The organism is Bacillus sp. FSL K6-1218 (assembly GCF_038006445.1).
GTDB classification, from domain to species: Bacteria; Bacillota; Bacilli; order Bacillales; family Bacillaceae_G; genus Bacillus_A; species Bacillus_A thuringiensis_S.
Genome location: NZ_JBBOVE010000001.1, coordinates 3439318 through 3554660, shown reverse-complemented (window position 1 = coordinate 3554660; position 115343 = coordinate 3439318). Strand labels below are relative to the sequence as shown.

Sequence of the window (115343 nt, the reverse complement as noted above, 5' to 3'; positions counted from 1 at the left end):
AGAGGAAATGTTAGAAAGTACATACAAAATATATACGAAAGAACAAGAAAAAAAGTGGGGAACAGTCGCGATTCGAATTGAGGTAATAACATGATAAGAAATCGCGGGGCGGCTATCATTGTACAGGAAGGAAAAATCGCTCTTATAAAACGTATTCGAGAAGAGGAAACATATTATGTTTTTCCTGGAGGAGGGATTGAGGAAGGTGAAACGCCTGAAGAAGCAACGAAAAGAGAGGTATACGAAGAATTAGGGGTACATATAAAAGTGGAGCACCTTATTGCAAAGGTAAAATATAAAGGAAATGAATATTATTATGCTGCCTATATTACAGGCGGAGTGTTCGGAAACGGAACAGCTGAGGAATTTCAGCGGGAAGGTAGAGGAAGTTATATTCCGTTATGGATACCGATAAAAGAGTTGGAAAAAGTGAATATAAAACCTTATGAAGTAGTCGGAAATATATTTAATCATTATAAAATATAACGTCTGACAACATACAAAAAAAACCATTGACATAGGCTTCTGATTTAAGTATTGTATTCGAGTATGTTTATAATCAGGAGGTTTATATGAGCAATCAAACTACTACACATCATGTGAAAATGACAACAGCGGATCCATCTGGAATTGGTCTATTTGGATTAGCGATGGTAACACTTGTAGCATCATCTCAAAAGTTAGGCTTAACAGATGGCGTTTCACTTGTATTACCATGGGCAATCTTTTTAGGAGGATTTGCACAAATCTTTGCTTGCATTCACGATGCAAAGCATAACAATACATTCGGTACGACAGCATTTGGTGCGTACGGCCTATTTTGGTTAGGTGTTGGAATGACTTGGTTAATTCAACTTGGAGTATTTGGCGAAAAATTAGCACAAGCTGCAGATTCAAAACAGCTTGGTGTAGCCTTTATCGGATATTTGATTTTCACAATCTTTATGACGATTGGTGCAATGGAAACACATAAAGTATTATTTATGATCTTCGTCCTTATTGATTTCTTATTTATTGGTCTTTCATTAAGTACTTTAGGTGTTATGCCGCACGCAATGCATAATTTAGCAGCATATTCTGAACTTCTTATTTCATTATTATCGTTCTATGGTTCAGCAGCAGCAGTGTTAAATACACACTTCGGAAAAGTTGTTTTACCAGTAGGAAAGCCTTTTGGTATTTTTAAAAAGTAATAAAAAAGCACAGATGATTGTATAGTCATCTGTGCTTTTTTATTTATCCCGCTATTTGCCGAGCAGTAAGACCCCCACCTCAAAATTCAGCGGAAGCAAAGAAGTTAGGTGGGGGCCCTGCTGCCCGTAAAAGTCCGATTGGTTCAACTAATAATGAGTGGGGGATGAACAAACCTCCCGCTCATTAAAGTTTCACTTTATTTGAAATAAGTAATGTGAAATGTAAATAAAAGTAGAAAAAATCAATTGAAATTGATTCTCATTATTAATATAATGAGAATGAGAATCATTTATTGTTAGAGGGGGATGCCAAAGTGGCAAAAATTTTAATCGCTTATGCAAGTATGTCAGGAAATACAGAGAGTATTGCTGATTTAATTAAAGTTAGTTTAGATGCTTTTGATCATGAAGTAGTATTGCAAGAAATGGAAGGCATGGATGCTGAAGAATTATTAGCTTATGATGGAATCATTTTAGGATCTTATACGTGGGGCGATGGTGAATTACCATTTGAAGCGGAAGATTTTCATGAGGACTTAGAAAATATAGATTTAGCTGGGAAAAAGGTAGCGGTATTCGGATCCGGTGATACGGCGTATGAACTATTTTGTGAAGCGGTAACGATATTTGAAGAGCGTCTTGTAGAACGCGGTGCAGAGCTTGTACAAGAAGGGCTGAAAATTGAATTAGCTCCAGAAGATGAAGAGGATGTTGAAAAATGCAGTAATTTTGCAATTGCATTTGCTGAGAAGTTCTAAGAATGGGAGTGTCAACGTGGAGACAATGTTAAGTGCAACTGCTATTACAAAGTTAAGAGATGGAAAACTGTTGTTAGCTACTACATATAATGGCTTATTTATTGAACAAGACGGAGAATGGAAACGAATTTTAAATGGTTTTCAAAAACGAATTAGGGATTTACATAGCGAAGATAATGTAGTTTATGGTGTAGGTGACGAAGGGATTTTTATTCGTAGTATGAATGGTGGAGAGAACTGGACAATTCAGCGTTTTCCAACAAAAGCAACGAGTTGGAATGTATGTAGCAATGTACAAGGAACTGTCATTGCTCATGGAGAAAAAACGCTGTATCTTTCTAATAATTTCGGTTCGACATGGGAGACTATTCATCCGTTTCTTGAGTATGGCAGTGCGGCACCGTCTATTCGATCGTTATTTTTATATAAGCATTACTTATTTATTGGTACGAAAATACATGCTAAATATGGTGGTGTTTGGCTCTTTGATTTGAAGACACGTAAATTAAAGAGGATTAAAATTACGATGAATCAAATGATCTCCGCGTTGACTTTACACAATTCTTATTTAGTAGCGGCAAGTGGATCGTGCAAGGGAGTTAGCGGGAATATTTCTTATTGTAAAATAGATGAAAGTATTGCGAGTGAAAAAATATATTGGCATACATGTCAAAGTGAGCAGAAAGCAAGTAGTTATTTAGACTTAAGTGTAGATCAACATGTTTTATATACAACTTCAACACAAAATAAGGCGGGTATTAGTAGTGTGTGCCGTGTGCTTCTTGACGAAGGTATTGTTACAGTATGTGATTCAGTTAAAGGGCACGGATGGCGCATTGTTAATCAAAAAGATGGTTATGTAGTAGCCGGATCAGGCGAATTAAAAGCAATGCAGTGGGAACAAAAAATAATTTAAGAAAAAAACTTTACTTTTATTATATTGATATGATATAGTATGTTTAAACCATTTTACTTTTAATAATATAGAGATTTAAATGAGCTGTAACTTCCGAGGAGGATAGCAATGTTAAATCTCCTCAGGGGTTGCAGTTTTTTAATATCTGGCTTATTATTGTAAGGTGGTTGAAAATGAATATGTACATATAGGTACATTGTAGGAGGATTTTTTTCATGCAAAACGGTAAAGTAAAATGGTTTAACTCAGAAAAAGGTTTCGGTTTCATCGAAGTTGAAGGCGGAGAAGATGTATTCGTTCATTTCTCAGCTATCCAAGGCGAAGGCTTCAAAACTTTAGAAGAAGGTCAAGAAGTTACTTTCGAAGTAGAACAAGGTAACCGTGGACCTCAAGCTACTAACGTAAACAAGAAGTAATTTTTGAAAAAAGAAGGGCTCGCCCTTCTTTTTTTTGCATTTTTATAGATGTCCTCCTACTTACATATCATAACAAGACTGAATTTTCATTTATTTATTCGGAGTATTTTTGTATAAAGTACATGAATAAATAAATACTGAAAATAGATTGTTTGTGTGAAAAGGAATTTAGAAAGAGGTAAATAAATTGAAAAACGCTACACATTTTATTGTGTTTGATATTGAGAGGAATTTCAGACCGTATAAATCAGAAGATCCGTCAGAAATAGTTGATATCGGAGCTGTAAAAATAGAAATAGGTACAATGAAGATAATTGAAGAGTTTTCGAAGTTAGTAAAACCAAGTGCACGATTAACTCGTCATACGACAAAATTGACTGGAATTACAAAGGAAGATTTAATTGGTGTAGAAAAATTCCCTCAAATTATAGAGAAATTTATTCAGTTCATCGGCGAAGATTGTATATTTGTTTCATGGGGAAAAGAAGATTATCGCTTTCTATCTCATGATTGTGCATTACATGGTGTTGAATGCCCAAGTATAGAAAAAGAAAATAGAATTGATTTGCAAAAATTTGTTTTCCAAGCGTATGAAGAATTATTTGAACATACGCCAAGTTTACAATTTGCAGTAGAACAGCTCGGTTTAACATGGGAAGGGAAACAGCACCGTGCTCTAGCAGATGCTGAGAATACAGCAAATATACTTCTTAAAGTATATAGCGAGAGAGATATTCATAAACGATACAAAAGACATGGCGAACTGGAACTTGTAAAGGACGGGAAACTAACGGAAAAAGCGAAAAAAAAGATGCGAAAATGGGTGTTTAAAGAACTAAAGAAAAATACAGAACGCTCTTTTGAATGGAGTACATTTGAAAGTAGTGACACGTGGGAAAGTATTACGGAAAGATATTATATAAGTGAAAATACAGTAGAACTGCTGAAAAAACATTTTCGTACGGCAGTGCGAAAAGCAGAACGGCAGATTAAGTATTTGGCTGAGATGGAGGAGAATGTAGAGGTTAAATGACATTCTCCTCTATTTCTAACTACATAAATTTAAATTCATCGTATTAAATAGCAATTAATTTGTTGCTGTAATTGAGCAGTCATTATTGCTTTGAAATTTAGGGCGTTAGTTAGAATGTTAATCTGTTGAGGAGTAGTTAATTTTTCAAATCCTTTTGCATGTGCAAAGAAATGTTGTAGGAATTTTTTCTTCTCTTCAGTTAATCTTTTATGATTTCCTATTGGAAGACCTGCGCATTTATATAAAAATTGTTTAGTATTACTTTTTAACTTTAAATCACTAATCCAATTCATAGTTTTTTCAGTGGTATGGCTGTTTATGTAGTTTTTTGGAACGGTTACTCTATAATTGTAATCCCGTAAATCGTTTTTAGTAAAACCTGTCTGTTTTAAAACTTGTAATAGAGGGAAATGATTTTCCTCAAGTTTATTTAAAATAAATTGTCTATTGGTTTTATTAGAATCGCCTTTGTTATGAAGTCTACGAAGTATTTTGAGGTATTGTGAAGGTTTTTCTGTAAAATCTTCAATAATACAGGGGATTTGTTTTATATGTGGATTATTAGTTATGAAATTGTAACAATCGTATTTTCCAACTAAAATGTATTCATCTTTTAGAGGATGCTTTTCGACTGGTAAGAGTAAATCAAATATATCAAGATATTCAATAGTACTGTTCATTTTTTTAGAATAAGATTTTGTAATGTGTGGATTATACAATAGACTTATTTTTTCAATAGGAATCATGCTAACTTCAGTTAAAGAATGAGGATTATGGTAAATGATCATATGTATTTACCTCCTTAAATCAAATATATAGCATTAGAAAGTTGTCTTATGATAGCAATAGGAAAATACGTGATTAATGTGAAAAACCCTACCTCTATAAAAGAGGTAGGGTTTTTTGCAGTTGTTCTATTCAATTCCCTCTGGACTATAGCTATACTGCTGCTTATTCTCAATCCGCTCAATCACATCTTGCAGCTCATCTGGCTTCAGAAACTCAATAGGAGAGAAGCCTTTTTCAAACGTAAGTGTGTCTGCTTCAATCATAAGTACATATCGGTCATTTACCTTCGCAATATGTATTTGATCCCCGAAATCAGCAAGCAGGGCCTTCACAGAGATATGATCTGCTTTTAGTTTTAATTCCACTTCAGGAGCGTGCTCGACGATTTGAGCGGTTGCTTCCATTACTTCTTCGGTTGAAAATTGTTCCATAATTTCGCGTTTCGGACTGGCAGCCCATACTTCCATCGCTTGGTCGAATTGTTCGCGTTCTTCCGTACCTTCTTCAAATACATCTTCAATTTGGTCGTATACCATGTCCATTACTTGTGTTTTCATAATTTCAGGAATAGAGCGTTCATATTCGACGAATTTTAAGAAGTCTTCAAAGTAGCGGGCATGTGATGCTTGGTGTATTTTTAGTTCGCCTACTTCAACCATACCTTCTTCAGGCATGTACGGATATTGGATAGATTTCATATTCTTTGTTGTGATGGCCATTTCAACGTTACGAATCAGTGTTGATTCATCAGAAATAGAAGCAACCTTGGGTTCGAAGTCGCATTTCATTACGAATACGAATGGATCATCAAAGTATTTGCGTAGTTTTGCCTGAGCAATTAAAAATACACCACCGCGTACAGCGCTTGTGTCAAGATATGTATAAACGAGAGGTTCGCTCATATCTTTGAAGTTTTCTTTTGTTTCTGCAAAGCGAATACGATTAAAAAGGTTGTAATGAGGGTTTGAATCAAGTTCGTGCCCTTCCTCTACAATAAAGCGACCAATTTTTGTTGGGGCTTGTTCTGTTTTTGCATGACGTTCTACTTTTCGCTTCGATATTTTTAATAACTCACCATTCAAAAATTCTTTTAAGGAGCTATCTTCATATTCTTCAGCGTCTAAAGTTTGAAAATGTTTGTAGCGTTTATCAACTGCTTCACCTTTTCCTTCTACTTGTACAACATAAAAGGAAAGATAATTTATTTCAAAATCCATATTTATCACCTTGTTTCATTTCATTAACTCTTATCAGTATAGAGATGGAAAAAACTTTCGTCAATTTATATAAGGAAGGGGGAGCCCCTTCCTTATATAAATTTTATTTTCTCGATTAAAATCCGTCTTCTAATGCTGCGAATGGAATGTTTAGTCTGTTTTCTACTGTGCGTAAACGTTGGTTTAAGCGGTTTAGTCTACGTGTATGGCGCTCAACTGTATTTTCTAGTTGACGTACTCTTTGTTCAAGCTCATTTACGCGTCTTTCTAATTGACGATTTCCAGTGCCAGGAAAAGAGATTGGAAGTTGGAATTGTCTATTTTGGTCATATGGATTCGTTTGCTCTGCTTGATCTATATAAGATTGATATTGTGCTTGTAAGTCATACTGTGGTTGTTGGTACGCATATTGATTATATGGATCATATGGATTGTAGGGATACATAATAACATCCTCCATTTCTTTAAAATAGGTTGAATTCACCATAATGTATGTGCAAAAGCGGAGCGGTGGCACGGCAAATACCTATTTATGTTGATGGGATTTCTCTTTATCCCGCATTAACGGGCAGTAAGACCCCACTGATTAAAGTTTCATTTTATAAAAAATAGCTTGAGGGTTTTTGATTTGTATTTCTTTTGCTTAATGGTATATACTGGATAAAGGGGAGAGTTTACATAAAAGTTACAATTCTATCAAACTCAAACTTTTATGTAAATATGTATAGACATTTGTAAAAGAAAAGAGTAATTTATATAGAGTGAAAAATAACTTGTAACATTTTATAAACATATTGTAAAATGATTGTAACAAAACATACATAAAAATGAAATAAATACATAATAGTGATGTTGGGGAAAGGGAGAGAGTATATTGTTCCGTAAAGTAAAGGGTATATTAGTTGGGGTGTTATGTGTAGCTGTAGTGAGTGGCTGTGGTACAAAAGTAAGTGATGTTGCATTGGTAAGTGATATTGGTGGGCACACTGTAGAGGCTAAAGCAGAAGTACAGGATACTATTAGTTTAGTTGATGGTCGAACTGGTACTGAAGTGAAAAAATTAGATTTATCTGGTTTAGGCTATTTTGAAGATGAAGCGAAATTTAAAAAGTCTGTAACAAAGGTTGTTGGTGAGGTTGGAAAAAGCGTCGACAAAAAAATGGTTCCTTCACGTATAGCACCTGATGGAAGTTGGCAAGAAGGAAAACCTTCTTATGAATTAATGGAAAAAGAATTAGTAGATAAATTGTTAAATGTTGGTATGTGGGATGCTACGTATCAGTTGCCGATCGTGGAGAAAAAACCAGTCGCAACATTAAGTGATGCGCAAGGAAATGGTACGGTAATTGGTAGATATGAAACGAACTTAGGCGGTTCAACAGGTGGCCGTATTGAGAATATTCGTTTGTCAGCAGCGAGCATAAATGGAGTTGTGTTAGCAAAAGGAGACCGTTTCTCTTTTAATTCATTAATCGGTGATACAACACCAGACAAAGGATATCAATTAGGGAAAGAAATAGTTGATGGTAAATTAGTAGATGGATACGGTGGTGGTGTTTGCCAAACATCTTCAACTTTATACAATGCAGCAGATCAAGCTGGCCTGAAAATGGTGGAGAGAACTACACATTCTAAAACGGTAGGTTATGTTCCTCAAGGAAGAGATGCTACAATTGCATATCCATATTTAGATTTAGTATTTGAAAATACGAATGATGCACCTGTGAAGCTTTATATGGGCATTCAGGGTGGAAAGCTAGTTGCTGAAGTACATAAAATGAGATAAGTATAATACCTTTATAAAAAAGCCATTATTTCTAAGTTTGATAGAATTAATGGCTTTTTTGTGCAATCAATATTACACCTCAAGATATAATGAATAGGAGTAAGACAGTCTAAAAAAAGCATTGAATTTAATTCGTAGTTTTCTTATTGACATTATTAGTAATGGGGTGTATTCTTCATAATAACAACTAAATAAATGGAAAAATTTATTGGTTTTCTTATCAAGAGAGATGGAGGGACTGGCCCGATGAAATCTCAGCAACAGGCTATATCAAAGTACTGTGCTAACTCCAGCGAACGCAATAGGCGTTTGAAAGATGAGGAGAAATGGATTCACATTTAACTCTTCTTATATGCGTAAGAAGAGTTTTTTGTTTAGAGAGGGGGGGATAGAGTGAAGTTTGATCTAACGTATTTTTTAGAAAGTTTTCCGCAATTATTTAAATATGTATACATAACTTTAGGGATTACTGTAGTTTCAATGATTATTTCCTTCGTTATAGGCATCGGCTTGGCGATCATAACGAAAAATAAAACGAAATATTTATATTCAATTGCAAGAGTGTATATCTCTTTCTTTAGAGGAACCCCGTTATTAGTTCAATTGTTTGTTTTATATTTCGGATTACCACAAATCTTTCCGACATTTACAGTGCTTACAGCTATGCAAGCAACTTTAATTGGCCTAAGTTTAAATAATGCTGCTTATTTATCAGAGATTATTCGAGGTTCATTAAATGCTGTGGAATCAGGGCAAATGGATGCCTGTTTATCAGTTGGAATGACAAAGGCGCAAGCGATGCGACAAATTATTTTTCCGCAAGCTATTCGTGTCGCAGTACCGTCACTTGGAAATAATTTTGTTGGATTGTTAAAAGAATCTTCGTTATCTTTTGCACTTGGGGTGGCTGAAATCTTAGCACAAGCGAAAATGCTAGCGGCACAATCATATCGTTATATGGAAAGTTATTTAGCGGTAGCGATAGTATATTGGATTATTACAATCGTAATTAGCTGGGGACAGAAAAAGTTAGAAAAGAAACTTGATGCACCATATTTGTAACAGAAATGAGGTGATATATATGATTGAGATAAGAGATTTGTATAAGTCTTACAAACATAATGAAGTACTAAAAGGAATTTCACTAACTGTAAATAAAGGAGAAGTAGTAGTCATTATTGGACCTTCTGGTTCGGGGAAATCGACATTATTAAGGTGTTTAAACTTATTAGAACAACCGAATGATGGCAGTATTAGAATTGAAGATTTAGAGATTCATGCAAAGAAACTTTACAAAAAAGAAATAATACAATTGCGTCAAAAAACGGCAATGGTTTTTCAAAATTATAATTTATTTAAAAATAAAACAGCATTGCAAAATATTACAACGGCATTAACGGTTGTACAGAAAAAAAGTGAAGAAGAGGCAAAGGGAATAGCGAGAGAAATATTAAAACAAGTAGGCTTAGCTGATAAAGAAGATTTTTATCCAACAATGTTATCAGGAGGGCAACAGCAAAGGATAGGGATTGCTAGGGCAATGGCTTTAAATCCCGCAGTATTATTGTTTGATGAACCGACTTCCGCACTTGATCCAGAATTAGTGAATGAGGTATTGCAAGTTATTAAAGACTTGGCAAGACAGCACATAACGATGGTTGTTGTTACACATGAAATGAATTTTGCAAAAGAGGTGGCGGATCGCGTTATATTTATGGCTGATGGCATTATTGTAGATCAGGGAACGCCAGAAGAAATTTTCCGAAATCCACAAAATGAACGTACGAAAAAGTTTTTACGACAATTGAATGCTTCAGAAGAAGGCAATCATTTCGTTATTTAGGAGGAAGAATTGTGAGGAAATCATCATTATTACTAACATTAGCATTAACAGTATCAGTTGGACTTTTATCAGCTTGTGGTTCAAATACAGCAAGCGAAAAAACAAATGAAAAAGTAGTAAAAGTTGGGACATCTGCCGGTCGTAGTCCATTTATTTTTAAAGAGGGTGAGAAAGTAAAAGGCTTTGATGCTGAAATTATTGAAGCGGCTGCTAAAAAGGCTGGGTATAAAGTAGAATGGAATGTTTCTGATTTTGAGGGCTTATTTGGCTTATTAGATTCAGGACGAATTGATACAATTGCAAATGAACTATCAGTTTCTCCGGAAAGAAAAAAGAAATATGATTTTTCAATTCCGTACGTGTATTCTGGCTCTGTATTCGCGGTGAAGAAAGATAATCATACCATTAAATCGCTAGAAGATTTAAAAGGTAAGACTGTAGGTGTTGGGCTTGGTACAGCTGGAGAGCAAGAATTAAAAGCATTAAATAAAAATAATGCTTTTACAATTAAAACGTTCTCAGAGGATCCGACAGCAGAATTGAATGAAGTAGGACTTGGACGCGTCGATGCCTATTATAATGATAAAGTTCAAGTGGAAACAACTATAACAAAGGCGAAATTAGACAACGTCAAAATAGGATTTGGTCCACTTGAATGGGGAGAGATTGCATTTCCATTTGCAAAAAAGAGTGAAAAGTTAGAAGATATAAATAAAGCATTGAAAGAATTAGAGCAAGATGGCACATTAAGTGACATATCGAAAAAATGGCTAAAAGTTGATGCTACGAAAAAACAAAATTAAGGTGTATTCGTTGAATGGAGTTATCGCCTATCAACTGATATAAAAAATTAGAGAAAACTAGAGAGGAAGTTATTCATGGTACAAATTCATCCGAAAACACGTATTGGTCATGTTGAATTTAAAGTGAAAGATTTAGAGCGTCAAATTGCTTTTTATGAGAATGTTGTAGGATTAGAGGTAATTAAGCAAGAGGGGAATAAAGCATATTTAGCAGGAAAAGGTAGTAAGAATACATTACTTGTTCTTGAAAAGTTAGAGGACGGGGTACTGCAAGAACCGCGTACGACTGGTATATATCATGTAGCCTTTTTAGTTCCGACTCGTGAAGCTTTTGCTTCTGCGCTATTTGGGGTTCTTCGTAATAAGAATGTAATTGACAGCCCGGCTGAACAAGAAGAGCGTTATACATATTCAAATGAAATTTTACCAATTTCAAGGTTTAATAGTGCAAGTGATCATACATATAGCGAAGCGTTTTATTTACAAGATTTAGAGGGGAATGGTATTGAAATTTATGCAGACCGTCCGCGTGATCAATGGGGAGAAGGACCAGGAGGAAGTACGCCACTAGATTTAAAAGAGCTGGCAACACTCGTTGATTATGAGGCTGATGGATTACCTGCTAATACTGTCGTTGGGCACGTACATTTACGAATAGCTGATGTAGAGAAATCACACGAGTTTTATGTAGAGACAGTAGGGTTTGAAGTGCAACAACGTGAAGATGACTGCTTATTCATTTCTGCAGGAGGATATCATCACCATATCGGTGCAAATACGTGGAACGGAGTAAATAATCCACACCCACCAGTACATGCAACTGGACTAAAGGTATATGCGATTGTATTACCGCATAAAGAAGCGTTAGATGAAGTGAAAGAAAGATTAATAGAAAAACAACATGAAATAAATGAAACTACAAATGGGTTTGCGGTAGTAGATCCAAGTGGTATTACAGTGCAGTTTGAAATAGAAACAGTGTAAAAGAAGCGAGAAAGTGTATAATCACTTTCTCGCTTCTTTGTGATCATTCATAGCTCAATCCAATATCTTCTTACTACATTCCCATCTTCCTCAGTGAAATCATCATCACGAAGCCCGCCGTTATGTAAAATCGTTTTTTCAGAAGCGGTATTCACTGCGTCGCAAACGACAAGTACTTTCGTGATGTCTAATTCCTTCGTTTTTTCTAATGATAATGCTAGTAATTTCGTAGCATAACCTTTTCTTCTTTCAGAAGGGCGAATTCCATAACCGATATGACCGCCAGCGTTAAATAGATGTTCAGTTAAACGATGACGTATATTAACAGCGCCGACAATTCTATTATTATCTGTAACGAGCCAATATGTAGAATCTGGTACCCAAGTTTCAGGGATATTTATTCCGTTATGCGCATCGAGAAGTTCTTGAACCATAGCTGGGAAGTTGGCAGGATTTTTTGTGATAACCCACGGGATCATTGTTTCACCGCTATCTTTCCATTCGTTATAGAAATCTAAGTATTCTTCTTGTAAATCAGTAGTAGGTGTAAGTAATGAGACGTTCATTGTTAGTAAGCTCCTTTAGTTATGTAGTTTTTATAAAAATTATGACACAAAATGAAAGCGTTTTCTAAATTTTCTCAACCTAATTTTATGTAATTCACCTTTGTTTTTTTAGAAAACTAGTGGAGGTTTAAAATTAGAAGTTATTTATTTTATGTTAATATTTAAAATATTAACATAAAACGGTCGGATTATTAAGTTTATTTCAGTGGTATTCTTTCGTATCGATAAATGGATGTTTGTGATAATTTTTGTTTTATCTATCTATAATGAATGAAAGGGGGAAGTGCCCGTGAGTGTAGATTTTGATTTTATTATACGAATCGGTGTTGCTGGCTTGTTAGGAGCAATGATTGGTATTGAAAGAGAAATTCGATCGAAAGAAGCTGGATTAAAGACTCATTTTCTCGTAGCGGTAGGAAGTGCGTTAATAATGGTTGTTTCAAAATATGCCTTTTCAGATATTGTGTTTGAAGAGCATACGTCTCTAGACCCAAGTCGGATTGCAGCACAAGTCGTTAGTGGAGTTGGTTTTTTAGGTGCAGGCACAATTATTATTCAAAAGCAGGTGGTGAAAGGATTAACGACCGCGGCTGGTTTATGGGCTACTGCCGGCATAGGATTAGCAATTGGAGCGGGAATGTATGTAGTAGGCATTGGAGCGACGATTCTCGTTTTAATTGGTTTAGAAATTGTAAGTCGTATTTTTAAGGTGCAATTTTTATTTCCACAAAATATAACAGTGCAAATGTTTGTAAATAAACATGAAGCGGTACAACAAATATTAGAAACACTACAAGTGAAAGGCATCCCAATACTCTCATATGAGGTGGAAGCTTCACAGCAAGGTACAGAAACTGTTTATAAGGTAAGGATGCAGCTGAAAAATATATCGTCAGAAGAAAAGAATGCGTTTATTCAGCATATACAAACATTACCGGAAGTTACGTTTATAAAGTTAAAATCATAGTGTTGAAAACGAGGATAGATGTAGCAGGAAATTCGCTATTATCTATCTTTTTTTTGATATAAAACGCACATAAAGTCAAGTGCGAATTTTGCGCAGCAAGGATACATATGTGAACGTTCCCTTATTTTTTCTCAATACAGGACAAAAAGTAAAAATAGTAAAATAATGGAGCGGGACACTAAAAATGTAAGGTAGGGGAGAGCATGAAAGGCTATTCAAAAAAAATGTTAGTAGGGGTAAGTTTTGCTAGTTTAATGTTAGGGAGTTTTCAAGGGGGAAGTTTGGCAGAAGATACTAAGGGAGAGCAAGTTTCTTATCGAAATGTGCTCAAAATGGAGCCAGTCGGTGTGCAACTACCAGTACAAGAATTAGCTCATTCATCGAAAGTGCTCGAAAGCAAGTCTTTTGAGAAAAGGCTACAATTCTCTGATTTATCACAAAGACCACCTGAGGTAAAAAAGGAAAGTAAGCAATTAGCTGTAGCGAAAACTTATACAATGGCTGAATTAAATCAATTAAGCAATCAGCAGTTAGTAGATTTACTTGTAACAATTGATTGGGAGCAAATTACGGGGCTATTTCAGTTTAATACAGACAGTCTGGCATTCTATCAAAATGATGATAGGGTGCAGGCGATTATTGATAAATTGAAGCAGCAAGGACAAGCCTATACGAAGGATGATTCAAAAGGGATTGAGACATTAGTAGAGGTATTACGTTCAGGATTTTATTTAGGATTTTATAATTCGGAACTTAGTAAATTAAATGAACGGAATTATCATGATAAATGCTTACCTGCATTAAAAGCGATAGCTAACAATTCAAATTTCAAGCTGGGTACATTAGAGCAAAATAGAGTGGTATCATCATACGGAAAGTTAATAGGAAACGCTTCGAGTGATGTGGAAACGATAACATCGGCTGCAAAGATTTTTAAACAATATAATGATAATTTTTCTACATTAGTAGATAATGTTTCAGCTGGAAATGCTATTTACGATATTATGCAAGGTGTTGATTACGACATTCAATCGTATTTGTACGATACGAGGAAAGCACCGAAAGATACAGTATGGTATCAGAAAATAGATAGTTATATTAATGAATTAAGTCGTTTTGCATTAATGGGAACGATTACAGCAAAAAACGGTTGGCTTATTAATAATGGCATTTATTATACAGGTAGACTCGGTACGTTCCATAGTACAGGAACGAAAGGGTTACAAGTTGTAACAGATGCGATGAAAATGTATCCGTATTTAGGGGAGCAATATTTCGTAGCTGCTGAGCAAATCGCGACGAATTATGGCGGAAAAGATGCAAATGGTAAAGTGGTGAATTTAGATCAAATAAGAGAAGATGGAAAGAAAAAATATTTGCCAAAAACGTATACGTTTGATGATGGGGCAATTGTTTTAAAAGCTGGAGATAAAGTGACAGAAGAAAAAGTAAAACGTTTATATTGGGCGGCAAAAGAAGTGAAGGCACAATTCCATCGTACGGTTGAAAGTGATCAACCTTTAGAAAAAGGAAATCCTGATGATGTATTAACGATGGTTATTTATAATAGCCCAGCAGAATATCAATTTAATCGTCAATTGTACGGATATGAAACGAATAACGGTGGTCTTTATATAGAAGGAACAGGTACGTTCTTTACTTATGAACGTACGCCAGAAGAAAGTATTTATAGTTTAGAAGAATTGTTCCGACACGAGTTCACGCATTACTTGCAAGGTAGATATGAAGTACCAGGGCTTTGGGGACAAGGGAAAATATATGAAAATGAAAGATTATCTTGGTTTGAAGAAGGGAATGCTGAATTTTTTGCAGGGGCAACGAGAACGGATAATGTTGTACCGAGAAAGAGTATTATAGGAGGATTATCTTCAAATCCAGTAGAGCGTTATACAGCAGAGCGAACGTTAAATGCAAAGTATGGAACATGGGATTTCTATAATTATTCCTTTGCTTTACAATCGTATATGTACAATAAGAGATATGATATGTTTGATAAAATACATGATCTTATTAGGAAAAATGATGTAACAGCATATGATGCATATCGCTCTACATTAAGTAAAGATGCGAATTTAAATAAAGAATATCAAGATTATATGCAAATGCTAGTTGATAATCGTGAGAAATATAACGTGCCATTAGTATCAGACGATTATTTAGCAAATCATTCATCGAAACCAGTTTCAGATATTGCGGCAGAAATAACGACGGAAGCAAAATTGAAAAATGTATCAGTGAAGAAAAATAAATCACAGTTCTTTAACACATTCACACTACAAGGAACATATACAGGAACTGCAGCAAAAGGAGAATATGAAGATTGGAAAACAATTACACAAAACGTTAATGATACGTTAAAACGTTTAAGTGCAAAAGAATGGACAGGCTATAAAACGGTAACAGCATACTTCGTAAATTATCGCGTGAATGCATCAGGACAATTTGAATATGATGTTGTGTTCCACGGTATTAATACAGAAGAAGGTGCAGAGAATAAAGCACCAGTTGCGTTTATAAACGGTCCGTATAGTGGAAATGTAAATGAAGCAATTTCATTTAAAAGCGACGGATCAAAAGATGAAGACGGGAAAATTACTTCATATAAATGGGAGTTTGGAGACGGTACTGTAAGTAATGAGCAAAATCCAACTCACGTATATACAAAAGAAGGAGCGTATACAGCGAAATTAACAGTAACAGACGATAAAGGAGCAACTAATACTGCTACAGCGACTGTAACTGTTCAAAAGAAAGAAGATAACAGTGTAGAAAAAGAACCGAATAACTCATTCCAAACAGCAAACAAACTGCAGTTAAATCAAGTTTTACGTGCTAGTTTAGGAAATGGCGATACAAGTGATTTCTTTGAAATTAATGTGGAGACTGCTAAAAACCTTCAAATTGACGTAACGAATGAAAATAATATCGGAATGAACTGGATACTTTATTCTGAAGCAGATTTAAATAATTATGTTACGTATGCTCAGCAACAAGGGAATAAACTAGTAGGTAGTTACTACACGTATCCAGGTAAGTATTATTTACATGTGTATCAGTATGGTGGGGGGACAGGGAACTATACGGTGGAAGTGAAGTAGTAAAAAGGGAGTTGCCTTTTTCAATAAATGGCACAAGGTCTGTACTTTAATGAAAAAACAACTGCAGGAAATGTCCCTAATGATAATAACAAATTAAGTATCGAGAGATATTATATTTACATTAAACCAATCTAATCAGTAAATGAGATAAGATCGATGAACTATTATTTCATCACGATGTAAGAAAAGTTATAAATATTAAGTGCGTTTCATGTAATTAAACTAAAGGATCAGAGTGTATCTGTAACAATAGATAAGCTCTGATCCTTATTATTTTTAATTAACGCACATGAATTTAAGATAATTAATAAGTAAGCTAACTAGCGGGATTCTTAAAATTCATTTATGTAATTAACTAAACAGAAAATTTTTATCACATTAGCAAGGGATACTAATAGAAAAGCGTGTCCCTTTACCTAATTCACTCTCTATCTCTATATCTCCGTTTAATTCTTTAATAATACTATAAGCAATCATAGTACCAAGCCCGGTTCCTTTTTCTGTTGTTGAATAGAATGGCAAAGCAATTCGTTTTATTTGTTGAGATGACATCCCAATTCCTGAATCAATAATATCAATTATGATATTTTCTTTTACTTTTTGTATATTTATTTGTAATAATCCACCATTTTTCATAGCCTCAATTCCGTTTTGGATGATGTTGTTTAGACAGAGTTTGAATTTTTCGGGGTCCCCATTTATATAAAAGGAATCTGTACTATTTTGTTTGATTTCAACTTTGTATGATAGAGCGAGTGGTGAAATAGTATCTTTCACCTGATTTAAAATGTGATTAATATCTATTTTCTCTTTTAGGGTGTTCTGTGATTTGGTTAAAGATAAATAGTTATTAATAGTAGATTGTATTTGCTGCATTTCAATTAACATGATTTCTAAGTACTGATCCTGAGATGGCTTAGAGGCATGTTTTTCATTTAATAATTGAGTGAATCCATGTACCGTGGTTAGTGGATTGTGGATTTCGTGTGCAATTGACGCTGCTAGTTCGCTAGCTATATAAAATTTTTCAGCCCGTTGTAGCTTTTCTTTCATTTTATATTTCTCGATCATTCCCTCTATTAAATAAACTGCTAATAATACTGTGAAAATATTAATGATTATGTAATTTAATAAAAATTCTATGAGAGTAGAGTCTATTTTCCCTCCTGTATTTATTTGAGTTACAATACCGCAAATAGAAAGTGAAGCTGTACATACTAAAATAAGGAGTAAGCTTAATAATACTTTTTTTTCTTTAACATACATAGGTAATAAGTAACGAAAGAGCATTGTTATACCAAAAATAATAGTAAAGATAATAAATGATGGAAGAACGCCATTTCCGCCTAAGTAAAACCGATAAGAAAGATATAAAATTCCTATAAAAACAATGTTTTTTGTATTTCCATATAGAAAAACTAATATTATAGGAATAAAACGTAAATCATAAATAAATCCCACATGTAAATGAAAAGGAAAAGTCATACAAAAAATAATAGCAATGGAGGAAAGGATAGAAAATAACATATTATTACATGTTGTTTTTTCTTTAAATTCTAGCCAAAATACGTGATAGCTAAGGATACAAATTATTATAATAAAGGTATTTAATAAAAGAGTAGAAATTCCCATAGTTTTGCATCTCCGATAGTTTGTAAGTAAAATTATGTATGAGTTGGACATAGATGTTTAGTATTAGTAGACTTTTTATCTAAAAAGGAAGGGTACTTGAAAAGTGCTGTTATATTACTTGTATTAAAATTGATAAGGAAAATAGAAAAAATCTATTTAAATTTATGTACATATGAAATTATAAACTAACTTTTTAATAGGTGAAATTTGGATTTAGTTACTGATAATATAAGATTTATTTTAAGTATGAATATTCTGTGAAAATGATATGCGTGGTGACTCCTGTTTTGTAGCCTTCGTTATATTAACATGGAATATATCAAATTACAAAGTGAAATTTTAGAAAAATTTTATTAGTACATTTTATCTGAAATAGAAATGCTATTTATTTGAGGATTTTGGTACTTAATCGTATAAAACTTTGTTAGAAAAAGACTTTAAAATTTACATTTTTTTTATGAAGCGTAATATTGTAGCTTTATCTATGTGGGTTTCTCAATAACCATTAAGGCGGAAAGGTAAGATATATAGATTTATAGATATGAATTATTACATAAAAACGCACTTAAAAAAGGATGTATGATTGTAATAGAATACAAACATCAAGGGGGAACTTAAAATGAAGTTAAATAAACTAGTGCTTAGTTGTGGAGTAGTTTCAGCATTAACACTTGGTGTGTTAGGGAATAATACTTATGCTGAAGAAGTACACAAAACGAATGATCCAATTCATGTAGTTGAACATGTTTCTGCAGACTTATTATTAACCCAAACAATGGATTATAGTGGAGAGGCTGTAACTTCTTTCGTATATGATGGGAGTACTGACTTAAGCTTCTCTATGAAAAATAATGGTCAAAATACAATGGGATATAGTGTAAAAGGTCCAAATACAGAGCTAATTGTTGGTGGTTATATAAAACCTGGAGAACAACAAATTAATGTTACAAATGTACGGAATGCTTTATCTCCATTACCGATTGGAACATATAAAATTTACGTTTCAAATGATGATGGTTCTAAGGGGAAATTCCAAGTTTCAGTAAGAGCTATGAATTAAAATTAAAACGCTTTGCTTTTAAGTTAATTTAATCTTTACTTATCGGAAAGAAGCTAAATTGAATTGAGAATTACCGATAAAAATGAAAACGAGCACCTTATCTAATTTGAGAGGGTGCTCGTTTTTTGTTATTAAACAGAAAACAATTACTTCCAACCACCTTTAAATATATTTTGATATTTCCATCGCTAATCTACTAGTTTGTATTAACGAGAGAATGTCTACTATAAAAGATATTAAAATAAAGATGATGTAACATTCAGCTAAATTATATGGGGAATAGAAAAACCACCCTTATATGAGTGGTTTTTAGTAATTATTTTTAGGTTATACATTTAAAATTAGGCTAAGTTATAGAAATAATAAACATTTAATCCCGCATTAACTGGCAGTAAGACCCCCACCTCAAAATTTAGCGGAAGCAAAGAAGTTAGGTGGGGATCGGGCTGAATAAAGTTTTACTTTATTCTTTGAATGAAGAGTCACCCTTATATCTAAATGAAGGAGCGTAATAGAGAATTAATAGATTAAAAGAGGTGTATAAATTACGCGGATTAACAAGAAAATGAAAAGGCTATTTTTAATAGGGGAAAGCTTAATAGAAGATTAATAACTGGAGCAAAGGAATTGCTATTTATATATTTAACATACATATTTGTATTTTAAATTGTAGGCGTGTTTTAGAATTTGTATATAGTAAATTCGTTAAAAAACTTGATAAATAATAAAATGTGTAAATTTTTTGACTATTTTATTAAAATTATTTAATATTTGTAATTTATTGTTTTATAATGATAATCGGGTCGATCGTGAATGTTTTAGATATTGCGATATATACTCGGATTAATTTATTCTAGGGAGGTTACAAAATTGGGTAAGAGAGTCATTATAAGAGTTTTTACATTATTATCAGTACTGGCATTATTCCTTAATGTATTTTTACCTAGGGCTAGTGCAGAGGTTATGACGCATGAGAAATATTCAATGGACTGGAGTTATAGTAATAGTCTAGGTAAGTACATTCGAACTGAATTTATTAAAAATTCAAGTGGTCAAATTGCTTATTGCTTAACTCTTGGATTAAAATCACCAAATGGTGAAGATCTTCCTGAAATGGGGGAAACAGATAATGTAGTATATAGAGTCTTATTAAATGGTTTCCCGCAAAAAAGTATAGAACAGCTGGGAGTAGCTAATAAAAATGAGGCGCATTATGCAACGCAACTTGCGGTTTGGAATGCATTAGGTCAACTTGATGTAAATGAATTAAAACATGAGAATAAAAATGTTGAAAAAGCAGCTAAGGCTATTATTAGTAATGCTAACAATAGTGAAGAGACTCAAGATGTTTTTATGAATGTGATTCCTGCTGAAAAGCAACAAGCAGAATTAAAGGGTGAATTCTTCGAAACAAATCTATATACAGTACAAACAAATGCTAAGAGTGGTTCTTATAAGGTAGTAGCGAAAAATGCACCTAATGGAGTTAGAATTGTTAGTGAAAATGGAGAAGTGAAAGATCAGCTTTCAGTTGGAGAAAAATTTCGTATCCAAATTCCTAAGAATACAAAAACGGGTGAATTTAATTTAAGTGTTGCTGCTAATTTAACTAAAGTTCAAGCAATTGCTTACCGTGGTACGGATACTGTTCAGAATGCTACAGTACTATTAGAAAGAAATGAAGAAAAGCTTAGTAGTGATCTTGCAGTAAACTGGGAAGCAGCTGGTTCTTTAAAAATTAAAAAGGTTGGAGAAAATGGAGAAGTTTTAGCTGGTGCAGTATTTGAGGTCTTTAATGCAAATAATGAATCAGTTGGAAAAATCACGACTGGTGCTGATGGTATGGCAGAATTAAACAACTTACCAATTGGTACTTACACATTAAAAGAAATTAAAGCACCAACAGGCTATGTTTCAGATGATAAACCACAAACTATTGAAGTTAAGACAGGAGAAACAGGAGCTGTCCAAATAGTAAATAACAAAGTAAAAGGTAACATCGAAATTAAAAAGCTTAGTGATTCAGGAAAGGTTTTACCAAATGTTGAATTCACAGTCTTCACTGAAGATGGTAAAGAAGTGAAAAAAGTAGTAACAAAAGAAAATGGAATTGCAAACGTTGAAGGTCTTACGTATGGTAAATATTATTTCTTAGAGACACAAACACCTAATGGATATATTGGAAATAAAACAAAGTATCCTTTTGAAATTAAGGAGCACAATAAAACACTTACTTTTACAGTGGAAAATACAGAAGTAAAAGGTAGTGTAAAATTACTTAAAGTAGATAATGAAGATATTAGTAAAAAATTAGAAGGTGCAGAATTCGAGCTAAAAGATGCAAGTGGAAAAGTAATTGGTGAATATAAAACAGATAAAAATGGTGAAATTAACGTCAAAGATTTAGCGTATGGTAAATATTCATTTGTAGAAAAGGCTTCTCCAAATGGTTATGTTCTTGTTAAAGAACCGATTATGTTCGAAATAAAGGAGCATGGAAAGATTATTGAGTTATTGGCAGTTAATCATCTTATCAAAGGTGAACTAGAAATTACAAAGGTAGATGTAGCTGATGGAAATAACAAGCTTCCAAATGCAGAATTTACGATTTATAACGAAGCAGGAAAAGAAGTAGTAAAAGGAAAAACAGACGATAAAGGAATCGCTAAATTTGAAAAGTTACCATTTGGAAAATACACATATAAAGAAACTGTTGCACCAAAAGGTTATGTATTAAATGAAGAAACGTTCTCTTTTGAAATTAAAGAGAATGGTCAAATCATTAAACACATTGTCAAAGATGAAAAGATTCCTTCAATAAAAACAACAGCTACTGATAAAACAGATGGTACAAAAGAAATGCACACGTCTAAGTCTGTAACAATCCAAGATAAAGTGGAATACAAAGATCTACAAGTAGGTAAAGAGTACACTTTAAAAGGGAAATTAATGAATAAAGAGACTAATAAACCATTAGTTGTAAATGGTAAAGAAGTAACTGCTGAAACGAAGTTTACACCAAAAGAAGCAAATGGTTCTATTACACTAGATTTCACTTTTGATGCAACTGGTTTAGAAGAAAAAGAAGTAGTAGTATTCGAAGAGTTACTGAAAGACGGAAAAGTTGTTACGACACATGCTGATATCAATGATAAAGGTCAAACAGTTAAGTTCGTTAAGCCATCAGTAAAAACGAAGGCTACAAACAAAGCTGATGGTGGAAAAGAGATTCATTCAAAGGATTCTATCACTATTCAAGACAAAGTGGAGTATACTAACTTAGTTGTAGGTAAAGAGTACACTGTAAAAGGTAAACTTATGAACAAAGCTATTAACAAACCATTATTAATTGATGGAAAAGAAGTAACAGCTGAAACGAAGTTTACTGCAAAAGAAAAGAACGGTTTTGTAACATTAGACTTTACTTTTGTTGGTGCTGAACAGCAAGGAAGAGAAGTAGTCGTGTTTGAAGACTTATTACATGAAGGGCAAGTAATTGCAACTCATGCTGACATTAACGATGTAGGTCAAACAGTTCGATTTGTAGAACCTTCTATTAAAACGACAGCTACAAATAAAGCTGATGGTTCTAAAGAGTTAGACGCTTCTAAATCTGTAACAATCCAAGATAAAGTGGAATACAAAGACTTAATCGTGGGTAAAGAGTACGTTGTAAAAGGTAAACTAATGGATAAAGCAACAAACAAGCCATTATTAGTTGATGGTAAAGAAGTAACAGTAGAATCTAAGTTTACTGCTAAAGAGAAGAATGGTTCTATCACACTAGATTTCACATGTAATGCTTCTGCATTACAAGGTAAAGAAGTAGTAGTATTTGAAGAACTGTATCAAGATAATATATTAGTAGCTATTCACGCTGAAATTGAAGATAAGGGACAAACAGTGAAATTTAAGGAGGTAAAGCCGGAACAACCTAAACCAGAACAGCCGAATTCGGATGAAAATACTCCAACACCAGAGCAACCTAACGAGCAAGTAAAGGAACAACCACAACCTAAGAAAGAAATTCAATCTCAAATTGGGTGGTTACCGCAAACAGGTACTAATCTTACAAGTTGGATCTCTATGGCTGCAGGCGCATTACTGTTAATTGTGGGTGGAGTTATTTTCTTAAAACGTAAAAATGCATAGAAATTAAAAATAAGCACATCTGTTTTTATAACAAGATGTGCTTATTTTTATCATTTTAGCCAAGAAGACTCCTATATTTAAGTCTGAATGGCATTTAAAATAGCAAATTTATTTGTAGTAAATAATACATAATTTTGTTTTACTGTTTTAATTAAAATACGGTCTGTTGTCCCATAAGCTGTTCCAATACGTATTACATCTACGTCTTCAACACCAGCATAGGTAGCATCTTCGGTAACCTCAATCACATCACGTAATGGAATTGTAATCTCCGCCAATTGCCATGAAATAATTAACTCTTCATTTGTTTTTTTTACATTAATGCCTAGCATTATACCAAGACCCTTCAATAATAATATGCTACACTTTTAATCTTATTATATAAATTTTTAGATTTTTTATCTATATGTAGGAATAGAATTTATTTATATTTGTGAGCATCTTAATGATGTCAAACAAATAGAAGGATATACAGTCTTTCTATTAGGAAATATGTTAAGAACAAAAGTTCACTTCAAATTAATATGAATTTGATATGGTTGAGATATTATGAACGAGAAACCGTAAGATTTGCAGGAAGGAAATGAATAATGAGACTTAAATTAGTAGGGATTTTCAGTTGTGTAATTATGATGTTAGGTATTTTTATAATTTACAACAATCAATCTATTGGTAAAGAACCAGATAAGACGAACTATGAATCTCGTGAAAACTCCATAAATAAAGAGAAAGATAGTAGAGGAAAAGGGCAATCAAAATACAATGAAAGTTCTTTTGCTAGTATACAGGCTGTAGTTAATAAGGAATATGGATTACCCGAAGACTATAAACCAGAGGATTTAGTTGTACCAAATGTACCATTCGCATTTAGTGGAACGGTAGAAAAGAGCCACCTCCGTAAAGAGGCGGCAGAAGCACTGGAAAAGTTATTTGATTTAGCAAAGCAGGAGGGGATTCAGTTAAATGCTGTTTCGGGATTTCGTTCCTATGACTATCAACAACGACTGTATGCAAACAATGTGAAAAGAAAAGGACAAGAGCATACAGATCGCTTCTCGGCAAAACCAGGACATAGCGAACATCAAACAGGGTTAACAATGGATGTTTCTTCTAAAAGTGCGAACAATGAATTAGAGCTATCCTTTGCTAATACGAAGGAAGGAAAATGGCTGAAAGAAAACGCGCATCGTGCAGGGTTTATCATTCGTTATCCTAAGGGGAAGGAAAGTATTACAGGTTATGCATATGAACCTTGGCATATTCGCTATGTAGGAGATATTGCTGAAAATATATATGAACAAAAGCAGACTTTAGAAGAATACATGAATCTATGAAAATAGAATTGAAGAATTAAACGGGCTATCAATAGACGTGAGATTGTAAAAGGCAGGGATATAAATTAAGGTGTTTTTAAATTTTTTTGGTGAAGAGGGAAGGTATCCCTCTTCTTTTTTCATTCCTTGTAAAATTTGAGGATGTCTTAAGAGAGTGAAAAGATGGATTGTGTGGGTGTATTAATAAAGGCTACTTTCGGTGGTTTCTAGAGATGTTTTTGAGGGAATCCAATATTATAAGTTGTAGTATTCATTGCAGCAATTGACTATATTATAGGAGCATTCACGTTGGGTTATAACAGAGAATTATAGAGTAAAGTAGGATTCAAAAGCATTGTTAAAAATGTGGTTGTTATAAGTTATTTTCCTATCAAAACAATTAGTCTTTGTTCAAAATTTAAGATTGTTATTTTATTATATCTAGTAACTATTTATATTATTTAATAATTACTTGATTTACTATTAAGGTGGTTATCTTACAAAATTGTAAGGTTATTTTAATTGACACTCGTATGTATAAGTAACTATACTGGTTACACAATGTTGGTGAGTATATTTAATAATCTTTATCTATAAGTGTATGTCCGAGGATTATTTTTGGAGCAATAGTCCGATTTTAAATTGATTATCTGCTATATAGTAATATAAACAACTTAATCTATTCTTTATTCAAGGTCGTATTATTTAAAGATTAATTATAAATGATATATTTACCAAATTGTAATAACTTGATAGAGGTGTTACATTTTGAAATACAAATTAATTGCTACAGGAATTCTTGCTGGAAGTCTATTATCCTACTCATCTAATACATTTGCAAATACTCATAAGTTCCCAGATGTTCCTGCATGGGCGGACAAATCCGTTAATTATTTAGTTAATAAACAGGTATTGAATGGCTATCCAGACGGAACGTTCGGTTCAAATGACTCATTAGACAGAGCTTCGGCTACAAAAATTATGACAAAAGTTTTAGGTATACAAATTGACTCTAATGCAAAACCATCATTTACAGATTCACAAAACCACTGGGCTACTCCGTATATTGCTGCTGCTGAAAAAGCTGGTATTGTTAAAGGTGAGGGTAATGGGATCTTCAATCCATCCGGAAAAGTAACTCGCGCTGCTATGGCTACGATGCTAGTAAATGCATATAAACTACAAAGCGCAGCAAATCATAATGAGCAGGTTAAATTTGAAGATTTAAAAGGGCATTGGGGAGAAAAATATGCCAATATTTTAATCAGTTTGAAAATTTCCAATGGTACTGAGAACGGTTGGCAACCAAATAGATTTATAACACGTGCTGAAGCTGCTCAACTTACTGCAAAAACAGATATGATGCAACATCGTTCCAAAAATCCATTAGAAAGTAAAACAATCATTATTGATCCTGGACATGGTGGCGAAGATCCTGGGAAATCCACAAAGGGATTACCTGAAAGTAAGATTGTACTAGACACTTCTTTACGTCTACAACAATTACTTGAAAAGCATACACCATTTACAGTTTTATTAACTCGTCAATCTGATAATAGACCAGGACATGATCAAAAAAGTTCTTTACAGGAACGTGTTAAATTTGCTAAGAAAAATCAGGGTGATATCTTTATAAGCGTACATGCAAATGCTTTTAATGGTAATGCAAAAGGGACAGAAACATATTACTATAAATCTTCTAAATCCGAAAAAACAAATCCTCATGTGGAAGAAAGTCGTGTTTTAGCAGAAAAAATTCAAACACGTTTAGTAGAGGCACTTCAAACACGAGACAGAGGAGTTAAACATGGAGACCTTCATGTAATAAGGGAAAATGACATGCCAGCTGTGTTGACGGAACTGGCGTTTATAGATAATGGTATTGATTACAGTAAATTATCTACGGAAGATGGCAGACAAATTGCAGCAGAAGCCATTTATGAAGGAATTTTAGATTATTATGAATGGAAAGGAAATAATGTATCTGAATATAGGCTGTAATAAGTAATTGAAAATATAGTAATTCTCGAAATGAAGAATTCTATAATTTTTTTGTGTTTTTTTAAACAACAATTTTAAATTTGTATTTAAAATTGTTGTTTAAATCGTTATTTTATGTTTAAATAATGTTGATAATAGTTATCAATGATAGTGAGAGGAAGATTAGTGAAACAGGTGTTTTTAGTTAGTGTCATAAAAGTTAATGAATTTCTATATTGTATGGCTATGAATCTATCTCTATTTTTGTGAACTAGAAATAATATATTTATATCTTTTAAATGTTTAAGAAGGAGTGGCTGTCTGTATGAAAAAAGCAAAAGAAATAGCTAAATGCGTTGCGGTAGCGTCCGTTATTATGTCTGGATCATTTAGTTTACAAGCAACATCTGCATTTGCAGATTCTAAAGGAACTGTAGAAAATCTTCAAAATGGTGGGAAGGTCTATAATAGTTTTAAAACTACTTATGACATGAAGCAGAATATCAAAAATTCGATAAAGGTTTCTTTTATTGAGGATCCTTACGCAGATAAAAAGATTGCAATTGTTACCACTGATGGTAGTAATATAGATGCTAAATATACAGTTAATAGCGGGTACTATAACGCAGGCTTAAAATGGCCATCAGCTTATCATACTGAAGCAGAAATAACAAGTGGTGATAGTGCTCAATTCCATAAAGCTGCCCCAGTTAATACAATGACTTCAGCAAAGGTCACTTCTGAGGTAGGGTATACACTTGGTGGAAGTGTTAAAGTAGGAGTAAATGATAAAGGGCCAAATGCCGATGCAAGTATCACAGGTAGCTTTGCTTGGAAAGAAAGTGTATCTTATGATCAAGTAGATTATAAAACGGTATTAGAGACTCACACAGATAAAAAATTAAATTGGAAAGTAGGATTCCAATCATTTAATTTCCCAGAGTGGGGAATTTATAATCGTGATTCATTCAATACTTTCTATGGTAATCAACTATTTATGAAATCACGTAGTTATAATGAAGGAACGAATAATTTTGTTTCAAAAGATACAGTACCAGCTTTAACAGGATATGGTTTTTCTCCAAACGTAGTAGCGGTTATTACTGCTGATAAAACAGAAACTACATCAGATTTAAAAATAACAAATCGTAGAATTTCAGATCAGTACAATATTGAGTGGGTAAGTTCAAAATGGTGGGGAACAAATAATAAAGATACATATAATGAATTCTTTACGAACCACTATAAATTAGACTGGAAAAACCATCAAGTTACTCTTGATAACCAAAAAGCCCTTGAAGAACAAATGAATAGTATCAACAGCGTGAATGATAAACTTAACAAAGGAAAAGGGAAATTATCTCTTTCAATGAATGGAAATCAACTCAAAGCTACGTCTAGCAATGCTGGTTATGGTATCAGTTATGAAGATAAAAATTGGGGTATCTTTGTAAATGGTGAAAAGGTCTATACTTTTAATGAAAAATCAACTGTAGGCAATATATCTAATGATATTAACAAATTAAACATTAAAGGACCTTATATCGAGATTAAACAGATCTAGTCAGAAAATGATGAACGATTGATGGATAATTATCTCATCAAGATACGAGTATACTAGTTTATCCCGCATTAACGGGCAGCCCGATTGGTTCAACTAATAATCAGTGGGTGATGAACAAAACCCCCACTGATTAAAGTTTCACTTTATTTTAAATCTATATAATGTAATGAAAGGACCAAAGTTTATCTATAAAATGGATAAACTTTGGTCCTTATTATGTTTTTATTCGCACACGAAATTAAGATGAAATTAGATGTTTTTTGTCTATTCTTTTACTCAATTAGAAAAGAGCGTAAAGTATTTGAAAGCTATTGATGCTACACAAGGGGATATTGTTTAAAGTAATCAGAACTTCATCGGTTGTTAAGTTACCACTTTAAATATATAATTAAATTTCATTAAAAAGATACTCTATTCAAAGTCCTTATTGGGTTTTTGAAGTGAAATATATACTATTTGAGGTGTGTGAAATGGGGAAATCTCGAGAGCAGACGATGGAAAATATCTTAAAGGCTGCTAAGAAAAAATTTGGAGCGCGTGGCTACGAAGGTACGAGCATACAAGAAATCGCAAAAGAAGCGAAAGTGAATGTTGCTATGGCTTCTTACTATTTTAATGGGAAAGAAAACCTATATTATGAGGTATTTAAGAAATATGGTCTTGCTAATGAGCTACCCAATTTTCTTGAGAAGAATCAATTTAAACCTATCGATGCCCTTAGAGAATATTTAACGGTTTTTACTACACATATAAAAGAGAACCCTGAAATTGGATCATTGGCATATGAGGAGATTATTAAGGAAAGTGCACGATTAGAAAAGATTAAACCGTATTTCATAGGTAATTTTGAACAGTTAAAAGAAATATTACAGGAGGGTGAAAAGCAAGGAGTTTTTCATTTCTTCTCCATAAATCATACGATACATTGGATCACTTCTATTGTTTTATTTCCCAAGTTTAAAAAGTTTATTGATTCTTTAGGGCCAAATGAAACGAACGATACAAATCATGAATGGATGCCAGAAGACTTAGTGGACAGAATTGTTACTGCATTAACAGATAAACCTAACGTGTAAATTATTCAGTATTTACGAATTCTATTATTACTATTTAAAGCCTAATTTCTCAATGTATTGTAGAGAAATTAGGCTTTTTTCAACACGTTATTAAGGTTTTTATAGTTCAAGGACTCAGGTTAATGATTATATTTTCAAGTATTCGTTTTGAGCTACATAGATATAGTTTTTGTTGCAACTGTTTGTTGAAATGCTTTATCATGCTCAACAATAACCATTGTGGGATTAAATTGTTGAATAAGTTCTTCAATCTGCATACGGGAATAGATATCTATAAAATTTAGTGGTTCGTCCCATATATATATATGGGCTTTTTCACATAAACTTTTAGCGATAAGCAGTTTTTTCTTTTGTCCACCAGAATAATGAGATATATCTTTCTCAAATTGAATTCGGTCAAAGTCCATCTTACTTAGGATGGATTTAAATAAGGTTTCATCAATCTTGTGCTCTTCAATGAAGTCTGATAGCGACCCCTTCAAATGAGAAGTATCTTGTTGAACATAGGAAATGATGAGTCCTGTACCTAAAGTAACTAAGCCTGTATGCTGTATCGGATGTCCTAGAATTAGTTTTAGGATACTACTTTTTCCGCTCCCATTCGTTCCATCAAGTACAATTCGGTTACCTTGTTCAACTATGAAGCTAATCGGCTCATTCACAATTTGGTCATTGTACTTAACGGACACGTCAACCAAAGTAACCAATTCATTTGATTTAAATTGCAATTGTTCCAATTTTAATGACTCAGTTTTTTCCACATTTTTTAGTAATTTTGACTTTTCCTCAATAGCTTTTTGTTGCCTTGATTCAAGGTTTTTTGCTCTTTTCATCATCTTGGCTGCTTTATGTCCTACAAACCCCTTATCCAACTTAGAGCCTGAATTCCTCGTTCCATTTTTTGAAGCTTCCACGTCATGAGACCAACTTGCTGAACGCTTGGAAGACTGTTTTAATCTCCCTATGTCCTTTTGTAGACGCTCATTTGTAGCCTTCTCGTGCTCTTGCTGTCTATCAAAATTTAACTTCCAAGAAGAATAGTTACCACTTTGAATTTCAATATTTGCTCTATTAATAGATAGGATATGGTCAACGCACCCATCTAAAAAGATTCTGTCATGTGAAATTAAAATAAATCCTTTTTTCTTCCTTAGATAATTAGAGACTATCTTTCGTGCATCTGTATCTAAGTGATTTGTTGGTTCATCAATTAATAGGAATTGACCCGCATTTAAAAACAGTGCAGCAAGCAACACCTTTGTTTGTTCCCCATTTGATAATGTTTTAAATGGTCTGTACATGACCTCAGCATCAACATTTAAATAGGATATCTCACGTAGAAATTCCCAATCTGCGGCTTGGGGGCAAATTTCTTCAAGGATTTCATGAGTGAATTTGTTCCTATCTGAAACAGAGTAGGGGAAGTAATTGAATTCTACCGAAGCAAGGATTTTCCCGCTATACTCATAATTCCCTAACAATAAATTAAAGAATGTCGTTTTACCTCGTCCGTTTCTACCAATAAATCCTAGCTTCCAATCCGTATCTATTTGGAAGTTTACACTTTCAAAAATATTATCAAAGCTACCTGGGTATGAAAAAGTTAAGTCTTGGACCTTTATCATTGACATAATAATTCCTCCTTTATATATCGAAACGTTTCATATAAAGTCGGAACATCCATCCATTTTTTAATTCCTCTATATAAGTTTGATGGATATTAACGACTTATATAGAGCATTACATGTGTAACAATAGTGTCTGAAGTACTCATTTTTCTCGCTCCTTTATTTGTGAAGTACATTTAACAATTAGTAAGTTTCAACTAAGCTAAACGGGAATAAAAAAATCCCCCAATTTGTAATCGGAAGGATTAGTCTTTCGTCTATACTTAATAAGTACTTATTAATCATTTGAATCATGACAAATAAAGTATGAACTGAATTTTAAAAATGGATAGACTAACCCTATATTTTGTAGTTTGAAGTTATAAAATTCAACTTAAAATATAAATTAGTTAATCATTATTCATCCATCATTCCTTTCATAATTCTATTTTTAGAGTAACATTCTTTTTAGGGAGATGCAATATTAGCTTCAATTTCATCTAATCCTAGATCATTTATAATTCTTTGAGTAAGGAGATAAAATTTTACCTCTCTTTTTATAAACATCAAATTTTTGTTCAATAGGTCATGTCTTTTGTCCGTTAAAAAGGGAGGATATGAAATTGACATCAACCTTTGTCGTAACTATAATAGTTACAGTTGGTTCCGTAAACTAATTCGAATTGCTATGTTAATGATAGTATATTTTCATTCCTTTTTAAGTGTGACAGGTAGCAACTAACTATAATCCAATAGAGGATTAGATTATATCTCATATTTAAAGAGTGGATAAGTTGTACCCGCCAAATTTACGATGCGCAAATACTTAAAAAACTACATTTTTCAGCTTACCCTTTTTGGAATCCTCAGTATTGATAATTGTAAACATCTACAAAAAGTTAACAAGACTGTTGTATGTAGAAAGAAATCTTTTAAAAAGGTCATAATATGGATAATAGGTAGCACACATTTAAATTTAGTAGGAGCTGTGCCACTATCAAGACATTTTTTAATAAAAGTATAGAAAAAACTCAAGAAGGTGAGTCCATTGCGCAAACATGCATATATGCAATTTTATGTATTGATATTGGCTTTAATAGCTTATATAAGCTTTTGCTTTATATTTATATTTGTTTTTCCAAGTCTTTATTTCGTATCAGATTTTAATATCCGACTATCATCTTTAGTTGTTGAAACTACTGTATTTATCTCACTACTGTATTCTATATTATCCAGAAAAATTAAGTTAGGAGTATTCTGGGTTTGCATTATTATTGCGATAGGGTGTTTCTTGATAGGGAATTTCATATCTACTTTTCAAGTACTTAATGTAGAATTACCAATAAAAAATTTTAATATCTCTGATGTATTTTTGTTGCTTTTCTTATTCTTCTTTCTCTTTGCGTTCTTTTATAAAATCATGATGGAATGTAATAAATGGGAGAAAGCATATTTACTTTGTGATTTATGCATTGTTGTTACTGCTATTTTTACATTAGAGTGGTATTTATTTAATAAACCTTCTGCAAATATCTTATTCTTATCAATTGGAGATGTTTTTCTCTCATTTATTTTTCCGATTATAGATTTATTGCTTCTATTACTTGGAGTTACACTAAACTTTCGACCTGCTATTTTCAATGCAAAAAGCAAATTGTATATTTTTATCCTAGTATTAACTGGATTAGCTATTACGGACTATTTGTATTTTTACTTACAAGGCGATTTGTCAGAGCGTTCAGTTATATTTTTAAGGTGTTTGTATAGAGTTTTCCTATTATTTATTGCTATTGCTGCTACAATTCCAAAGGATGCTTCTTCTAAAAGAAATTATTTTATTATTAATCCGACATTTGGAGAGAAACTTCTTGGCATATTCCCTTATCTTGCAGTTGCAATCTTAATTGGCTTTACTTTGAAAGAGCAAACGTCTTCAGCTACATTGATTACGGGAAATTGTATTGCTTTTGTATTTGTACTGATTCGTCATACAATTGTACGAATGCAAAACAAAGATTTAACTGAAACATTAAAAGTGTTTAATAATCAATTAGAACAAACAGTATCTCAAAGAACAAGGGATTTAATAAACAAATCTAATGATTTGGTAAAAAATCAAGAAAGATTTAAGTCATTATATGAGTATCATCCGGATCCTATTTTAACGATTGATTCAACTGGTATCGTATTAAATATAAACCAGGCTGGAAGTATGTTATTAGGAAAAGACAGTGCTGCATTAATAGGGAAAGAGTGCTTCTCTATTTTTTTAGATGAAGATAAATCTGAATTGGAAGCGGCTATAAAGAAAGGGAGACGATGTAGTTCATCTTCACTACAGTTGCGTGTGAAAAATAACAATGAGAAGGACATGCTGTTTTGGTATGTCACTATAGTTCCTATTATGATAGAAGGTCAAACTTTTGGGAGTTATGTAATGGTAAAAGACATAACGAGGATGAAACAACAACAGGATGAGATAAATTACCTTGCATTCCATGATACGGTGACGGAGATTGGAAATCGTATATTCTTCCAACAAGAATTAGATAGATCCATTAAGCGTGTGCAAAAAACACAGGATAAATTTGGGCTCCTGTATATTGATTTAAACCGCTTTAAGACTATTAATGATACACTGGGCCATTCCATTGGTGACAGGGTTTTAAAAGAAGTTGCCAAACGTTTTAGGACATGTCTTTCACCGACAATTCCTCTAGCAAGAATAGGTGGTGATGAGTTTGCAATCATTGTCCATAACCAAACAGAGCAACAGCTATTGAATTTGTGTAAAACTCTATTTCTTATAACTGAAGAACCATTCGTAGTAAATCAGCATAGTTTTTACTTATCTCTTAGTATAGGAATAGCAGTGTATCCATTTGGAGGAATAAATACTACTACACTTTTACAACACGCTGATATCGCTATGTATAGCGCAAAGGAAAAAGGTAACAATGCTGTTTGTATGTATGACGAGACATTATCTCAAAAAGTAACCCGTCGATTACGATTAGAACAGGATTTACCAAATGCAATTGAAAATAATGAGTTGTTTTTATTGTATCAACCACAAATTGACAGTAAGGAAGGTAAGGTTATTGGTGCAGAGGCTTTAATACGTTGGCAACATCCAGAACTTGGGCTGATTTCTCCGTTTGAGTTTATACCTATCGCAGAAGAAACGGCGCAGATTATTTCAATTGGGAAGTGGACGTTACAGAAAGCGTGTCGACAACTGAAAGAATGGCATTCTGCGGGCTTTTCAAATCTAAAGATGGGGATAAATTTATCAGCTATAGAGTTTGAACAGAAAGATTTTGTTCAAACCATTATATATACCATAGAAGAGATAGGAGTACCTGCTAATTCGATTAATTTGGAATTAACAGAGCGAATCGCCATGGTAGATGAAAAAGAAACTTTATCAAAGTTAAAAGCATTAAAATCATTTGGTGTACATTTATCAATTGATGATTTTGGTACAGGTTATTCTTCATTAGCGTATTTACCTCTTTATCCAATTGATACTTTGAAAATTCCAAGAGAATTTGTTAATAGGATTGGAACTTCTACTGATGGAGGTGAAATTATACAAACCATTATTTCACTTGCTCATACTTTAAACATGAAAGTGATAGCAGAAGGGGTAGAAACGAAAGAACAATTAACAGTGTTACAACGTAATGCATGTTATCTAATTCAGGGCTATTACTACAGTAAACCTGTAAATGAAGATGAATTTATTGGTTTTTTAAGTACAATACAAAATGAATAAATGAAAAATCAGTATATGTATGAAATAAAGTGAAAAGAGGTTCTATCCATATGGATTTGAACGTCTTTTCACTTTATTTTCAGTAGTTATGCAGCAAGGTTTCAGCCTTTGAAAGTAAAATAAGTATCTATATTCCTTGTATTTTGGGCTAATGGGATATGAGGTGAAAGTTGCTTATTGTGAAAAAGAATTAGGGACAGCTTGTATATTCTTAAAGCAATCTGAAAAAGGATTAGCAGTTTGTATGGAATTAGGAAATGAAGAGTATGTATATCATTTCAATATTTTACGTTCTCTTAATGAAGATGAAGCAATTAAACTCTTAGAAGAAGTGAAAAAAGTATTTCTTACTTCGAAAAGCAAGGTTTATGGGATTTCGTAGAAGAATATGCAGATCTAAAAAAGGAAGAAATTATACAATAATCACATGCTATCATTTTTAATAGCTAATTAACAAAGGGACTCCAATTATGGAGTCCCTTTGTTAATGGGGTAATGCTTTGGTTTATCTAATTATAGCAATATTTGTAAAAAGTGTAAAGGGGTCCTAGTTTGGAGGGGGAATTATTTAATCTTTTTTATTTAATAAAAGGGATAATATTTAGTTATCTGCGCTTCTTAATTATGTTTTCTATCACAATTTGAAGTGAATTTCAGTTAATCTTATTTATTTTATAGGAATTATAAGTTATACTAAAAGTAGGTGCAAAATGTACCATTTGAAAAAGAGTGAATTGCAAAAAGGAATCCGTAAAGGATTCCTTTTTTGTTTTTTTGAAAATGAAGCAATGTTCTAATTATCTCATTCATTTTTATGAATACGCTGCGATCTTATAAACTAAAAAGGCTTTTTTTGAAAAGTGCCATATTCCTGTAACAAAACAAAGGTATGTTATGTGTGTTAAATATAAAGAGAAAGAAGGAAAAGTTGTGAAAAAAATTTTGCCAATTGTTGCGTTATTAGGCATGATGAGTTTTGGAGTACAGGAAATGAATGTAAGAGCTGATACATACCACAAGGGCGATTCGAAAATTAGTTTTTGGGATTCGAAAAGAAAGGGTACTAATTTCATGAATAGTACGTCATTACCTGAAAACTATAAAAGTGCAAAAGAAGCTAATATTGAATATGTACGTTTAGCACCTGATAAATGGGCAAAAGATAAAGATTTTCTATTTGAGGATAAACCAGATACTTCTGGAAAGGATTTTCTGATAGGTAATGCAGATAACTATCAGGGATTAGTAAAGGAGGATTTAGAAAAATTAAAGGCGGATTTAGATGCCGCACAATCACAAAGAATGAAAGTTGTTCTTACAATGTTATCTTTACCTGGTGATCGATGGCGCCAATTTAATAATAACAAGAATGACGACAGAATATGGGAAGAAGAGAGGTATCAAGAACAAGCAAGTCAATTTTGGAAAGATCTTGCTTTGGAGCTAAAAGATCATCCCGCAGTGATTGGTTATAATATTATAAATGAACCGCATCCAGAAACAGCTAAAAATAATAGATATAATGATTTTTGGACGGAAGATTACGAGAAATGGTATGCAAAAGTAAAAGGAACGACAGCTGATTTAAACAGATTTTATGAAAAGGTGATTAACTCCATTCGTGAAGTGGACAAAGAAACACCGATTATTTTAGATTCAGGTTTATATGCTACTCCATGGGCCTTTAAATATTTAAAACCAGTAGAGGATAAAAAAACACTATACGCATTTCATATGTATGAACCATATGAATTAACGAGTCAAGGTGAAAAACAAAATAAGGAATATCAATATCCAGGATTAGTAAAAGTAGGAGATTTAGAGAAACCTGTAATGTGGAATAAGCAGGGATTAGAGAAATTTTTGAAGCCAATCCAACAATGGTCTAAGAAAAATCATGTATCATCTAATCGAATTATTGCAGAGGAGTTTGGAATTAACCGTACTGTTCCGGGAGCTACTCAATACATGCAAGATCTTATTTCTATCTTCAACCAAAAAGGTTGGCATAAATCATTCTATGCATTCCGTGAAGACACATGGACAGGGATGAATTATGAATTGGGAACAGGAAAAATAAAATGGGATGAAGAGGGTAAACCGGTGCCTCAAGATAATTCACTCTGGGAAGTAATAAAAAAAGATTTACAACCACATAAATAGTTTAGAATATTTGTCCTAAGGACTAAATGTAAGCATCTAATTCAAGTAGAATTAGATGCTTTTTTTCAAAAAAGGTGGAAGCTTAAACAAATGTAGTTGCAATTGAATTAACCTTTAAATTGAAAAAGTTTTATGAATTTTTTGTGAGATTCCAACCCTTAAATGTTGAAAATTATTTACTGATTTCTCCAATTGGATATATTTCTCCAATCGGATGGAAGTTTAGAATACAGAATCAAAACATAATAAGCTGTTATCGATGAGTTTATCGTAAAGTTGTTATTTAATGTGTCATCAAATAACATTTATATACAATAATACATAAAGCAAAGGAGATGTTTATGAAAAAATATAGAGTAATAGATACAACTTAAATAGTATGAATAGTTTAGATTGTAAAAACATGAAGAAGAAAACAAAAAATCCTTAAGAGTACTAAGGGAAAATGAAGGAGATAATATGGGGAATAATTCAAAACATAAAACTAGAAAAATACTTGCGGCTACTGCTACAGTAACTATGCTTGCGACTGGAATGATTTCTTCATCGGATGTCTTTGCGGAGCAAAAGGAGCAGCAAAAAAGTTTATCGACATCACTGCAAAATGAAAAGTCAGTTAAATCAGAAAATAGAACATTTACAGTCCCAGGAAAAGGGGATGTTGAGGTACTGAAACAACAGGAAAGAAAAAGTATGGCATTTAGTCCATATGAACCAACTGGTTTATATGCAAAGCCAAATGAACAAATAACGATTAATGTAGAAGGTAATCAAGATATTCAGGTATATATTGGAACGTATTCGTATGATGCTTCTTGGAGAGAAGATTCTAAGATAAAATCATTTACATTAAAACCAGGTATAAACACAATCCAATCTCCAAATGGGGGGCTGATTTATTTTTATAATAAACAACAAGGTGGTACCATTCGAACAACAATTACAACAGGCGGAATGGCTACGCCTTTCTTTGAACTAGGAAAGCATACGAAACAAGATTTAATTAACATGCTGGACCAATATCCAAATGCACATGCAGTGGAGTTAAAAGGAGAACGTGTATTAATTACGGCCAGCCCTGCACGTATTAAGAAATATTTGTTGGGTTCTAATACAGATCCTGTACAACTCTTAAAAAAGATGGATGAAGCTACTCGAATTCAAGACAAAGTAGCTGGATTATCTGAAGAACAAGTAGATAAACATTATGTTCATTACGTAGAAGAAAATCATTCTCCCGATTATTATATGTATGCGACTTCTTATCGAACTGCATATGTAGGAGATGCAATCCAATACGTGTTAGATATTAATAAATTTATAACAGATGGCTGGGGCCCTTGGCATGAGGCAGGACATTTGAGACAACAATCGCCCTGGAAGTTTTATAATATGACAGAAGTACAAAATAATATATACAGCCTTTCTGTAGAAAAAGCATTTAATCAACCATCCAACTTAGAGAAAAGTGGAATTTATCCAAAAGCATTTCAATATCTAGAACAAGTGAATAAAAATTATGATGAAATTAGCGATGTTTTTGTAAAGCTTGTTATGCTTTGGCAACTACAGTTAGCGTATGGAGAGGATTTCTATCCTAAATTGCATCAATTGTATAGAGATATGCCTTCAAGTGAACTTCCACAAACTGATGAAAATAAAAAACAATTATTTATGATTTCAGCATCAAAAGTAGCCAAACAAAATTTGATTCCTTTCTTTGAGAAGTGGGGATTACGTCCAAATAATGATACCATTCAAAAAGTAGCTGCATTAGGATATCCAATTTTAACAGCAGAGATTTGGAAGGGGACGGATTCTAATCCAATTAAACCAGATATGCCTAATGAAAATAATATTTTAGAAGGAAACCAGTTTGCATGGTCGCTGAAAGGGATTGGAGATTTTGAATTCGCAAAAGTAAATTTAAATAAATCAACAGAAGAAATGCAAATTGATCTAAAAGCAGGTGTACCACATAACTACTTTGATAGTACATATGCAAGTATTAAAGTGCAAAACACATCAGGTAAAGTAGTATATAACAAGGAGTTTTATGGGAATAAACAGCAAAATGCTGGAACACAAAAAGTTTCAGTAAAGACCGGCGATTTTATTGAGCTTACACATTTAGAAGGCGGAGAGAGGGCAACATTAATAAATTTAGATAATAATAAACGTGAAAGCCTTGATAAAAAAGTAATGTATGAAGTTACAAAGGATGGCCTGAAAAAAGTAAATCAAATTGTTAATCCGAAACCAGATACAGAAGCTCCCACACAGCCACAAGGATTATATGCAAGTAACCTTACTTCTAACAGTGTAGAGCTAAAATGGAATCCTTCTACAGATAATATAGGTGTAAAAGAATATCAGGTATTACGAGATGGACAATTGATTCAAACCGTACAAGGAACGACATTTATTGATCAAAACTTAACAGCTAATAAGGAATATAAATATGCAGTGAAGGCTGTAGATGAAGCTGGAAATACATCAATTCAAAGTGAAATTCTTCCGGTAAAAACCAAAGATCAAAATGTATCTTATGAAAAATGGGATCCAAAGAAGGCATATATAAAGGGCGATAAAGTAGAACATCAAGGGACAGTGTATGAAGCGGTTCAAAATCATCAAGGAAATGGTGACCCGAATTGGATATTTGCGTTATCTTTATGGAAACCACTTACAATCAAATAACATGTAAGAATCAGATGTGAAGATAGAACAACAAAAAATTGGGGCAGTATTTTAAAGATTTACTGGATGTTGCTTGAATTTTGATAGATTTCTCTACTAAGTTATTATTCAATAATAAAAATTAGAAAAGGATGTAGATTAGTGATTAGTCAGAAAACGAAGACAAGATTTAATAAAGTTATTATAATGACCGCAGCATGTAGCATGTTTTCTATGTTTGGAACGTCTATTTTACACACTAAAGCTGCAACACATTCAGCTGCTCCAGCAGTTTATGTGAGTCCCCAAAATATACCTGCCTCAGATATTATTAGTATAGACTGGTCACCAGTTCAGACACCACCTTATACGTACTGGGCTGTACACAACTGGAATGCAGGTGGTGAAGCTGGAGGATATGCTGGTTTTCAACAACAAAGTGGGTTTGATGAAAATGGAAAACGTACTTTACATTTTGCTTTATGGGATCCAATTTCCTCTAAAGAAGCAATAAAGGCCGAATACTTATCTCCGAATTCGCAAGCTGGACCCTTTGGAGGAGAAGGAACAGGAATGAAGGTTCAAACAACTTATGGTTGGAAAGACTACAATTGGTACACAATGACAATGCGTTCATGGCAAGAAAATGGTCATACTAAATTTGGACAATGGATGAAAGATGTAACAAAGAATAAATGGCATCAAATTGCAATTATGGACTTTCCGGTTGCTAATGCTGCATTTAATCATGGATTAGGAATGTTTCAAGAAGACTGGGCTGATAGTGGACAGAATGTTCGAGAAGCGCGCCTAAAAAATGGTTATAGCCGAAAATTAGTTGATAAACAATGGAGTTCTTGGAATAATCAAAGTATTTCTGGAACGCATGATAATACTTATCAATATGATGGAGGATCTACTTCAGAATATGTATGGGTCAAAGCAGGAGGTAATACGCAGTCTACTATTGGGTCAGGAAAAATATTCACGCTAAATCAACCTACTCAACCTGAAATAGGAAAACTAGATTTTGATATCCAATCTATATATTATGAAAATGAAAAATTAAATGTATCTTGGAAACTAAAAGAAAATAGTACACCGCAATTTAAGGGGAAAATTGAAATTTATAACAATGAAAATATGACGGGCCAACCTATGAACGTAATTAATGATATTAAATCTTATCAAAATGGAATCAGTCAATCTATATCATTACCAACAAATGCTTATGCAAAAATTGTATTAACGGATATATTTGATCAAACTGTTGAGAAAAAGGTACAAATCAAAAATGAGTCTCCAAACATTTTTGAAGGTAATGAATTTGCATGGTCGCTGAAAGGGATTGGAGATTTTGAATTTGCGAAAGTAAATTTAAATAAATCAACAGAAGAAATGCAAATTGATCTAAAAGCAGGTGTACCACATGACTACTTTGATAGTACATATGCAAGTATTAAAGTGCAAAACACATCAGGTAAAGTGGTCTATAACAAAGAGATTGATGGAAACAAACAGCAAAATGCTGAATCGCAAAAAGTTCCAGTCAAAGTAGGCGATTATATAGAGTTAACACATCTAGAAGGTGTACATAGAGCTACTCTTACAAATGTAGATAGTAGTAAACAAGAGAGCTTTGGAAAAAAAGCAATATACGAAGTTACAAAGGAAGGCCTGAAGAAAGTAGAAAAAATGCCAGAAGCAACAATTTTAGAAGGAAACAAGTTTGCCTGGTCATTAAAAGGATATAGTGATAGAGAAATTGCAAAAGTAGATTATGATAAAACGGTAGAAGAGATGAAGGTAAAACTAGAAGCAGGTGTACCACATTCCTATTTTGCTAGTACGTATGCGAGTATTAAGGTCCAGAATTCTTCTGGTAACGTTCTGTACAATAAGGAAATTGTGGGAAATAAACAACAAAATGCTGAAAGCCAAACTGTGCCCGTCAAGGTAGGGGATTACATTGAATTTACCCATATAGAAGGAGAAGCAACAAAGGAAAAAACGCGAGCAACTTTAATTAACCTTGAAAATAACAAAAATGAAACCATTGGAAAAACAGCAAGATATCAAGTTACAAAAGAAGGCTTGAAGAAAGTAGAGAAAATGCCAGAAACAACGGTTTTAGATGGAAATCAATTCGCTTGGTCATTAAAGGGATATAATGATCGAGAAATCGCGAAAATAGAATATAACAAAGCAACAGAAAAAATGCAGCTTAAATTAGAAGCGGGTATACCCCATTCTTATTTTACTAATACGTATGCAAGCATTAAAGTCCAGAATTTATCCGGTAATATTTTGTACAATAAAGAAATTATAGGAAATAGACAACAAGCTGCTGAGAGCCAAACCGTTTCAGTCAAAGTAGGAGATTGTATTGAGTTTACTCATATAGAGGGAGAAGCACAAAAGGAAAAGACACGCGCCACACTTACTAATCTTGAGAATAGTAAACAGGAGTATATGGGAAAGAAAAGAATATATCAGGTTACCTCTATGGGATTATTAATAAAGTCATAGATTTCACTACAAAAGTTAAATTATAAATTTATATATTATATAAAAATCTTAACCATTATATGCATTAAAAAATTCTCAAGAGAATATAGATTGGCGGGTATAGTATGAACATATTCAAAGGGCTTCTAATTTCATCAATTGCAATGACCACATTTGTAGGAACAGATCTAATCCTACAAAATGATAGTATTCATAATAAAGTTTACGCTGAATCTTATAATGTCACATACAAAGAAAGAGATTCACAGGAAGAAAGATTAATTGTAAAGTTTAAAAATCAAATTGACTTACCTTATGAAGATGGTATTGAGAAACGAATAAAAAATGGGGATTATGATAACAATTTAAAGAATTTATTTTCCGAAAATACAGAATTTACTTTGAATCGTCTGTTCTCATCTGTAAATCCGATAGAGATTGAAAAATTATCAGTACAATCTAAATCAGTTGCTAATGAATCAGCTAATAATTTATTAAATTATTATATTGTACAAGCTCCTAATAACATAGAAATAGAATTATTACTGAAAAAATTTGAAACATCTCCTCTCGTAGAGGAGGCTTATATACAAGAAAAACAAATTTTGACACCCCCTGAAATACAGTTACCAGATTTATCTGTTAATCCGTACGATGATCCTAGATTTCAAAATCAAGGATATCTTGAAGCGGCACCAAAGGGAATTAATGCCTCGCATGCTTGGAGCATTAAAGGTGGTGACGGGAAAGATACAACTTTTGTGGATATGGAATATGGATGGTTATTGAACCATGAGGATTTAGTCAATAAAAATATTAAGCTTATGTCGGGACAAAATATAAGCCAGCATAGAGCTCATGGTACTTCTGTATTAGGAATTGTTTCATCTGAAGATAATCAAATTGGAAATATTGGAATTGCACCAAAAGCAAATGTAAAAGTAATATCCCAGATCAGGGATAATGGAATTTATAATACAGCGGATGCTATTTTAAGTGCTGTACATAATTTACAAGCGGGAGATATTCTTTTATTAGAGGCACAAGCTTCGTATGATGGGTATGGGGATAAATATTTACCTGTAGAAGTACATCCAGATATTTTTGATGCAATTCGTGTTGGTGCAGATAAAGGGATTATTATTATAGAAGCTGGCGCAAATGGTTCAAACGACTTAGATAATTTTAAAGATCGTAATGGAAAAAAGATCTTAAATCGAAATAGTCCAGACTTCAAGGATTCAGGTGCTATTATGGTTGGGGCGGGATCATCAACTGTTCCACATAAACGTTTATGGTTTTCAAATTATGGAAGTCGATTAGATGTATATGGATGGGGAGAAAATGTTGATACAACATCAGCAAATCCAAGTCAAAATACTACAAATTTATATACATCAACATTTAGTGGAACATCAAGTGCTTCACCAATTATTGCTGGAGCAGCAACTTCGATTCAAGGTATTGCTAAAGAACATCGAGGTTCTCCTTATACACCAGCCGAATTAAGAAATATCTTAAGTAATCCGAATACAGGAACAAAATCTCAAGATCCGTGGAATGATAGAATAGGTGTTTTACCTGATCTAAAATCTATATTAGATAACTTAGGTTTTAATTCAGATATCCCGGACTCTTCTAGTATTTTAGAAGGAAACCAGTTTGCATGGTCACTAAAAGGAATTAGTGATTTCGAGTTTGCAAAAATTAATTTCAATAAGTCAACAGAAGAAATGCAAATCGACTTAAAAGCAGGCGTACCGCATCATTATTTTAATGAAACGTATGCGAGTATTAAAGTACAAAATGCATCAGGAAAAGTAGTATACAATAAAGACATTTATGGAAACAAACAACAAAATGCTGAATCGCAAAGAGTTCCAGTCAAAGTAGGAGACTATATTGAATTAACACATCTAGAAGGTATTCATAGAGCTACTTTAACAAATGTAGGTAATAGTAAACAAGAAAGCTTTGGAAAAAAAGCAATATACCAAGTTACAAAGGAAGGTCTGAAGAAAGCAGAAAAAATGCCCGAAGCTACAATTTTAGATGGAAATCAATTTGCATGGTCACTAAAAGGAATTAGTGATTTCGAGTTTGCAAAAGTTAATTTTAATAAGTCGACAGAAGAAATGCAAATCGATTTAAAAGCAGGCGTACCGCATCATTATTTTAATGAAACGTATGCGAGTATTAAAGTACAAAATGCAACAGGGAAAGTAGTATACAATAAAGACATTTATGGAAACAAACAACAAAATGCTGAATCGCAAAAAGTTCCAGTTAAAGTAGGAGATTATATTGAGTTGACACACCTAGAAGGTGTGCATAGAGCTACTTTAATAAGTGTAGACAGCAGTAAACAAGAAAGCTTTGGAAAAAAAGTCATGTACGAAGTTACAAAAGAAGGCTTGAAGAAAGTAGAAAAAATGCCAGAAACAACGGTTTTAGATGGAAATCATTTTGGGTGGTCTTTAAAAGGATATAGTGATAGAGAAATCGCAAAAGTTGATTATAATAGGACAACAGAGAAAATGCAGGTGAATTTAGAAGCAGGCGTACCACATTCTTACTTTAATAATACGTATGCAAGTATTACAGTAAAGAATTCGACCGGTAGTGTTGTGTATAATAAGGAAATAGTGGGAAATAGACAACAAACTGCTGAAATCCAAAAGGTGCCCGTAAAAGCGGGAGATTACATTGAGATTACCCATATAGAAGGGGAAGCAGTAAAGGAAAAGACACGCGCTACACTTATTAACCTTGAGAATAATAAACAAGAATATATAGGCAAAAAAAGAACCTATCAAGTTACTTCAACGGGATTAAACAAAATAGATTAACATGAAGAACCTTCTAATTATTAGTTAGATGCAAATAGTCGTTCATTATGAACGGCTATTTGGCTTTTATTTAAAGAAAAGTGAAATGAAAATACTCTCTCTTTTGTATATACTCTCCTTGCCATCAACTGCTACATTTGTTTATCAGGGGGAAAAAATTTTAAAAATGTGCTTGAGAATTGATAAATGTTTAAGTGTTATAGATTTGAGAAAAAAGAAACAGAATAGTAAGGTATTTATTGATAAATCCTCTCTTGTATTACAATATTTTACATATTTGGTATGATGTATATGAGTTCTATGTATATTAAGGGAGGAATGGGAATGAAGAGGTTCATAACATGTGCAAGTGGTAATACAATCTCAAAAAAGTTAGTTTTAATGATGTTGCCGATGGTTTTAATGATATTGATGATTACACCATCGAATGATGTATCGGCAGCCAATCTATCAAAAGCAGGTTCACTAAAAGGCGTGAATTTATTTAATGGAAGTTGGACAGTTGCTATACAGGCAGCAAATTTACAATATGTTTCTGCTGAGCCTTTGGGAAATGTAATAGCAAATCGTAATGCAGTTAATGAATGGGAGAAATTTGAATTAATTCCGACTGGGGAATTATATACGTACGCTTTAAAAGCTAAAAGTAATGGGAAGTATGTTTCGTTTGAGCCAAATGGTAGAGTAGTAGCAGATCGTACATCAATTGGTGCATGGGAAAAGTTTATCTTATATAATGGTGGAGACAATAGGATATATGTATTACAAGCACTAAGTAATGGTAGATATATATCAGCAAATGGTGGTAGAGAATTAACAGCTACTAGTTATGTAGCTGGAAGCTGGGAAAGATTTGTTATTGTATACTTCTAAACTTTGAAGTGTTATATACCTAAATGACAATAGCATGTTTAGTTTGTATAAATACCTAATACAATAAAGTGTTAAGTATGTAATACAAGTGTATATTAACGTGTAAAAGGGCTGCAATAATTAGCGGTCCTTTTTGCATGTTAAATAAGGACTTACTGAGGTTATAATGAAAAGAAAAAGAACCCTATAGGGTTCTTTTTCAAGGCATATTAACAGTAAGGAGAATCATGAAATGCTACTTCAAATCTTTATTAGGGGAAAGATTTTGAATAAGCTTAACATACATCTATTTTTACATAAATGTAATATATAGTAAATTGATAATGTTTATACTTACTATTACTAATATTCAATTAAGATAGTTAACACTATTTGTATAGTGTTAATGAAGTGCATATTTAGAAAACTAATAATGGCCACAAGTTGGTTATATATGTCTAATATTATATTTTATTTGCTAAAAGAGCTTAGAGATATATCATTTTAAAAATTAATTAACATTTAAACAATTTTAACTGAAATTGGGTGTGTATTAACTAAAAGTAAATAAAATAAACAAAGACCCTGTAATAAATACAGGGCCGGATACAGGGTTAAGGGAACGCATAGTTTCTTAAAATCATAATAGCATATATTCTTTGTATAGCTACATGAGGATTTTGACAGAATTAAGAACAAGGCAGAAATCTGTAAGAAAGCAAATATATTGCTGGAAATTTGATTCGAAATTAAACTATAGGGCATATTGAAATAAATGGAAACTCTTGAGTACCGTGATTAAATATGAGGTTTAGATTAGAGGGATAATTGGATCTTACTGAAAAGGCAAAATGTTTTTTAGATTAAAAGAAGAAAAGACATTTTTGGGTGCCTTTTCTTTAGGTAAACAGTTTACATATTGCTGAATTATACACGAAACCATAATTCGACTATGAAGTAAATCTTAATATAATCCTAAATGATAAAATATGTAATATTATATTTGAGTTTTTAATTATTTTATTGAATATAGAGTAGCAATGTAAATAAAAGGGCATGCATTCGTATCTGCAGCCCTTTTTAGGAGGAATTCAAGACACCAATAGGACACGTATTGGTAAACAGGTTCAAAAATAGTATATGTGAAAAGAAAAAGTCCTATACCAAAAGTAGACAGGACCTTATTTTTTACATTTTCAAAAATGAAATTCTGTCCTTTTTGAAATTAGTACAACACACACTTGGTTTGTAATAAAGTTAGAAAAAGTATACATGAAAATGGCAGACAACTATTTTGTTGCCTGCCGGTGCCAGTGGGTTGAATGAGTTAGTCAATTCAATAAATTACTACCCGATTACCAGAAGAGTGAAGCCGCTAGTTCAAACGGCTTAGACATAGTTTTCTTAATAAAGAAAAAATTATGAGTAAAGATTTTGTTTGCTCTATATGAAAAGATAAATAGGTATTCATCAGACAAGGATAATTTAGCATACCTTGAATAGGGTGAAGGAACGAATTAAAGAAAAGGATTTTTGTTTAGGAAGGGACTGACTCAGGAATGGGACTTTCGGACAGGGTTTGGGGGGCGATGATTGCCTTTGGCATTGCGACTAATATCATTGCTTGTATGATGGCAGTATACATTCAAAAATATGAGCTAATGATAAATCATCTTACAAATATTTTATTTTTAATAATTATCTCTTTAACGTTTATTAAGATGAAAATGAACAAATGGGTGGCTTTAGGATTTACATTTGTTGTAATAGAGAAAGGTATTAAGGCGGGATATGACTTCTACACACATGATTATTATGGTGTCAGTTGGAGTTTAGCTATCATTGTCTATTGCATATACGAGATGAAAAAGTATCATATTGAAATAAATGAATAGTCGCAACAATAAGATGTTAGTAGGCGTAATTTTTTTAATAATATAAAAAAGACACTGCAAGAGTGTCTTTTTTTTGAAAATACTCTATAATTAACTTTGGGGAAGGTAATGTTAGAGTATTCGTTTAGCATTATCTTTATATTTGATAAACCATGAAATCGAAAGATTTTGTGGTTTATTTTTTGAACAATAGATATTACAGTATTGGCAGTGAGCTATTGATCATTTTAAGCATTAGGAGAGAATGGATTAAAAGTCTAACATCGAATAACGGTTCCGGAATATAGTGTTGCGAAATGATCTCCCATATCCCAAACGGTACTTGCCTGTATATAGCCCTTAAAGCCTTCTGAAGAATAATAAATCTCTTTTGGTATACTTTCTTTAGTTTGGAAATGTGCTTTAGAGTACTTTACATAATGGTTTTTAACAACTTTTACATCTGGAACAATAGTGTTTTTTTGTTCCAATGTTGGCCTAGCACTAGAAGGTGATATGAATTTTACAGTGTCTTGGTAATTAGGATCTAAGGTGTCAGCTTGTACACTGTGTGACGAAACAATTGTGCTTAAACTACTTCCCGCGATTAAAGTTGCAAATACTAACTTTGAGAATTTTGTTAATCTACTCATTTTATAATCTCCTTTTTATTATTTTGTAAGGTATCTCCTTACAACTCACAGTCTATATCCACTACAAAAGGGTGTACATATATATTGATAGACAAAATTCTACAAAATACAGCATGTTTTTAGGGTTTATGTATAATAATCCAATGTCTAATAATCTATCAAAAGTAAAAAGGTAGGTCTTATATAAAAGAAAATGAATAATTTATGCAGGTAATGTATATGGAATTATTGTTTAAATATTCTAAAATGAGTTGATAAAGATGTTGTAGGTTTTTTGGAAAACAAATAATTCCCTAGGTGAAATTTGAAAGGAAGATTCTCTGTTAGAGTTTTTTATAAGGGAATTCATTTTCGTAGATTCAACATGTAAAAATAACTAAAAGAGCAAGTGTTTCAATGGGTAAAAAGCTATGTTGAGTCTTTTTTCTCTGTTGGTGGTCGTCTAATCAATGAAATGACGGATGCTCATGATAATTTGTGTCTAGCAACATTCGTGTATAAACGAATGAATTAAGAAAAGGGCGAAATATTGGATAACTCGAAATAGATGCCTTTAAGTAATGTTGAAGATGAGGAGGAAATTTGGGCAGAACATTAAAGCAAAGAATAGGTTTAGAAAATACCTATTTTAGATTTGAATAATCAACAAATAAGGGAAGCACCAACTCTAAGGTGTCTTCCCTTATTTAATACTTTTTATCAATAATCAATATTAACAGAGCCTAAATAAAAAAGTGAGAAAAATGATAAACATTCTTCTCACTTTCATCAATTAGGGTGGCATATACATAAATATGCGTTTGGGTAGATTTTTGAATGAAAAATCCACATGCATAGTATAACAAAAAAATAGAGCTTTTCGCATGTAATATTGCATATAAAAAATAGCAAAGCTTTAAATTTTAATATTACGAACTTATATATACGTGTTACAATGTAATTCTCTAATTTATTTTATCCAGCTATTTAGAATTTATGTTTTAGTTAATTTATTATGGTAAGAATTTCATCCGATTGGATTAGCGCTAAACTAGATCTTTATCCAAACAAATCCAATAATTATTTTTTAAATGAAGTATATGTTGCATCCAGTTTATTTGGAATAATTCGTAGTCTAATAATTGCTGAATCTAGAAAAATAACATATTCGAAAGGAGGACAGATAAAACTCTGCCTGTGAAATTTAAATCGCTAAATGGTAAAGTGTGGATAATAGGATGTAATTGTGGTTTCATTTCGAATGGTACCATAAATGAATGTGGAAAAATAAAGGAGAAAAATTTAAATAAACTATATAAGTAGTAAAAATGAAAAGGAGAAGTATCTAGTGTTTAATATAAAAGAAAGATTGGGACAAATAAAGCTTAAAACGAAGTTGTCTATGGCATTTATAGCAATATTAATTATACCAAGCCTTATCGTAGGAGTATCATCTTATAATAAAGCAAAAACAGATCTTAATGAAACAATTCTACAATCAGCAAAAGATAATATAAGTATTTTAGATAAGATTGTTGATGATGAATTAGAAAATAAGCATACAGATGTCACTCATTTTGCAAAGGTACTCACACAAGGGGATTATAATCCTGAACAATCGCAAAATGTACAGAGTAAATTTGATCAATATATACAGTTACATCCAGAGATAGAAACGATTTATACGGCATCCAGTAACAATCAATTTATTCATGCACCTGTTGGCAAAATACCAGAAGGGTTTAATCCGTTAGAAAGTAGTTGGTATAAGGATGCAGTAAAAGCAAATGGAGAGATTATTGTTTCATCTCCCTATAAATCAAAGTCTACAGGAAATATGGTAATTGCAATTGCAAAGCAAAATGCAGATAAAAGTGGTGTCATTGGCGTAGATTTGAATATTACAGATATCGTAAAAACATCCAAAATGATAAAAATTGGAAAGCAAGGATTTGTATCTATAGTTAGTCAAGATAAAACTATAGTTGTTCATCCATCACTAAAGCCTGGAGAGAAATTAGAGAAAACTTTAGCGGATGAATTGTACAAGACAGAAGATGGAGTAATTACTTATAGCCTCAATGGCGAAGATCGAAACATAAGCTTTAAGACAAATAAAAAAATAGGTTGGAAAATAGCTGGCGTAATGCCTACGAAAGAAATTGAAGAAGCTACTAATCCTATTTTTTATAAAACGCTCACTATAATAGGGGCTTCATTATTGTTAGGTGGAATTGTAATTCTATTCATACTCAGATCTATAATTACTCCACTAAGACAATTAGTCATTTCAGCTCAAAGAATTAGTCAAGGAGATTTAACCGAGAAAATAGATATTCGTTCAAAGGATGAACTTGGTCAATTAGGTGGTAGTTTCAATACAATGGCAGAGTCGTTACGTAATATTATTTCTCAAATTAACACATCTGCAGGACATGTAGCTGCGTCTTCTGAGGAACTAACTGCTAGTGTAGAGCAAGCAAGTGTTGCGACAGAACAAATTACAAAAGAGATGGAAGAAATCTCGAACAGTGCAGAGGTTCAAAATAATGAAGTTGAGTCTGGAGCTGAATTAATTGGTGAGGTAACACGAAATATTCAATATGTAGCTGAGAATGCATCTGAAGTATCGGCTTCATCCATATACACAAAACAAAAAGCCAATGAAGGTGAACAATTAGTAGAACAAACTGTAGCACAAATGCAGTCTATTCATCACTCTGTTTCTCAATCCGATAATGTAATAAAATTATTAGATAAGAAATCGCAACAAATTGGAAGTATATTAGAAGCGATTCAAAATATTGCGGAACAAACAAATTTATTAGCATTGAATGCAGCAATTGAAGCAGCTAGAGCAGGAGAACAGGGGCGAGGGTTTGCAATTGTTGCGGATGAAGTTAGGAAGCTAGCAGAGCAATCATCCGAATCTTCGATGGAAATTGGAAGCTTAATTAAGGAAATACAAGCAGACGTACATGAGACTGTAAAAGCTATGAATGAAGTGGGAGTAGAGGTACAGTCGGGAATTAAAGTTGCGAACGATACAAAACAAAGTTTTTATGAGATTTCAAAATCTGCAAATGATATTGTGTCAAAAGTGCATGGTATGGTGGAACTATCTAATACTATGACTACTGATGCAATGAAAGTCGATACATCGATTGATCAAATAGCTATGGCTGTAAAAGAGAATTCTTCAAGTATGCAAACGATAGCTGGTTCATCTGAGGAACAACATGCTTCTATGGAAGAGATAAATTCTTCAGCAATACAATTAGCACAGATGGCAGAAGAACTTCAAGAGTTAATTGGTGGATTTAAGATTTAAGTTGAGATTCTAGGAGAGAATGCTAGAATCTTGTTACAGAGTGGAAATGCATAGTAAATAAGTATAATATGTACTCTTTATGCGTATTGAACAGGCAGAAAAGCCATTAAAAAACCCTCCATTTGGAGGGTTTTTTAATACATTTACATTAAATTTGTGGTGGTGCACCACCATAATCGCCAACACTATATGAAGGAGCAGGATAATGCCCATGAGTAGCAAGCTGATCTGTTTTAGAAAACTGAAAAATTCCCACCGTTAATACCCCAATAAAAGCAATGCCTGATAATAATAAGCTAATTTTTTTCATTATTTTAACACTCCTTTTGCGATTGATTTTTGTCTTGCTTGATAACAAATATGGAAATAGTCACTTACCTTTTGGTGGTTCTCTAATTGTCTACATTTTGTGGCAAATAATTCAGCGTATTCGACAACATATTCCCATAATTCTTCTTCCTCAAAGTATAAGATTCCTTCTTGAATGATTTTTTCTAATTCTTCCAATGGAATATTTTCGTTTAATCTTTTTAAAATAGAGAAGTGGTGTGTGTATTCTTCGTTATGAATTTTTCTGCAAATCTGTAATCCCTTATCAATGAGTTGGCTGGCCGTTGATTGTTCTCCTAATTTATAATGTTCCTTAGCTTGTAGGAAGATGGCCTTGAAGTGTGTAGGGATTTTCTCTGTTACTTCTGAAAGGTGACGAATAGCTAAAGTAGACATACTTTGATCAGAATACAGCCACCCCATAGTATTTTTTACGTATAACAAGGAATCTTCTTCCCTATTTTTTTGTAGTAAATCAATTGCACAATGTAGATATTCTTCTGCTTGTTCGTACTGTTTTAAATAGATGCAGCAACCACCTAGCAAACTATTACAAAAAGCTGTTTTTACTTCATAACCTTCATACTTTGAAAAGATTGCTCTCGATTTATTTGCGTATTCGATAGAAGCGAGATTGTTATAGGTATGGTGATAGAAAGTAGCAATTCTATAGTAAAATTCAGCATGTTCAATTTCATCTGGTATAGCTACCAATATTTTTTCTGCTAGTTTATAATGTTCCTCTGCCTCAGTATAATTTGATATAAAAGTGGAATGAATGGATTTGAAAAAGTGATAATAGAATCGTAGAAATTGATCTGTAGGCATATCATAATCGCTAATAGTATCAAAACTATTTTGTTGAATACCAAGGCTATCTGTTAAGACCTTGTAACGAAATTCGAGTAGTGAATAGTATAGTAACAAATTTTGATCCTGATGTTCTTGATCCGGTTCAATGCTTAACTTATTAATTTTTTCATCAATTTTCTTTTTTAGATTAGTAGCTTTTATAACTTGTTGAGATAGCATAGCTCGATACCAGTCGTTCAATAGAGAGGTTAATTGCTCATTTCCCTTTACTGAAACACTCATAATATACGCCCCCATTTTCTAAAAAAATCCTAATCCAATTTAATTATAAACATCATAACAAAATAGAAGGAAAAATGGAGTGTTATTACAATATTTTTCAAGAAAATTCATAAAAAATAATCAATTTATGTCGAATATACTTAGAATAAAACATCCAAAAATTATCAAAAGATAATAGGAGTCTTTATACGTTCTATCAGGTGAACTTAGAAACTGTGATTGAAGATTTATGAAATTTTCTTTTCTTAAAACGGATCAATTACGTATTAATTTTCAAATTATTTTATCGGATACATATAGTATGTATCACCACCAAATGTATAAATCTTGCGTATGTAAATAAGAAGAGAATAAAGAAAACAAAAGAAGAACTTGTAAGAATTTCTACAAGTTCTTTTTTGGATAATGTAAAAAGGTGAAACAGACTATCTCATTATTTGTAATAGTGAAATTATCTTACTTATGGTTTTGTTTTATAGAAGATGTACTATTATATTTGAAGATTTGTTCTTAATGTTGATTAAAGGCAAATTAAAGACTGGTAGGGGAGAAGTGCATAAAAGAGAAAGCCTTCTTTACTTATTCTGAAAAGATAATTCAAAAAGCAATTTGTGTATAGAATAAGCAATGCATGAATTCATCGACATTGGTGATAATAAATAAGAGAATCATAAGCATGAACTTTAGTGGAATAGCTACAAGAAGGGGATAATTATAAAATTGTTAAAGCTCAGTATAATTCTATAATAGTAGATATAATTATTGGAATTTTTATCTTAGTTACTTTTCGGGTAGGATAAGTAGAAGAAAATAGGAAGTTTTTCTTTGAAGAAAGCTCTTTTGACAGGAATAGATTTTTTCATAACTAGAACAAATAAATTAATAATCGCATATACTGTATTGTCGTTAAAGCAAGGCATTATTTTCTCAGAACAAAGGAATCACTAGAAAAATATGTGATTCCTTTATTCTACAGTATAATGTCAATAATTGATTTAAAATAACTGAGGAAATAAAATCTTTGTTAATGGATAATTACATCATTTTAGGTATAGTAGGTTTATAATTTAGACTATAAAAATTAATGTGTCTTTTATTATTTTAGCTAAGAGGACCCCCTCCTTAAGGAATTCACAGCAAGTATGAGTAAGTGGGAGTAGTTCAAAGCATGCAATATTGTTTGATTTGGCTAATACATAGATTTATCATCTCAGAACTGGTGTAAGAATTATAATGTTTATACCATTCTATTGTATTTTCTAAAGTTTGTTGTAGGGACCATTTTGGTTGCCAATCAAGATTGAATTTTGCTTTGCTAATGTCAAGGTTTAGTAAATTTGCTTCATGAAAATTTATTGTCCCTATATTTTCTGCTGTCCAATCCCCACAGCCCCAAATATCTAGTAAACTTGTCACTAAATTTTCTACTGGAACAATATTGCTTAGGGATGGCCCGAAGTTCCATGCTCCTGAATAAAGGATACCATTATTTATAATTTTTTCTGTAAGGAGTAAATACCCGCTTAAGGGTTCTAGTACATGTTGCCAGGGTCTAATAGCAGTAGGGTTTCTAATAATAATCTTTTTGTTTGATTCTAATGCTCGTATACAATCAGGAATAATTCTATCTATTGACCAATCACCACCACCAATTACATTACCAGCTCGAACGCTTGCAATTATTTTCTTGTGGTGAGAAAAGTTTTCTTCTGAAAAGTAAGAATTTCGATAGGAAGAAATTAAAAGTTCGCAGCATCCTTTGCTTGAGCTATATATGTCATGGCCACCCATAGGGTCAATTTCACGATAACCCCAAGGCCATTCTTTATTTTCATAGCACTTGTCACTTGTCACCATAATTCCTATTTTAGCTGATTCATGTAATCGAATTGCCTCTAGTACATTCATAGTTCCTACAACGTTTACCTCGTATGTTTCTCTAGGATATTCATATGAATACTTAACTAGAGGTTGGGCAGCTAAATGGAATACAATTTCAGGTTTATAATCTGTAAAAACCTTATTTAATTTATTAAAATCCCTAATGTCTCCACGAATATCAATTATATTATTTTGAAGGTTAGTAATGTTAAAGTTATCATTTTTATTTTTAGAATCCAATGAATATCCGATTACAGTAGCACCTAATTCATTCAACCATAGGGATAACCAAGAACCTTTAAAACCAGTATGTCCAGTAATTAAAATTGTCTTTCCGTAAAAAGCATTATTAAAGTTTTGATTTAACAATTAGTCCACCTCCTTTAGTACCCTATTTTTAGGGGGTTAGGTATAAATGTTTATTATTTTTATACCAATTAACAGTTTTTATAATTCCTTCTTCAATATTAATTCTAGGTTCCCAGGAAAGAGAGTTTTTTATTTTTTGCACATCTGCTTCAGGAACCCATCTTTCATTAGTTCTAGAGGGAATTGCACCGTAATTTGGTCTGGAATTGGTTTTCAAATGTTTGAATAATAATTCTACATAATGTTTCAAGGGGGAAATAGTGCCACTCCCAATATTAAAGATTTCATTTTGTACAGTAGTATTTTCTACTGCTAGGATACAGGCATCTATTATATTTTCTATATAACAATAATCTCTTAATTGATTACATAAAGTTAAATTTACATCTTTGTTTCGTAATACTTGCAAGATTATATAGCTAAAAATTTTATGTGGCTCCTCGCTTTCTCCGAATATGCCAAAAGGTCTTAATGTTATAAGATTAATGCTGTTTTCGCTAGCAATTTGATGGGCGAGTATAGTAGCAGCAGCTTTGGTACTTCCGTAGATATCCACAGGAGTTAGTAACATATTTTCATGAATAGGTTCCATCTTGTTACCGTATTCAGAACTACTCCCAAAATTGATGATTTTTTTACAATTCACCAATTTTGCTGCTTGAATAATGTTACATGTCCCTATAATATTTGTTTCTATAGCATGCATGTAATCTGTATGGGCAGAATTTACACCATAGGCTGCCAGGTGAAAGATATAATCCGGATTAACTTTCTTTATTGCATCTTGTACTTGTTTTTTATCTCGTATATCTATTTCATAGGTTTCAATATTTTTTATAATATCCTTTAGTCTCCAAAAATTTGATGGTGTTCTTATGAAAAGAACAATTCGTGCTTGTAAATTTAAAAGTCTTCGTGCCAAGTGAGAACCAATAAAACCGTATCCACCAGTAATAAGGAAAGTTTTATTTTTAAATGAAGTAATCATAGTGAAAATCTATCCTTTATTAAGATTTGTTTTTAAATAAGGAGAGTATCAGTCTTAATTGTGATGAGGGGAGGAGTATTTAAAATAATTTTTTATTGTCGTTGTATCAATTTGGTCAGCAAATAAAGAGGAGGGGGATTTTTGAAAAGTATTATGAAGGGTATGACATGTCTTGTTCAATTGTTCAATATAAGGAATGTATATATAATCTAAAACTTCTGGAGGTAATTCTAAAGTTTCTTGTTTCCATAAATCGAACTCATTTGGATTAATAATTTGCATACTTCCAAAATGAAAAGCTATTAATTCATCTTGATCAATAAAAACTTTTTTATCTGTTTTTGATATAGAACTGCTATTTAAAATGACATTCCAAGGTGCTGCATCAATACCTTTATGAGTCATGATTTTAATATTAGAAAAGATGTTAGGAATGTGATTTAAATATTTTTGGTCACCCCATCTATTCATTTCAACATCATAATGATTATTGCAATATTCTAGGCATTTATCTTTCCACCATGTTAAAATTTCTTTACTATTTTGATCGTTTTTGAAGCCTACTAAACCAGCTTGGTATATACCGTGTATGTTTTCAATTTCAGTAGAGCTTCTTTGAGGGCAAAGGAATACAGAGTATTTCCACCATTCATCAAGAATGATATTAGGTGCTGTAAAGAAATACATATCAGCATCACAATATATAATGTGATCAACTTCCGGATAAAGACTAAGGACATGTAGACATAGGGGCGCTTTTAATGTCCAACAATATTCTTGTAAACTTCTATCATTTTTTATACTGAGGAGTTCATGATTTTCAATATTTTTTACCGGAATTAGTATGGCGTGCTTTAATTTTAATTTCTCTAATATTTGATAAGTTAAATCATCCATACAACAGATCCATACAGTAAATTTAGCGTTGAAATTTTCTAAGGAATAATAAGAGGTCAATCCTTGAATTAATCGTTCTTTACTTATAATCATGGAAAAGTTCATAAAATGATTGGATTGATTCATTTTTCTTCTTAATTGTGAATCTTTATATAAGGTTTGAGCTTTATTTATATCTTTTTTACTTAAAAATTGTTTAGTATCTTTATTGAATTTATCTTTTAATTGATTTAAAACAAATTGAATTCTCTCTAAATACGGAGTGTAAATATGGTTTAATATATTATTGGGTATTGAAATTGCTCCCAAAGACCAAAGATCAAAATCATTTGCATTAAAGATAGTAATACATGCAAAATGGTAAACAACTAGTTTGTCGTTTTCAATAAATACATCGTTTTTAGTCTTGTCAATTTTATAATCGTTATTATATATACAGTTCCAAGGCGCAGCATTTATACCTAAGTTATTTGAAATTTTTACTTTTGGAAAATATATAGGGATATAATCTAAATACTTTTGGTCTCCAAATTTCCCCTCCTCAGCCTCGGCACTGCACCAATCTAGACATTTATTTTTCCACCATCTTACACTTTTTAGTCCATAGAGATCATTCTTAAATCCAATTAGCCCAGCCTGATATTTTCCATACATTTTTTCTACCCAATCACGATCTCTTTGGGGGGTAAGGAAAATGGAGTATTCACCCCATTCCTCAAAAATAATATTAGGATCAGAGAAAAAGCATAAATCACCATCACAATATAGAATAGATGGTAAATCATAATTGACCAATAAATATTCTATCAAGACAGATTTTAAAGTCCAACAATATTCATTTACTTTTCTTTTTCTTTTAATTGCTTTTAGTTCACTATCTTCTAATTCTTCAACTTGTAAAAGGTTTACATTAATTAAATTCATTTCTTTTAATAGTGAATATGCAAAAGGGTCTATACAACAAATCCACAATGTGAATTTTTCTGAGTACTGCATTAATGATTGCTGTAAAGCAATGATTTTCAAGACATATTCACTACCTACAATGACACAGAAATGATTATTTAGATCATGTTGTTGATTATAGAATTGGGGATTCATTCTTTTTTGAGTATTTTTTTTGGAGAGATTTGAAGCTTTAATTCCTGTTGAAAGCGGGTTAACTATTTTCTCATTAGAGGGGATATACAATCGAGGTAAACTTATTTTTTTATCATTAGAGTTCAATGTTTATTCAGTCCTCTCCACTAAAATTTATTAGGATTCCAACTTTCATCTACAGTTTTTAAATCTTTAGGTGTATCGACACTAGCCCAAAAGTCATTGTGTTCATAGACTGCGAGCTCATTGTCTTTTATTAAATTGTGAAGAGGATCTTCTTCTAGAACACAATCATCACTATCACCTAAATAATCGAATATTTCTTTGTTAAATACAAAAAACCCGCCATTAATTACTTCATCAAGTAATGGTTTTTCTTTAAAATCAATAGCAATTCCATTTTCGACCGCCAATAGGCCATATTGACTATTTTTTTTAATTCCAGTTAATGTAGCAATTTTTCCTTTTTCTTTATGGAATGCTATTAGTTGATCAATATCTATATTTGCTAATCCATCGCCATAAGTTAATAAAAAGGTTTCACCCTGTACAAAGGGTTCAAGTTTTTTTAGCCTTGCCCCGGTCATTGTATCAATTCCTGTATTTATAAAGTGTATATTCCAATTTTCTAATTCCTGAAGTAGCGTATATTGATTGGTTTTAAAATTCAAACTAAAGTCATTCTCTTTCCAGCTAAAGTCCATAAAATATTCTTTAATTTTCTCACCTTTATATCCTAGGGGCAAAATGAAATCAGAATGTCCATATTTTCTATACCAATTCATTATATGCAAGAGGAGAGGCTTTCCTTGAACTCGAACTAATGGTTTGGGAATGTCCTCTAAAATTCCTTGCATCCGAAGCCCTTTTCCGCCACACAAAATTATGACTTTCATAAATTTCTTTCCTTCCTCTCTATATATTTTACTAATTTAAACTATGTAGTTTGTTTGATAAATGTATACACGGTTGTACCATAATGACAATCAACTAAAAAATATATGTTAGATTTATAATTCAAATGCTGATTAAACGTGAAGAATACGCACTGTAGTTTATTCTCAATCTTATGTAAATTAGGTTATTTTAAAATCAATGCTTTATTTTATTTAATACTAATGAAAGAAATTGCTTGTTTGTAAGATAAAAGAAGGGGAGGGGAATCAAGGGAATTGAAGAAGCTTATAATGAAAAATCTAAGAAGGAAATTAACTATTTAAAGGAAAAGTGAACAAATATTACATTGTAGATTTTACAAATTTAAAAAAGAGCACCGTATAAAGGTGCTCTAGTGATGGAATCAATTTTGTAAAGAACCATTTATTCAATAAAGAAGGACTTATGAATTATTATATGAACGGTTTATTAATTAAGTGTGTATCAATTAGATGGGAATTTTATTTCTCTACACCTATTTTAATTTACTGGCAAAATCATGTTAAAAGTAAGAAGAAAAGTATTAAGTTAATGTTATTTTATTTAAAATATAATCCCAATCGGAATCATCACCTTCCCATCTATCCTGATAACGTGGGAGTTCAATTGAACAAACCCTCGATATTCCCCAATTTTGTTCAACGATATTAGATATATCCTCCTTAAAATTGACAATAAGAATATTAAAATCTTTATTTGTAATTTCGGATAATACGTTTTTTAATTCAACCGCTTCATCTCGATTTCCCCAAATCCTAATGAATAAAATTGATTCACTACTATTTATTTTTTCAAGGAATCGATTAATTCTAGTGTCTAATTTAGCTTTAAAAGAAGGATAGGTTGATTTCCAATCCTTTTCTGAGTCAATAGGAAAGTCATGCATTGAAAAACAATTATAATAAGTGTCCTTTATACAATAGGTAATTCGTTCTGCCCATTTAGTTTGATTATCAAATTCTGATTCAATAAGACCGTAACTTTCTGAACCTTCTATGACCATATTTTCCAACTTCATAAATTTTTCAAATCGATTTTGAAGTAATCTGTTTACATCTGAAAGTGATGGATAATAAAACCAATCTAAAGGTCCAGAAAATGTTCTTAAATGATGCCTTTTGATTTGGTTAGTGACTTGACACAAGCCTCCTAAACTTACAATTACGCCATAGGATTTTTGTATATCATCTAGGTTCATCCTGATCATCCTTTTTAAAAGTAATTTAAATTATCTATTCAGTATATGATGCAATAACATATTGATGTGGACATATATATATCAAAGTACATAGAGCTAAGATATTGGTATAAATTTGAAAAGTCAAAATCCCTAAGTTAAGGAATTATATCTTTAATGTTATATCATTGAGTTGCTATTGGGATGAAAGCTGGTAGGGATTATACTCTCCAGTAACTTAAATTAGAAACCAGTCCTTGATTACTATAGTAAAATTGTTGTGCCTTTAAAAGAATCCTTAGATAAAAAAGAAAAATCTATTGGTTAGCATTTAACCAGTAGATTTTTCTTTGAGTTATTATCTTTTACATAATAATTATAGAGGATGGAAAATTCCACTTAGAAATAATTTTAAGCAGAAGAATAGACTAGTCTAATTTCTAATGGTCCCAGTATCTTTTATTTTGACGTGTGTCTTTACATTTATTTTAGCCTCTGCTAACGCTTGCAACCAATTTCCTTTTACTTTTTTCCACTCTTTATATTGAAATGCTCTAGCATATTGGGATAATCCGATTGGATCAATTTTATTCTGTTGTATTTCATATAACATATTTTGTAAATTGTTATTAATTTCTTTTTGAATAGCACTTTTTAAATTATTTATATTTTTTTTATTATCATAGTGCCCTTTAATTGAATTCGCATTGGTTTTTTCTATTAAAGCTACATTAGCGTAAATATCGAGATTAAATACAAACTTTCCGTTTTGAAAATTAACAACTACCTTCCTTGTCGCGTTCTGTACGAATATAGAAGTGTTTGTTTTTTTGTTGGACTTTTTAGGAGGAAGCGCAAGGTGTAGTATCATTCGCCCGCTACTTTTTTGCTTATTTATAAGATTGAAAAATTTAACATCTTTTTTAGGGATATGAGTTAAATATTTCCCTTTTCGATTTAAAAATGCAATTCCTACTGTGTCGATTTCATTCTTTGTTTTTTTGATAATTGGAACAGTTTGCGTCATTCCTTCTTCATTTTGTTCTCTCATTAATTGTTGAATTGTAGAAGAGACGGATTGGTTATTTTGAATTGACGATTCGATTACACCATTTATATAAGATGAAAGTGATGGTTTACTAGGCTTATGAATTGTAAAAATTTCTTCTGCAGGTCCATCTACAAGTACTACTTTAGCATTAATGGTAGCGTAAGGGTCACGGTAAGAAGAATCAAGCTCCTGCAACCAATTTGCTTCTTGTGCTAATTTTTTTCCAATTAAAATGATTTCAGCTTTGGAAGCTGTCATAAAGCCAGTTAACTTCGTATCTATCTTACTGAATCCAGTATATACAGTGGATGCTTGTGTCCAATGTTCTATAGTACTTTTTTGCTGTTTATGATGAAAGAGTGGTATGCTTGTTCCAACTTTTATGTCTCCATTAGGGGTTCTATCCAAGCCAATTAACAGGATTAATGAAACCTTCTCAAGAGGAATTCTCTGACTACAACCAATTATATATACACAACAAATTACAATCCATATCCATTTTCGAATCAAAGTTGTTTCCTCCTAGTAATCCAAGTAAAAAGAATACCGTAAGCGAAAAATAAGATTGGTAATAGAATAAAGAAAACGACATTTAAGATATCCATAAGAGAATATATAAACAAATATTGATCCACATCGGGATTTAGGAAAATAAATAGGCCAACTATAAATAACATAAAAGCAAGCAGCGCCCAATTGCGGGCGTTTTTTTGAAGTGAAATGGCCACAGATTCAAAACTGAAAAATAAATACGGATATATCGTAGTGGAAAAGACAATTAAATAGTAAGCGATATATATAATTTCTAATCGTTCTATGAAAGAAAAACGAACCCCTTTTAACAGATGAAATACTGGCCAGATTACGTCTTTTATCCCCTCTGGACTAAAGTATATATAAGAAAGAATAGTAACATATAGATAGAAAAACATGGTTCCAGTATTCGCTATTAGTAGTCCTTTTATGGCTTTTTGTTTTTTTTGTAAGAATGGGTATATATAATATGCAATTTCTAGGCCAGCATAAGGAGTAATGGTTTCTTTTGTTGCCTTTACAATAGGATATAATCCTTCTTTAAATATAGGTAGTAGGTGTAAAGGATTGTAGTTAGTCTTTAGCGAAAAAAGAAGAAATAGTGGCATCCAAGTAGTGAAGAAGAAAACAAGCATAGAATAACTAGTAAGAGCCCTTAACCCACTCAGGGCTAAAATAATAAAAGGTAATAGTAATAATATGGTGATTTGATAAGCAGGAGTGGAAGGGAATATCCACACTTTTACAATATCGGTTGCCTTTAATAAAGTATTAAATCCAGCAAAAAATAGATAAAAGGCATATGCAAGAAAAAGAATTGTCCCTATCCATTTACCAAAGTATGTTTTTAAGATTTGTGAGAAATTTTTGTTAGGATTTTTTTGTAACATTAATATAATAAATACCCCGATTATAGAAGTAACTATCCATCCGAGAATGATCGAAATCCAGCCATCTGTGCCGGCATTAGTAGCAAGTGGGCTTGGCATAATTAACATACCAGATGCAAGTTGCAGCGAATGAATGAAAATAATAAATTCGAATAAAGTTATTTTTTGGAACTTAAGATTCCCCATATTAACCACCTTCTTTTTTCTTTCTTTGTTTCGGCTGTCCTGTACTCGAGCGGGTGGTAATCATCGAAATAGGAAATCTTACAAAAGAATCTTTTAACTCTTGGAGACGAAATGGTGCGATTGGCATTCCGTATGGTGAACCATAGGAGGTTAGTGAAACAAAATGAGCAAATAAGAGCATTAATCCACTAACAATACCTACAATCCCATAAAAGTAAGCCAATAACATCATTGGAAAACGGATAAGGCGTATAGAACTCGATAAATCATAATTAGAAACAATAAATGAAGCAATGGCTGTAATAGATACGATAATAACCATAACGTTACTAACAAGACCAGCTTGAACAGCCGCCTGTCCAATTACAATCCCTCCAACGATTCCAATAGTTTGTCCAATTGGTTGTGGTAAGCGAATGCCAGCTTCACGTAGCATTTCTAGTGTAATTTCCATTATAAAAGCTTCCAATAAGGGGGAGAAAGGGACTTTGACTCTTGATGTTGCAATAGAAGTGTATAAGTCTATAGGAATAATTTCAAAGTGAAAAGAGACTATAGCAATATAAAATGCGGGTAAAAAAATAGCTATAATAAATCCTGCGAATCGTAATAAGCGAAAAAATGATGCGATGAGCCAATGAATATTATAATCATCTGGGGTTTGAAAAAATCCAATCAAATTCATAGGAACAACCATTGCACCAGGTGATCTATCCATTAACACTGCTACTTTCCCATCAAGTATATGATTTGAAATGGCGTCTGGGCGTTCGCTTAAATAAGCCTGTGGAAAAGGAGTCCAATTTTGATCTTTTGTATAATTAGATAGCTCTCCAATACTTAATACCGCATCTGTTTTGATTTTACAGATTCTAGTTTCTATTTCTTGGACTACATCTGCGTTTGCTACATCACCTAAGTAAATTAAATAGACTATAGAAGTGGCTCGTTCTCCAATCGTCAGCTTTTTGATTTTTAACTCTGTAGAAGGAATATATCGACGAATAAGACCTATATTTTTTGTGGCATTTTCAATAAATCCATCATGGGATCCTTTAATAGTAACTTCTGAAATTGGCTCTTGAATTGCTCTTTCTGCCCAGCCTTTTGTATTTATTAGAAGTGACCGCTTTTCTCCCTCCATAAACAGTACACATTGCCCCTCAAGTAACCCTTCTTTAATTTCATTCCATGTATATACTATTTTGGTATGAGTAGCAATAATATTAGAATTAAATATTTGACTGTCTTCATTTACTTCTTGTAATAATGGTGTAACAACATTGGTTTTTAATGCAACACCATCTGTAAGGCCTTCAAAATAATATAGTAAAATATTCGTGTTTGTTTTTAATTGCAAAGGATGTTCAATTAAATCTGCACTAATATTAAAGATATTATCTAGTGTATTTTTAAGTTGTTTTAAGTTACTTGTTTGGATCTTTTCAATGGTTTTATCTGTCTTAGTTTCTAAGGTCTCTTCATTTAAGGACAAAATTGACACCTCTTTAATATATAACGATTAGTTGTATTTATTATTTTTATATGATTGAATTTTATTCACTAATTTAAACTAATTGGAGATAAGAATTAATAAATTTGATGTGCTATATTATTAATTCAATAATTGAGAGCAAAAAGCAGATGTAATTTGTGTGGAAATTTAAGTATTAAGATAGAATTGAAATTTGAATGATTATAATAAAAAGAACCCTTGATAGGTTCTTTTTTAGTTGGTAAATATGTTGTCAACAATAGATGGCGATAAAGGTAGTAATTTAGATGTCTTTATGTTAATCAGCTAAATTTTGTAGGAAGAATTCTTTTTTCATACCTTAATACTCAATGAAAAAGGATATTTCATTTATTTGGGTGTTCTAGTGTATTTGAATTTTGCGCACTAACAAATTTTGTTTAGGGACAAAATGCATTTTCTTAATTATCAGAAAAAAACAGCGCGACAAAATTCCTATTAATTATTTTGGTAGGTATCAAATATTTCTTTGGCCTTATTTTCTTGATATTACCGTACGTTTATATGTTTCTAAGGGAAAGAAATACTTTCATTTTTATTACCATCTATTGTTTGATTAAGATGGTAACATGAAAGTGAAACGTTTACAACCAGAAAATAAAGAAAAAATATTAAAATACGACTTCTTTCGACAATCATTCTATGTTTATATTTAATTTTATTATAGGAAAAGGCGGAGGGAAGTGGACCTTTTCCTATAAACTGTTTTGTTGGAATTAGAAATAACTAAAAAAGTAATAATAGCTTAAAATTAAAATGAAATTCAATGATAAAATTATTATTGAATTTTTGAACCTCAGGTGTCTTGAAAGTATGGTCAAATTTTAATCCACTTTGCGTTTCTTCCTTTTGTAACTAGCTTAATATGGCCAAACAGTTGCAAGGAATTTAAAGCCTTACTGATTGTACTCTCTGCAATGTCTGGATAAGTGTTACGAATATTTTCTTTAGTAAAGGGTTGTTTTTGTTTAAGTATAAAATCCTGAATTCTCTCAACTTTAGTATGTTTACATATAGAATCTAGAACTGTGTTATGAAGATCTTTGTAAGCCTCTAATATAATGGTTAAAAACGTTTTTAACCAAAAGCTATTATTATGTTCCTCGCAGTACCAATTCACCGAAGATTTATAAATCGAATTGTAATAATCAGATTCATGTTTCTTAATATATTTATCCAGACATACATATTTTACAAATGTATGTCCACTCTTAATTAACAGCAATTGCATTAACATAAATGCCAGCCTGTTATTACCTTGATTGAAAGGGACTATGCAATAAAAATTTAATATAAAACGAGCTATTAATAAAAGTGAATGTAGCCCCTTACTAGTATTTAATGAGTTGTATTGATCACATAATTGCTCCATAAACTGTGGAATAAGTTCATGCGGAAGAATGCGGTAACTATTCAAGTGCATTCCATGTTCCGGAATTCCTGGAATGATAAAAGGTTTTTCACGCCATTTGGCACTGTCAGAGGTAATGTAATGTATTAGTTGAAAATGTAATTCCTGTATAGTTGCTGGATTGATTAATAAAGTACAGGAGTTTTTATGTACAAAAGAAAGTGTTTGATAATAGCAAAAAATAGCATCTTCCGAAATATTTTGAGGTACGATATCATCTAAAATAAGTTCTTTTAATCTTTTATTAGGAACTTTTATATCCTCATAAATAGTTGTGAAATTTTTTATGTAATGTAGTGGTATAGTTTTTTCTAAGCTATTAAATATGTCTGGGTTTTGTTCCTGATAAGCAGCTAATTTTCCTTTTAATTCGCTAATTTCACTTATTAAATTTATTAACCTCCTTTTTAATTCAATATTTTTATACTTATCATCAAAAAAGTCTCTCATTTTTGTTCCCCCTGTAACCCCTTAACACGTTGTTGCATATATCTTTCCATTCTAAAGGTATTCCACGACATCATTGTAAAATAACGACATTTTCGTTCTGATTTTAAATATATATCAGAATCTATATTTTTATTTAACAATTAAAACATGGAGATTATAAAGAAGAATCGTTAGGATTCAATTTTAATAGGCATAATCCTAACATCAAATGTACAAATGTACAATAAAAAAATAAAAAATAAAAAACTATCGACTCTTTTGAAAGATTATTTAAAAGGGTTTTAAGAAATTGTAGGTATAGAGTGCTTTAGTTTAGCAGTAAATATTGAAGTGGTAATAAAGTTTTCATAGGTAATCATAAAGTAGATAAACTATTAATTTGTGACAATTATGTGTCTAATCTATTATATACTTTTATGAGAATTCTAAAATTAAATCCTAAAGAGCTGAATTTTCTATATTTATCATAAAGATCAGAAGAGGCGTGTTGATGAAATGTATCATTTTATATAAAAATATGTAACGTTTAATACTCGTATTGTAAAATATTTTGACATACGTTAATTTAAGTATTAGGTACAGGAACATTTAATAAAAACTCAGTACTAAAATACCCTTTAAACGTTTCACCCTAAGAACCGTTTCTCAAGCACACTGAAGTTCATCCTTTGTTTCTGTGCCTTATTAGATAAAAATAACACAATAAATTATTAGAATGTGATAATTAAAATTTGATTTTTAAATCTTTTCTCTTTTCTTAAACGTTAACAATCGCTTGATAATCTGTTTAAAGTAAGGAAATACAGGATAGAAAATAGTTATTAATAAAGAAAATACAGTTAAGCTAGATACCTTAAGTTATTTTATGAGTAATTAAGCGTTAGTTTGAATTAGTAGGGGTATCATATGTGTTTTAACCTCAAGTGTATATGTTTAAGGTTAAAGGATTTGTGAGTGGTATAAAAGTAGGGGAAGTCTGGAAGAAACGGATATAATCGGTTTCTTCCAGACTTTTTTGCTTTTTGTAATATAAAAAAATTTTTTTCCTATATGAGGAATTTTTTTTATTTAATATTTGAATTTTTTGTGAAATTAAATGGAGTTTTTATTCTTCTTTTAATACATAATGTTACAAAATTGCGTAATTGTATTTACTTTATTTTTATAGGAGATTAAAAATAATAATAAATGTACCAATTTATGAGGGATATTAATATATTAATTAACGATTTGTTCGTTTATCCCTATATTGCTATTATATTAGCGAAAGCAATATATTGGGGGGGACAAAAATGAAATTGAAATTAACATCTAAATTGGAAAGATTAAAAACAAGTAAAAAGGGGATTGGTGCTTGTGTATTGGCTGCAGGCATGATGGCAATCACAATGACTCCTCAAAGTGCGTATGCACATGGGTTTGTTGAAAAGCCGAGTAGTCGTGCTGCTTTATGTAGTCAGAATTATGGGGCATTAAATTTAAATTGTGGAAATGTAATGTACGAACCTCAAAGTCTAGAAGCACCTAAAGGATTTCCAGATAGTGGACCGATTGATGGGAAAATCGCTTCGGCAGGAGGATTGTTTGGAGGTATTCTTGACCAACAAACATCAAATCGTTGGTTCAAAAACACAATTAAAGGTGGAGTAAATACATTTACATGGAAATATACAGCGCCACATTCTACAAGTAAATGGCATTATTACATTACAAAAAAGGGATGGGATCCTAACAAACCATTAACACGTGCTGAATTAGAACCAATCGGAACTGTGAAACATGACGGTTCGGCCGCATCAAATAATTTAACACATACAATTAATGTACCAACTGATCGTAATGGTTATCATGTTATTTTAGCTGTATGGGATGTAGCAGATACGTCAAATGCTTTTTATAATGTAGTTGATGTAAATTTAGTAAATAATGAAACTCCTGATACAGTAGCTCCAAGTCAACCAACTGAATTAAATGCCTCTAAAGTTTCTGCCAATAGTGTTGAAATAACATGGAAGGCTTCCACTGATAATATAGGTGTAAAAGAATATCAAGTGTTACGTAATGGAGAAGTAATTGATACGGTACCAGGTACAACTTTTATTGATAAAAAATTAAAAGCAGATACGGAATATACTTATACAATAAAGGCATTAGACTCTGCTGGAAACATATCAAAAGAAAGTGAAAAACTGAAGGTTAAGACAACACATACAATCCCAGATATAGAGGCTCCAACTCAACCAAAAGGATTACATAGTATGGGTACAACATCGACAACTGTTGATTTGATGTGGAGTCCGTCAGAAGATAATGTAGGTGTTGACCATTATATTGTATATAGAGAAAGCGCTGGGGTTATGAATAAAATTGGGACAGCGGCTAATACATCCTTTATGGATAAAGATTTGAAGGCTAATACATCGTATAAATATGTAGTGACGGCGGTTGATTTAGCTGGAAATGAATCTAGTAGAAGTGATGTTTTGAATGTAACAACAAAGTCAGAGGATTCCGCATATGAAAAATGGGATGCAAGAAAAGCATATACTAAAGGTGATAGAGTAGTACATGAGGGGAAAGTGTACGAAGCGGTTCAAAATCATCAAGGAAATGGCGACTCAAATTGGATTTTTGCTTTATCGCTTTGGAAGCCAGTTTTGAATAAATGATAAGCTGAAAAAGGTAGTTTACAATTTTGGATTGCTCTTTAAAAATTAAGGGCTGTTCCAAATATAATGATCTAATGGATTAAATGATATGTTAATAAAGTGAAACTGTAATCAGTGGAGGTTTTGTTCATCCCCCACTGATTATCAGCCCTCACCAATCGGGCTTTTACGGGCGCCCGTTAATGCGGGATAAAATTTAATCGCTATCCTAATGTTTACGAAATGAAATTAAAAAAAGAATCCCTATGGAATTCCATTGGGATTCTTTTTTTCTAATTTGTAATAGCGTAAATTTTCACTGTGAATTTGCTAGTGGCACCAATTGGACTTGCAATATAATATTTAGTATTTGTGTAAGCTTCAGTCCTAGATTCATGTGAAATATTTTTCCAACGAGTGGAATCTATTCCCAGGGAAACATCAATCATTACATTGAAAGAAATAGTAGAAGGATAATCTTTTTCAGAAGGCTCAATAACCCATTTTAATTCTTTGGTACCTACAGGTAAACTATCAATTTTAAAGTTTTGGCTGGATCGATTTTGTTGCCCTGATAAAGGACTAGATTCAGATGCTATTTGCGAAATTAATATTTCTTTTTCATTTGAATGTATACCATTTAATTTAATGATACTATCAATTAAACCTGGACCAGGAAAATCAGCTGCGATGATACCAGAATGTTTAATTGCGCCTTGTTGTAAGAGTTCGGTCCCAAGTGTATTCATCCCCCCGTAGTATACTTGTCCGTTTCTATCGCGAGGGAAATCACTCCACGCATTAGTGGAATTCGTTTGAATCAATTTAGGACTACTGTCAGTATTTCTGCTTTCTTTTCCGCTTGCAACAAACCAAGGATATACATTATTTAAAAATGCGGCTGCGCCCCCCGTACCACTAAAATGGTTGAGATAAATTTTTCCATTATTAAAGTTAGTATTTGTATTTTGTAGATGGTTTTTTATCGCAATCCATTTTGTATATATTTCGTTTGGTCCGCTTCCAATTTCAAATTTATCTTGTATATTCAAACCTTCGTAATCAATCCCGCACAATTGAGTGGATGTAAAGTTTTGTAAGATTACAATTTTCCCGCGGGTATCTCCTAAAGTAGGGTTATTTCTATCTGAAGTTGGTACGGAATTAGGATCCCAAAAATATGAAGCATTAACGTTTTTATATTTTAAAAATATCTCCTCAAATGATAGAGATCCATTTTCAGGAGTAGTTTCTTCTTTTAAGCGCATTAATATTGTTTCTGTTGGATGATCTTTTAAAAATTGAATGGTCTCTTTTAATACATCTTCAAACACAGCTTTTTGATTTACAACACCATGATACATTGCAAAAGAATCTTTTACACGTTTAACACGCATATCTACATATCGAATTCCGGAATTTAATTGTTGAGATAAACTCATAGTTTGATTTCTTGTCAAATTTTCATCAAGAAAACTTGCTCCATGTAAAGCCATTGTACCGTGAGTCCCTGGAATAGATATTTCACTTATTTTTGTTGAATCTTCTATTTTCGCCATCCACGATGGATTTTGATACCCTATATTTGATTCATAGGAGTAACCTGGATGACTATTAGCTAAAATAGTAGATGGTGTACTTAAACTTGCTAGTGTAATACAAGTAAGGATACTAATTTTAAAGAAATTTCTCATTTTTATTTTGTTCATTTTTTCTCTCCTGACCTTTAAACAATTGTTAGATGATTTTTTACTATATTTATTGTTTTTCATTCTTAAGATAATAAATTTTTGTATTTGAAAATAATTAACAATAGGGGGAGTAAGTTATTTGAGACTTTAATAATTTGTTATTATAAATTGTCTCTAATAGCCAAATGGATTCTTGAAAAATCGAAGTATAGCCTCCCAAAAAAAAACTGTTTATCGTATTGAATACAAACAAAACAGAAGTCCTAAAAAAGACTTCTATTTTGTGACATATAATGAATAATAAGGTGGTAAACAAATCAAGATAATGTGATTGAGTGGTAAAAATTTATTAATAGCTGTTTTAGAATTTCTTATAACAAGGCTGATTACAAAAAGCGGATCTCTACACTGCTAATAAAAATTGAAAAATTCTACTCATTAAAACTTAGACTAACTACAGTTGCAATTGATTGGGCTGCATGTTCCCAGCTTCCATCTATAACTTTACCAATCTGCTGACCAAGTGTATTTAAATCATTTGGATTAACTGGAATTCCATTATACGCAGCAAGAATTGATAAAAGTGGAGCGGCAAATGGTGTCCAACCACCTCTATCAATATTAAATACAGGTTTATCTAGTACCTTTCCATCTTGTACTGTAAACTCATAATAAAATTGATCATCTGGACGAAAACTTAAATGATGAGAAATTTGCCCCTTAACATATTTTTTTCCTGCACCTAGGTTTACTACTTCTATTTCTTTTACATTAAATTCATGTTCAAATACTTTAATTTTTTTGACTTCTGGACCATTTAAGGCAGCTTGAACGGCTGTTTCCAAATTATTTTGTGCAAAAGGTTGAATACTCGATTGTGCCTCTTTTTGTTGAATAGGAGCCTCTTTTTCTGCAGCAAACACCGAGGTAGTAGGTAGTGCACCTGTAGCTAACGTAGCTGCAAGTGCTGTTGTCATAATGATTTTTCTTTTCTTCTTCATAGTTTTCCTTCCTCTCTTAAAGTTATGATATATAATCTTTTAAAGACTGACACGGTGCAATTTTTTTCATAATGCACGTAAAAAATTAGTTTAAGAATTATGTGAAATCGTGTCAGAAAATTAAAGTTAATTATATATGTATTTAAGATGATATCTATCTACACATATTTTTTCAATTTTTAGATAAATGAAATAGTAATGACTTCTTAAGAATTAATTTAGCACCTTGTTTATCTAGAAAAGTCCTATAAACACATTTAATTCATAGTAAAAGTAATATATTTGATAGTAAATGTCTTGCATAATGCGATAAAATTTCACAATTTTTTATCATTATATACAGAAAAAGGTAACGAAACTTAAGCGATATGTAATACTTGTCATAGTTGTGAATTATGTGAATCTATTTAGTGTAACAGCTAAGATGTTAGATCTTGTTTTTCTTAAAAACATTACTTATTCAGATTCATGAAAAGGATTTTAATGATTAGTTTGATTTGATATAAAAAGAGGACGCATTTTTATTTGCGTCCTCTTTTTATGATAATTTATTTTACAAGTTAAGAAGAATCTTTGATCATCTAAATAAATTCTATCACCCTATTAGGAGATACTAGTAGAACAATATGGACTTTTATTTAGTTCATTTTCTAACAGTTCGTTTAATTCTTTAATAATACTATAGGCAAGCATAGTACTTAGTTCAGAACCTTTTTCTATTGTTTTATTGATAATACTCTTTCTTGGTACTATTCTAAGTATTTTTCAGCTAGGTAAGAGGGGTATGTTGAAATAGGAGGGCCCATCTTAAAGTAGGATAAATTGGTCTTTGAAATCGGTATACAGTTCTTTAATAGATATAGTTTTTGCAATATATCTTTATCTATGGGATGAAGCATATAATCTGTCATGATGAAATAATTGTGATGGTAGATAAATACTTTTCCTTCTGGTAAAACCGCGTGATGAGATAAATTTGGATAAATAGGTGGTCCATCTGAAAATTGATTTAAACTACGTTGTGAAACTTTAATAATTTTTTGAACTGAAAATTTAAATTTGCGAAATGCAATGATGTCAATAAATGGACGTTTTTGATTATTTTCTATATAAAATAACTCTCCTTTTTCATTTTGCACAACCCGTAGATTTGGAATTGACTCTGTAAGGGTTATGGGGGGCCCTTCTGTATATTTGTGGATAAATGGATCGGGAATTAAGACAATTTCATTTTGATTATATTTGAAGTAAGAAAGCATATCTTTCGAAATAAGCCTGCGTTTAAAGTTATCAATTAAAAATACTTCACCTTGTGAATTACTAAATAAAATACCATTTAAATCTTTTGAAGGGAGGTTAGCATATAGGTTTTGGAAAGAGAATGGTGTTTTAAAAGTAATATCGAGCACTTTGTTAATGGGATAAAAAGGTTGAAATGTATTTAGGCGTTTCCAAAACATTGCATCTCCAGCAAACCAATATAAAGGATTTGTATCCCAATATCCACAGTACTTTTCATAGATTTTTAATAATATTCTTCTAGTATGCATAATTGAACAATGATCTACAACATTAGCAGCTGTATATAAAATTTCCGAAGCTTCTCTCACAAATTCATTTGTAGGTTGTAGGTTATAATCAACATATTTTACGTATTGGGAAGAGTAGACTACATCAATTTCAGGATGTTTTTCTAAGAAAGACAACATTTCAGCTAATCTGTTTGGAAGGTATATAGTATCATCTGTTAAATAGCAAATATAATCCCCACAGGTTAATGGTAGTGCCTCATTGATAAGTGTTGCATATCTTGTAGTTTTATATCGTTCATCATCTTGTATAAAACTATTCGTATAAGTAATTCGAGGATCCTCTAGATAATTTTTTATGACATTTATAGTTTCTGGACAGGAGTTATCATCCATAATAAAAAGTTCCCATTCTTTATAAGTTTGCATTAGAACACTTTCAATAACTTGATTAATTAATGACGGCTTATTATAACTAGTAAGGATAATTGATATTTTGGGTTGCAAAGTCTTCACCTCTATTGAGAATATTGAATGTGTTTTTCTAGTGAAATCTAATAATTAAAGCTTTATCGACACTTTCTTTTTTATACTTAAATAATTTATGACTTTTTCATAGATATGGTATGGACTATAGTGGAGAAAAAAGAGACATGGGTGAATATAAATACTGCTATTAATTTTTTATAGATAAAGAAACCTTTTTTAAAATTATCGGAACGGTTTGTCCTTTCTATTTATATAATAACGTAACTGTTTTTGTATTTATTGATAAGGAGGAGAGAGATATTTGCCTAAAATTTCAGTTATAATGACAAGTTACAATAAGCCTGCGTTTGTTGAAAAATCGATATTAAGTGTATTAAACCAAACCTTTCAAGATTTCGAGCTTTTTATAATGGATGATGATTCAGATGAAATGACCCAGAAGGTGATTCAACCATTCATAAATAATGAAAATGTACATTTTTATAAAAGTAATGTAGCTCATATTTCTGAAAGGACAAAAAAAGTAAGATATGCCGCTTTAATCAATGAGGCACTTAAGCATGCTAAAGGGGAATATATAACTTATATTACAGATGATAATCAATATGAAGAAGAACGTCTTAAAAAGATGTCTAGTTATCTTGATGAGAATAAAGATGTTCAAATTATTTATTCTGCATCAAAAACGATTCATATAGATGAAACAGAGATGCCTATTAAAACGGTTGAGAGACCTGCAAAAAAAATTATGAATAATGCTCCATGTACAATTGATCATTGTTCTATTATGCATAGAGCATCTGTTTTACCAATTCTTGAAAAAAGGTGGAATTCTTATTGGGATGAAGATCCTCAGTTTTACCGGATAGGAGATGCGCGCTTCTTTTGGAGATTAAATCACTATTGGGATTTTTATCCCTTAGATGAAATTTTAGATATCAATTATATTACTCCCCATTCAATACATGCGCAGTTATTTGCAGAAGAAAAAAATGAATTTGTGCAATTATTACCACCACAAAGAACATGCAAAGAATTAAGGGAAGACTTAAGAAGAAAAAGAGGGTGAAAAATTGAGTGACATTTATTTGAAAAATTACTGGCTATTAAATTTAGAGTATATAAATATTTTTTCAAGGTTAAAGCATTATAATATTCCTTTACCATTACTGAGTAATTTTTATCAATATTTAGATGAAGATATAAAAAATAAAATGAAAGATAATAATTTTTACAAGAAATTGTCAATTGAGCCAATAGCAGAAACACAGTTACAGTTAGAGTTTGAAAAAATAATGTCTGTATTTCAATCAAAAATAAAAAGAAAAAACCAAAATGGAGCAATCCTCCTAAATTCAGATTATCTCCGTTTTTCAGTAAGTAACTTTACCCACTTTAATCCAAATCAAACAAAGATATTAACTAGATCAAAAAAGACCGAACTCTATGGTCTTCCTACAGTTTGTGCACCAGATTATATAAATAAATCTGCTAATACCGCACATGTTTTTATAGAAAAAGCTAAAGAAATCTTTTTAAAGTTTAATAAGCACCCACTATTTTCAAACCTCTTTTTTCAAAAAAAATTACTAAGCGACCTTCCTATCATGATTGAGAAACTTAATATGGCTCATTTTATTTTTAAAGAACAAGATATTTCTGGTGTGATTGTCGGTACTACGGAAGATATAACAAGTAGAGCTCTTACTTTTCTTTCTAGTAGTGAGGGTATACCGAGTTATTGTCTGCAGCATGGTGCAGTAATGGGGGAAGAAGCATACTTTCCGGTTTTCGCAACAAAACAGGTCGTATATGGGAAATATGAAGAAGATTGGTACCTTCAAAAAGGGGTCAGTGAATCTCAAATCGAAATACTAGGGCACCCCAGATATGATGAGATCTTTGATAGAGTATATATGGATAAAAAGAATCTTTTTAATAAATTAAAAATAGACCCCTCTACAAAAGTGGTTTTTATTGCAACCCAGCCATTTAAAACTTCATTTTATACTGAATTGACAGAAAAGTTAGTGGAAGACAAAAATATTACGGTTATTATAAAGCCACATCCTTGGGAAAAAGGGCGTAATTTAGTGGGAGAATATATTAAGTTAAGTAACTTATATCCTAATGTTAAATATATAACAAATGAAGTAAACATGTATGATGTTATTTTACATGCAAATCTTGTGGTTATCTCAAATTCAACAGTGGGATTAGAGGCGATGTTATTAGATATACCTGTAGTTGTTTATAAATCTTTATTAGAGGAAAGGGATTATAAATATTACGATACATTAGATTGGCTTGTAAATCATTCTATGGAGGATATGACTAGCACGATTAAAAAGGTTCTAAATGATCCTTTACAATCAAATTTAGCAAAAGAATTAAGAAGAAAATTTATTAATGAAAACTATCCGCAAGAAGCATGCACAAAAAGATTAATAAATTTAATTCAAATTGAAAAAGATTAACATCATCACCATTTATAAATATTTGAAGTAAAAGATTATATTCTCAGTTTTCAATGATTAATATGTATTTTAAACTTGCAATAGAAACATATGTTTCTATATCCGGCAAACTAGTTTATTTCTCAACAAATGGATTGCCTATGGAATTACAAACAAGTTGAAGAGAGGTTTTTTGCTAAAATTAATTTTTAATATGAGGAGGTATATATTTTCATGTTTTTTAAAGATAAAAATGTTTTAATTATTGGTGGAACAGGAACAATTGGAAAAAGCATTCTTTCTAATGTTCTACAGGAAAAGCCAAAAGTGGTAAGGGTTTTTAGTAGAAGTGAATACAATCAATTTTTATTACAAGAAGAATTTAGGGATAAAAATCGAAATATTCGTTATTTAATTGGGGATATTCGTAATTATGATCGAGTATTTAGTGCGATGGAAAATATTGATTATGTATTTCATGTGGCCGCGATGAAGCATGTTTCGTTTTGTGAATATAATCCGTTTGAAGCAGTTTTGACCAATATTTTTGGAACACAAAATGTAATAAAAGCGGCAATTGCTCAGAAAGTAAAAAAGGTAGTTTTTACAAGTTCTGATAAAGCAATTTCACCAACAAATAATTACGGTGCAACAAAATTGACTGCTGAAAGATTGATTACGTCAGCGGAATATTCAAAAGGTTCAAGTGAAACGACATTTACAAGTGTTCGCTTCGGAAATGTGATGGGATCAAGAGGCTCTGTTATTCCTTTATTTGAAAATCAAATTAAAGAAAACCAAAAAATAACTGTAACGGATCTTAGTATGAGTAGATTTATGATGACACTGAACCAAGCAACTATGTTAACAATTGAAGCAATGAAAATAGCAAAGGGTGGTGAAACTTTTATATTAAAAATGCCAGTTATTTCATTAAACGATTTAAGTGAAGTAATGATAGAAGAAGTTACAAAGTTATATGGGTTGCCCAAGGAGAATATTAAAATTGAAGAAATTGGTTTAAAACCGGGTGAAAAAATGTATGAAGAACTTATGACACATGATGAATCTTTACAGGCTTTTGAATTACCAGATATGTTTATCATTCCTAGCCCATTAAAAAAGGGTACTCAATATGAAAATGCAAAAAGGGCGAAGGCAGGGTTTTACCGTTCTGATAATCAAAATGCTATTTCAAAAGAAGAGCTTAGAAATTTAATATTAAACCAGCAGCTATTAACAGGAGGGGAGAAACTATGAAAATATTAGTAACTGGTGGTGCAGGTTTTATTGGTAGGTGGGTTGTAAAGAGATTATTGCAGGATAAGCATGAAATATGGATATTAGACAACTTAGCAAATTCAACTACTGCAAATATTACCGAGTTTGCACACGATCTAAATTTAAAACAATGCATTCAAGGAGATATTAAAGATAAAAAATTAGTTGCTCAATTATTTGAAAATAATTCATTTGACCTTTGTTATCATTTAGCAGCGAGTATCAATGTTCAAGATAGTATAGATGATGCTAGATCAACTTTTGAAAATGATACAATAGGTACTTTTAATTTGCTAGAACAATGTCTTAAGTATGATGTCAAAATGGTCTTTATGAGTACTTGTATGGTATATGATAAAGCAACTAATATACAAGGGATATCAGAATTAGACCCAATTAAACCAGCCTCTCCATATGCTGGATCAAAAATTGCTGCTGAAAACATGGTTTTATCTTACTATTATGCTTATAAGCTACCAGTAGTGGTTATTCGCCCATTTAATACGTATGGTCCATTCCAGAAAACAGGTGGGGAAGGTGGGGTTGTTGCCATTTTTATAAATAATAAATTAGATAATGTACCACTGAATATATATGGGGATGGAAAACAAACGAGAGACCTTTTATACGTTGAAGATTGTGCAGATTTTGTTGTGGCAGCAGGATACTCTGCAAAAGCAAATGGTCATATTATCAACGCTGGAACAGGGCAAGATATATCCATTAATAAATTAGCAGAATTGATTTCGGGAAATAAAGTAAGTATTCAACATGTAACTCATATCCATCCGCAAAGTGAAATTCAAAAATTATTATGTAACTATGAAAAAGCAAAAACAATATTAAACTGGGAACCAAAAGTTTCTTTAGAAGATGGAGTTATTAAAACAGAAGAGTGGATTAAATCTTTAAAAATTAACCCTAAGGAGAAAGAGTAATGGTAAGGGGAATCCTCGGTATGCATGGAGGAAATCCTGTTAGAGAAACTTATTTACCATATGGTCAGCAACAAATTGATGAATATGACATTCAGGCTGTTGTAGATGTATTAAAAGGGGATTTTTTAACAACAGGACCAATGGTTCAACAGTTTGAAGAGGCAATAGCGAAATATGTGGGAGCAAAATACGCTGTTTCCTTTTCAAATGGTACAGCTGCATTGCATGCTGCCTGCTATGCAGCAGGCATAACTGAGGGAGATGAAGTAATTACAACTCCGATGACATTTGTAGCAAGTGCAAATTGTATTTTATACCAGGGAGGAAAGCCGGTATTCGCCGATATTGACAATGGAACATATAACATTAGTCCTAAATCTATAGAGGAAAAGATTACAAATAAAACAAAGGCTATTATTCCCGTACACTTTACTGGGCAGCCTGTAGAGTTAGAAGAAATACAAAAAATAGCAAAAGAAAACAATTTGATTATCATTGAAGATGCAGCCCACGCATTAGGAGCCACATATAAAAATAAAAAGATTGGTTCAATTGGTGATATGACAATGTTTAGCTTTCATCCGGTGAAACATATTACTACCGGAGAGGGGGGAGTAATTACCACAAATAATCCTCTGTTTTACGAAAAACTTTTTCAATTCCGTACGCACGGAATTGAAAAGAATCCTCGAAATCTTCTTGAAAATCATGGGCCTTGGTATTATGAAATGCAATTCTTAGGTTACAACTATAGAATAACGGATATACAAGCTGCTCTTGGCTTATCACAGTTAAATAAATTAGACTCTTTTATTAAAATTCGAAAGAAATATGTAGACATTTATAATAAAGAATTTAGTTGTTTATCTGAAATCATCATACCAAAGCAATTGCCTCAAACCGATTCAAGCTGGCACCTTTATATTATTCGTTTAAATACTAAATTATTAAAATGTAATCGGAAAGAAGTTTACGAGGCATTACAAAGAGAAAATATTGGTGTGAATGTGCACTATATACCCGTACATTTGCAACCGTTTTATCAAAAATTAGGTTATGGAAAAGGTATTTGTCCGCAAGCAGAAAATGTATATGAGGAAATTATTACGCTGCCTCTATTTCCTAAAATGACAGAAGCTGATGTGTGGGATGTAATACAAGCTGTGAGAAAAGTTCTTTCGTTTTATAGAGTTGCTAAAAATTAAATGAAAGGGGGGTTATTAAAATTGCAAAACCAAAAATTGTTAAGAGCAGTTACAAAAGGTGACATTAAAAAAGGAGAGATTATTACAGCTAATAAAGTAACAATGGAATTAAATGTTGTAGAAAATGCGCTGACCGAGCTTGAAGCAGAGGAATTATTACCTCAGGTAGCTGTATATAATTTGTCTGCAGGTACCCCAATAACAAAAGAGGTTATTGAACCTCCAAAGGTAGTAATAATTATACTTTGCCGCTTAAAATCTACTAGGTTACCTTTAAAGGCAATATTGCCAATACACGGAGTTCCTTCCATTGAACGATGTCTTATAAATACATTAGCTATTCCAGGAAAACACCAGGTCATACTTGCTACTTCAGATATTGCACAAGATGACCCTTTGGAAAAGTTTAATTTAGACGGGAAAGTTAAGATTTTTAGAGGTGATCCAGAAAATACCGCTGATCGCATGTTCCAAGCTGCAAAACAAGAAAATGCAAATATTGTCATACGGATTACAGGGGATTGCCCAGCTGTGTCACCTGAAATAAATACTTTTTTACTAGATGAACATTTGAAAAGTGGTGCAGACTATACACAGGCAGAGTTAAGTACGTTACCTGTCGGAACAGCTGGTGATATTTTTACATTAGAGGCAATCGAACGATTACTACAAACCCCAAAACCTTTAACCTATGCAGAATACCTTCCGTTTTATTTTATTAATAATCCACATTTATTTCGTATCAATGTAGTGAAACTCCCTCCAGCAGTTTGTTATCCTACTTGGAGGTTAACATTAGATGAACAACCAGATTTAGATATGTTCAATGAACTTTATAGAGGTCTGAATGTAAAATCTAAACCTTTATTTTTTCATCAAATAAAAGATTACATCCTTCGAAATCCTGAAATTATTGAAATTAATAGTCATGTAAAATTGAAATGGGCAAATCAACAATCATTAGTAGATGAGTTAAATAGAGAAACGATATTATAAATTAATAAATTGTAGTGCTTTTAGTGAGGAGGGAGTATCTTGCTTGAGAAAAAAATTGCCTTTCGCGCCGACGCATCTATTGAAATAGGTACCGGCCATATTATGCGTTGTTTAACACTGGCCCATGAGTTACGGAATAAAGGTGCTCAAGTATATTTCATTTGTCGTAAGCTACAAGGTGATTTACATCAATATATTTTAAATAAGGGATTTCGTGTGTTTGTATTAGATGGAGATGGTGAAAATACGAATTTCTTAAGTACAGAACACGGGAGTTATTTAAATTGGCTAAAATATCATTGGTTTGTTGATGCACAGCAGACCAATGATATTTTGTCGCAACTTCCCAAGTGTGATTGGTTAATCGTTGATCATTATGGATTAGATAATAAGTGGGAGTCTGCTTTAAGAAAAACTGTAAGAAAAATTATGGTAATCGATGATCTTGCAAATCGAATGCACGACTGTGATTTGTTACTAGACCAAAATTTATACGATAACCCTAATGGTCGCTATAAAGATTTAATACCAGAGCACTCATTAGTAAAATTGGGGCCTAAATACGCTATATTACGGCCAGAGTTTCATGCCGCTAAGAAATTTTTACGAAAAAGAACAGGAGAAATTGAGAGGATTTTTATTTTTTTTGGTGGGCATGATGTAACAAATGAAACATTAAAAACATTAAGAGCCTTACAAAATATAAATCAAGATAACTTAAAAATAGACGTTGTGGTAGGAAGCCAAAATCCGCATAAAGAGGTGATTCAAACTTATTGTAAGAGTGTTTCTAACGCTTCATATTATTGTCAAATAGAAAATATGGAAGAGCTTCTCGTACGAGCGGATTTAGGGATAGGAGCTGGAGGAACAACCACATGGGAACGCTGCTTTCTTGGATTACCTTCTATAACAATTACAACTGCCCAAAATCAAATTGAAGTAACCAAGGCTGTAGCAAAGGTTGGAGCTACATGGAATATTGGTACAGCTGAAAGTGTTTCGGATAAAGCAATTATGAAATGTCTAAACAAACTTTTATCAGATTCTAAAATAGTGAAAGAAATGTCTAATAAAGCTCTTTCTATACAGTGTGCCAGTAATTCAAATGAAATAGCAAAAAATATTTTAGGAGGATAGTATGTTAGATATTGGGGATTTTCAATTGAAAAGGTTAGAAAAGAAAGATTTAGAACTTATTTTAAATTGGCGGAATGCAAAAGAAATACGTTCAGTTATGTATGAAGATCATCAAATAACAATAGACGAACATTTAAAGTGGTATGAAAAACTCGTAATGGATGAAACAAAGGTTGCAAGATTATTAATATATAAAGAAAAACCAATTGGATTTGTTAATTTTACAAAAATAGATGAAATGAATCGAACTTGTTATTGGGGATTTTATATAGGTGAAAAACAAAGTGTAAGACATGCCGGAACTGTATTAGGTTTATTAGCATTAAACTTTATTTTTGAAATTAAAGACATACACAAAGTATGTGCAGAAATAATAGAATCAAACTGTATTAGTTTAAATTTTCATCAAAAACTTGGTTTCCAAGAAGATGGAAGATATGAAGATTATATTTATAGGGACAATGATTATATAGATGTCATTACAATGACCTTGTCCCGTGAACAATGGGAGGAAAGAAAAGAAGCTATAAAAATAGAACTTGAAGGTGAAAAAAATGAGTAATGTATATATCGGAGGTAGAGAGATTGGCAATAGTTTGCCACCATTTATTATTGCAGAAATGTCAGGAAATCATAATCAATCATTAGATAGAGCGTTGAAAATTGTAGAGGCAGCTGCGGAGGCTGGGGCACAAGGCTTTAAAATTCAAACATATACACCAGATACAATGACTTTAAATATAGAAAATGGTGATTTTTTAATTCACGATACAAAAAGTTTATGGAAAGGCAAATCACTTTATCATTTATACAAAGAAGCATATACACCATGGGAGTGGCATAAACCAATTTTTGATCGCTGTATAGAGTTAGGGATGATACCATTTAGTACGCCTTTTGATGAAACAGCTGTAGACTTTCTAGAGACATTAAATGTTTCATGTTATAAAATTGCATCTTTTGAAAATACTGATATCCCCCTCATACGTAAAGTAGCCGCAACAGGAAAACCAATAATTATTTCGACAGGTATGGCTTCAATTGCCGAACTAGATGAAACAGTAAGGGTTGCGAGAGAAGAAGGGTGTAAAGAACTAATTCTATTAAAATGTACGAGTACGTATCCTGCGTCTCCAAAATCTACAAATATAGTTACCATACCTCATATGAAAGAGTTATTTAAATGTCAGGTGGGTTTATCCGATCATACACTGGGTGTAGGAGTATCTGTAGCGAGTGTTGCCTTTGGGGCCACAGTAATTGAGAAACATTTAACGCTCTCAAGGTTGGATGGAGGAGTTGACGCTAAATTTTCAATGGAACCAGCTGAATTTAAATTATTAGTAAGCGAAACTGAAAAAGCATGGGAATCTTTGGGGAATGTATATTATGGACCTACTGATATAGAAAAAGATTCTTTAAAATTTAGAAGATCATTATATGTAGTAGAAAACATAAAAGCGGGAGAATTCTTTACAAATGAAAATGTTAAAGCTATTAGACCAGGGAATGGCTTATTACCAAAACACATATCCAAAATTATCGGGAAAAAAGCGAGTAAGGATATCGAAAAAGGGACGCCTGTTTCATGGGATTTAATTTGATATCGAGGAAATGAGAGTGTTTATAGAAAGATTTATAACAAAAATACTATTTAAGTAGAGAATAAATTTTAAAGGCCCTGATATTTAACAACTGAAGGTACCTTCATATTACCATTATTGGAATATTGATACCATATGTTAGGTGTTGAGAAATAAAAAGTTCATTCGGCACAACAAATTGGCCAGTGAAGCTAGCTAACCACTTGTTGCACAAAAGAAAATTAGGCCCTGAAAGTAATAGATATGTAACCTAAAGTTACATTTATAGTGTTAACAAGATTGCATATATTATACGAAAAGATATCTAGTAAAAAATTTATTTTGTAGAAATAAAAAAGAAATTGTCACCGGATTACCTTTTGATAAAACAGCGTACTTTCAAACATAATATATTCAAATCCTTATGATATATGTAAATAAAAGAGCAGCTAGTGAAAGCTAGCTGCTTAATACAGAAAAGAGAAGAACTACAGGGACGTTTAAATGAGCTCTGGCTTTCGCCTATCTTTAGTATTGACGGAATGTTTAGTTTTATGCTGACAAACTTAAGAAGAGCATCTATAAAAAGACCTCTTTAAGGAAGAAATGAGATATTGAAAAGTGAATTAGGTTTTTAAAATTCAAGAAAATATATGACTATTTCATCACAATGTGACGATGAAACATTGTGATGAAATAGTAGTTAACAAAATCTAAATGCTCGACTCTCGACCAAGAGAGTTAGATTGGGAAGAATTTGAGGCAGATTTATAAAAAATTTTGCCTACAGTATTGACGACATATTAAGTTTTATTCAAGCGTCTAGAGGGAAATATATAGGACATTCAATTTTGAATTACTTGATGAAAATACAGTGGATTAGGGGATATATGGGGTATTTATGAATTATGAGGCATGGAAGTAAAAGAAATAAAATTAAGTATTTAATATGAAAAATAATTATTACAGTTTTTCTAGTATCAGATTGTCCGCTTTAAAAGAAAGTACTCCTTTGTAGACTAGAGATAGAGCTTAGAGTGCTTATTATTTTTTTAGAAGTTAGAAACTAAGTAATTCTGGATAAAAAGGACTGGTTTATTTTAGTTTAGAAAAAAATTAAGATTTACTTATTATTAATTTAACTATTTAAAGTAAAACCTTAAGGGAAAGTTAAAAAAAAATAAAGTTTTGCATTATAACATAATAATATAATTTTTATTTGAATAGTTAAAAGTGTATAAAAAGGGTGCTAGTCATTATTATGAAGTATGGAAGTTGTTGAGTATTATAGGAGGGTTTCATGAGTAAAATAATAGAATTATTAAGGAGTTTAGATAAAAAACTGATTTTGATTTTATGCATGTTTTGTATTATTAGTATCACTGCAATTTATAGTAGTCAACAAACTGGCCAGTATGGAAGCACAAACTTTGCATTTCAGCAAGGTAGGAACTATTTAATTGGTTTTGTACTGTTAATATTAGTTGCAAGTATTGATTGGGATCAATGGCAAAAGTTATCTTGTCCAATGTATATTATTGGATTTGCATCAATTGTTATATTAAAAATACTACCAGAATCAACATTTACTCCCGTTAAATTGGGAGCAAAAAGATGGTTTCAATTTCCTGTTATTGGTCAAATTCAACCATCGGAGTTTTTCAAAATTGCACTAATTATATTTGTCGCAAATTTAGTAGTGAATCATAACGCCAAATATATGATTCGGACATATAAAACTGATTTCCTGTTGGTTGGAAAAATTATGTTAGTCTCAATTCCTCCTATTGCTCTGGTATATAGTCAGCCAGATACAGGGATGGTGTTCTTATACGCAGCATCTATTGTATTTATTTTATTCATATCAGGGATTCAAAAGAAATTAATTGCATTTTGTACATTCATTCCGGTAACTCTACTATCTACATTAATATTTACATACGTAAGATATCCAGATTTTTTCTTTAAAGAATTAGTTACTAGGTTAAAACCTCACCAACAATCACGCATTATAGGTTGGCTGAATCCAGCTGAAAATGCAGATCAAGGGTATCAAACGCAACAATCTCTTTTAGCTGTTGGAAGTGGCGAATTACATGGAAAAGGATTTGGTCAAGGAAGTGTATATATTCCTGAAAAGCATACTGATTTTATTTTTGCTACCATCGCTGAAGAAGGTGGATTTATAATAGCGGCTCTCGTTGTATTGGTCTTGTTACTTCTTATATATCGAGTAACTATAATTGCTTATTCAGCAGAGAATCTGTTTGGTACATTACTATGTGCGGGGGCAATTAGTGTTCTAACACTTCAAATCTTCCAAAATATCGGTATGATTGTTGGTATAATGCCGGTAAAAGGAATTGCACTTCCTTTTTTATCATATGGAGGAAGTTCACTGTTTTCAAATATGATAATGATCGGGCTTATCTTATCGGTGCATAAAAATTATAAAAAATACATGTTTCAAGTGAAATAAAAGTTAAGAATATGTTATAGATTAATTTGAAGAAATCCCCTTGTGCATCTATATGCACAAGGGGATTTCTATTTTAATAAAGCTGTGACTGTAAAATAGTTGTTATAAAGTGGATTCTCTTATGAAAAGTATGCTGTGTTATCACTTTTGTATGAATTTTTTCAACCATTAATCTTTTCGAAATCGTGTCATCTAAATAAAGAGATACTTTATTTAAACAGTCTTCAAAGCTGTCATAGGATATAATTTCATCTTTATTGAAGAACGATAAAAGATCAGACATTTCTTCAATAATTTGAAAGCCTTGGCAAGCGGCAATATCAAACGTACGATTATTAATAGTATTATTTTTTACTTTATTTTTATTTTTATTTTGTGGAAATAGATGACTACGATGAGGATTTAAAATAAGACTAGCGTTATTATAATAGAGCGCAACTTCTTGAGGTGGAATCCATTCTTCTATAATTTTAATTCTTCGGTGATTTTTCCATTTTTTTAATAACTTATTTTTCCAATGTCGGCCAATAATAGTATAGTGATAGGGGGTATTTTCTAAAAGAAAATGTATTAATTTTACTCGGTTTGGATAAGGATAGCCAATGAATAATACTTCACTTTTATATTTTATATTTTTTAGACTAGGTTTAAATACGTCTATATTAGTTGCTAATGGTAAGTGATATACATTGGTATATCCTAAAGCCGTGTAATATTTAAGTGCTTCGCTATCAATAGTAAATATAAAATCAAAGTTATTTAATAGAAGAAGAGAAGTATCTATATAAAATGGATCCTCAGTTAACCAGACAGCTAATTTAATGTTCCATTTTTTAAAATATTGAATTGCTTTTTGTGGTAGATGATTACCTAATAAGGTGAATACAATATCGGGATGAAACGTTGTTGTAATGAAATCCAATTGTTGTATTAATTCACTCGGTTGTATCGCTAACCATTCGAAATTTTGATCTATAAGTGTTCCTTGTATGCTTTGATCTAGATATTGATAAATTTTTGAGTAACCAGAAGTAATGTATAAGAGTTTCATATTTCAATCCCTGCTTTAGGTTTAAAATATATTATGAGATAAACGTAACACTTTCTATTTCTTTACAACTAATTTTAGTAATACTTGTAGTAGGAGGAGTAACTGAATTTTCCTCTTCTAATGTGACGATACAAGTATTAGGGTTAAAATTTGTAAAAATAGCAGGTCCAATAATATTCCCAGATTTACCAGTCACAGTAACGACTTCGCCTGGCTGTAAATTTTTAAAAATACTACATACTCCACCTGAACAACCAAATAAATTGCATAAGAACAAATTTATTCCTCCTTTAAACAATATACTATATCATATGAAATTTTGTAGAACGATGTGTAGACAAGTAACCTTTAGAAGAGAAAAAAATTTAAATTAAAGCAATTTATTGAAATAATAGGTCAATAGAATGTTACATCTTAGGGGATACTGATTAGATTTTTCATGAAAAAAGACATTCATTAGAATGTCTTAAATATGGATTAAGCTAGAACAATATGAATCATTTTAAGGAGTGGTTAAAGTAACACTTTCTATATCTTCACAACTTATGAATGTAGTATTGGTAGAGGAAGGGGTTATCACATCTTCTTCTTCCAATACTACTGCACATATATTCGGAAAGAACAGTGAAAAAGTAGCAGGTCCAATAATTTGACCTGATCTAGTAGTAACTGTAACAACTGTTCCCGTTGGCCACGAAGAGAATAGAAAACAAGCTAAACCTGTACAATCTGCCATAATAAATCCTCCTAACTTTAAGTTTTAATTGAAGTAATAAAGTCCAAACATTTTATAGTGTATGTGGGAGTAACATGAATTGCTTGGACTAATAGAAATCACTTTCTGGTGTTATCTCTTTATGATCAATGAGATAACTATTAAATCCTACAATACAAAGGTTTAATAAATACAATATGGTCAGAAGGTTTAATGAAAAAGATATTCTATGATATAGTAATTAGCTATTCAAAGGTCAAAATACTGTGAATAGGAATTATAAAGTGAGGAATTTTTCAGAGTAACAAATGGAAGTTTTAATAATGGAACAAAAATTGAACATAATCTTCATTAAAAAAAGAACACAAATCAGTGCTCTTAGAAAGTAGACTATATGGTTTTCGGATTAGTATATACTATCATATGCTCGTTTTTTTTAAGGGTGTAAACAAAATTAAATAAAAATAATACATATGAGGTTTTTAAAAGAGTAATAGCTCAACAGGATGGATTTGCAAATTGGTTGTTGGTTACATATAAACTAAATAACCATAATTTCATTTATAAATTTATATAAACAAAAATGTTTGAAAACAAACTTTTCGCATTGCTAAATTGAATATTCAGGTTCTTATAAGTGACAAAGGATACTTTGAGAGAGTATTGAGACAAGGATAAACTGTAAGGAAAAATTATATAAGTGATTAATTAATATAAAACCATCCTATTATTGTATATGTGGACACTGGATGTTTCTATGTAGTTTGTTTCAAGTGACATATAATCCAATGTCTATTGGCATGTGATGTAATTAAATGTAGCTAGAATACAGTATAATATTGAAAAATATAAAGTTTGTAGTGGTTGAAACAAATTAAAGAAGTAACATAAGGAATTTACGCATAAAGTAATGTTGATGGTAAAATTAACAGAATTTTCATTTTAATAAGATAAAAATGTGATGTTTTTAACGTATAATAATTTTACTACGATGAAAATACGGCCACAAATTAGTTAATTTAAAAATTAATTTTAGATAGGAAGAGGATAATGAAGACCAGAGATAGTTATAAAATTATTGTCGTTGGTGCTGGGACTGCAGGAATATCTTCTACTGCACATTTATTAAGAAATATCCCCCTATTGAAAGAAAGTATAGCGATTATTGATCCGTCAAAAAAACATTATTTTCAGCCACTATGGAGTTTAGTGGGGGGAGGAATTGTTTCAAAGGAAAGTACAATGCGTGATCAAGAATCGCTTATTCCAAAAGGGGCAACGTGGATCCCTAAAAGTGTTGTTAAGTTATTTCCGGATGAAAATAAGATACTGTTAGATGACGGACTGCTGCTTGAGTATGAAATTCTTATTGTAGCAGCTGGTATACAAATAAATTGGGAAGGTATTAAAGGCTTAAAAGAATCTATTGGGACTAATGGGGTATGTAGCAATTATTCTTATACATATGTTGATTCTACTTGGAGAGAAATCGAAAAATTTAAAGGAGGAAATGCGCTTTTTACCCACCCTAATACTCCTATTAAATGCGGTGGCGCTCCACAAAAAATTATGTATTTAGCAGAGGAGTATTTTTGTAATAGTGGTGTAAGAAACAGAAGTGAAGTAATGTTTTATTCTGCAAACACTGACATATTTCAGGTTCCACGATATGCAAATACTTTAGAACAAGTACTAGAAAGAAAGCAAATTATAACGAATTATAATAAAAACTTAGTAGAAATTATCGCCGAAAAGAGAGAAGCAATTTTTGAAGATACGCAAACGCTGAAAAGAGAAACCATACCATATAGTATGATACATGTTGTTCCACCAATGGGGCCACCAAATTTTATTAAAGAGAGTGAAATAAGTGATTATCAGGGATGGGTAGATATAAACCCTTATACTTTGCAGCATGTAAAGTATAAAAATATTTTCGGACTTGGAGATTGTACCAATTTACCTACCTCTAAAACTGGAGCCGCAATTCGAAAACAAATACCTGTCTTAAAACAAAATATTATGGACGTACTTAGCGGAAGAGATTTACAGGCTAAATATGATGGATATACATCATGTCCGATTGTTACAGGATATAAAAGTCTTATACTTGCTGAATTTAACTATGAACATGAGCCACAAGAAACGTTTCCATTTAATCAAGCGAAAGAAAGGTATAGTATGTTTTTACTTAAAAGATATATGTTGCCATATATGTATTGGAATTTAATGTTGAAAGGGATTATATAAGGAAAGATAGAAAGTGGTTATAAAAATTGAAAAGCAATTTGAAATACCTATTTGGAGGGAATAGCTATGCTTTTAAAATATTTTTATGATGAAAAATTAGCACATGCTTCCTATTTAGTCGGTTGTCAGAAGGAAGGCGTAGCAATTGTAATTGATCCAGGTCGCTATATAGAACAATATATAGAATTTGCTAAGAAAGAGGGAATGGAAGTAATTGCTGCGGCTGAGACTCATATTCATGCTGATTTTCTTTCTGGGTCTAGAGAACTTTCCAATCTTTATCATGCAAATTTATATGTATCTGATGAAGGAGATTGTGATTGGAAATATCAATATCTTAACGAAGGTCGATACAAATTGGTTAGAGAGGGCACAGAGTTTAAAGTAGGTCATATAAAATTTAATGTAATTCACACCCCAGGGCATACGCCTGAAAGTATTTCTTTTTTAGTAACTGATACAAGTCAAAATAATTATACGAATGATAAACCGATAGGAATATTCACAGGTGATTTTATATTTGTAGGAGATATAGGAAGACCGGATTTATTAGAAACTGCAGTCGGTATGAAAGATACTGCAAAAATAGGAGCGAAACAATTATTTGATTCTATACAAAAAATAAAAATACTCCCTGATTATTTGCAAATATGGCCATCACATGGTGCGGGAAGCGCATGTGGAAAAGCATTAGGAGCAATTCCAACTTCTACATTAGGTTATGAAAAGATGTTCAATTGGGCATTTCAGTGTAATGAAGAAAGAGATTTTGTATCGACTTTATTGACGGGACAGCCAGAGCCTCCAAAGTATTTCTCATTAATGAAGAATTTAAATAAGTATGGTCCCCCAATTCGTAAGAAGAGAAAGAGAACTGCTATTAATACAGTAGAAGAACTTCAAGAAATTTTGAGTAGCGTTCACCAAATAATTGATATAAGGGAGGCAGAGAGTTTTGCTACAGGTCATATTGAGAAGTCAATTAACATACCTTATAACAATTCTTTCACAACTTGGTGTGGATGGTTATTAGATTATAAAACAGAAACTTTAATAATTTTAGATGAGGAAAAGGTTAAAGTGGAGGCAGTTATTAGGGAATTTGAATCTATTGGGTTAGATAATATTATTGCTTTTGCGCCCTTAAAAGTAATGCAAAAACATGTTAGCCTTGAAAGCTACAAAGAAAAAACATCGATTGAATTATATCCGCATATAAAAGGTGGAAGGGTTAAGGTTATCGATGTGCGTAGTAAAAAGGAGTGGGAGGAAGGACACCTTCATGATGCAATACATATCACTTTAGGTAATCTATTTCAACAGCTAGATTATATACCGAAAGATTGTCCAATAGTTTTGCAATGTCGAACCGGATTGCGTTCGGCTATAGCAGCTAGTATTTTACAAAGAGCTGGTATAAAGGAAGTAGTGAATTTAAAGGGAGGATTTCTTGCATGGAAAGAAGAAGGGCTTCCGTATACAACATGCAATCTCAATGTGTAGGAAAATATTATTACGAGATCAGTAAAATAGTAAAGAAGGTTGCCATTCACGGCGACCTTCTTTACTATGCGTTATACCCAAATAATTTTAAATCTTCTCCTGAATCTGAAATAATCTTCTCAAATTGTAATCCTATTTTTTCTAAAAGCTTTCCTGAGGCGATGTTATCTAAAGAAGTAATTGCTACAATACGTTTCATGCCGAGCTTTTGTACACCGTATTCGATTACAGCAGAAGCTGACTCGTAACCATACCCTTTTGAACGAAACTTTTCTAAAAAGGCAAAGCCAATATCAACATCTTCTAATGAATCTCTTTTAATAAGGCCACACATACCAAGTGGAGTGAAATCTTCTTTTCGTTCCACTAAGTAAAGACCAAACCCCATTTTATTATACATATCAACGGGTCCATTTAAGATGTATTTTTTTGCATCTTCTAAGTTATTAATCCTTTTATCCCCAATAAAATGAATCCATGCAGGATCGTTTACTAATTCAAGAATAAATGGAGCGTCTTTTATATCAAACCAGCGAAGAATGAGTTGTTCAGTTTCAAGAACTATCAATCCAATGCACCACCTTTAACATTTATAATAATTAGTATGGATTGCGTAATACAAAATCGCAACATATTTTAAAAGAGTCCTACTTGTTCACATAAAGTTCGTTTGTTTTGTATAAAGGGATATTTTATAATTAAGATTGATTGTAAAGAGTGAGATGCTTATACAATGACTCCTAGGTGACTAGGAGTTTTTACTATATAACTATCATTATTACTAAATATGACACACTACACATTCTACTCAAGGAGGTACATAATGAAGAAATTATATAATGCATCGTTTACGTATTTGATTATCGGTTTATTATCAGGGATTTTCGCTAGGGAGTATGGTAAGTATAAAGGGATTTTAGGATCTACTTTGTTAAATCTTTTGCATACGCATACACTTGTACTTGGCTTTTTCTTCTTTTTAATTGCTTTAGGATTAGCAAAAGTATTCGCGTTTCATGAAGTGAAAGGCTTTAATAAGTGGTTTGTTTTACATAATATTGCATTAACTTTAATGTTAGGTTCGCTAGCAGCGAGAGGGCTTCTTCAGTTAAATGGAGCTGACTTTAAAGGGTTAACTTATATTGTAGGCTTCTCTCATTCGTTGATGGCAGTAACTTTAATTTGGTTTATGTTGTTAATAAAGAAATCATTTAAAATGTAGTAAAAAAGAACTTGTAGCGTGTGCTGCAGGTTCTTTTTTATATGTTTAGGATTAATAATCTTATTTTTCTAATTATTTTGTATAAAAATGGTATACTAATTTTAAACTTAAAAAGGAGAGTTGATTATGGAAATAACAATTGAACATGTAGTAAATGAATTAAAAGGCATACTTCCTGAAGATCGAGTAGTAATAAATATGACAGTACGAGAGTTACATAGTAAAGATGAATCTTACCACGTTAGTAGTTTACCTGATGTAGTTGTTTTTCCAAAAACGACTGAAGAAGTTAGCGCGATAATGAAAATAGCGAGTCAGTACGGAACAGCTGTCGTTCCATTTGGAGTAGGGTCCAGTTTAGAGGGACATGTAATTCCTTGCGAAAAAGGAATTACAATGGACTTTTCTCTTATGAACAAAATACTTGAAATAAGAGAGAAGGATTTTCTTGTGAGAGTACAGCCAGGAGTGACGCGCTCTCAGCTTAATAAAGAATTGAAAAAGTATGGATTATTTTTTAGTGTAGACCCAGGAGCTGATGCAACGTTAGGAGGAATGGCTGCTACAAATGCGAGCGGAACGACAGCGGTAAAGTATGGTGTAATGCGTGATCAAGTTCGAGATTTAGAAGTCGTTCTTGCTGGTGGAGGAGTAATACATACCGGGAATTTAGCGGCGAAGTCATCATCAGGTTATCATTTAAATGGTATTTTCGTAGGATCAGAAGGAACACTTGGATGTTTCACGGAGTTAACTTTAAAAGTATACGGTATACCAGAACATGTTATGGCTGCGAGGGCATCGTTTCCAACTATAAATGATGCAGTAGAAGCTGTAATTAACATATTACAAGCAGGTATTCCAATCGCGAGAATTGAACTCGTTGATGAATTATCTATGACACAAGTAAATCATTACAATGAAACAAGTTACAGAGAAGAACCGACACTGTTTTTAGAGTTTCACGGCAATGAAGCGGGGTTAAAGCAAGATATTGAATTTACGAAAGAAATCGTTCTTGATCATAAATGTATAGAAATTGCGTTTGAGACGGAAACAGCAGCGAGAAATAAACTATGGGATGCAAGACATAACTTAGCGTACTCTTACGTGCATAGTTATCCTGGTAAAAAGCTAATGAGTACAGACGTATGTGTGCCAATTTCGGAATTAGCTGGAGCGATTCAACATGCGAAAGAGGTATTACATAAAGTAGGGCTTATTGGCGGTATTCTCGGTCATGTTGGGGATGGGAATTTCCATGTACTCTTAATGATTGACACAAATGAAAAAGAGGAAGTGAAGAAGGCAGACGAAATAAATGAAAGTATCGTTCGGTATGCTCTTAAACGAGGAGGAACGTGTACAGGAGAACATGGCGTTGGAATCGGAAAACGAAAGTATCAAGAAGAAGAACATGGGGCGGCATTATTTGTAATGGAGAAAATAAAGAAAGCTCTTGATCCGCAAAATATTTTGAATCCGAATAAGGTGTTTCAATTAAAAGATAGGGGCTGAGTGGATGAAAGTACTAGAAGCGATAAGTAATATAGCTGGAAAGTATTTTGCATTTTGGGTTATTTGTATGGCAGCTATTGCATACTTCATTCCCGCGCCATTTCTCGGGTTAACTAGTTACATAACGATGTTACTTGGGGTTGTCATGTTTGGGATGGGATTAACATTAAAAGCTGTTGATTTCAAAATCATCGCTACAAAACCATTGCCAGTTATTATCGGTGTATGTGCTCAGTTTATTATTATGCCACTTGTCGCATACGTACTAGCCTACGCTATGAACCTGCCAGCTGAATTAGCAGCTGGATTAGTGTTACTCGGTTCAGTACCGGGTGGCACTGCATCAAATGTTATGGTTTATTTAGCAAAAGGGAACTTAGCATTGTCTATTGCAATGACTTCATTATCAACGTTACTAGCACCAATTGCTACACCACTCATTTTACTATTACTTGCAGGACAATGGATGCCAGTGAATCCTATGTCTATGTTTCTTTCTATTGTACAAGTCATTATCATACCGATTATTTTAGGATTAGTAGTGAAGAAGTTTTTCCCTAAAACTGTTACGAAAGGAATGACCGTTATCCCTTTAATATCAGTTTTAGCAATTATCATTATTGTTTCTGCAGTTGTTTCAGCGAATGTAAGTAGCATTACTTCTTCAGGACTTCTTATCTTTATTGCGGTGATGCTCCATAATACTTTCGGTTTTTTGCTCGGATATATAACTGCGTTCGTACTTGGACTAGACGAAGGGACAAGAAGGGCTATTTCAATAGAAGTAGGAATGCAAAATTCAGGTTTAGGTGTTGCACTGGCGACAGCGCATTTTGGACCGGCTGCTGCACTCCCAAGTGTATTAGCGGCAGTATGGCATAACATTGCAGGGTCAATATTAGCAACCATCTGGTCAAAAAATGCAAAGAATACTTTCAGCGATGAAAATGTATTAATAAATATAGAAAAATAAGAGATAAGCATTTCATTTGAAATAGAGGAATGATAAATAATGCAAAAACGTATTGTACATTTTGAAGGCTTGGTTGTATTCGTAGCCGCGATTTATATGTATTCATTATATGAATTTAGTTGGATTATATTTTTGATATTCCTATTAGCGCCAGATTTATCTATGTTAGCGTATGGGATCAATAATCATGTTGGGGCTAACATTTATAATTTATTTCACACATATATCATATCGATATTAATTGTTATCATAGGTGTTTATTTTAAGATAGATATAGTTATTATGATTGGTTTAATATGGACAGCACATATTGGAATGGATCGAATGTTTGGATATGGATTGAAATATGAGACGGATTTTAAGGATACTCATATTCAGAGGGTATAAGAGATGATGTAATGTGGACAAATAATAAATTGAGGAGTTGAATTTTAAACAATTATTGAGAAATATATATAAATATGGATATAGATAATTGAATTGTGTTATTTTTAGAATAATCAAAGAGAAGGGGAGGGGTTTCAATGAATATACAAATCACAGGTAATAAATTAATTACCAAGATGCTGAATGATTGGTACCAAAACATCAGAGCCCAACGAGTAAGTGAAGCGAAAAAATTAAAGGAAGAGATTGATAAAAAGCTACATATTATCGAAGAAGATATAAATGTCTTATTTCACTATTATCTTTTAGATTTTCGATATAAAGTGCTAATGGATGGTATAGGTATTTCAAAAAATTCTTTTGATAAAGTAGATTCGTTACCTAAACCAAATGATGAATTTTTGGAATATTATTATTATTTATTTAAATCTATACATTCTACAATTCTCTCAAATTATAGTGAAGCGAGTAACTATTTTGATAAGGCGGAAGGATTACTAAAGCATATTCCAGATGAAGTTGAACAAGCAGAGTTGAACTACAGAGTTTCTACATTAAAATATCAAATGTATCAAGCGTATTCAGCTATTGAATATGCTTCGAAAGCAAGGGATATCTTTGCAAAACACGCAGGGCATGAAATGAATGTAGCGCTATGTGAAAATGTTTTGGGGTTATCTTTTTCAAAATTAAAACAGCATGAAAGAGCAGAGGAGTATATTGTTTCAGCATTAAATACTTTGCAAAAAAATGATGCTGAAACACTAGTTTTAAGAATAAGACATAATTTGGGATTATTGTATGCGAGTCAAAACCTTTCAGATTTAGCTATTAGGCACTTATCGGAAGTTTCTGAAAAAATGCCGAATCATTATAAAGCTATTTTTATAGAGGCAGGAGAATATTATAAAATAGGAAAAATAGAAAAGGCAAAAGAGTTAATTGAAATTGGATTAGAAGTTTGTGAAGAATTAAAAAATGATGAATATAGGTATCATTTTTTAATTCTAAAGGAATTTTGTCAATGTTTGAAAGCAGAAAACGTAGAAAAAATTATGCTTGAAAGTTTTTCTTACTTTGAAAGAGAAAATTTAATCGAATATATTTGTGAATATGCTGAAAAGCTGGCAATAGAGTTTCATAAAGAGGGCAATATAGAACAGGCTGAAAAGTATTTTTATAAGACTTATGAAATAAGAAGAAAAATATTTGATAAAGGAGCGTTGAAATAATGAGACAAATTGGATTAACTATTATGGGATTAGCAGTTGCTGGTGTTGTATCTTTGAGTATTGGAGGTATTTTAACTGAATCCAAACAAGCGGCACATGAAAAATTTTCGATGTTAAAACTTGATACAAAACAATACGCTGCTCATGGAGATACGCCTGCACCTGCAAAACCAGATTTTTTAGTAGTAGAACGTGTATAAATATAGAATAAAGTATTTTTGATTTGAAGTTGGCATTTTTAGTGGATTTTAAAAGTGGACATTAAATAAGTTAGCTTAAAAGGTGTTTTCAATATTGAAAACACCTTTTAAGTTTGTTGTTAACAGTTAATATAATTAGAAAGATTCTTTTAATTGCAATCAAGTCCCACAAAAAGTACGATAAGGGCGATTCATCGGTGCAGGCGGAATGCAGTATTCTTCTTGATCTGTAGAATACGCATAAGGATTTGATAAAGCTTCAAGAAGTTTCTCCATTACGCTATAGTCGTCATTTGTAACAGCTGCTTCTAGTGCTTCTTCTACACGGTGGTTCCTCGGGATGATTGATGGGTTATTATTTTTCATCATCTCGTAGGCGTTTTCTTTCGATTGTTCTTGCCTTTCTAATCGAGATTGCCACAGTTTGTACCATTCTTTAAATTCAGGACTTTCAAATAGAGCTGTATTTTCGCTAGCATCAAGAGTTAATGAACGGAATGTATTTGTATAATCCGCTTTATATTTCTCCATCATTTTTGAAAGTTGCTCAATAAGTGATTGATCTTGTTCTTCGTTGCTAAATAGTCCTAATTTCTTTTTCATTCCAAGGAACCACTGTTTTTCATACTGTACGCTAAATTTCGAGATTTCATCTTGAGCGATTTTTAGTGCTTCTTCTTCATCTTCGTGCAGAATCGGTATTAAAGATTCTGCTAGTCGAGCGAGGTCCCATGCGGCCATATATGGTTGATTTCCATATGCATAACGGCCTTGTGTGTCAATAGAGCTAAATACGGTTCCTTGGTCGTAATTGTCCATAAATGCACAAGGACCGTAATCAATTGTTTCGCCACTGATCGTTATATTGTCAGTGTTCATTACGCCGTGAATAAATCCAACAAGTTGCCATTTTGCGATAAGACTGGCTTGTCTTTTAATGACTTCTTGTAGTAATGCAGTATATCGGTTTTCATGAGCTTCAATTTCTGGATAATGCCTTTTTATCGTATAGTCAGCTAGCGATTGAAGATCCTCGATTGAGCCACGAGCTGCAGCATATTGAAATGTACCGACGCGAATATGGCTACTAGCTACTCTAGTTAAAATTGCTCCAGGTAACTTTGTTTCACGATAGGTTGGTTCACCGGTTGTGACAACTGCTAAACTGCGGGTAGTTGGAATATCGAGTGCATACATTGCTTCACTAATAATATATTCACGTAGCATCGGACCGAGTGCAGCACGACCATCTCCTCGGCGTGAATAGGGAGTAGGGCCAGAACCTTTCAGTTGAATATCGAAACGCTCACCTGAAGGAGTAATTTGTTCGCCAATTAAAAGAGCACGACCGTCGCCTAACATATTAAAATGTCCGAATTGATGGCCAGCATATGCTTGAGCTAATGGATGAGCTCCTTCTGGGAGTGCATTACCAGCGAAAATAGCAATTTCAGCTTCCTTTTTCAGTTCTTCAGGGGTCAAGCCAAGAGATATCGCTAATGAATGGTTTAGTTTAACTAACTCCGGTGAACTTACGGGAGTAGGGGGGATTTCTGTATAAAATGATTGTGGTAAAGTCGTATAACTATTATCTAAATTCCAAACTGTTTCATTATTTTTAGTCATTGTATCTCCTCCTTTTTGTATTTTAAATTATGTATTTGTACGTATGTATTCTTTGTAAAGTTAACTAAAAGTATAATATAATATTTCCCCTTGCAATCTATTGTAAGGACTTCATTGCACTATGTCTATTTAACAGCAAATTTAAAACCTCCATTTTAAGAAAATGGAGGTTTTATTATTATTTAATTTTTACAATTATTTTCCCTTTTGCTCTTCCAGACTCTGAATATTCCATTGCTTTTTGCGCATCTTCAAAAGGGAAAACTCGATCGATTACAGGTTTGATTTGTCCAGCTTCAATATAGTTTGCAATAGTACGTAATTGATCCCCGCTTGGCTTCATAAATAAAAATGAATATTGAGCATTATGCTTTTTTTCAAGTGTAGTAAGTTTTTTGCTGGCTAATGAAAATAAGAGAGTTTTAAAGAATCCTGAACCAAATTCTTTACCGAAGCGAGCATTCGGCATGCCTGAAACGGAAACAATGTTTCCTCCGCTTTTTATAATATTGAATGATTTTTCAAGTGTTGCACCGCCGATTGTATCAAATACCGCATCATAATTTTTTAGTATATCTTCAAATTTCTCTGTTTTATAATTAATAATTTCATCTGCGCCAAGAGACGTTACTAAATTCGCACCAGCTTCACTAGCAGTCGTTGTAACAGTGGCACCCATTATTTTTGCTAACTGAATAGCAAAAGTACCAACACCACCGGATCCAGCGTGAATTAAAATCTTTTGTCCTTTTTGTAATTGCATGATGTCATGTAATGCTTGATATGATGTTAAGCCAACGAGTGGAATCGAAGCAGCTTCCTCAAAACTTAAATTTTTCGGTTTTAAAGCTATATCATCTTCATGAATGGCTATATACTCCGCGAAAGTACCAATCTTATTTTTTCTTGGACGAGCATATATTTCATCACCAACTTTAAAACGAGTTACTTTTGATCCAACCTTCGTGATGACACCGGCAAAGTCATTCCCAAGGATTAGGGGCATTTCATATTTCAGTAACATTTTTACTTTTCCATCGCGTATTTTAAAATCAATTGGGTTAATGCTAGCTGCATGAATTTCTGCGAGCACTTCATACTCATTAATTTCAGGAGTAGGTACCTCTGCCATACGCATTGGGACTTTTCCATATCTATCAATTATCATTGCTTTCATTTCTTATACCTCCAAGTTTTAATAAAAGTTTTGCAATAGCTTCTCAATATCTAATACAAGATTTTTTAATAAACCTAATTTTGTACGTATATCAATATAATAAAAATTCTTTGTACCTTCTTTTCTCATTAAAATAATGCCAGCTTCTCGTAAAATCTTAAGGTGATGTGATACTGCTGGACGGGAAAGGTGTGTTTGCTTCGTGATTTCTCCTACACGTAATCCTGTTTGACATTCCGTTTCCATTAGCACTAATAAAATAGCTTGACGTGTTTCATCACCAATTGCCAATAATACTTTTTGAGAATCAATAAAATCTTTTTTTATAATATTTAATTGTTCTTGTTTATTCATTTCAATCACTTTGCCTCCAGGTAATTAGTCGAAAGGTTTAAGATGATGAACCATTACTTCGATACGGTAATGCTACATGATTGTTGTACGAGGTGCAATATTGAGAAAGAAAATCGAGACGAATGAATTTTTTATTGTTGAAAATTATAGGGAGATAGAAAAGGGATTGGAAGGATTACATAACACAATAGATGAAGTTTTAAAAACAAAAAATGATGTAACAATAAAATAAGCGGTCGTAACCTTGTATAATCCATAAGGTTACGACCGCTTATAATGTTTGTATTATTTTTGATTTTTACGATAGAACATGGTTCAACGTAAAGTACGTTCTTTTGTTTTACACTTTCATACAGACACAATTCAGGTGGATTATAGATGTATGAAAAGGTAAAAGGAATTTTGGGGCGTAATCTATCTACATGATAATTCAAAATGAAATATAAGTCTATATTTTAATGTTTTTTTTGATTATATTTATGTCACTGAGCTCAGAACAATGATGTGGAGGGTAAATATATGAAATCGAATTATGTACCAGTTTTAATTGTTGGAGGGGGATTATCTGGGTTAGCGTCTGCGTTATTTCTTGCAAAACATAACATTGAGTACTTACTTATTGAAAGGCATCCGTCTCCTGCCATTCATCCGAAAGCAGGCGGTCTTACTTTACGTACAATGGAGTTATTTCGAGAATTAGGCTTGGAACAAAGAATTAAATTGGCAGGTAAAGCATTAGAGAACTGCCGAGGAAGAATAGCGGTTCATACAATAGCTGAGGCGAATAAAGAAGAATTGGAACAAATGAGAGCGACGCAATACAGAAACGATGAAGAGTTACTTCAAAAAATAGAAAAGATTAGTCCATCAAAACAAACTGCATGTTATCAAATTATTTTAGAAGAGATGATGTTACAAGAAGCAAAAACGCTAGGCGGGCAACTATCTTTTTATCATGAATTAGTTTCATTTGAACAAAATGAAAACGGGGTAAAAGCAAAGATTCGAAATCGTGAAACAGAAAAAGAAAGTGTCATACATTGTGACTATGTAATTGCAGCGGATGGAGCGAAAAGTAAAATACGTGAGCAGTTAGGGATTAAAACTGAGGGTCGTGGAACCATTGGTGGCTATTATATGAATATTTATTTTGAAGCTGATTTAAGTGAGTTTATACAAGGAGACGCATTCGGTTTTTCGATGGTACTTCATCCGGAGGTTCTTGGTGCACTTATCCCGGTTGATAACGTAAAAAAATGGATTTATCATGTAGCCTACGATCCATTAAAAGGAGAGAGGCTAGAGGACTTCACTATAGAACGTTGTAAACAAATTATTCAAATAGCAATTGGAAGTACAAATGTTGAATCAGAAATATTAAGTGTTTTACCGTGGGAAGCCGCCGAAAGTACAGCGGTGAAATTTCAAGAAAATCGGACCTTTTTAGTTGGAGATTCAGCACATATTATGCCGCCAACAGGAGGACTTGGTTCAAATACAGGAATACAAGATGCACATAACTTAGCTTGGAAATTAGCGGCTGTTATAAAAGGGAAGGCAAAACCAAAACTGTTAAAAACATATCATGAAGAGAGACACTCTACTGCAAAATTAACGACAGCTTATGCAAGTAGTTTACTGTTTCGTGCGGCGAATAGAGAGGAAGGCGGTTTGAATAATATGGATGGTTTAGCTGTTACAGTTGGATATCAGTATTGTTCCGAGGCGATTATAGATGATTCAGTCACTCCGCATAGAATGGATAGCATAGAGTTGAACGGAAGACCTGGAACGCGAGCACCACATTTAGGGGGAACGTATGAAGGGAAGAAAGTTTCTATATTAGACTTATTCGGTAACAATTTTGTATTACTTACAAGAGTAGAAAATAGTTTTTGGGCTGAGGCAGCACATACTGTTTCAGCTAAATTAGGAATAAATATAAAAGGGTATCGTGTTGGCTTAAGAGGAGACTTTATTGCTCCAGAAGATACTTTTAGCAAATTATATGGTATAGAGAATGGAGGAGCTGTATTAATTAGACCAGATGGCTTTATAGGATGGCGTTCGGAAAAAACGGTAGTAAATCCAGATATAGTATTGGAAGAGGTAATGGGAAATTTATTATGTGATTTTTAAGTAACTACGAAAATATTGTTTTATGTGCTTCACTGTATTGAAAAAAATATTCACAAATTTCAATAGGTTTGATATGATTAAATTCGACAAGTTAATAGAGGCCGGAGATATTTGAGAAAAGCCATAAATTTATTTAGGGATACAGGAGTGTATTCTAAATAATTTATGGCTTTTTTTATTGAATGAACCGTACAAAATAGAGAGTTACATGTGAAAAGGAGGGCTATAGAAATTAAATAGGATAATACTAGTTTTCTATATTAATAATATAGAGAAAGTATATTTGTAAGATTGGAATTTTAATATAGGTTTATAAAAATAATGAAAGTGTGTCTTCTATTTCGTGTAAATCTCATTAGCTTGTTGAAATTTGCAACGTAGGAAGGGTTAGAAGGATGAGAAAGATTATTAGCGTTTTAGTTATTTTCTTTATGACGGGAAGTATCTTTGCTGGGGGAGCTGTTCATGCGAAAGCAGAAGGGAAGCATGAATGGAATACGAATAAGTTTTTAAATATTGCACATCGCGGAGCAAGTGGACATGCACCTGAGCATACTTTTGCTTCTTATGATTTAGTGAAAAAAATGAAAGCGGATTATTTAGAGTTAGATATTCAATTAACAAAGGATGGCCAATTAATTGCAATGCATGATACAGCAGTTGATCGCACTACAAATGGAACAGGCGAAGTACGTGATAAAACGTTAAGCGAAATAAAGAGTTTAGATGCAGGAACGTGGTTTAATAAAGCGTATCCAGAAAAGGCTAAGCAAGAGTATGTTGGGCAAAAGGTTCCAACTCTTGAAGAAATCTTCCAAAAGTATGGAAGAAGTATGAAGTATTATATTGAAACAAAATCACCAGATGTGTATCCAGGAATGGAAGAGAAATTGTTGGCGTTGTTACAAAAATATAATTTAGTAGGTCAAAACATGTCTTCTAGCCGTGTTATGATTCAATCATTTAGTAAAGATAGTTTGAAAAAGATTCATAGTATGAATGAAAATATTCCGTTAGTTCAATTGCTTTGGTATTATCCAAATGAAAACAATGAAATTGTTGAATGGTCTGGCATTACACATGAGCCGAAAAGTGTAACGAATGATGATTTTCAAGAAATTAAAAAGTATGCAGCTGGTATTGGACCAAACTTACGTAATGATAACGGAGAACTAATTATTGATGAGTCATATATGAAAATGGCTAGGAAAAATGGACTTTTAATTCACCCTTATACAATTAATGAGAAACCAGATATGAGACTGTTAATCAAATGGGGTGCTACAGGAATGTTTACAAATTATCCGGATCGATTACATAGTGTATTGAAGGGAAAATAAGTGGAAAAGGGTATACCAGTGTTTTAGGTATACCCTTTTTAATCTAACTCCCCGATAAACGTAATCTCTTTTTCATAGCATTCATCTACATCATAAATAATTTCTTGAAAGTGAAGCGTTTTGAAGGAATGACAAACTGAAATTTCCCATGTCTCCCAAAAATCAATTTCATTTGAAAGAAGAATCCATTTTTGAAATTCACTATCTCTATTAAAGAAATTATGAAAGTAGTCCTCATTTTTAAATATAATGATTTGCGAATCCCACAAATTATTTATAGAAATTAAAACAACAACTCGATATGTATGTGTATCGCTCGGTTTCATATTTATTAAATGATTTGCTTGATTTAATAGGGTTTGAATACATAATCGCTTTACTTTTCTAGGTGTTTTACAAGAGTCAATAAAAGCTTGCGAAACTGGCAATAGCATATTCCAATATTCATCGTTATAGAAAGTAGAAGGGAACGTTTTTGTATGTTCCTCAATTCGCTTTATCATAGTGTTTGTTTTTCGTTTCATACCACGTATTTTCTTTTCACGCATTGTGAGTCATCTCCATAAATTTTTGTAATGCAGCAGAGTAAAACATATCTTTTCTAGTAATAAAAGTAGTAGGAACTTTTTTGAAGCTATTTGGTAAAGGGTTGAATGATATGTCATGTTGATGACCATTTAAAATAGACTTCATCATAATTGCTATGCCCATACCTGATTTTACACATGCGAGTATCGCTTCAATTGTTCCAAACTCTAATACACGCTTAGGTGAAATTCCTTCTTCTTGAAGCCAATCTTCTAATAAATTTCTATAATAGCACCCGTGACTAAATGCAAGTAAATTCATGTCTCCTATGTCTTTAAAGGAAGATAAAGGCTTTTTGCTAATGAGAACTAATTCTTCTTCACGAAATATATTTGTATGAAGTTCAGCATGCTGAGTAGAGCCAGCTATAAACGCTCCGTCCAGTTTTCGTTCTAATACAAGCCTAATCAATTGTTCCGTCGTATTTGATTCTAAAATCAATTCGACTTTTGGGTATTTCTCATAATAGGCCGTTAATATAGATGGAAGTCTTACAGCGGTTGTAGATTCTGTACATCCAATTTTTAAAGTGCCTCTTGGTTCGATCCCATTACTTTGAACTGCTTTAACAGATTGATCCATTAAGTAGATAATTTGTTTGGCGTATATTAATAAAATCTCACCGTTAGAAGTTAAAGTTACACCTTTTCCGTTTCGGTAAAATAAAGGCACACCTAATTCGTTTTCTAGTTGTTTCATACGCATTGTTACGCCAGACTGTACATAGTTTAAATTTTTAGCTGCGTGAGATATGTTTTTTTCTTTCGCAACTTCGTAAAATACAGTTAAATCTTTTATATCCAAGTATCATCCCTCCAGAAAAGATATCATTTTTTTTGATGGATTACATGATAAATCTTTATTTTATATGATATCAGAACTTTTATACAATGAAAGGGGATGGAGGGATTATTGTGTTAATGGAAGAAAGGGTGAATAGTACTTATAAGTGGGTTATGTTAATTTTTGCGACGGTTGCTCAAACAACAGCGACACTTATAACGTATGGTGTTGGAGCGTTTGCTTTATTTTGGAAAGAAGAATATGTACTTACGAATACGGAGATTGGATTGTTAGTAAGTGTTGTAAATATAGGACCGCTATTTTGTATGCTTTTTGTCGGGCGGCTACTTGATCAATACAATGAAAAGTTGTTAATTTCGATAAGTTCATTTTTACTAGGAGGTTCGTTTTTACTGACTAATATGGTCAATGGATTTAATGGGTTACTCTTTGTACTTTTATTAGTAGGAACGTTTTATAGTGTTTCGCAGCCAGGAGGAAGTAAGGTGATAATGAAGTGGTTCCCGAAAGAAAATCGTGGGTTAGCGATGGGGATTAGACAAGCAGGTATACCGATTAGTGGTACGTTAGTGGGAGTATTGATCCCGTTTCTTACAATGAAATATAACATGGCTTATGCGGTAAATAGTATTGCATGCATTTGTATAATTGGAGGGTTTTTATTTTTTATATTTTATAAGGAACCATATATTCAAGAGAAAGTTAAACAAGAACGTATTAAACTTTCTTTTTGGATGCAGTTAAAAGAAGTGATGTGTAAAAAAGAGTTGTATGCAATTTATATAACTGGCATTTGTATGATTTCATTGCAAATGGTGTTAGTTGCACACTTTATAAAATTTTTAGTATTGGAACAATCAATCACGCCAATTTTAGCTGGAAAAGTATTTTCCGTTATGTTCTTTTCTGGAATGGTTGGTAGGGTTATATTAGCAGCTACTAGTGATTTGTTTTATAAGGGAAATCGGCGCACCCCTTTATTTATAACTGTTTGTATTTCTATTCTCTTCATTCTAATATTAGTAATGAGCATACATACAATAACGAATGTATTGTATGGTGTAAGTGCATTGTTAGGGTTCTTTTCGATTGGATGGTTTAGTCTTTTTATAGCTGAAGTTGCAGAATCAGCAAGTGAAGAATCGGTAGGGATGAAAGTGAGTTTTGCACTTACATTAAATCAAATTGCCATTATTGTTGCACCTGCTTTATTTGGTTATATTGTAGATAAGAAGGGATATACGTATGCGTGGTTATGCATAGTGGTATTACTAACTATTTCAGCGGTTAGCTTATATAGGAATTATAGAAAATAAAAGAATGTTAGCAATGTAAATTTTTTATGAAGAAAGTCTAAAGAAATGTTGAATGAGCGACATTTCTTTTTTTATTTGTTGTATAATCAAAATGTAAATGAGATTCGTTTTCAATTTCGTTCATTACCTATTTTGAAATTACCTGTAATTTTAGCCATAATTAGCTGTTTTTCTTTATCGTTATTTGCGTGATTTATTTTATTTAAAAATTTTTCAGCATCATTTCCTTTTAATATTATAATTTATTTTCCGTAATATTCAATTAATAACATGTTGTTTTTTGTTATCCGATAATGAAACATCTTATCATCTAAACGATTGCGTTTATCGGTGTTTTTCATATAACATCTCCATTCTTTTTAGTATGTAACAAATGTTACAAAAGAATTTGAAATTATAGTGTAATGCATCCGATTGTATGTTGGAAATTTTGCAAGAAAGAAATACAATAGAGAGTAGTCAAAATTGAAAATGAGAAAAAGGAATCTAGTTTTAACAGAGTGAATATTAAATAATATTATAATATACTTGATAATTAAAAGATATAAAATAGAATGGATACACGTTAAGTGAAACTAGATAAAAGAGGGTTCCTAGTATGTTAAAGAAATGGTTAATCATTTTCTTTATTTTTGCTGTTTTTTGTGGAAGTGTTGTTACACTGATACATGCAAATAAAGGAAAAAAATATGATGCAAAGGCATTTTCTAATGTAAATAGTAAGCAAAAAGATGTTAAGCAGGAAGTTGATGCGAATGAAAAAAAGCGTTATGAAATTGCAGCTGGAAAACTAGACCAGTACTTAAAAGATAAAGGATTTAATGGGAGTGTTCTTGTAGCAAGTAAAGATCATGTCATTTTACGAAAAGGCTACGGTTATGCGAATGTGAAAGATCAAGTATTAACAACTCCAAGAACGAAATATCGCATTGGGTCTATTACGAAAACAGTTGTTGCAATATCTATTATGCAACTAAAAGAAAAAGGGAAGTTGAACATTGAAGACAATGTAAATAAATATATCCCATCGTTTCCGGCAGATAAAAACATTACGTTACGAAATTTGTTAACACATACGTCTGGATTACCAGAACAGGGACAAGGTAGTGTTGACGCAGCATCACGGTTAAAATTAGTAACGTGGATTGGGGCACAAACGTTACAATTTCCAGCAGGGACAGGATGGAAATATACAGATTATAATTATATGGTGCTTGCATATATTGTAGAAAAAATATCGAATAAACCACTTGCTAAATATGTGAAAGAAAATATTTTGACTCCTGTTGAAATGCATGAATCTGGAATGGGCGCAACACTTCCAGAAGATATTTTCTTAGCAGAAGGGTATACAAAAAAAGATAATAAGTTAATAGCCACACCTCGCTTAAAAATGAACTGGCTGTATGGTTGTGGTGAAATGTATACGACTGTTGAAGATATGAAAAAGTTAGATGAAGCTATTATGGATGGTAAACTACTTTCTAAACAAAGTGTATCAGATATGTTTTCTGCATCACCTGCAAGAAAATATGGATTTAGTTTCTATATTTACCCAGACTATTATCATAACCACGGTGTATTAGCTGGCTGGAACACTTTTAATAATTTTAACTGGGATAAACGAACGTTTGTCATATTATTTTCTAACGTCCAAAATGGTATGAATGATGCATTTAATCAAGAATTTAGGAAAATGGCGAATGATTTAATAGAAGGAAAATAATTATAAAAAATCGGTATTGATATGTAATTATCAATACCGATTTTTTTATTTTGTAAAGTTTTACTTACTGCCCACAAATAGCGGGATAAATAGGTAAGAAAGGTGATTGGCATTTGAATAAATCAAAATAGGTAGTTAAATGCTAAGTAATGCAAAGAATAATTGGTAATTTTTACATTGATAAAAAAGCTTGAGCTTCACACTATGTGAAGCTTTACATTATTGGAGACAAGAACAGGAGGTTGAAAAAATGAAAAAAGCAATAAAGTTTTGTTTAATAGCTACATTATCTACAACGATTATTAGTGGATGCTCTTTTGAGGGTAACAATGAAAATGTTAAAGGGAAAGAAGGAGAAAAAGTAGAGGTACAGAAAAATGCTGGGAAATATACGATGCCAGATGAAAAAGATAAACATGAAGGTACATGGCTGCAATGGCCACATGAATACACATATGGTGAAGAGTATAAGCAGGAAGTTGAACCTATTTGGGTTAAGATGGCAAGTGCTTTAACTGAGGGAGAGAAAGTCCACATTGTTGCATATGACCAGGAAGACAAGAAGAGAATCAATAAGCTTTTAACAGATGAAGGGTTAAATATGGAGAAGGTTGATTTCTTTATCGCGCCTACTGATGATGTATGGGCAAGAGATAGTGGACCAATTTTTGTTTATGACAATAATAAAAATTTAAAAATATTAGACCCGGCATTTAATGGATGGGGAAAGAAAACGCCTTACAAAAATGATGCTCGAATACGAGAGAATGTCAGTAAACAATCAGGAATTGAAAGAATTGATTGGGGGAAATTTGTACTTGAAGGTGGCGCAATTGAATTAGATAGCAATGGGACTGCGTTATTAACTAGAAGTGCAGTAACGAATAAAAATAGAAATCCTAATTTATCAGAAAAGGAAATTGAAAAATATATAAGTGACCTTGGGGTGTCAAACTTTATTTGGTTAGACGGAGTACCTAATTTAGATATTACGGACTTTCATATTGATGGATTTGCTAAATTCCATAATAAATCTACCATTGTAACGATGAAAGAAGATGACCTAGCTGAATGGGGTTTATCTAATAAAGATATGGATACATTGTTAGATGCCAAAAATGCTTCAGGACAGAAATATAAGTATGAATACTTGCCGCTTAGTAAAGAAAAGGTTGCTTTAGAAAATGGAAAAACTCTCAATTATAAGGGATCGTATATCAATTATTATATTGGGAATACAGTTGTATTAGTGCCTCATTATAATGATCCGAATGATAAAATCGCAAACGATACGATTCAGAAGTTATACCCAGATCGTAAAGTAGTCGGTATTGATGTGAGAGAGCTGTATAAAAACGGCGGTATGATTCATTGTGTGACGCAACAACAACCCGTTAGTTTGAATTAGTAAGTGGAAATAGAATTATCGGCAGGGATATCCCATAGTCGAAATTTTGGCTAGGTGACATCTTTTTTTATCTGTATAAAAGGGAGTATTGGCGTTGAAAGAAATTATCTTAATTAGCTTCATAATGATTGGATTTATGATTCTAGTATTTAATTGTATACTTTCATAATTTAAAAGATAAAAATGGGAAGGGAATTTTGTAGTAGGACCCATTACAATCATCAAAAATTTATATGTTGAATTCTTGTTAAGAGTCCATTTCTGGCTCAATGACGGCTTTATAATATTTCTCCATGCTATAATCCATTCATGAAATTTACATGTTGCATGAGTTGTAATGAAAAAAGGCATGAATTGAGAAATAGTTATGTAACTACGATATAAAAAGTGAGGTAAATAATATGGAACAAAAACATAATGGCATTATTTTTACTGCAATACCAGACGAATCGAATGAATATTATCAACCATTTTATGAAGACTTGATTTACTTTAATGAATGTTTAAATGAAAAGAAATCAATTGCGGATCAACTTATATCTTTATCTGTTGAAGAACAAGACTTTCATACGAGCTGTTTTGAGTATGATGATATTTGGCTAAGAGATGTTGCACCGGTTGTCACAAATCATCTAGTTAAATTTAAATATCGACCAAATTATTTGCCAGATGATCAAGGGCGATATTTAGATCAACAATTTAATAAATGGTTGAAAAAGAATGACTTTGAATATGTAAAATCCCCATTAATATTAGATGGTGGTAATCTTATTTGGAATAAAAAAGATACTGTAATATTAACAGAACGCATATTTGATGATAACGATGATTGGACAGAAGAGGAAATTATTGAGCAGTTAGAATGGGATTTAGATGTGAGCCGAGTTATTATTATTCCTGCTGAAGAAGGGGATGTACTAGCACACGCAGACGGAATGGTTAAATTTATTGATGAACATACAATGTTTATAAGTGATTTTTTAGGGGATCATGAATTTACATATAGTGTTCAAGAGATTATTAAAGAACAAATGCCAGAAGCTGAATTTATAGTTGTTCCTTCATCATATACAGAGAAAGGACAATATGATCAAGAGATAGCATCGGCAAAAGGGTTGTATATAAATATGTTAGAATCATGTGATGCTCTTTATGTTCCTAAGTTTGGACTAGCTAAAGATGAGGAAGTTTTACGATATATTCAACAGTATACGGAGAAACAAGTTATTCAAATTCATGTAGGAGAAATATCAACAATGGGGGGCGCGATGAATTGTTTAACGTGGTATTGTCCAAGTCATTTGTTACCTTCGAAAATGAGAAGATTGAAAAATCAGAATGGAAATTTTTCAATGAAGAAGATTTTTGATTGGTTTTAATAAATAAGTAATGAAAAGAAAATATATTCAAGGAGTATTGATATGTATACCATCGCTGAGTTTTCTCGGATTTGTAAAATGAGTACGCGGATGTTAAGACATTATGACAAAGAGGAGATATTAAAACCGGCATATGTGAATCCGGTTAATGGGTATAGGTATTATGAACAAGAGCAACTGGAAGTAGCGCTGAAAATAAAAAAGCTAAGGGAGTATAAATTTCCTCTTCCAAAAATTAAAATTGTTTTGCAGTCATCGGATCAAGATTCGTTTGTTCAACATATACAATCACAAATTATCGAGTTGTCTCAGGAAGTGAAGCAAAATTTACAGGTTATTTCAGAAATGAATGAAATGGTAATGGTGAATAGTAGTCTAAATATTGCTCGCCATAGAAGTTACGATATATTAATGGGAATGAGGAACGAAGTAACGTTAATTACTCAAAGAGTAAAAATAGATATAGATGATATGGATGATTATTTTTATGACTTATATGAAGAGGTACAAAAAAATAACTTTCAAATAGTTGGTTCTCCATCTGCAGTCTTTTATGATGAAGAATATATTCCAAGTAACAGTGATATTGAGTTAAGAATTCCGGTTATGCAGGGGAATGATGAAGACGTAGCACAAGAGTATGAAATGAAACAACTAAGTCCACATCATATCGTTACTACTATGCATTATGGAAGTTACGACTATATAGGTTACGCTTATATAGCGTTAGAAGAATGGATTGAAAGAAATGGGTATGTAATAATTAATTCGCCATATGAGGTTTATATAAAGGGACCTGAATGTGATTGTTTAGCAGAAGAGTATGTGACACAAATTTGTTTTCTAGTTACGAAAATAGAATGAGAATAAGGATTGACATTAACATTATGTCAATCCTTATTCTATGTATGAAAGCAATTTATCATAATAAAAAGGAGAAGTAAAGAATCACCTTATAAAGTTGCTACAAGTAAATGAAGATATTCCTGTTGACCTTAACACGATGTCAAAGTATAGACTGTACGTACATTCATATAAGGGGTGAACACGTATGAGAAATATAGAGAATAGTTTGTTTTATATGCCTGCGGAATGGGAGAAACATGAAGGTACATGGCTCCAATGGCCACATGATAAAGCACATAGGGGTGAAGGCTACAGAGCTAAGTTAGATGATATTTGGATATCGATGGCAAAGGAGCTTCACTATGGAGAAAATGTCCATATTGTTGTATGTGATGAAGAAGAGAAAATACATGTCCAATCGAAGTTAATTGAAGCTAATGTAAATATGGATAAAATTGATTTCTTAATTCAAGAAACTGATGATATTTGGATACGAGATAACGGACCAATCTTTGTAACGGATAAGGAAGGGAATCGCTGCCTAACGCACTGGATATTTAATGGTTGGGGAAATAAATATCCGTACGAAAAAGACGCTAATATTCCGAATAAAATAAGTGAAATGTATCGTATTCCAAAAGTTGAATCTAGTGTCTGTCTAGAGGGTGGGGGAATTGAGATAAACGGAAACGGGACCTTAATGGCGGCGAAAACGTCTATTATAAATGAAAATCGAAATCCCACACTAAGTCAGAAAGAAATTGAAATGGAGTTAACGAAATATTTAGGAGTAACAAATTTTATATGGATAACTGGTATACGCGGAGAAGATAATTATGATGAAGATACGGATTATCATATTGATGGCGCGGCACGGTTTGTAAATGAAAATACGATACTGTATGAATATGATCCTTTCGATGAAGGAGAGCCATACCTTTTGGAGGCGTACGAAAAGCATTATCAAGAATTACGGCAAGCGAAAAATATAGATGGAAAGCCATTTCAGCTCATTCCAGTACCAGTAACAAGAAAAGTGGTAAAAGAAGCAGATTGTAAAGGATCGTACTTAAATTTTTACATTGGTAATGAAGTTGTATTGGTACCTATATACGGTGATGAACATGATAAATTAGGGCTTCAAATCATTGAAGGTCAATTTCCAGGGAGAAGAATTGTTGGTATATATGTTAACGAATTGTATGCATACGGTGGTATGATTCATTGTGTGACGCAGCAGCATATAGAATAGAGTAATTCAAATAAAAAGCATGCAGAGCATATACTCTGCATGCTTTTTATAATGTTGAAAACTCCTCAACAAGTTGAGTGAATTGTTTCAATGCACTTTCAATCGGTTCTGGCGTTGTTAAATCGACGCCAGCTTTTTTCAATAAGTTTAATGGGTAGTCTGAACTTCCGCCTTTCAGGAATTCAATATAATTTTTCTGGGCATTCGGATCACCGCTTAATAGTTTATCAGCGATTTGAATGGCAGATGCGAATCCAGTTGCATATTTGTATACGTAAAACGGGCGATAGAAATGAGGGATTCTAGCCCATCCGTATTTTACTTCTTCATCAAATACAAGTGAATCACCGTTATATTCTTTAAATAGCTTTTCATAAATTTCACTGAAGACTTGTGCATGTAATGGTTTACCTTGTTCAGCCATTTCATGTGTGATTTTTTCAAATTCTGCAAACATAATTTGTGTAAAGAAAGTACCTTTAAATTTCTCAATAAAATGGTTAACTAAATGGTTACGCACGTTCGTATCTTTTGCTTCTTTTAATAAATAGTGAATTAATAACACTTCATTTACTGTAGAAGCGACTTCTGCGACAAAGATAGAATAATGTGCAGAAATTCTTGGTTGGTATCCATGTGAATAGTGCGTATGCATACCGTGACCGCATTCATGAGTAAGAGTGAACAGGCTGTTTAAATCATCGTGATGATTTAAAAGAATGAAAGGATGAACGCCGTATACACCGAAGTTATAAGCACCAGAACGTTTCCCTGGTGTTTCTCTTACGTCTATATATCTTTTATCTTTAAAACTTTTTAATGTCTCAATATATTCTTCTCCTAAAGGAGCTAGTGATGCAATCATAATGTCAAATGCTTCACTATATGGGATGTCTTGTTTTACACCTTCTACTAAATCGACGCCTAAGTCGTATTGTCTTAGTTCATCTACGTTTAATTTTTCTTTTCGAATTTCATTGTATGTATGTAATGTTTGAATGTTTTTTTTCGTTGTATCAATTAGGTTTTCATATACTTCTTTCGGAACCATATCGCCAAATAATGATTTCTCTAGCGCTGATGGATAGTTTCTTAATTTCGAAACAGTAACATTATTTTTAATAGCAGCGGATAAAGTAGATGCGATGGAATTCTTTAACTGAACATATGGTTTGTAATATGCTTTATAAGCTTCTTTACGCTTTTCACGATTCGTATCTTCTATTAACTTTGCATACATTCCGCGTGTTAAGTTCACTTTTTCTCCATCGTCAGTCGTCACTTCACCAAATAATATATCTGCATTATTTAACATACCAAATGTGTGCTGTGGAGAAGAAAGAGCTTCACCCATTTGTGATAAAATTTCTTCTTGGTCCTTATTTAATACGTGTTTTTTATAACGGTATAATTCAAATAAGTCTTCTTTATAATATTGTAAGCCTTCTGTTTCTTCTATGTAAGAATGTAATGTGTTTTCGTCTATGCTAAGTAAGAAGGGGGAAAAGAAAGATTTCGCTGCACTTACTTTCACGTGTAATTGTGATACTTTATCGACAAGAGATTGCGCGTCAGTATCGCGTGTATCAAGGTCAGATTGTAATCGTGCATAAGCGAACATTAAAGATAGTATGCTAGAAACTTCTTCACTCTTCGTTAAATAAGCTAATAAACTATTGCCATCGTGAATATTTCCATTAAACTCGTGTAATTCCTTCGTTAATACTTCAATTTTATGAAAATCACTTTCCCAATCTTCAATTGTATGGTAAATGTCTGTTAAATCCCATTTTTCTATATCAGCTACTTGTAATCGATCTTTAAGTTCTGTCATAATCATTTCCTTTCTAAACATGTAGTTATATTTCTATATAACTATGAAATACAACAAATTGCAAAAAATCCCTGCTGAAAATTGAAAAGCCCTGCTAAAATAACAAGGCTTACTTACTTACTTATAGTGTAATTCCGAATTTTGAATGTAAAAGGTTTGTATATTGCATGTCTGTAACGGTTTCTTTCGCTTTTTTACCATTTTTTGCTACTGTAAGGCTATCTTTCGTTAAAGAGGCATGCCCATCTTCAGTTAGTTTTACAATAAGAGGTACTTTATTAAAGGGTGATCCTTCATGTTCAATGATAATTTTTTGTGCTGTATTTGCTTTTTCTTCATCCACTTCTTCTATATAAAATGCATAGCCTAACGTCCAATCATCAGCAGAAGATTGATCCAAGAACTCATTGTTTTTCCGCATCTCTAAAATGTAGTTTCCCTTTTCGGTCATTTCTTTACGAATACGATAATCTCCTGTAATAGAGTGAATGACTTCACCTGAGAAAGGGACAGGGGCAAGAGGTAAGTATGATCCGAATCCTACTTCAATTAAATAAAGTTCATTATGATGTGTTAAAACGGTTGCGATATGGCCAGAATCAACAGCCCACATGGAGTTTGCAGCGTTATAAACTGTTCCTGAAACGAGATGAACATCGAATCCAGAATCTTTCAGGAAGTAATACATAGTAGGGTTGAGTTCATAACAAAGACCGCCACGGTTATTTACTAAAATTTTCTCTTTCAAATTTTCTTTTGATATTTCTTTAAAATTCTTTTCGAGAATATTTAAGTTT

At 32.3% G+C, this 115343-nt stretch carries 91 protein-coding genes and 1 riboswitch (2 of these 92 only partly in view); of the genes, 57 read left to right on the top strand and 34 right to left on the bottom strand.

Annotated features, from left to right (window positions below):
* From MHI26_RS18000 to MHI26_RS17970, 7 genes are all read left to right on the top strand, one after another.
* Nucleotides 1–94: the 3' portion of an ASCH domain-containing protein gene (locus MHI26_RS18000; RefSeq protein ID WP_001268349.1), read on the top strand. 248 nt of this gene lie to the left of the window's left edge; 94 of the gene's 342 nt are visible here — the last part of the coding sequence; its start codon lies beyond the left edge, outside the window; it ends in the stop codon at nt 92–94.
* The gene (locus tag MHI26_RS17995) at nt 91–486 is read left to right on the top strand and encodes an NUDIX hydrolase (protein WP_000620828.1); all 396 of its coding nucleotides are present in this window, start codon (nt 91–93) and stop codon (nt 484–486) included. The genes MHI26_RS18000 and MHI26_RS17995 overlap by 4 nt, the downstream gene beginning before the upstream one ends.
* A gap of 86 nt (nt 487–572) precedes the next feature.
* Nucleotides 573–1193 (top strand): acetate uptake transporter, encoded by a 621-nt coding sequence (locus MHI26_RS17990; protein ID WP_000070938.1) that lies wholly within the window; start codon nt 573–575, stop codon nt 1191–1193.
* Nucleotides 1194–1507: 314 nt separating this feature from the next.
* Nucleotides 1508–1951, top strand: coding sequence for a flavodoxin (locus MHI26_RS17985; protein ID WP_001062758.1), 444 nt, complete (start codon nt 1508–1510; stop codon nt 1949–1951).
* A 16-nt stretch (nt 1952–1967) separates the two neighbouring features.
* Complete coding sequence (locus MHI26_RS17980) at nt 1968–2867, top strand: WD40/YVTN/BNR-like repeat-containing protein (RefSeq protein WP_000449490.1); 900 nt, start codon at nt 1968–1970, stop codon at nt 2865–2867.
* Nucleotides 2868–3082: 215 nt separating this feature from the next.
* Nucleotides 3083–3283 (top strand): cold shock-like protein CspB, encoded by a 201-nt coding sequence (cspB, locus tag MHI26_RS17975; RefSeq protein WP_001179150.1) that lies wholly within the window; start codon nt 3083–3085, stop codon nt 3281–3283.
* A gap of 187 nt (nt 3284–3470) precedes the next feature.
* Entirely contained in the window at nt 3471–4316 is an 846-nt protein-coding gene (locus MHI26_RS17970) for an exonuclease (RefSeq protein ID WP_061665757.1), read from the top strand.
* A 35-nt stretch (nt 4317–4351) separates the two neighbouring features.
* Here MHI26_RS17970 and MHI26_RS17965 read toward each other — a convergent pair whose 3' ends face one another.
* The 3 genes from MHI26_RS17965 to MHI26_RS17955 all read right to left on the bottom strand — a co-directional run bounded on the left by MHI26_RS17965 (nt 4352) and on the right by MHI26_RS17955 (nt 6767).
* Nucleotides 4352–5104 carry a hypothetical protein gene (locus tag MHI26_RS17965; RefSeq protein ID WP_061665756.1) on the bottom strand — a complete coding sequence of 251 codons (753 nt, stop codon included), beginning with the start codon at nt 5102–5104 and terminating at the stop codon, nt 4352–4354.
* 126 nt (nt 5105–5230) lie between these two features.
* Nucleotides 5231–6322: a DUF3900 domain-containing protein gene (locus tag MHI26_RS17960; RefSeq protein WP_061665755.1), complete on the bottom strand. Its 1092-nt coding sequence runs from the start codon at nt 6320–6322 to the stop codon at nt 5231–5233.
* Nucleotides 6323–6437: 115 nt separating this feature from the next.
* On the bottom strand, nt 6438–6767 hold the full coding sequence (locus MHI26_RS17955) for a hypothetical protein (RefSeq protein ID WP_000283711.1): 330 nt from the start codon (nt 6765–6767) through the stop codon (nt 6438–6440).
* 429 nt (nt 6768–7196) lie between these two features.
* On the opposite strand from MHI26_RS17955, the gene MHI26_RS17950 reads away from it, so the two are divergent.
* From MHI26_RS17950 to MHI26_RS17930, 5 genes are all read left to right on the top strand, one after another.
* Nucleotides 7197–8108 carry a VanW family protein gene (locus tag MHI26_RS17950; RefSeq protein WP_000488994.1) on the top strand — a complete coding sequence of 304 codons (912 nt, stop codon included), beginning with the start codon at nt 7197–7199 and terminating at the stop codon, nt 8106–8108.
* 214 nt (nt 8109–8322) lie between these two features.
* Nucleotides 8323–8431, top strand: a riboswitch (SAM riboswitch).
* 70 nt (nt 8432–8501) lie between these two features.
* Entirely contained in the window at nt 8502–9170 is a 669-nt protein-coding gene (locus MHI26_RS17945; RefSeq protein WP_000667081.1) for an amino acid ABC transporter permease, read from the top strand.
* Nucleotides 9171–9189: 19 nt separating this feature from the next.
* Nucleotides 9190–9951: an amino acid ABC transporter ATP-binding protein gene (locus MHI26_RS17940; RefSeq protein ID WP_000570166.1), complete on the top strand. Its 762-nt coding sequence runs from the start codon at nt 9190–9192 to the stop codon at nt 9949–9951.
* A gap of 11 nt (nt 9952–9962) precedes the next feature.
* Nucleotides 9963–10754 (top strand): amino acid ABC transporter substrate-binding protein, encoded by a 792-nt coding sequence (locus MHI26_RS17935; protein ID WP_001232344.1) that lies wholly within the window; start codon nt 9963–9965, stop codon nt 10752–10754.
* Nucleotides 10755–10829: 75 nt separating this feature from the next.
* Nucleotides 10830–11738 carry a VOC family protein gene (locus MHI26_RS17930; protein WP_061665754.1) on the top strand — a complete coding sequence of 303 codons (909 nt, stop codon included), beginning with the start codon at nt 10830–10832 and terminating at the stop codon, nt 11736–11738.
* Between the two features lie 47 nt (nt 11739–11785).
* Here MHI26_RS17930 and MHI26_RS17925 read toward each other — a convergent pair whose 3' ends face one another.
* On the bottom strand, nt 11786–12304 hold the full coding sequence (locus MHI26_RS17925) for a GNAT family N-acetyltransferase (protein WP_061665753.1): 519 nt from the start codon (nt 12302–12304) through the stop codon (nt 11786–11788).
* A gap of 289 nt (nt 12305–12593) precedes the next feature.
* Here MHI26_RS17925 and MHI26_RS17920 point away from each other — a divergent pair, with 289 nt between their 5' ends.
* On the top strand, nt 12594–13271 hold the full coding sequence (locus MHI26_RS17920; protein WP_000109723.1) for an MgtC/SapB family protein: 678 nt from the start codon (nt 12594–12596) through the stop codon (nt 13269–13271).
* A gap of 203 nt (nt 13272–13474) precedes the next feature.
* Nucleotides 13475–16390, top strand: a complete 2916-nt coding sequence (gene colA / locus MHI26_RS17915) for a collagenase ColA (protein ID WP_061665752.1) — start codon at nt 13475–13477, stop codon at nt 16388–16390.
* A 378-nt stretch (nt 16391–16768) separates the two neighbouring features.
* On the opposite strand, the gene MHI26_RS17910 is transcribed toward colA, so the two are convergent.
* Nucleotides 16769–18022 (bottom strand): sensor histidine kinase, encoded by a 1254-nt coding sequence (locus MHI26_RS17910; protein ID WP_000513026.1) that lies wholly within the window; start codon nt 18020–18022, stop codon nt 16769–16771.
* A gap of 619 nt (nt 18023–18641) precedes the next feature.
* On the opposite strand from MHI26_RS17910, the gene MHI26_RS17905 reads away from it, so the two are divergent.
* Together MHI26_RS17905 and MHI26_RS17900 are read left to right on the top strand one after the other, a co-directional pair.
* On the top strand, nt 18642–19082 hold the full coding sequence (locus MHI26_RS17905; protein WP_000773521.1) for a hypothetical protein: 441 nt from the start codon (nt 18642–18644) through the stop codon (nt 19080–19082).
* Between the two features lie 870 nt (nt 19083–19952).
* Nucleotides 19953–23234 (top strand): VaFE repeat-containing surface-anchored protein, encoded by a 3282-nt coding sequence (locus MHI26_RS17900; protein ID WP_000520152.1) that lies wholly within the window; start codon nt 19953–19955, stop codon nt 23232–23234.
* Nucleotides 23235–23311: 77 nt separating this feature from the next.
* On the opposite strand, the gene MHI26_RS17895 is transcribed toward MHI26_RS17900, so the two are convergent.
* Nucleotides 23312–23566, bottom strand: a complete 255-nt coding sequence (locus MHI26_RS17895) for a SunI/YnzG family protein (RefSeq protein ID WP_000900692.1) — start codon at nt 23564–23566, stop codon at nt 23312–23314.
* A 258-nt stretch (nt 23567–23824) separates the two neighbouring features.
* Between MHI26_RS17895 and MHI26_RS17890 the strand changes: the two genes are divergently transcribed.
* The 4 genes from MHI26_RS17890 to hlyIIR all read left to right on the top strand — a co-directional run bounded on the left by MHI26_RS17890 (nt 23825) and on the right by hlyIIR (nt 29167).
* Nucleotides 23825–24568, top strand: coding sequence for a M15 family metallopeptidase (locus MHI26_RS17890; protein WP_061667737.1), 744 nt, complete (start codon nt 23825–23827; stop codon nt 24566–24568).
* A gap of 747 nt (nt 24569–25315) precedes the next feature.
* Nucleotides 25316–26548 carry an N-acetylmuramoyl-L-alanine amidase gene (locus MHI26_RS17885; RefSeq protein WP_061667738.1) on the top strand — a complete coding sequence of 411 codons (1233 nt, stop codon included), beginning with the start codon at nt 25316–25318 and terminating at the stop codon, nt 26546–26548.
* Nucleotides 26549–26852: 304 nt separating this feature from the next.
* Nucleotides 26853–28091 carry a hemolysin II HlyII gene (gene hlyII, locus MHI26_RS17880; protein WP_061667739.1) on the top strand — a complete coding sequence of 413 codons (1239 nt, stop codon included), beginning with the start codon at nt 26853–26855 and terminating at the stop codon, nt 28089–28091.
* A 470-nt stretch (nt 28092–28561) separates the two neighbouring features.
* Entirely contained in the window at nt 28562–29167 is a 606-nt protein-coding gene (gene hlyIIR / locus MHI26_RS17875) for a hemolysin II regulator HlyIIR (RefSeq protein WP_061667740.1), read from the top strand.
* A gap of 152 nt (nt 29168–29319) precedes the next feature.
* On the opposite strand, the gene MHI26_RS17870 is transcribed toward hlyIIR, so the two are convergent.
* Nucleotides 29320–30798 carry an Lsa family ABC-F type ribosomal protection protein gene (locus MHI26_RS17870; RefSeq protein ID WP_000061803.1) on the bottom strand — a complete coding sequence of 493 codons (1479 nt, stop codon included), beginning with the start codon at nt 30796–30798 and terminating at the stop codon, nt 29320–29322.
* 1024 nt (nt 30799–31822) lie between these two features.
* Between MHI26_RS17870 and MHI26_RS17865 the strand changes: the two genes are divergently transcribed.
* From MHI26_RS17865 to MHI26_RS17830, 8 genes are all read left to right on the top strand, one after another.
* Nucleotides 31823–34552 carry a sensor domain-containing protein gene (locus MHI26_RS17865; RefSeq protein ID WP_061667741.1) on the top strand — a complete coding sequence of 910 codons (2730 nt, stop codon included), beginning with the start codon at nt 31823–31825 and terminating at the stop codon, nt 34550–34552.
* A gap of 151 nt (nt 34553–34703) precedes the next feature.
* On the top strand, nt 34704–34934 hold the full coding sequence (locus MHI26_RS17860) for a hypothetical protein (RefSeq protein ID WP_003308601.1): 231 nt from the start codon (nt 34704–34706) through the stop codon (nt 34932–34934).
* A 512-nt stretch (nt 34935–35446) separates the two neighbouring features.
* Nucleotides 35447–36715, top strand: coding sequence for a glycoside hydrolase family 5 protein (locus MHI26_RS17855; protein ID WP_061667742.1), 1269 nt, complete (start codon nt 35447–35449; stop codon nt 36713–36715).
* Between the two features lie 459 nt (nt 36716–37174).
* Nucleotides 37175–39415, top strand: a complete 2241-nt coding sequence (locus MHI26_RS17850; protein WP_086790624.1) for a M60 family metallopeptidase — start codon at nt 37175–37177, stop codon at nt 39413–39415.
* Between the two features lie 141 nt (nt 39416–39556).
* On the top strand, nt 39557–41923 hold the full coding sequence (locus tag MHI26_RS17845) for a putative mucin/carbohydrate-binding domain-containing protein (RefSeq protein WP_097960498.1): 2367 nt from the start codon (nt 39557–39559) through the stop codon (nt 41921–41923).
* A 104-nt stretch (nt 41924–42027) separates the two neighbouring features.
* A complete protein-coding gene (locus MHI26_RS17840; protein WP_061665799.1) occupies nt 42028–44751 on the top strand; it encodes a putative mucin/carbohydrate-binding domain-containing protein in 2724 nt (907 codons plus the stop codon).
* Between the two features lie 324 nt (nt 44752–45075).
* Entirely contained in the window at nt 45076–45624 is a 549-nt protein-coding gene (locus tag MHI26_RS17835; RefSeq protein ID WP_000819406.1) for a fascin domain-containing protein, read from the top strand.
* A gap of 1538 nt (nt 45625–47162) precedes the next feature.
* Nucleotides 47163–47498, top strand: coding sequence for a hypothetical protein (locus MHI26_RS17830; protein ID WP_000524426.1), 336 nt, complete (start codon nt 47163–47165; stop codon nt 47496–47498).
* Nucleotides 47499–47755: 257 nt separating this feature from the next.
* On the opposite strand, the gene MHI26_RS17825 is transcribed toward MHI26_RS17830, so the two are convergent.
* Nucleotides 47756–48130, bottom strand: a complete 375-nt coding sequence (locus tag MHI26_RS17825) for a hypothetical protein (RefSeq protein ID WP_000088966.1) — start codon at nt 48128–48130, stop codon at nt 47756–47758.
* Between the two features lie 1327 nt (nt 48131–49457).
* On the opposite strand from MHI26_RS17825, the gene MHI26_RS17820 reads away from it, so the two are divergent.
* A complete protein-coding gene (locus MHI26_RS17820; RefSeq protein WP_000481862.1) occupies nt 49458–51440 on the top strand; it encodes a methyl-accepting chemotaxis protein in 1983 nt (660 codons plus the stop codon).
* Between the two features lie 148 nt (nt 51441–51588).
* Here the strand turns inward: MHI26_RS17820 and MHI26_RS17815 are convergent, their stop codons facing one another.
* From MHI26_RS17815 to MHI26_RS17765, 11 genes are all read right to left on the bottom strand, one after another.
* Nucleotides 51589–51750 (bottom strand): hypothetical protein, encoded by a 162-nt coding sequence (locus MHI26_RS17815; protein WP_000724107.1) that lies wholly within the window; start codon nt 51748–51750, stop codon nt 51589–51591.
* Nucleotides 51750–52865 (bottom strand): Rap family tetratricopeptide repeat protein, encoded by a 1116-nt coding sequence (locus MHI26_RS17810; protein ID WP_000116955.1) that lies wholly within the window; start codon nt 52863–52865, stop codon nt 51750–51752. The genes MHI26_RS17815 and MHI26_RS17810 overlap by 1 nt, the downstream gene beginning before the upstream one ends.
* 1161 nt (nt 52866–54026) lie before the next feature.
* Entirely contained in the window at nt 54027–55115 is a 1089-nt protein-coding gene (gene rfbG / locus MHI26_RS17805) for a CDP-glucose 4,6-dehydratase (RefSeq protein WP_061667956.1), read from the bottom strand.
* A 28-nt stretch (nt 55116–55143) separates the two neighbouring features.
* Nucleotides 55144–56103, bottom strand: coding sequence for an NAD-dependent epimerase/dehydratase family protein (locus MHI26_RS17800; protein ID WP_000633064.1), 960 nt, complete (start codon nt 56101–56103; stop codon nt 55144–55146).
* 54 nt (nt 56104–56157) lie between these two features.
* Entirely contained in the window at nt 56158–58227 is a 2070-nt protein-coding gene (locus tag MHI26_RS17795; RefSeq protein ID WP_061667955.1) for a hypothetical protein, read from the bottom strand.
* Nucleotides 58228–58247: 20 nt separating this feature from the next.
* Nucleotides 58248–58997, bottom strand: coding sequence for a sugar phosphate nucleotidyltransferase (locus MHI26_RS17790; protein ID WP_000864427.1), 750 nt, complete (start codon nt 58995–58997; stop codon nt 58248–58250).
* Between the two features lie 563 nt (nt 58998–59560).
* Nucleotides 59561–60235: a papain-like cysteine peptidase gene (locus tag MHI26_RS17785; RefSeq protein WP_001046793.1), complete on the bottom strand. Its 675-nt coding sequence runs from the start codon at nt 60233–60235 to the stop codon at nt 59561–59563.
* A 412-nt stretch (nt 60236–60647) separates the two neighbouring features.
* Nucleotides 60648–61775 (bottom strand): Ger(x)C family spore germination protein, encoded by a 1128-nt coding sequence (locus tag MHI26_RS17780; RefSeq protein ID WP_000619982.1) that lies wholly within the window; start codon nt 61773–61775, stop codon nt 60648–60650.
* Nucleotides 61772–62875 carry a GerAB/ArcD/ProY family transporter gene (locus MHI26_RS17775; protein WP_061667954.1) on the bottom strand — a complete coding sequence of 368 codons (1104 nt, stop codon included), beginning with the start codon at nt 62873–62875 and terminating at the stop codon, nt 61772–61774. The genes MHI26_RS17780 and MHI26_RS17775 overlap by 4 nt, the downstream gene beginning before the upstream one ends.
* Nucleotide 62876: 1 nt before the next feature.
* Nucleotides 62877–64370 carry a spore germination protein gene (locus tag MHI26_RS17770; protein WP_061667953.1) on the bottom strand — a complete coding sequence of 498 codons (1494 nt, stop codon included), beginning with the start codon at nt 64368–64370 and terminating at the stop codon, nt 62877–62879.
* An 856-nt stretch (nt 64371–65226) separates the two neighbouring features.
* Nucleotides 65227–66270, bottom strand: coding sequence for a Fic family protein (locus tag MHI26_RS17765; RefSeq protein ID WP_001204224.1), 1044 nt, complete (start codon nt 66268–66270; stop codon nt 65227–65229).
* Nucleotides 66271–67562: 1292 nt separating this feature from the next.
* Between MHI26_RS17765 and MHI26_RS17760 the strand changes: the two genes are divergently transcribed.
* The gene (locus MHI26_RS17760) at nt 67563–68939 is read left to right on the top strand and encodes a lytic polysaccharide monooxygenase (RefSeq protein ID WP_061666685.1); all 1377 of its coding nucleotides are present in this window, start codon (nt 67563–67565) and stop codon (nt 68937–68939) included.
* Nucleotides 68940–69211: 272 nt separating this feature from the next.
* On the opposite strand, the gene MHI26_RS17755 is transcribed toward MHI26_RS17760, so the two are convergent.
* The 3 genes from MHI26_RS17755 to MHI26_RS17745 form a co-directional block, all read right to left on the bottom strand.
* Nucleotides 69212–70627: a phosphatidylinositol-specific phospholipase C gene (locus MHI26_RS17755; RefSeq protein ID WP_001033599.1), complete on the bottom strand. Its 1416-nt coding sequence runs from the start codon at nt 70625–70627 to the stop codon at nt 69212–69214.
* A 413-nt stretch (nt 70628–71040) separates the two neighbouring features.
* The gene (locus tag MHI26_RS17750) at nt 71041–71610 is read right to left on the bottom strand and encodes a hypothetical protein (protein WP_000730216.1); all 570 of its coding nucleotides are present in this window, start codon (nt 71608–71610) and stop codon (nt 71041–71043) included.
* A gap of 749 nt (nt 71611–72359) precedes the next feature.
* A complete protein-coding gene (locus MHI26_RS17745) occupies nt 72360–73646 on the bottom strand; it encodes a glycosyltransferase family 2 protein (RefSeq protein WP_061666686.1) in 1287 nt (428 codons plus the stop codon).
* Nucleotides 73647–73929: 283 nt separating this feature from the next.
* Here MHI26_RS17745 and MHI26_RS17740 point away from each other — a divergent pair, with 283 nt between their 5' ends.
* From MHI26_RS17740 to MHI26_RS17695, 10 genes are all read left to right on the top strand, one after another.
* Entirely contained in the window at nt 73930–74697 is a 768-nt protein-coding gene (locus MHI26_RS17740) for a glycosyltransferase family 2 protein (RefSeq protein ID WP_001124406.1), read from the top strand.
* A gap of 4 nt (nt 74698–74701) precedes the next feature.
* Nucleotides 74702–76105, top strand: coding sequence for a CDP-glycerol glycerophosphotransferase family protein (locus tag MHI26_RS17735; RefSeq protein ID WP_061666687.1), 1404 nt, complete (start codon nt 74702–74704; stop codon nt 76103–76105).
* A gap of 213 nt (nt 76106–76318) precedes the next feature.
* Nucleotides 76319–77344 carry an SDR family NAD(P)-dependent oxidoreductase gene (locus MHI26_RS17730; protein WP_000465154.1) on the top strand — a complete coding sequence of 342 codons (1026 nt, stop codon included), beginning with the start codon at nt 76319–76321 and terminating at the stop codon, nt 77342–77344.
* Nucleotides 77341–78303 (top strand): dTDP-glucose 4,6-dehydratase, encoded by a 963-nt coding sequence (locus MHI26_RS17725; protein ID WP_000699372.1) that lies wholly within the window; start codon nt 77341–77343, stop codon nt 78301–78303. The genes MHI26_RS17730 and MHI26_RS17725 overlap by 4 nt, the downstream gene beginning before the upstream one ends.
* A complete protein-coding gene (gene pseC / locus MHI26_RS17720) occupies nt 78303–79508 on the top strand; it encodes a UDP-4-amino-4,6-dideoxy-N-acetyl-beta-L-altrosamine transaminase (RefSeq protein ID WP_000251481.1) in 1206 nt (401 codons plus the stop codon). Before MHI26_RS17725 ends, pseC begins: the two co-directional genes overlap by 1 nt.
* Nucleotides 79509–80504, top strand: a complete 996-nt coding sequence (locus MHI26_RS17715) for a cytidylyltransferase domain-containing protein (RefSeq protein ID WP_003307516.1) — start codon at nt 79509–79511, stop codon at nt 80502–80504.
* Nucleotides 80505–80543: 39 nt separating this feature from the next.
* Nucleotides 80544–81644 carry a UDP-2,4-diacetamido-2,4,6-trideoxy-beta-L-altropyranose hydrolase gene (gene pseG / locus MHI26_RS17710; RefSeq protein ID WP_000890382.1) on the top strand — a complete coding sequence of 367 codons (1101 nt, stop codon included), beginning with the start codon at nt 80544–80546 and terminating at the stop codon, nt 81642–81644.
* A 1-nt stretch (nt 81645) separates the two neighbouring features.
* Nucleotides 81646–82206, top strand: a complete 561-nt coding sequence (gene pseH, locus MHI26_RS17705) for a UDP-4-amino-4,6-dideoxy-N-acetyl-beta-L-altrosamine N-acetyltransferase (RefSeq protein ID WP_000884113.1) — start codon at nt 81646–81648, stop codon at nt 82204–82206.
* A complete protein-coding gene (gene pseI, locus MHI26_RS17700) occupies nt 82199–83248 on the top strand; it encodes a pseudaminic acid synthase (protein ID WP_000073380.1) in 1050 nt (349 codons plus the stop codon). Before pseH ends, pseI begins: the two co-directional genes overlap by 8 nt.
* A gap of 1279 nt (nt 83249–84527) precedes the next feature.
* Nucleotides 84528–85706 (top strand): FtsW/RodA/SpoVE family cell cycle protein, encoded by a 1179-nt coding sequence (locus tag MHI26_RS17695; protein WP_061666688.1) that lies wholly within the window; start codon nt 84528–84530, stop codon nt 85704–85706.
* 73 nt (nt 85707–85779) lie between these two features.
* On the opposite strand, the gene MHI26_RS17690 is transcribed toward MHI26_RS17695, so the two are convergent.
* From MHI26_RS17690 to MHI26_RS17680, 3 genes are all read right to left on the bottom strand, one after another.
* The gene (locus MHI26_RS17690; RefSeq protein WP_000772271.1) at nt 85780–86757 is read right to left on the bottom strand and encodes a CgeB family protein; all 978 of its coding nucleotides are present in this window, start codon (nt 86755–86757) and stop codon (nt 85780–85782) included.
* A gap of 31 nt (nt 86758–86788) precedes the next feature.
* Entirely contained in the window at nt 86789–87034 is a 246-nt protein-coding gene (locus MHI26_RS17685; protein ID WP_000477970.1) for a hypothetical protein, read from the bottom strand.
* Between the two features lie 225 nt (nt 87035–87259).
* The gene (locus tag MHI26_RS17680) at nt 87260–87493 is read right to left on the bottom strand and encodes a hypothetical protein (RefSeq protein ID WP_000752670.1); all 234 of its coding nucleotides are present in this window, start codon (nt 87491–87493) and stop codon (nt 87260–87262) included.
* Nucleotides 87494–88522: 1029 nt separating this feature from the next.
* Here MHI26_RS17680 and MHI26_RS17675 point away from each other — a divergent pair.
* Nucleotides 88523–89722: an FAD/NAD(P)-binding oxidoreductase gene (locus MHI26_RS17675; RefSeq protein WP_000857324.1), complete on the top strand. Its 1200-nt coding sequence runs from the start codon at nt 88523–88525 to the stop codon at nt 89720–89722.
* 66 nt (nt 89723–89788) lie between these two features.
* Entirely contained in the window at nt 89789–91225 is a 1437-nt protein-coding gene (locus MHI26_RS17670; RefSeq protein ID WP_061666689.1) for an MBL fold metallo-hydrolase, read from the top strand.
* A gap of 64 nt (nt 91226–91289) precedes the next feature.
* Here the strand turns inward: MHI26_RS17670 and MHI26_RS17665 are convergent, their stop codons facing one another.
* A complete protein-coding gene (locus MHI26_RS17665) occupies nt 91290–91793 on the bottom strand; it encodes a GNAT family N-acetyltransferase (RefSeq protein WP_000636200.1) in 504 nt (167 codons plus the stop codon).
* Between the two features lie 255 nt (nt 91794–92048).
* Here MHI26_RS17665 and MHI26_RS17660 point away from each other — a divergent pair, with 255 nt between their 5' ends.
* The 6 genes from MHI26_RS17660 to MHI26_RS17635 all read left to right on the top strand — a co-directional run bounded on the left by MHI26_RS17660 (nt 92049) and on the right by MHI26_RS17635 (nt 96757).
* Nucleotides 92049–92447, top strand: coding sequence for a DUF2871 family protein (locus MHI26_RS17660; protein ID WP_000737891.1), 399 nt, complete (start codon nt 92049–92051; stop codon nt 92445–92447).
* Nucleotides 92448–92573: 126 nt separating this feature from the next.
* On the top strand, nt 92574–93965 hold the full coding sequence (locus MHI26_RS17655; RefSeq protein ID WP_061666690.1) for an FAD-binding oxidoreductase: 1392 nt from the start codon (nt 92574–92576) through the stop codon (nt 93963–93965).
* A 4-nt stretch (nt 93966–93969) separates the two neighbouring features.
* Nucleotides 93970–94938, top strand: a complete 969-nt coding sequence (locus tag MHI26_RS17650; RefSeq protein ID WP_061666691.1) for a bile acid:sodium symporter family protein — start codon at nt 93970–93972, stop codon at nt 94936–94938.
* A gap of 39 nt (nt 94939–94977) precedes the next feature.
* Nucleotides 94978–95325 (top strand): DUF4260 domain-containing protein, encoded by a 348-nt coding sequence (locus MHI26_RS17645; RefSeq protein WP_001172045.1) that lies wholly within the window; start codon nt 94978–94980, stop codon nt 95323–95325.
* Nucleotides 95326–95462: 137 nt separating this feature from the next.
* On the top strand, nt 95463–96557 hold the full coding sequence (locus tag MHI26_RS17640) for a response regulator aspartate phosphatase (RefSeq protein ID WP_061666692.1): 1095 nt from the start codon (nt 95463–95465) through the stop codon (nt 96555–96557).
* On the top strand, nt 96557–96757 hold the full coding sequence (locus tag MHI26_RS17635) for a hypothetical protein (RefSeq protein ID WP_001248902.1): 201 nt from the start codon (nt 96557–96559) through the stop codon (nt 96755–96757). The genes MHI26_RS17640 and MHI26_RS17635 overlap by 1 nt, the downstream gene beginning before the upstream one ends.
* A gap of 159 nt (nt 96758–96916) precedes the next feature.
* Here the strand turns inward: MHI26_RS17635 and MHI26_RS17630 are convergent, their stop codons facing one another.
* The 3 genes from MHI26_RS17630 to MHI26_RS17620 all read right to left on the bottom strand — a co-directional run bounded on the left by MHI26_RS17630 (nt 96917) and on the right by MHI26_RS17620 (nt 99923).
* Complete coding sequence (locus tag MHI26_RS17630; RefSeq protein ID WP_061666693.1) at nt 96917–98383, bottom strand: protein adenylyltransferase SelO; 1467 nt, start codon at nt 98381–98383, stop codon at nt 96917–96919.
* A 178-nt stretch (nt 98384–98561) separates the two neighbouring features.
* Entirely contained in the window at nt 98562–99560 is a 999-nt protein-coding gene (locus tag MHI26_RS17625) for an NADP-dependent oxidoreductase (protein WP_061666694.1), read from the bottom strand.
* Nucleotides 99561–99578: 18 nt separating this feature from the next.
* Nucleotides 99579–99923, bottom strand: a complete 345-nt coding sequence (locus tag MHI26_RS17620) for an ArsR/SmtB family transcription factor (protein WP_000571870.1) — start codon at nt 99921–99923, stop codon at nt 99579–99581.
* Between the two features lie 67 nt (nt 99924–99990).
* On the opposite strand from MHI26_RS17620, the gene MHI26_RS17615 reads away from it, so the two are divergent.
* The 3 genes from MHI26_RS17615 to MHI26_RS17605 all read left to right on the top strand — a co-directional run bounded on the left by MHI26_RS17615 (nt 99991) and on the right by MHI26_RS17605 (nt 103393).
* The gene (locus tag MHI26_RS17615; RefSeq protein WP_003271153.1) at nt 99991–100146 is read left to right on the top strand and encodes a hypothetical protein; all 156 of its coding nucleotides are present in this window, start codon (nt 99991–99993) and stop codon (nt 100144–100146) included.
* A 287-nt stretch (nt 100147–100433) separates the two neighbouring features.
* The gene (locus MHI26_RS17610) at nt 100434–102053 is read left to right on the top strand and encodes an FAD-dependent oxidoreductase (RefSeq protein ID WP_061666695.1); all 1620 of its coding nucleotides are present in this window, start codon (nt 100434–100436) and stop codon (nt 102051–102053) included.
* A 395-nt stretch (nt 102054–102448) separates the two neighbouring features.
* Entirely contained in the window at nt 102449–103393 is a 945-nt protein-coding gene (locus MHI26_RS17605) for a glycerophosphodiester phosphodiesterase (protein ID WP_001226348.1), read from the top strand.
* 38 nt (nt 103394–103431) lie between these two features.
* On the opposite strand, the gene MHI26_RS17600 is transcribed toward MHI26_RS17605, so the two are convergent.
* Nucleotides 103432–103941, bottom strand: coding sequence for a DUF3916 domain-containing protein (locus MHI26_RS17600; RefSeq protein WP_061666696.1), 510 nt, complete (start codon nt 103939–103941; stop codon nt 103432–103434).
* The gene (locus MHI26_RS17595) at nt 103934–104785 is read right to left on the bottom strand and encodes a LysR family transcriptional regulator (RefSeq protein ID WP_061666697.1); all 852 of its coding nucleotides are present in this window, start codon (nt 104783–104785) and stop codon (nt 103934–103936) included. The genes MHI26_RS17600 and MHI26_RS17595 overlap by 8 nt, the downstream gene beginning before the upstream one ends.
* Before the next feature lie 86 nt (nt 104786–104871).
* Here MHI26_RS17595 and MHI26_RS17590 point away from each other — a divergent pair, with 86 nt between their 5' ends.
* Nucleotides 104872–106101, top strand: coding sequence for an MFS transporter (locus tag MHI26_RS17590; RefSeq protein WP_061666698.1), 1230 nt, complete (start codon nt 104872–104874; stop codon nt 106099–106101).
* Nucleotides 106102–106211: 110 nt separating this feature from the next.
* Here MHI26_RS17590 and MHI26_RS17585 read toward each other — a convergent pair whose 3' ends face one another.
* On the bottom strand, nt 106212–106343 hold the full coding sequence (locus tag MHI26_RS17585; protein ID WP_308201943.1) for an ABC transporter ATP-binding protein: 132 nt from the start codon (nt 106341–106343) through the stop codon (nt 106212–106214).
* Nucleotides 106344–106699: 356 nt separating this feature from the next.
* Here MHI26_RS17585 and MHI26_RS17580 point away from each other — a divergent pair, with 356 nt between their 5' ends.
* The 5 genes from MHI26_RS17580 to MHI26_RS17560 all read left to right on the top strand — a co-directional run bounded on the left by MHI26_RS17580 (nt 106700) and on the right by MHI26_RS17560 (nt 112712).
* Entirely contained in the window at nt 106700–107827 is a 1128-nt protein-coding gene (locus MHI26_RS17580) for a serine hydrolase domain-containing protein (RefSeq protein WP_000915171.1), read from the top strand.
* Nucleotides 107828–108077: 250 nt separating this feature from the next.
* Nucleotides 108078–109235 carry an agmatine deiminase family protein gene (locus MHI26_RS17575; protein WP_061666699.1) on the top strand — a complete coding sequence of 386 codons (1158 nt, stop codon included), beginning with the start codon at nt 108078–108080 and terminating at the stop codon, nt 109233–109235.
* A gap of 401 nt (nt 109236–109636) precedes the next feature.
* Nucleotides 109637–110614, top strand: a complete 978-nt coding sequence (locus MHI26_RS17570) for an agmatine deiminase family protein (RefSeq protein ID WP_000435521.1) — start codon at nt 109637–109639, stop codon at nt 110612–110614.
* A 42-nt stretch (nt 110615–110656) separates the two neighbouring features.
* A complete protein-coding gene (locus MHI26_RS17565; RefSeq protein WP_000287984.1) occupies nt 110657–111478 on the top strand; it encodes a MerR family transcriptional regulator in 822 nt (273 codons plus the stop codon).
* Nucleotides 111479–111665: 187 nt separating this feature from the next.
* The gene (locus MHI26_RS17560; RefSeq protein ID WP_001244183.1) at nt 111666–112712 is read left to right on the top strand and encodes an agmatine deiminase family protein; all 1047 of its coding nucleotides are present in this window, start codon (nt 111666–111668) and stop codon (nt 112710–112712) included.
* A 46-nt stretch (nt 112713–112758) separates the two neighbouring features.
* Here the strand turns inward: MHI26_RS17560 and pepF are convergent, their stop codons facing one another.
* Together pepF and MHI26_RS17550 are read right to left on the bottom strand one after the other, a co-directional pair.
* Nucleotides 112759–114546: an oligoendopeptidase F gene (gene pepF, locus MHI26_RS17555; protein ID WP_061666700.1), complete on the bottom strand. Its 1788-nt coding sequence runs from the start codon at nt 114544–114546 to the stop codon at nt 112759–112761.
* Between the two features lie 121 nt (nt 114547–114667).
* A protein-coding gene (locus tag MHI26_RS17550) for an arylamine N-acetyltransferase family protein (protein ID WP_061666701.1) crosses the window boundary here: on the bottom strand, nt 114668–115343 show its 3' portion. 116 nt of this gene lie beyond the right edge of the window; the window shows 676 of its 792 coding nt (coding positions 117–792); the start codon falls outside the window, past its right edge; its stop codon occupies nt 114668–114670.

Bases quoted from the DNA above. Each gene is read 5' to 3' on its own strand.
- hlyII (WP_061667739.1), top strand. From the start codon at position 26,853: ATGAAAAAAGCAAAAGAAATAGCTAAATGCGTTGCGGTAGCGTCCGTT.
- MHI26_RS17730 (WP_000465154.1), top strand. From the start codon at position 76,319: ATGTTTTTTAAAGATAAAAATGTTTTAATTATTGGTGGAACAGGAACA.
- MHI26_RS17775 (WP_061667954.1), bottom strand. From the start codon at position 62,875: ATGGGGAATCTTAAGTTCCAAAAAATAACTTTATTCGAATTTATTATT.
- MHI26_RS17940 (WP_000570166.1), top strand. From the start codon at position 9,190: ATGATTGAGATAAGAGATTTGTATAAGTCTTACAAACATAATGAAGTA.
- MHI26_RS17615 (WP_003271153.1), top strand. From the start codon at position 99,991: ATGATTGTTGTACGAGGTGCAATATTGAGAAAGAAAATCGAGACGAAT.
- MHI26_RS17630 (WP_061666693.1), bottom strand. From the start codon at position 98,383: ATGACTAAAAATAATGAAACAGTTTGGAATTTAGATAATAGTTATACG.
- MHI26_RS17965 (WP_061665756.1), bottom strand. From the start codon at position 5,104: ATGATCATTTACCATAATCCTCATTCTTTAACTGAAGTTAGCATGATT.
- pepF (WP_061666700.1), bottom strand. From the start codon at position 114,546: ATGACAGAACTTAAAGATCGATTACAAGTAGCTGATATAGAAAAATGG.
- MHI26_RS17695 (WP_061666688.1), top strand. From the start codon at position 84,528: ATGAGTAAAATAATAGAATTATTAAGGAGTTTAGATAAAAAACTGATT.
- MHI26_RS17995 (WP_000620828.1), top strand. From the start codon at position 91: ATGATAAGAAATCGCGGGGCGGCTATCATTGTACAGGAAGGAAAAATC.
- MHI26_RS17715 (WP_003307516.1), top strand. From the start codon at position 79,509: ATGAAAGGGGGGTTATTAAAATTGCAAAACCAAAAATTGTTAAGAGCA.
- MHI26_RS17610 (WP_061666695.1), top strand. From the start codon at position 100,434: ATGAAATCGAATTATGTACCAGTTTTAATTGTTGGAGGGGGATTATCT.
- MHI26_RS17810 (WP_000116955.1), bottom strand. From the start codon at position 52,865: ATGAGTGTTTCAGTAAAGGGAAATGAGCAATTAACCTCTCTATTGAAC.
- cspB (WP_001179150.1), top strand. From the start codon at position 3,083: ATGCAAAACGGTAAAGTAAAATGGTTTAACTCAGAAAAAGGTTTCGGT.
- MHI26_RS17850 (WP_086790624.1), top strand. From the start codon at position 37,175: ATGGGGAATAATTCAAAACATAAAACTAGAAAAATACTTGCGGCTACT.
- MHI26_RS17860 (WP_003308601.1), top strand. From the start codon at position 34,704: ATGGGATATGAGGTGAAAGTTGCTTATTGTGAAAAAGAATTAGGGACA.
- MHI26_RS17800 (WP_000633064.1), bottom strand. From the start codon at position 56,103: ATGATTACTTCATTTAAAAATAAAACTTTCCTTATTACTGGTGGATAC.
- MHI26_RS17655 (WP_061666690.1), top strand. From the start codon at position 92,574: ATGGAAATAACAATTGAACATGTAGTAAATGAATTAAAAGGCATACTT.
- MHI26_RS17575 (WP_061666699.1), top strand. From the start codon at position 108,078: ATGAAAAAAGCAATAAAGTTTTGTTTAATAGCTACATTATCTACAACG.
- MHI26_RS17650 (WP_061666691.1), top strand. From the start codon at position 93,970: ATGAAAGTACTAGAAGCGATAAGTAATATAGCTGGAAAGTATTTTGCA.
- MHI26_RS17960 (WP_061665755.1), bottom strand. From the start codon at position 6,322: ATGGATTTTGAAATAAATTATCTTTCCTTTTATGTTGTACAAGTAGAA.
- MHI26_RS17635 (WP_001248902.1), top strand. From the start codon at position 96,557: ATGAGACAAATTGGATTAACTATTATGGGATTAGCAGTTGCTGGTGTT.
- MHI26_RS17925 (WP_061665753.1), bottom strand. From the start codon at position 12,304: ATGAACGTCTCATTACTTACACCTACTACTGATTTACAAGAAGAATAC.
- MHI26_RS17790 (WP_000864427.1), bottom strand. From the start codon at position 58,997: ATGAAAGTCATAATTTTGTGTGGCGGAAAAGGGCTTCGGATGCAAGGA.
- MHI26_RS17725 (WP_000699372.1), top strand. From the start codon at position 77,341: ATGAAAATATTAGTAACTGGTGGTGCAGGTTTTATTGGTAGGTGGGTT.
- MHI26_RS17640 (WP_061666692.1), top strand. From the start codon at position 95,463: ATGAATATACAAATCACAGGTAATAAATTAATTACCAAGATGCTGAAT.
- MHI26_RS17625 (WP_061666694.1), bottom strand. From the start codon at position 99,560: ATGAAAGCAATGATAATTGATAGATATGGAAAAGTCCCAATGCGTATG.
- MHI26_RS17835 (WP_000819406.1), top strand. From the start codon at position 45,076: ATGAAGAGGTTCATAACATGTGCAAGTGGTAATACAATCTCAAAAAAG.
- MHI26_RS17910 (WP_000513026.1), bottom strand. From the start codon at position 18,022: ATGGGAATTTCTACTCTTTTATTAAATACCTTTATTATAATAATTTGT.
- hlyIIR (WP_061667740.1), top strand. From the start codon at position 28,562: ATGGGGAAATCTCGAGAGCAGACGATGGAAAATATCTTAAAGGCTGCT.
- MHI26_RS17605 (WP_001226348.1), top strand. From the start codon at position 102,449: ATGAGAAAGATTATTAGCGTTTTAGTTATTTTCTTTATGACGGGAAGT.
- MHI26_RS17815 (WP_000724107.1), bottom strand. From the start codon at position 51,750: ATGAAAAAAATTAGCTTATTATTATCAGGCATTGCTTTTATTGGGGTA.
- MHI26_RS17990 (WP_000070938.1), top strand. From the start codon at position 573: ATGAGCAATCAAACTACTACACATCATGTGAAAATGACAACAGCGGAT.
- MHI26_RS17765 (WP_001204224.1), bottom strand. From the start codon at position 66,270: ATGAGAGACTTTTTTGATGATAAGTATAAAAATATTGAATTAAAAAGG.
- MHI26_RS17890 (WP_061667737.1), top strand. From the start codon at position 23,825: ATGAGACTTAAATTAGTAGGGATTTTCAGTTGTGTAATTATGATGTTA.
- colA (WP_061665752.1), top strand. From the start codon at position 13,475: ATGAAAGGCTATTCAAAAAAAATGTTAGTAGGGGTAAGTTTTGCTAGT.
- MHI26_RS17690 (WP_000772271.1), bottom strand. From the start codon at position 86,757: ATGAAACTCTTATACATTACTTCTGGTTACTCAAAAATTTATCAATAT.
- pseI (WP_000073380.1), top strand. From the start codon at position 82,199: ATGAGTAATGTATATATCGGAGGTAGAGAGATTGGCAATAGTTTGCCA.
- MHI26_RS17955 (WP_000283711.1), bottom strand. From the start codon at position 6,767: ATGTATCCCTACAATCCATATGATCCATATAATCAATATGCGTACCAA.
- MHI26_RS17895 (WP_000900692.1), bottom strand. From the start codon at position 23,566: ATGCTAGGCATTAATGTAAAAAAAACAAATGAAGAGTTAATTATTTCA.
- MHI26_RS17825 (WP_000088966.1), bottom strand. From the start codon at position 48,130: ATGAGTAGATTAACAAAATTCTCAAAGTTAGTATTTGCAACTTTAATC.
- MHI26_RS17750 (WP_000730216.1), bottom strand. From the start codon at position 71,610: ATGAAGAAGAAAAGAAAAATCATTATGACAACAGCACTTGCAGCTACG.
- pseC (WP_000251481.1), top strand. From the start codon at position 78,303: ATGGTAAGGGGAATCCTCGGTATGCATGGAGGAAATCCTGTTAGAGAA.
- MHI26_RS17905 (WP_000773521.1), top strand. From the start codon at position 18,642: ATGAAGTTAAATAAACTAGTGCTTAGTTGTGGAGTAGTTTCAGCATTA.
- MHI26_RS17660 (WP_000737891.1), top strand. From the start codon at position 92,049: ATGAAGAAATTATATAATGCATCGTTTACGTATTTGATTATCGGTTTA.
- MHI26_RS17840 (WP_061665799.1), top strand. From the start codon at position 42,028: ATGAACATATTCAAAGGGCTTCTAATTTCATCAATTGCAATGACCACA.
- MHI26_RS17590 (WP_061666698.1), top strand. From the start codon at position 104,872: ATGAAAGGGGATGGAGGGATTATTGTGTTAATGGAAGAAAGGGTGAAT.
- MHI26_RS17785 (WP_001046793.1), bottom strand. From the start codon at position 60,235: ATGAACCTAGATGATATACAAAAATCCTATGGCGTAATTGTAAGTTTA.
- MHI26_RS17760 (WP_061666685.1), top strand. From the start codon at position 67,563: ATGAAATTGAAATTAACATCTAAATTGGAAAGATTAAAAACAAGTAAA.
- MHI26_RS17680 (WP_000752670.1), bottom strand. From the start codon at position 87,493: ATGGCAGATTGTACAGGTTTAGCTTGTTTTCTATTCTCTTCGTGGCCA.
- MHI26_RS17855 (WP_061667742.1), top strand. From the start codon at position 35,447: ATGTGTGTTAAATATAAAGAGAAAGAAGGAAAAGTTGTGAAAAAAATT.
- MHI26_RS17645 (WP_001172045.1), top strand. From the start codon at position 94,978: ATGCAAAAACGTATTGTACATTTTGAAGGCTTGGTTGTATTCGTAGCC.
- MHI26_RS17675 (WP_000857324.1), top strand. From the start codon at position 88,523: ATGAAGACCAGAGATAGTTATAAAATTATTGTCGTTGGTGCTGGGACT.
- MHI26_RS17670 (WP_061666689.1), top strand. From the start codon at position 89,789: ATGCTTTTAAAATATTTTTATGATGAAAAATTAGCACATGCTTCCTAT.
- MHI26_RS17580 (WP_000915171.1), top strand. From the start codon at position 106,700: ATGTTAAAGAAATGGTTAATCATTTTCTTTATTTTTGCTGTTTTTTGT.
- MHI26_RS17870 (WP_000061803.1), bottom strand. From the start codon at position 30,798: ATGTCAATGATAAAGGTCCAAGACTTAACTTTTTCATACCCAGGTAGC.
- MHI26_RS17570 (WP_000435521.1), top strand. From the start codon at position 109,637: ATGGAACAAAAACATAATGGCATTATTTTTACTGCAATACCAGACGAA.
- MHI26_RS17755 (WP_001033599.1), bottom strand. From the start codon at position 70,627: ATGAACAAAATAAAAATGAGAAATTTCTTTAAAATTAGTATCCTTACT.
- pseH (WP_000884113.1), top strand. From the start codon at position 81,646: ATGTTAGATATTGGGGATTTTCAATTGAAAAGGTTAGAAAAGAAAGAT.
- MHI26_RS17600 (WP_061666696.1), bottom strand. From the start codon at position 103,941: ATGCGTGAAAAGAAAATACGTGGTATGAAACGAAAAACAAACACTATG.
- MHI26_RS17930 (WP_061665754.1), top strand. From the start codon at position 10,830: ATGGTACAAATTCATCCGAAAACACGTATTGGTCATGTTGAATTTAAA.
- MHI26_RS17560 (WP_001244183.1), top strand. From the start codon at position 111,666: ATGAGAAATATAGAGAATAGTTTGTTTTATATGCCTGCGGAATGGGAG.
- MHI26_RS17830 (WP_000524426.1), top strand. From the start codon at position 47,163: ATGGGACTTTCGGACAGGGTTTGGGGGGCGATGATTGCCTTTGGCATT.
- MHI26_RS17565 (WP_000287984.1), top strand. From the start codon at position 110,657: ATGTATACCATCGCTGAGTTTTCTCGGATTTGTAAAATGAGTACGCGG.